The sequence below is a fragment of the Lacinutrix sp. 5H-3-7-4 genome, from assembly GCF_000211855.2.
Classification (GTDB): domain Bacteria; phylum Bacteroidota; class Bacteroidia; order Flavobacteriales; family Flavobacteriaceae; genus Lacinutrix.
Window position 1 is genome coordinate 115,344 of the sequence record NC_015638.1, and the last position, 115,343, is coordinate 230,686.

102 protein-coding genes (2 of these 102 cut by a window edge) are annotated in these 115,343 nt (G+C 30.7%); 44 read left to right on the forward strand and 58 right to left on the reverse strand.

The window, feature by feature from the left end; all coding sequences use genetic code 11:
* The 20 genes in view from LACAL_RS00575 to LACAL_RS00670 are tightly spaced (at most 27 nt apart) and all read right to left on the reverse strand, a layout consistent with a single transcriptional unit that may run on beyond the window.
* Positions 1 to 992: the 5' portion of a glycosyltransferase family 2 protein gene (locus tag LACAL_RS00575; RefSeq protein WP_013868743.1), read on the reverse strand. The gene continues 547 nt to the left of window position 1, outside the view; only the first 992 of its 1,539 coding nucleotides appear in the window; it begins with the start codon at positions 990 to 992; the stop codon falls past the left edge of the window.
* A gap of 3 nt (positions 993 to 995) precedes the next feature.
* A complete protein-coding gene (locus LACAL_RS00580) occupies positions 996 to 2,141 on the reverse strand; it encodes a glycosyltransferase family 4 protein (RefSeq protein WP_013868744.1) in 1,146 nt (381 codons plus the stop codon).
* Entirely contained in the window at positions 2,138 to 3,028 is an 891-nt protein-coding gene (locus LACAL_RS00585) for a hypothetical protein (protein ID WP_013868745.1), read from the reverse strand. The genes LACAL_RS00580 and LACAL_RS00585 overlap by 4 nt, the downstream gene beginning before the upstream one ends.
* Positions 3,029 to 4,462: an MBOAT family protein gene (locus LACAL_RS00590; RefSeq protein WP_013868746.1), complete on the reverse strand. Its 1,434-nt coding sequence runs from the start codon at positions 4,460 to 4,462 to the stop codon at positions 3,029 to 3,031.
* A 3-nt stretch (positions 4,463 to 4,465) separates the two neighbouring features.
* Positions 4,466 to 5,191: a glycosyltransferase family 2 protein gene (locus tag LACAL_RS00595; protein ID WP_013868747.1), complete on the reverse strand. Its 726-nt coding sequence runs from the start codon at positions 5,189 to 5,191 to the stop codon at positions 4,466 to 4,468.
* 18 nt (positions 5,192 to 5,209) lie between these two features.
* Positions 5,210 to 6,295, reverse strand: a complete 1,086-nt coding sequence (locus LACAL_RS00600) for a glycosyltransferase family 4 protein (RefSeq protein WP_013868748.1) — start codon at positions 6,293 to 6,295, stop codon at positions 5,210 to 5,212.
* Positions 6,286 to 7,671, reverse strand: coding sequence for a hypothetical protein (locus LACAL_RS00605; RefSeq protein WP_013868749.1), 1,386 nt, complete (start codon positions 7,669 to 7,671; stop codon positions 6,286 to 6,288). Before LACAL_RS00605 ends, LACAL_RS00600 begins: the two co-directional genes overlap by 10 nt.
* Positions 7,671 to 8,798, reverse strand: a complete 1,128-nt coding sequence (gene neuC, locus LACAL_RS00610; protein WP_013868750.1) for a UDP-N-acetylglucosamine 2-epimerase — start codon at positions 8,796 to 8,798, stop codon at positions 7,671 to 7,673. Before neuC ends, LACAL_RS00605 begins: the two co-directional genes overlap by 1 nt.
* Complete coding sequence (locus LACAL_RS00615) at positions 8,791 to 9,834, reverse strand: N-acetylneuraminate synthase family protein (RefSeq protein ID WP_013868751.1); 1,044 nt, start codon at positions 9,832 to 9,834, stop codon at positions 8,791 to 8,793. Before LACAL_RS00615 ends, neuC begins: the two co-directional genes overlap by 8 nt.
* On the reverse strand, positions 9,827 to 10,492 hold the full coding sequence (locus LACAL_RS00620; protein ID WP_013868752.1) for a cytidylyltransferase domain-containing protein: 666 nt from the start codon (positions 10,490 to 10,492) through the stop codon (positions 9,827 to 9,829). The genes LACAL_RS00615 and LACAL_RS00620 overlap by 8 nt, the downstream gene beginning before the upstream one ends.
* A 3-nt stretch (positions 10,493 to 10,495) precedes the next feature.
* Complete coding sequence (locus LACAL_RS00625) at positions 10,496 to 11,296, reverse strand: hypothetical protein (protein WP_013868753.1); 801 nt, start codon at positions 11,294 to 11,296, stop codon at positions 10,496 to 10,498.
* The gene (locus LACAL_RS00630; protein ID WP_013868754.1) at positions 11,289 to 12,059 is read right to left on the reverse strand and encodes a class I SAM-dependent methyltransferase; all 771 of its coding nucleotides are present in this window, start codon (positions 12,057 to 12,059) and stop codon (positions 11,289 to 11,291) included. The genes LACAL_RS00625 and LACAL_RS00630 overlap by 8 nt, the downstream gene beginning before the upstream one ends.
* A 16-nt stretch (positions 12,060 to 12,075) precedes the next feature.
* Complete coding sequence (locus LACAL_RS00635) at positions 12,076 to 12,984, reverse strand: glycosyltransferase family 2 protein (RefSeq protein WP_013868755.1); 909 nt, start codon at positions 12,982 to 12,984, stop codon at positions 12,076 to 12,078.
* The gene (locus tag LACAL_RS00640; protein WP_013868756.1) at positions 12,984 to 14,009 is read right to left on the reverse strand and encodes a glycosyltransferase family A protein; all 1,026 of its coding nucleotides are present in this window, start codon (positions 14,007 to 14,009) and stop codon (positions 12,984 to 12,986) included. Before LACAL_RS00640 ends, LACAL_RS00635 begins: the two co-directional genes overlap by 1 nt.
* A 5-nt stretch (positions 14,010 to 14,014) precedes the next feature.
* Positions 14,015 to 14,947: a glycosyltransferase family 2 protein gene (locus LACAL_RS00645; RefSeq protein WP_013868757.1), complete on the reverse strand. Its 933-nt coding sequence runs from the start codon at positions 14,945 to 14,947 to the stop codon at positions 14,015 to 14,017.
* Positions 14,948 to 14,957: 10 nt separating this feature from the next.
* On the reverse strand, positions 14,958 to 15,683 hold the full coding sequence (locus LACAL_RS14915; protein WP_013868758.1) for a glycosyltransferase family A protein: 726 nt from the start codon (positions 15,681 to 15,683) through the stop codon (positions 14,958 to 14,960).
* Between the two features lie 2 nt (positions 15,684 to 15,685).
* Positions 15,686 to 16,402 carry a class I SAM-dependent methyltransferase gene (locus tag LACAL_RS00655; protein ID WP_013868759.1) on the reverse strand — a complete coding sequence of 239 codons (717 nt, stop codon included), beginning with the start codon at positions 16,400 to 16,402 and terminating at the stop codon, positions 15,686 to 15,688.
* Between the two features lie 9 nt (positions 16,403 to 16,411).
* A complete protein-coding gene (locus LACAL_RS00660; RefSeq protein WP_013868760.1) occupies positions 16,412 to 17,239 on the reverse strand; it encodes a polysaccharide pyruvyl transferase family protein in 828 nt (275 codons plus the stop codon).
* A gap of 27 nt (positions 17,240 to 17,266) precedes the next feature.
* Positions 17,267 to 18,529 (reverse strand): polysaccharide ABC transporter ATP-binding protein, encoded by a 1,263-nt coding sequence (locus tag LACAL_RS14920; protein ID WP_013868761.1) that lies wholly within the window; start codon positions 18,527 to 18,529, stop codon positions 17,267 to 17,269.
* 1 nt (position 18,530) lies between these two features.
* A complete protein-coding gene (locus LACAL_RS00670) occupies positions 18,531 to 19,409 on the reverse strand; it encodes an ABC transporter permease (RefSeq protein WP_013868762.1) in 879 nt (292 codons plus the stop codon).
* 1,053 nt (positions 19,410 to 20,462) lie between these two features.
* Here LACAL_RS00670 and LACAL_RS00680 point away from each other — a divergent pair.
* Entirely contained in the window at positions 20,463 to 21,212 is a 750-nt protein-coding gene (locus LACAL_RS00680; protein ID WP_013868764.1) for a hypothetical protein, read from the forward strand.
* A gap of 54 nt (positions 21,213 to 21,266) precedes the next feature.
* Here LACAL_RS00680 and LACAL_RS00685 read toward each other — a convergent pair whose 3' ends face one another.
* The 3 genes from LACAL_RS00685 to LACAL_RS00695 are packed head-to-tail and all read right to left on the reverse strand — an operon-like array spanning position 21,267 to position 25,536.
* Positions 21,267 to 22,250, reverse strand: a complete 984-nt coding sequence (locus tag LACAL_RS00685; protein WP_013868765.1) for an SDR family oxidoreductase — start codon at positions 22,248 to 22,250, stop codon at positions 21,267 to 21,269.
* 4 nt (positions 22,251 to 22,254) lie between these two features.
* Positions 22,255 to 24,723 carry an exopolysaccharide transport family protein gene (locus LACAL_RS00690; protein WP_013868766.1) on the reverse strand — a complete coding sequence of 823 codons (2,469 nt, stop codon included), beginning with the start codon at positions 24,721 to 24,723 and terminating at the stop codon, positions 22,255 to 22,257.
* A gap of 12 nt (positions 24,724 to 24,735) precedes the next feature.
* The gene (locus LACAL_RS00695; protein ID WP_013868767.1) at positions 24,736 to 25,536 is read right to left on the reverse strand and encodes a polysaccharide biosynthesis/export family protein; all 801 of its coding nucleotides are present in this window, start codon (positions 25,534 to 25,536) and stop codon (positions 24,736 to 24,738) included.
* Positions 25,537 to 25,639: 103 nt separating this feature from the next.
* Between LACAL_RS00695 and LACAL_RS00700 the strand changes: the two genes are divergently transcribed.
* The 6 genes from LACAL_RS00700 to LACAL_RS00725 all read left to right on the forward strand — a co-directional run bounded on the left by LACAL_RS00700 (position 25,640) and on the right by LACAL_RS00725 (position 33,543).
* Positions 25,640 to 27,505, forward strand: coding sequence for an ABC-F family ATP-binding cassette domain-containing protein (locus LACAL_RS00700; protein WP_013868768.1), 1,866 nt, complete (start codon positions 25,640 to 25,642; stop codon positions 27,503 to 27,505).
* Between the two features lie 7 nt (positions 27,506 to 27,512).
* The gene (locus LACAL_RS00705; protein ID WP_013868769.1) at positions 27,513 to 28,286 is read left to right on the forward strand and encodes an O-methyltransferase; all 774 of its coding nucleotides are present in this window, start codon (positions 27,513 to 27,515) and stop codon (positions 28,284 to 28,286) included.
* A gap of 91 nt (positions 28,287 to 28,377) precedes the next feature.
* Positions 28,378 to 28,950 carry a cob(I)yrinic acid a,c-diamide adenosyltransferase gene (locus tag LACAL_RS00710; RefSeq protein WP_013868770.1) on the forward strand — a complete coding sequence of 191 codons (573 nt, stop codon included), beginning with the start codon at positions 28,378 to 28,380 and terminating at the stop codon, positions 28,948 to 28,950.
* Positions 28,951 to 29,126: 176 nt separating this feature from the next.
* On the forward strand, positions 29,127 to 29,348 hold the full coding sequence (locus tag LACAL_RS00715) for a DUF2795 domain-containing protein (RefSeq protein WP_008272287.1): 222 nt from the start codon (positions 29,127 to 29,129) through the stop codon (positions 29,346 to 29,348).
* A 269-nt stretch (positions 29,349 to 29,617) separates the two neighbouring features.
* Positions 29,618 to 32,974 (forward strand): preprotein translocase subunit SecA, encoded by a 3,357-nt coding sequence (gene secA / locus LACAL_RS00720; RefSeq protein ID WP_013868771.1) that lies wholly within the window; start codon positions 29,618 to 29,620, stop codon positions 32,972 to 32,974.
* Between the two features lie 161 nt (positions 32,975 to 33,135).
* Entirely contained in the window at positions 33,136 to 33,543 is a 408-nt protein-coding gene (locus tag LACAL_RS00725; RefSeq protein ID WP_013868772.1) for a hypothetical protein, read from the forward strand.
* Positions 33,544 to 33,581: 38 nt separating this feature from the next.
* Here LACAL_RS00725 and LACAL_RS00730 read toward each other — a convergent pair whose 3' ends face one another.
* The 4 genes from LACAL_RS00730 to LACAL_RS00745 all read right to left on the reverse strand — a co-directional run bounded on the left by LACAL_RS00730 (position 33,582) and on the right by LACAL_RS00745 (position 36,979).
* Complete coding sequence (locus tag LACAL_RS00730; RefSeq protein ID WP_013868773.1) at positions 33,582 to 34,271, reverse strand: peptidoglycan DD-metalloendopeptidase family protein; 690 nt, start codon at positions 34,269 to 34,271, stop codon at positions 33,582 to 33,584.
* 53 nt (positions 34,272 to 34,324) lie between these two features.
* Entirely contained in the window at positions 34,325 to 35,800 is a 1,476-nt protein-coding gene (locus tag LACAL_RS00735) for a hypothetical protein (protein ID WP_013868774.1), read from the reverse strand.
* 74 nt (positions 35,801 to 35,874) lie between these two features.
* Positions 35,875 to 36,438, reverse strand: a complete 564-nt coding sequence (locus tag LACAL_RS00740) for a hypothetical protein (protein ID WP_013868775.1) — start codon at positions 36,436 to 36,438, stop codon at positions 35,875 to 35,877.
* Positions 36,431 to 36,979 carry an RNA polymerase sigma factor gene (locus LACAL_RS00745; RefSeq protein WP_013868776.1) on the reverse strand — a complete coding sequence of 183 codons (549 nt, stop codon included), beginning with the start codon at positions 36,977 to 36,979 and terminating at the stop codon, positions 36,431 to 36,433. Before LACAL_RS00745 ends, LACAL_RS00740 begins: the two co-directional genes overlap by 8 nt.
* 179 nt (positions 36,980 to 37,158) lie before the next feature.
* Here LACAL_RS00745 and LACAL_RS00750 point away from each other — a divergent pair, with 179 nt between their 5' ends.
* From LACAL_RS00750 to LACAL_RS00765, 4 genes are all read left to right on the forward strand, one after another.
* The gene (locus LACAL_RS00750; RefSeq protein WP_013868777.1) at positions 37,159 to 37,704 is read left to right on the forward strand and encodes a DUF2911 domain-containing protein; all 546 of its coding nucleotides are present in this window, start codon (positions 37,159 to 37,161) and stop codon (positions 37,702 to 37,704) included.
* A 115-nt stretch (positions 37,705 to 37,819) separates the two neighbouring features.
* The gene (gene meaB / locus LACAL_RS00755) at positions 37,820 to 38,893 is read left to right on the forward strand and encodes a methylmalonyl Co-A mutase-associated GTPase MeaB (RefSeq protein WP_013868778.1); all 1,074 of its coding nucleotides are present in this window, start codon (positions 37,820 to 37,822) and stop codon (positions 38,891 to 38,893) included.
* Positions 38,893 to 39,609: a glycosyltransferase gene (locus LACAL_RS00760; RefSeq protein WP_013868779.1), complete on the forward strand. Its 717-nt coding sequence runs from the start codon at positions 38,893 to 38,895 to the stop codon at positions 39,607 to 39,609. Before meaB ends, LACAL_RS00760 begins: the two co-directional genes overlap by 1 nt.
* A complete protein-coding gene (locus LACAL_RS00765; protein WP_013868780.1) occupies positions 39,606 to 40,226 on the forward strand; it encodes a lipid-A-disaccharide synthase N-terminal domain-containing protein in 621 nt (206 codons plus the stop codon). The genes LACAL_RS00760 and LACAL_RS00765 overlap by 4 nt, the downstream gene beginning before the upstream one ends.
* Here LACAL_RS00765 and LACAL_RS00770 read toward each other — a convergent pair.
* From LACAL_RS00770 to mnmA, 6 genes are read right to left on the reverse strand one after another with little or no spacing between them, the layout of a single operon-like run.
* Positions 40,210 to 40,794, reverse strand: coding sequence for a phosphatase PAP2 family protein (locus tag LACAL_RS00770; protein ID WP_013868781.1), 585 nt, complete (start codon positions 40,792 to 40,794; stop codon positions 40,210 to 40,212). The two genes, LACAL_RS00765 and LACAL_RS00770, sit on opposite strands and share 17 nt — an antisense overlap.
* Before the next feature lie 45 nt (positions 40,795 to 40,839).
* On the reverse strand, positions 40,840 to 41,067 hold the full coding sequence (locus LACAL_RS00775; RefSeq protein ID WP_013868782.1) for a hypothetical protein: 228 nt from the start codon (positions 41,065 to 41,067) through the stop codon (positions 40,840 to 40,842).
* 11 nt (positions 41,068 to 41,078) lie between these two features.
* Entirely contained in the window at positions 41,079 to 42,467 is a 1,389-nt protein-coding gene (locus LACAL_RS00780) for an MATE family efflux transporter (protein ID WP_013868783.1), read from the reverse strand.
* A gap of 46 nt (positions 42,468 to 42,513) precedes the next feature.
* Positions 42,514 to 43,374: an alpha/beta fold hydrolase gene (locus LACAL_RS00785; RefSeq protein ID WP_013868784.1), complete on the reverse strand. Its 861-nt coding sequence runs from the start codon at positions 43,372 to 43,374 to the stop codon at positions 42,514 to 42,516.
* Positions 43,375 to 43,413: 39 nt separating this feature from the next.
* Complete coding sequence (locus LACAL_RS00790; RefSeq protein ID WP_013868785.1) at positions 43,414 to 44,355, reverse strand: nitronate monooxygenase family protein; 942 nt, start codon at positions 44,353 to 44,355, stop codon at positions 43,414 to 43,416.
* 18 nt (positions 44,356 to 44,373) lie between these two features.
* A complete protein-coding gene (mnmA, locus tag LACAL_RS00795; protein ID WP_013868786.1) occupies positions 44,374 to 45,564 on the reverse strand; it encodes a tRNA 2-thiouridine(34) synthase MnmA in 1,191 nt (396 codons plus the stop codon).
* 185 nt (positions 45,565 to 45,749) lie between these two features.
* Here mnmA and LACAL_RS00800 point away from each other — a divergent pair, with 185 nt between their 5' ends.
* Positions 45,750 to 46,730, forward strand: a complete 981-nt coding sequence (locus LACAL_RS00800) for a fasciclin domain-containing protein (RefSeq protein WP_013868787.1) — start codon at positions 45,750 to 45,752, stop codon at positions 46,728 to 46,730.
* A 54-nt stretch (positions 46,731 to 46,784) separates the two neighbouring features.
* On the opposite strand, the gene LACAL_RS00805 is transcribed toward LACAL_RS00800, so the two are convergent.
* The 3 genes from LACAL_RS00805 to LACAL_RS00815 all read right to left on the reverse strand — a co-directional run bounded on the left by LACAL_RS00805 (position 46,785) and on the right by LACAL_RS00815 (position 51,308).
* On the reverse strand, positions 46,785 to 47,483 hold the full coding sequence (locus tag LACAL_RS00805; RefSeq protein WP_013868788.1) for a toxin-antitoxin system YwqK family antitoxin: 699 nt from the start codon (positions 47,481 to 47,483) through the stop codon (positions 46,785 to 46,787).
* Between the two features lie 135 nt (positions 47,484 to 47,618).
* A complete protein-coding gene (yidC, locus tag LACAL_RS00810; protein WP_013868789.1) occupies positions 47,619 to 49,523 on the reverse strand; it encodes a membrane protein insertase YidC in 1,905 nt (634 codons plus the stop codon).
* Positions 49,524 to 49,691: 168 nt separating this feature from the next.
* Positions 49,692 to 51,308 carry a CTP synthase gene (locus LACAL_RS00815; protein ID WP_013868790.1) on the reverse strand — a complete coding sequence of 539 codons (1,617 nt, stop codon included), beginning with the start codon at positions 51,306 to 51,308 and terminating at the stop codon, positions 49,692 to 49,694.
* 197 nt (positions 51,309 to 51,505) lie between these two features.
* Here LACAL_RS00815 and LACAL_RS00820 point away from each other — a divergent pair, with 197 nt between their 5' ends.
* From LACAL_RS00820 to LACAL_RS00830, 3 genes are all read left to right on the forward strand, one after another.
* Positions 51,506 to 51,763: a hypothetical protein gene (locus tag LACAL_RS00820; protein ID WP_013868791.1), complete on the forward strand. Its 258-nt coding sequence runs from the start codon at positions 51,506 to 51,508 to the stop codon at positions 51,761 to 51,763.
* Between the two features lie 49 nt (positions 51,764 to 51,812).
* Entirely contained in the window at positions 51,813 to 52,697 is an 885-nt protein-coding gene (locus LACAL_RS00825) for a LysR family transcriptional regulator (protein WP_013868792.1), read from the forward strand.
* A 75-nt stretch (positions 52,698 to 52,772) separates the two neighbouring features.
* Entirely contained in the window at positions 52,773 to 53,693 is a 921-nt protein-coding gene (locus LACAL_RS00830) for a YeiH family protein (protein WP_013868793.1), read from the forward strand.
* A 50-nt stretch (positions 53,694 to 53,743) separates the two neighbouring features.
* Here LACAL_RS00830 and LACAL_RS00835 read toward each other — a convergent pair whose 3' ends face one another.
* The 7 genes from LACAL_RS00835 to LACAL_RS00865 form a co-directional block, all read right to left on the reverse strand.
* Positions 53,744 to 53,980, reverse strand: coding sequence for a DUF3820 family protein (locus LACAL_RS00835; protein ID WP_013868794.1), 237 nt, complete (start codon positions 53,978 to 53,980; stop codon positions 53,744 to 53,746).
* A 2-nt stretch (positions 53,981 to 53,982) separates the two neighbouring features.
* Positions 53,983 to 54,522 carry a hypothetical protein gene (locus tag LACAL_RS00840; RefSeq protein ID WP_013868795.1) on the reverse strand — a complete coding sequence of 180 codons (540 nt, stop codon included), beginning with the start codon at positions 54,520 to 54,522 and terminating at the stop codon, positions 53,983 to 53,985.
* A gap of 46 nt (positions 54,523 to 54,568) precedes the next feature.
* Positions 54,569 to 56,557, reverse strand: coding sequence for a LysM peptidoglycan-binding domain-containing protein (locus tag LACAL_RS00845; RefSeq protein ID WP_041301225.1), 1,989 nt, complete (start codon positions 56,555 to 56,557; stop codon positions 54,569 to 54,571).
* A gap of 243 nt (positions 56,558 to 56,800) precedes the next feature.
* On the reverse strand, positions 56,801 to 58,333 hold the full coding sequence (gene guaA, locus LACAL_RS00850; RefSeq protein ID WP_041301226.1) for a glutamine-hydrolyzing GMP synthase: 1,533 nt from the start codon (positions 58,331 to 58,333) through the stop codon (positions 56,801 to 56,803).
* Between the two features lie 55 nt (positions 58,334 to 58,388).
* Entirely contained in the window at positions 58,389 to 59,990 is a 1,602-nt protein-coding gene (gene bshC, locus LACAL_RS00855) for a bacillithiol biosynthesis cysteine-adding enzyme BshC (RefSeq protein ID WP_013868798.1), read from the reverse strand.
* Positions 59,991 to 60,113: 123 nt separating this feature from the next.
* Positions 60,114 to 61,421, reverse strand: coding sequence for a 30S ribosomal protein S12 methylthiotransferase RimO (gene rimO / locus LACAL_RS00860; RefSeq protein ID WP_013868799.1), 1,308 nt, complete (start codon positions 61,419 to 61,421; stop codon positions 60,114 to 60,116).
* Positions 61,422 to 61,531: 110 nt separating this feature from the next.
* On the reverse strand, positions 61,532 to 63,181 hold the full coding sequence (locus tag LACAL_RS00865) for an amidase family protein (protein WP_013868800.1): 1,650 nt from the start codon (positions 63,179 to 63,181) through the stop codon (positions 61,532 to 61,534).
* A 97-nt stretch (positions 63,182 to 63,278) separates the two neighbouring features.
* Between LACAL_RS00865 and LACAL_RS00870 the strand changes: the two genes are divergently transcribed.
* Positions 63,279 to 64,361, forward strand: coding sequence for a serine hydrolase (locus LACAL_RS00870; protein ID WP_013868801.1), 1,083 nt, complete (start codon positions 63,279 to 63,281; stop codon positions 64,359 to 64,361).
* Positions 64,362 to 64,525: 164 nt separating this feature from the next.
* Positions 64,526 to 65,512, forward strand: coding sequence for a fibronectin type III domain-containing protein (locus LACAL_RS00875; protein ID WP_013868802.1), 987 nt, complete (start codon positions 64,526 to 64,528; stop codon positions 65,510 to 65,512).
* An 84-nt stretch (positions 65,513 to 65,596) separates the two neighbouring features.
* Here LACAL_RS00875 and ftsY read toward each other — a convergent pair whose 3' ends face one another.
* The 8 genes from ftsY to LACAL_RS00910 all read right to left on the reverse strand — a co-directional run bounded on the left by ftsY (position 65,597) and on the right by LACAL_RS00910 (position 70,459).
* Positions 65,597 to 66,571 carry a signal recognition particle-docking protein FtsY gene (ftsY, locus tag LACAL_RS00880; protein ID WP_013868803.1) on the reverse strand — a complete coding sequence of 325 codons (975 nt, stop codon included), beginning with the start codon at positions 66,569 to 66,571 and terminating at the stop codon, positions 65,597 to 65,599.
* Positions 66,572 to 66,742: 171 nt separating this feature from the next.
* A complete protein-coding gene (locus LACAL_RS15145) occupies positions 66,743 to 66,895 on the reverse strand; it encodes a DUF4295 domain-containing protein (protein ID WP_013868804.1) in 153 nt (50 codons plus the stop codon).
* 21 nt (positions 66,896 to 66,916) lie between these two features.
* The gene (gene rpmG / locus LACAL_RS00885) at positions 66,917 to 67,099 is read right to left on the reverse strand and encodes a 50S ribosomal protein L33 (RefSeq protein ID WP_013868805.1); all 183 of its coding nucleotides are present in this window, start codon (positions 67,097 to 67,099) and stop codon (positions 66,917 to 66,919) included.
* Positions 67,100 to 67,157: 58 nt separating this feature from the next.
* The gene (gene rpmB / locus LACAL_RS00890) at positions 67,158 to 67,394 is read right to left on the reverse strand and encodes a 50S ribosomal protein L28 (RefSeq protein WP_013868806.1); all 237 of its coding nucleotides are present in this window, start codon (positions 67,392 to 67,394) and stop codon (positions 67,158 to 67,160) included.
* A gap of 79 nt (positions 67,395 to 67,473) precedes the next feature.
* On the reverse strand, positions 67,474 to 68,721 hold the full coding sequence (locus LACAL_RS00895; protein WP_013868807.1) for a CinA family nicotinamide mononucleotide deamidase-related protein: 1,248 nt from the start codon (positions 68,719 to 68,721) through the stop codon (positions 67,474 to 67,476).
* Entirely contained in the window at positions 68,722 to 69,063 is a 342-nt protein-coding gene (locus LACAL_RS00900; RefSeq protein ID WP_013868808.1) for a hypothetical protein, read from the reverse strand.
* A 2-nt stretch (positions 69,064 to 69,065) separates the two neighbouring features.
* Positions 69,066 to 69,677: a fumarylacetoacetate hydrolase family protein gene (locus LACAL_RS00905; protein WP_013868809.1), complete on the reverse strand. Its 612-nt coding sequence runs from the start codon at positions 69,675 to 69,677 to the stop codon at positions 69,066 to 69,068.
* 8 nt (positions 69,678 to 69,685) lie between these two features.
* Positions 69,686 to 70,459: a 3'-5' exonuclease gene (locus LACAL_RS00910; protein WP_013868810.1), complete on the reverse strand. Its 774-nt coding sequence runs from the start codon at positions 70,457 to 70,459 to the stop codon at positions 69,686 to 69,688.
* Between the two features lie 112 nt (positions 70,460 to 70,571).
* Between LACAL_RS00910 and LACAL_RS00915 the strand changes: the two genes are divergently transcribed.
* From LACAL_RS00915 to LACAL_RS00930, 4 genes are all read left to right on the forward strand, one after another.
* Positions 70,572 to 71,210 carry a glutaredoxin domain-containing protein gene (locus LACAL_RS00915; protein ID WP_013868811.1) on the forward strand — a complete coding sequence of 213 codons (639 nt, stop codon included), beginning with the start codon at positions 70,572 to 70,574 and terminating at the stop codon, positions 71,208 to 71,210.
* 20 nt (positions 71,211 to 71,230) lie between these two features.
* Positions 71,231 to 71,950 carry a 3-ketoacyl-ACP reductase gene (locus LACAL_RS00920; RefSeq protein ID WP_013868812.1) on the forward strand — a complete coding sequence of 240 codons (720 nt, stop codon included), beginning with the start codon at positions 71,231 to 71,233 and terminating at the stop codon, positions 71,948 to 71,950.
* 120 nt (positions 71,951 to 72,070) lie between these two features.
* The gene (locus LACAL_RS00925; protein ID WP_013868813.1) at positions 72,071 to 72,529 is read left to right on the forward strand and encodes a hypothetical protein; all 459 of its coding nucleotides are present in this window, start codon (positions 72,071 to 72,073) and stop codon (positions 72,527 to 72,529) included.
* Positions 72,530 to 72,565: 36 nt separating this feature from the next.
* The gene (locus LACAL_RS00930) at positions 72,566 to 73,408 is read left to right on the forward strand and encodes an esterase family protein (RefSeq protein ID WP_013868814.1); all 843 of its coding nucleotides are present in this window, start codon (positions 72,566 to 72,568) and stop codon (positions 73,406 to 73,408) included.
* 303 nt (positions 73,409 to 73,711) lie between these two features.
* Here LACAL_RS00930 and LACAL_RS00935 read toward each other — a convergent pair whose 3' ends face one another.
* From LACAL_RS00935 to recR, 3 genes are all read right to left on the reverse strand, one after another.
* A complete protein-coding gene (locus LACAL_RS00935) occupies positions 73,712 to 75,025 on the reverse strand; it encodes a dihydrolipoamide acetyltransferase family protein (RefSeq protein WP_013868815.1) in 1,314 nt (437 codons plus the stop codon).
* Positions 75,026 to 75,139: 114 nt separating this feature from the next.
* Positions 75,140 to 76,237, reverse strand: a complete 1,098-nt coding sequence (locus LACAL_RS00940; RefSeq protein WP_013868816.1) for a glycosyltransferase family 2 protein — start codon at positions 76,235 to 76,237, stop codon at positions 75,140 to 75,142.
* 6 nt (positions 76,238 to 76,243) lie between these two features.
* A complete protein-coding gene (gene recR / locus LACAL_RS00945) occupies positions 76,244 to 76,861 on the reverse strand; it encodes a recombination mediator RecR (RefSeq protein ID WP_041301641.1) in 618 nt (205 codons plus the stop codon).
* Positions 76,862 to 77,020: 159 nt separating this feature from the next.
* Between recR and LACAL_RS00950 the strand changes: the two genes are divergently transcribed.
* Positions 77,021 to 78,484: a sodium:solute symporter gene (locus LACAL_RS00950; RefSeq protein ID WP_013868818.1), complete on the forward strand. Its 1,464-nt coding sequence runs from the start codon at positions 77,021 to 77,023 to the stop codon at positions 78,482 to 78,484.
* On the opposite strand, the gene LACAL_RS00955 is transcribed toward LACAL_RS00950, so the two are convergent.
* Positions 78,468 to 78,830 (reverse strand): CoA-binding protein, encoded by a 363-nt coding sequence (locus LACAL_RS00955; protein ID WP_013868819.1) that lies wholly within the window; start codon positions 78,828 to 78,830, stop codon positions 78,468 to 78,470. The genes LACAL_RS00950 and LACAL_RS00955 overlap by 17 nt on opposite strands.
* A gap of 167 nt (positions 78,831 to 78,997) precedes the next feature.
* Here LACAL_RS00955 and LACAL_RS00960 point away from each other — a divergent pair, with 167 nt between their 5' ends.
* Positions 78,998 to 81,478: a TonB-dependent receptor domain-containing protein gene (locus tag LACAL_RS00960; protein WP_013868820.1), complete on the forward strand. Its 2,481-nt coding sequence runs from the start codon at positions 78,998 to 79,000 to the stop codon at positions 81,476 to 81,478.
* A gap of 518 nt (positions 81,479 to 81,996) precedes the next feature.
* On the opposite strand, the gene LACAL_RS00965 is transcribed toward LACAL_RS00960, so the two are convergent.
* A complete protein-coding gene (locus LACAL_RS00965) occupies positions 81,997 to 83,007 on the reverse strand; it encodes a 3-oxoacyl-ACP synthase III family protein (RefSeq protein ID WP_013868821.1) in 1,011 nt (336 codons plus the stop codon).
* Positions 83,008 to 83,322: 315 nt separating this feature from the next.
* On the opposite strand from LACAL_RS00965, the gene htpG reads away from it, so the two are divergent.
* Entirely contained in the window at positions 83,323 to 85,236 is a 1,914-nt protein-coding gene (gene htpG, locus LACAL_RS00970; RefSeq protein WP_013868822.1) for a molecular chaperone HtpG, read from the forward strand.
* A 56-nt stretch (positions 85,237 to 85,292) separates the two neighbouring features.
* On the opposite strand, the gene LACAL_RS14925 is transcribed toward htpG, so the two are convergent.
* Positions 85,293 to 86,150, reverse strand: coding sequence for a YitT family protein (locus LACAL_RS14925; protein WP_013868823.1), 858 nt, complete (start codon positions 86,148 to 86,150; stop codon positions 85,293 to 85,295).
* A 447-nt stretch (positions 86,151 to 86,597) separates the two neighbouring features.
* On the opposite strand from LACAL_RS14925, the gene LACAL_RS00980 reads away from it, so the two are divergent.
* From LACAL_RS00980 to LACAL_RS01000, 5 genes are all read left to right on the forward strand, one after another.
* Positions 86,598 to 87,659 (forward strand): hypothetical protein, encoded by a 1,062-nt coding sequence (locus LACAL_RS00980; protein WP_013868824.1) that lies wholly within the window; start codon positions 86,598 to 86,600, stop codon positions 87,657 to 87,659.
* Between the two features lie 27 nt (positions 87,660 to 87,686).
* Entirely contained in the window at positions 87,687 to 91,139 is a 3,453-nt protein-coding gene (locus LACAL_RS00985) for a pyruvate carboxylase (RefSeq protein WP_013868825.1), read from the forward strand.
* Between the two features lie 133 nt (positions 91,140 to 91,272).
* Entirely contained in the window at positions 91,273 to 91,782 is a 510-nt protein-coding gene (locus tag LACAL_RS00990; protein ID WP_013868826.1) for a DUF695 domain-containing protein, read from the forward strand.
* 53 nt (positions 91,783 to 91,835) lie between these two features.
* Positions 91,836 to 92,219 carry a VOC family protein gene (locus LACAL_RS00995; RefSeq protein ID WP_013868827.1) on the forward strand — a complete coding sequence of 128 codons (384 nt, stop codon included), beginning with the start codon at positions 91,836 to 91,838 and terminating at the stop codon, positions 92,217 to 92,219.
* A gap of 15 nt (positions 92,220 to 92,234) precedes the next feature.
* On the forward strand, positions 92,235 to 92,699 hold the full coding sequence (locus tag LACAL_RS01000; RefSeq protein WP_013868828.1) for a DinB family protein: 465 nt from the start codon (positions 92,235 to 92,237) through the stop codon (positions 92,697 to 92,699).
* A 1-nt stretch (position 92,700) separates the two neighbouring features.
* On the opposite strand, the gene LACAL_RS01005 is transcribed toward LACAL_RS01000, so the two are convergent.
* The gene (locus tag LACAL_RS01005) at positions 92,701 to 94,176 is read right to left on the reverse strand and encodes a helix-turn-helix domain-containing protein (RefSeq protein WP_013868829.1); all 1,476 of its coding nucleotides are present in this window, start codon (positions 94,174 to 94,176) and stop codon (positions 92,701 to 92,703) included.
* A gap of 120 nt (positions 94,177 to 94,296) precedes the next feature.
* Here LACAL_RS01005 and aceB point away from each other — a divergent pair, with 120 nt between their 5' ends.
* The 15 genes from aceB to LACAL_RS01080 all read left to right on the forward strand — a co-directional run.
* The gene (gene aceB, locus LACAL_RS01010) at positions 94,297 to 95,895 is read left to right on the forward strand and encodes a malate synthase A (protein ID WP_013868830.1); all 1,599 of its coding nucleotides are present in this window, start codon (positions 94,297 to 94,299) and stop codon (positions 95,893 to 95,895) included.
* A 73-nt stretch (positions 95,896 to 95,968) separates the two neighbouring features.
* Complete coding sequence (locus tag LACAL_RS01015) at positions 95,969 to 97,591, forward strand: isocitrate lyase (protein ID WP_013868831.1); 1,623 nt, start codon at positions 95,969 to 95,971, stop codon at positions 97,589 to 97,591.
* A 148-nt stretch (positions 97,592 to 97,739) separates the two neighbouring features.
* The gene (locus tag LACAL_RS01020; RefSeq protein ID WP_013868832.1) at positions 97,740 to 98,096 is read left to right on the forward strand and encodes a hypothetical protein; all 357 of its coding nucleotides are present in this window, start codon (positions 97,740 to 97,742) and stop codon (positions 98,094 to 98,096) included.
* Positions 98,097 to 98,112: 16 nt separating this feature from the next.
* Positions 98,113 to 98,688, forward strand: a complete 576-nt coding sequence (locus LACAL_RS01025; RefSeq protein WP_013868833.1) for a hypothetical protein — start codon at positions 98,113 to 98,115, stop codon at positions 98,686 to 98,688.
* A gap of 86 nt (positions 98,689 to 98,774) precedes the next feature.
* Positions 98,775 to 101,033, forward strand: a complete 2,259-nt coding sequence (locus LACAL_RS01030) for an FUSC family membrane protein (RefSeq protein WP_013868834.1) — start codon at positions 98,775 to 98,777, stop codon at positions 101,031 to 101,033.
* 57 nt (positions 101,034 to 101,090) lie between these two features.
* Positions 101,091 to 102,326: a DEAD/DEAH box helicase gene (locus LACAL_RS01035; protein ID WP_013868835.1), complete on the forward strand. Its 1,236-nt coding sequence runs from the start codon at positions 101,091 to 101,093 to the stop codon at positions 102,324 to 102,326.
* 125 nt (positions 102,327 to 102,451) lie between these two features.
* Complete coding sequence (locus LACAL_RS01040) at positions 102,452 to 104,242, forward strand: DUF885 family protein (protein ID WP_013868836.1); 1,791 nt, start codon at positions 102,452 to 102,454, stop codon at positions 104,240 to 104,242.
* Between the two features lie 159 nt (positions 104,243 to 104,401).
* Positions 104,402 to 105,331, forward strand: a complete 930-nt coding sequence (locus LACAL_RS01045) for a carboxypeptidase-like regulatory domain-containing protein (protein WP_148256116.1) — start codon at positions 104,402 to 104,404, stop codon at positions 105,329 to 105,331.
* 105 nt (positions 105,332 to 105,436) lie between these two features.
* Positions 105,437 to 107,656 carry a bifunctional (p)ppGpp synthetase/guanosine-3',5'-bis(diphosphate) 3'-pyrophosphohydrolase gene (locus LACAL_RS01050; protein WP_013868838.1) on the forward strand — a complete coding sequence of 740 codons (2,220 nt, stop codon included), beginning with the start codon at positions 105,437 to 105,439 and terminating at the stop codon, positions 107,654 to 107,656.
* A 95-nt stretch (positions 107,657 to 107,751) separates the two neighbouring features.
* Positions 107,752 to 108,210, forward strand: coding sequence for a Fur family transcriptional regulator (locus tag LACAL_RS01055; protein WP_013868839.1), 459 nt, complete (start codon positions 107,752 to 107,754; stop codon positions 108,208 to 108,210).
* A gap of 15 nt (positions 108,211 to 108,225) precedes the next feature.
* Complete coding sequence (locus LACAL_RS01060; protein ID WP_013868840.1) at positions 108,226 to 109,497, forward strand: adenylosuccinate synthase; 1,272 nt, start codon at positions 108,226 to 108,228, stop codon at positions 109,495 to 109,497.
* 142 nt (positions 109,498 to 109,639) lie between these two features.
* On the forward strand, positions 109,640 to 111,502 hold the full coding sequence (locus LACAL_RS01065) for an OstA-like protein (RefSeq protein WP_013868841.1): 1,863 nt from the start codon (positions 109,640 to 109,642) through the stop codon (positions 111,500 to 111,502).
* Entirely contained in the window at positions 111,502 to 112,692 is a 1,191-nt protein-coding gene (locus LACAL_RS01070; protein WP_013868842.1) for an aspartate aminotransferase family protein, read from the forward strand. The genes LACAL_RS01065 and LACAL_RS01070 overlap by 1 nt, the downstream gene beginning before the upstream one ends.
* A gap of 151 nt (positions 112,693 to 112,843) precedes the next feature.
* Positions 112,844 to 114,229: a tetratricopeptide repeat protein gene (locus LACAL_RS01075; protein ID WP_013868843.1), complete on the forward strand. Its 1,386-nt coding sequence runs from the start codon at positions 112,844 to 112,846 to the stop codon at positions 114,227 to 114,229.
* A 183-nt stretch (positions 114,230 to 114,412) separates the two neighbouring features.
* Positions 114,413 to 115,343, forward strand: the 5' portion of a protein-coding gene (locus tag LACAL_RS01080) for a DUF368 domain-containing protein (RefSeq protein WP_013868844.1). The gene runs 80 nt beyond the window's last position; 931 of the gene's 1,011 nt are visible here — the first part of the coding sequence; its start codon is at positions 114,413 to 114,415; its stop codon lies off the right edge, out of view.

The window sequence follows — 115,343 nt, forward strand, 5'->3', positions numbered from 1 at the left end:
GCTAAATCCTTTAAAGTTTGCTGTTGGTTATCTGCCCTAATATCTAATCCGTTACAAGCTTCTGCATTATAAGTCTGCAATAATTTTATATGATTTTCTATAAATATTGGTGGTATACGTATATCATCGTCTCCAAATATTATATAATCGCCTGTACATAAAGCTATCGCTTCATTACGGGCACGACAACTACCTTTAGAGGTTTGCCATTTAAAAGTAACTTTAAAAGAATAATTTTTAGAGTTGTATAGGGTAAGGTCTCGTTTATCTTCTGGTGTAGCGTCAACAACAACAACCTCCGTTGGTTTATATGTTTGATGCTCTAAATCATTTAATAAATTCAAGGTAAAATCTTGACGCAACATCGTGGGTATAATATAACTTACCGTTGGCTGTCCTTGAATACTTTTAAGTGGTCTTGGCGATACCACTTTTGTTTTAGCTTTAAATTTAAATTGTTTGCCATACATATAAGCTTTAACTTCTGTCAACTTCCATAATCCTTGCCTAAGCAACATATATAAAGCTTGAGCTCGCTTAAAACTTTTAAAATAAAAAGTATAAATATCCTTTTTAGGAATAGCAATATTTTCTACTATGGCAGGAAATAGTCCCTTTACATGCAATGGTACTGCGCCTTGATAACGTAATCCATTAAAAGCAAAATCTAAGGCTGCTGTAGTAGTATTAATATAATCTGTATCAAATCCGCCTAAGGTTTCCCAAACAGATTTTCTAACAGCAAAACAATTAGGGTTTAAACGCCAACTAACACAATAATCTAAATCATCAAAATCATTACCATACCAAAAGTATGTGGCAGTTTGGAATACAATATCTGGAAACATGTTTTTATAACCTTGATCTAAACTGCTATGCCATATATCGCCTTCGCCTTTAGCTAACGTATCAAGTAACTGTAAGTTTGGATGACCAACATATAAAATAACACTTCCGTTTGTGGCTTTAAATGTTTTAAAATTTATTGACATATATTACTTAATAAATTGATTGTAGAATGTCACACTTTGCGCTGCTACAACTTTAGAACTAAAACGTTTTTCAACAACCATTCTTGCAGCTTGAGAGAACGCTTCACTTAGTGTTTGGTCTTCTAATAATTTTATAATTTTATTTGCATAAGCGCTATGCGCAGTTGGATGTTCTAAAAAACCATTTACACCATCATCAATAATCTCTTTGGCCCATCCTATATTTGAGGCTACAATGGGCTTTTTTAAAGCCATGGCTTCTAACCAAGATACAGGTAAAGCTTCTGCAAAAGTAGGAAACACACATAAGCTGGCTTGCTCTATTTGCGCCCTCATTTTAGTATAAGGAATCACTCCTATGTAATCTACTTTATTTAATGCTGATTTTGAAAATAAGGGTTTCATTAATTCCCAAGTTGAAGGCGATTGTGTTTTAATATCTCCACTATCTTTACCTACTAAAAGCAAAGTGACATCTGGATACTGCTCATGGACAATATTAAATATTTTTGGCAGTTCTAAAAGTCCTTTTTTTCTAATTAATGTTCCAAAATACAATATAGTTTTAGTATCCTGTGCTAAATGTATTCTTTTGGGTTTAAAATCGTCTAATGTTATAGCATTTGGAATTACAGTAAACGGGCGATTTAATTTAAACAATTGATTTGTTAATCTACCGGTAAATGCACTTACTGCAATAATACCATCAACTTGTTTTAAGGCTTGCTTCTCATGAAAACGATTAATAGCCTTTACAGGTCTTTGGTCTAAATGGCAAAAATAAGTATCACTGCCATTTTCTCTAATAACTATTGGGCATTTAACGTTAATAAACGAAGCTATTCCTGTCCAATCTGGTGCCTCAACTAGATCTACTTTTCCTTTATCATGTAAATTATTAATTAGCTTTTGTATTTTTTTTCGTGTCAAATACCACGACAAGCCTTTTAATTTGGGATTTTTAATTTTATAATACGTAAGACCTTCTGCTGTAAAGCAAGCATCTTCATCTTGACCATAAACCAACAAGGTCACAGCATGTCCCAACGCATGTAATGCAGTTGCAAGGTGCTTTATACTGGTGCCAATACCTCCAGAATGTCCAATACGCTCGTGTGGATATTCTGGCGTTAAAAATGCTATTTTCATAAATCTAATGTTCTTATAAAATGTGTTGTAAAAACTTTTGCTCCATTCTTATTGACATGTCCACAATTTTCAAACAAACTATCTTCCTTTATTACTCTTGAAAAGTCGTGAAAATCTGATAGCTTTTCCTCTAATTTTGTAAGGTAGCCATTAGGCTTCAATCCAGAACAATATGGTGCACAAAAATAAGTAACATTAATATTGTTAGCGGTACACAAAGAATCTATTTCTACTAAACTACCATTACTTTCTAAAATTCGCTTAGGCAAACTAGCTTTATGTTTTTCTTTAATTTGAATTGAATTATATAGAGGAATGAATCCATCACTAAAATCAATTTTACTTTTTTTATTAATTAATGAAGCAAAAAATTCTCTAAAACCAATTCTATAATCATTAGTAGCATACCTGTAAAATGGTATATAGTAATTTTTATTATAATTAGAATCCGTCCTTTTTAAATAGTTATTAATTATAGTATTGCTTCTTAAATAGGGTAAAATTTGAGAACGAACAATATCTGAATTGGATTCAATATTGTATATGTAATCAACTTGAACAAATAACCTCTCAATCTTTATTTGTTGATCAATTAAAAGCCTTAAAAAAATATTAACATCATCAAGATTTGCTCCTTGAGTACCTAAATTTATAGCTTCTTTATTGGTTTCTTCTTTAATAATTGAAGGCATTATAAAATTCTCTACTCTAGAACTACCTAAAAAAACATAGTCTAAATTAGTTTTTTCATCTAAACTTAATATATACTGTGTTTTATTACGAGGCTGAGTTTTTAAATAGACGTTTGTATAACAAATGTCTAGAATAAACAAAACAGCTATTACTACTAAAAATATTAATACAATATACTTTATAAACTTTTTCATCTAAAATTGAAAATATATAAAATCTGAATGATTAGAATAGACACCTAACGTACTTATCAATATAATAATTACTAATAGATAAAACTTTTTAAGCTTACCTACAAATGGAGATTCAAATCTTCTTGAAAACCACTCTATTAAAACAAAAATAAATAATAACATAAGAGCTTCTATATTATAACGCTCAATTGTCAAGTACTGTAATGAGTAATTATTGTTGCTAAACAAATGTTTTAAATATATAAAAGCCTCTTTTATAGTGTTGGCTCTAAAAAAAACCCATGCTAAACTCACTAATAAAAATGTAGAAATTATATTAAAAAAAAGAAATAAACCATTCTTGTTAAATTGTATTGAAGCACTATCTAAATATTTTCGATTTGTTTTAAGTAACATAGATGGTAAAAAATAAAAGGCATTTAATAATCCCCAAAAAATGAATGTCCAATTAGCACCATGCCAAAAACCACTGACTAAAAAAATTGTAAATATATTTCTAATTTTAAGTATATTAGATACTTGACTTCCTCCTAACGGAATATATAAGTAATCTCTAAACCAAGTTGAGAGAGATATATGCCATCGTCTCCAGAACTCTGCTATGTTTCTAGCGAAATAAGGTTTATTAAAATTTTGTTTTAAATCAAATCCTAAAATTCTAGAAAGACCAATAGCCATATCTGAATATCCAGAAAAATCACCATAAATTTGAAAAGCAAAATACACAGCACCAAGTAAAAGGCTAAGCGTATTCATATTTTCGTAATTATCGAATATTGTATTTACATAAGTTGCACATGTATCAGCTATAACTACTTTTTTAAAGAATCCCCAAATAATTAAATATAAACCAGAAACTGCATAATCATAATCAAATTTTCGTTTTATACTAAACTGTGGTAATAAATGAGAAGCGCGCTCAATAGGACCAGCAACTAGTTGCGGAAAAAATGCGACAAACGCTGCAAAATTTACTATTGAATGGGTTGGCTTTAATTTTCCTCTATAAACATCAATAGTATAACTCATAGTCTGAAATGTGTAAAATGAAATACCAACTGGAAGTATTATATTAAGTGATGATGCATTAGAACTTATTCCAAAACTTTCCCATGCAGATATCCAATTCTCAATAAAAAAATTAGCGTATTTAAAATAGCAAAGTAAACCTAAATTAAATGCAATACTTATAGTAAGTAAACATTTTCTTTTATTGATACTTTTGTATTTTACTAATTGGTTTCCAATTACATAATCTATTATAGTACTTAAAATAATTAATCCTAAAAAGCGCCAATCCCACCAACCGTAAAATATATAACTCGCTAATAAAACAAATACATTTTGAGCTTTAGTTTTATTCTTTAACGGAAACCAATAAAAAATAAATACAATAGTAAAAAAGACAAGAAATATAAAAGAATTAAAAAGCATTTACTATTTAAAAACTTTATACTTAATTATACAATAAATAGCTCTTACTCCATCTTTCCATCCTATTTTCTTGCCTTCTTCATAAGTTCTTCCGTAATAGCTTATCCCTACTTCATAAGCGCGAATATTTTTAATTCGCGATATTTTAGCCGTAACCTCAGGCTCAAAACCAAAGCGTTTTTCTTTTAATGTTAATGATTTAATATGTTCAGATTTAAACATTTTATAACAGGTTTCCATATCTGTAAAATTCATATTGGTCATCATATTACTTAAAAATGTTAAAAATTTATTACCCAAACTATGCCAAAAAAACAAAATACGGTGTGGATTCCCGCCTTTAAAACGGCTACCATATACAACATCTGCAAAGCCATCTACTATGGGCTGCAATAGTCTGTTATATTCGTTAGGGTCATATTCTAAATCGGCATCCTGTATAATTATAACATCTCCTGTCGCTTCTTTTATACCGCGATGCAATGCGGCACCTTTGCCATAATTTTTATCTTGCTCAAACAACTTTATATTTATTTCTGGATGAGCTTTTGCATAAGTTTCTATGGCTTGTACAGTTTTATCACTACTGCAATCGTTGACTATTATAATTTCCTTTTCAATACCACTTATTAGTGTTACGTCTTTAATTTTATTTAAAATTAAAGCAATGGTTTGTGCTTCATTATAAGCTGGTACTATTATAGAAAGTGTATTAACTGTTGGCTGCATGTAATTATAATTAAAATACTATTGTAATATACTAAAGTGATTTTCTACCATTAAAGCAATAGAAAAATAGTGTGCTATCATCGGTCTAGTGTCTTCGTGTATTGTTTTTTCGCCTGTAATAACAGATTGTAAAAGTACACCTAATGCCTGTATATCTTTTGCCTTAAATATATAACCATTTTTACCATGAGTGATAACTTCCTCATTACCACCAACTGGTGTTGTTATTACGGGAACATTTGCGGCTAAGCTTTCTAAAATAGACAAACTAAAACACTCCATATGTGTGGGTTGTAATAAGTAATCGTAATGTTGATAGCTAGTATTTAAGCTTGAACTACTGCCCTTAAAATGAAATACTGTATTTAATTTATACTTATTAACGAGACCTAATAATTCTGTTTTGTAAGGGCCATCTCCAAAAACATCAATTTTTAAGTCTTTAATTAAATGTTGTGGTAATGTACTAACAGCTAAAATTAAATCTTGTATTCCTTTGGAAAAACGTAAATGAGAGACCACTAAAAATCGAGGATTATTTATTGCTCGCTTTGTTATTTTTGGAATAATTGTATCTATTAAAACACCATTATAAATAGTCTTTGTTTTAGGCTTTAAAAAGCGTCCAAAATCTTGTAATATCGCTTGACTGGTATAATCCGAAACACCAATAAACTCATCTATATGCTTCCCATATAAACGGCCTTTTATTTTCTTTTTTATTTGCTTTTGCAATGGATAACCGCCTAAAGGTCTTGGATTGTGATCCACTGCTATAATTTTTGTGTTTAATAAGTGTTTTACCTCAGCATAAAATGAAGTACACAACTCTACAAAATGCGTAATAACATGTGTATAATTAGTAGGTGTTGTTTTTATATAATTTATAAATGTAGCTTCTATCGTCTGGTCTTTGTCTGCTATTATTTTAAACGCATCATACTGCCCATAGCTTGCTGCATTAGGAAAAAACCAATCTATTTTAATTTGCTCGGCTTTACATTTGTTATGAAACGCCCAGAAAAAATAATCCATACCACCAATACGGTTCTCTAATAATTGATAATTACAAATTACAGCAATACGCGTTGTCTTTAAACCCATTGCTTCAACATATTTACAGCTATTGTACTGGTGTTTTCTAAATCTACTCCTATTTGTTGTGCTATAAGTGCTTTACGGTTTGCGCTATTAGAATCTAAACTTAAATCTTGATTAATTGCCTGTATCAATGCTGCTGCATGAGTAACCACTGTAGTAGCTTTACTATTCACTACATTCATAATATGTTCGTAACCTAAAAAGCGCTGATCGTCATACAAACCATTAGTAGCATTACCAAAAACAGTATTAATTACTGGTTTATCAAACAACATAAAATCCAAACTCATGGTAGACAACATATTAATATTTAAATCGCAATACGCTAACAAGGCTCTTAATTGTTTTACATCTTCTACCGTAGGTATACGTTGCGACCAAGACTCTTGATGATTGGCTCTAACTTGCTCCCACTTAGGGTAATTCCATTTTATAAATGGAAATGCTTTCACCAAAGCATCAAAGCGTTTTGGATCTTCAGCTGGAGAAGTTCTTACTATAAAATTAACTGCTGGTATCTGGTGGTTTTTTATAGCTTCGGCTATAGTTGTGATATATAATTCATCATTTTTACTGGTAGAACTATCGCCACAACTAAAGCAAATGGTTTGTAATGAAGCATCTAAATGAAAGGCTTTTATAAAGTCGGCTTTACTGGTTTTGTATCTTGGCAATACATAAGGCTCAAATTGTGGCGTACCTACAACTTTTACATGCTGGTCTTGTATTGTACTATAAAATTGTAATAAATCCTTTTTCATGAGTGTGCTCCACACTAAATAATAATCGAAATTGGAAGCCATTCTGCCTTTAGACGCTAAGTTATCCCAACTAAAAATAAAAGCTGCTGTTTTTATTTTTAGTTGTTGTGCTGCATAGACTAAAGGCGCTATGTATGGAGGACGTTGGTGAGTAAAAAACAATAAATCTATAGCTTCTTCCTCTAAAATAGTTTTGTATTGCGCTGTAATAGTATGATTTGCAAAAGTTTTATTTTGCAAATATTGAAACTTTTGAATGGTTTTTTCTGAATGAAACCAAGAGGTTAATTTATAAATTAAACGTGTACCATAACCTCGTGTTGTTTTTAAGCGAGAAGTATTGGTTTTTAAATTATCCTGAATACCCAAATTACCCTTAGCATGTAATTTTAAGTGTGCGACTTCTTTTGCTTTTCTAAAAAACCAAGTAATATATCCTTCTGTAAAGACATCTAAACCGATAACGCGACAATTAGTATGTGCTTTATAGACGTGTTCTGGTAAACAAGATAAAATAATAACCTCATCAAACGCTTGGGACGCTTCACTTAAAAAATCACTTAAAATATAATTTCTAAAACCAACGCCATCTGTTATAACCAATCCTAATGTTTTCATTATAAAGCTCTAAATTGTTTTTGATGATTGATCTCCCAAAAAGCATCTAATGATAACGAATCTATAAAAGCTTTGGCACTATTTCCGTTACCAAATGCTTGGAGTTCTTTGGGTTGTTTTATTTTGTCTTGTAATATCGCTGCTAAAATAGCTTCTGTGGTGTAATCCGTATTTATTATAGAGTTTAATACCGCTCTATTATCTTGACGTGTGCCTATATTTATTGTTGGAATACCATAATATGGCGCTTCTCTAACACCTGCACTACTATTACCTATTATAAAATCAGCATGCTTTAATAAGGTTAAAAAATATTCAAAACGTATAGAAGGAAATATTCTAAAATTCGGGTTGTTTTTTAAACGTTTATATACATTTAATATGGCTTGACTGCCCAAATCGTTATTAGGATAAATAACAACATAATGTTTATTACTTTGCTCTAATGCGGTTACAAACTGCGCTGCATAAACGTCCATATCCTCATGCTCTGTAGTTACAGGATGAAACATGGCTACTGCATAACTTGAAAACGGAATATCATAATACGTTTGCACCGTTTTTAGTTTAGGCAAAGTATTAGAAAACATAACATCTATATCTGGTGAGCCTATAGTATATATAGAATCTGGCAATTCTCCCATTTGTTCCAACAACTGCTTGGCTTGTGCATTTGCCACAAAATGAATATGACTCATTTTACTAGTAGCATGTCGTATAAGCTCATCTATTGTTCCTGAAAGTTCACCACCTTCAATATGTGCTACTAATATATTGTTTAAACTGCCTACAATCGCACCTGCTAAAGCTTCTACCCTATCACCATGTATAACAATTAAATCGGGTTGTGTTTCTGCTATAAAATTAGAAAAACCTGTTATTGTTTTTGCTAACGTTAAATCCATGGTAGCTTCATGCGTATGGTTATTAAAAGTAGAAATATGCTTAAAACCGCAGCGTTCTACTTCTATTAAGGTATAACCATAGGCTTCAAGTAAATGCATACCGGTTACAAACACATGAGCCTCAAATCCTGTTTCAGTCTCTACGCTTTGTATTAAAGGTTTTATTTTACCAAAATCTGCTCGTGTACCTGTTAAAAATGCTATTTTTTTAATATTACTCAATATCGGCCCAAGTTAATTGTTCATCATTTGCTATAGATCTCGTTGCTTTTTTACCTAAAATACTATCAAACTTATCGGCTAAAATCGCGCCTGTTCCTGGTCGTTTTACCCAAATATTATCTTTAGTATAGAGTTCTCCTTCTGCAATAGGTTTTATAGTACATACCGTTGCAAAAGCAAAATCTATAGTCACTTGCTCTTCTTTTGCTGGTGCTTTAGTGCCGCCTCGCATTAATGCCATTTCAGCACTATTTGTAATAAGAGCTTTACAAGCTTGCTCATCCATACTACATACAATATCTGGTCCTGTACGTTGCATGTGATCTGTAAAATGACGTTCTAAAATGGAACCTCCTAATGCTACTGCACCTAAACACGCATTGTTATTTAAGGTATGATCACTCAATCCAAAAACCTTATCAGGAAAAGCCTCGTGTAATTCCACCATCGCTCCAAAACGTACCAAATGTGTTGGTGTGGGATATAAATTGGTAGTATGTAATAAGGCGACTGGCACTTTATATTTATCGAAAATAGCGACTGCTTTTTTTACACTAGCAATCGTATTCATACCAGTACTTAAAATAATAGGTTTACCAAATTGCGCAATGTGTTCTAATAATGGATAATTATTACATTCACCAGAGCCTATTTTATAGGCAGGAATATCAAAACGTTTTAAACGCTCTGCTGCTGCTCTAGAAAATGGTGTAGAAATAAAAATCATCCCTTTAGATTCCACATAATTTTTAAGCGCTAATTCATCGGCTTCATTTAATGAGCAACGCTCCATAATATCATATATTGAAACGTCGGCATTACCTGGAATAACTTGTTTTGCAGCACCACTCATTTCATCAGCTACAATATGGGTTTGGTGTTTTACTACCTCAACGCCTGCACGATGCGCCGCATCTACCATGTCTTTTGCTACTTGTAAAGACCCTTCATGGTTAATACCTATTTCGGCAATGACTAATGGCGGAAAATCTTGCCCTACTTTTCTACCTGCTATTTCTATATATGGATTACTCATTATCGTAATGGTTTAGCATAAACGCAGCATAATCAAAATCGTCTTGTGTATCGATATCAACTTTTGCAAAAGGATGATCAATCACTAAAGGATAGGCATCCTTAGTTATAATTTCATCATTTAAAATACAGCTAGCCTTGGTGATGTATAGTAAACCGTTTTCATAATACAAAGGTTCTAAATCTTGACTGCGCTGTCCTGGTTTATAATTATAGGGTTTAAACTGCTCGTTTTTTATAGTCCCAAATTTAAGATGATTTTGAGACACTGTAAACAAACTGCTTGCTTTTACTTGATTAAAAATAGTAAATGCTTCTTGTAATAATTGTTTTGGTCGTAACGGATTAGTGGCTTGCAACAGTACCACAGCATCTACTTTAGTATTTATAGTACCTAAAACATGTTTTAATGCGCTTACTGTAGGCTCAAAATCTCCAGCTAAATGTTCTGGTCTTTCTATTACCTCAGCGCCATGCGCTAATGCTATTGCCTTAGTAGACTCACAATCTGTAGACACATAAACAGCGTCTATAAAATCAAACTGTTTAGCATAATTAATACTGTGCACCAATAATGGTATACCTCCCAAAAGTTTTATGTTTTTTTTAGGTAGGCGTTTGGAGTGGCCTCGTGCTGGTATAATGGCGATGGTTTTGATAGGTTATGCTATTTTTAATTTACGTTTAATTTTTTTAAAAAACTTATTGGTTTTTTGTTCTAAGGCAAAAAATGGTGCTTTATACAAAATATAATCTTGTTTGTTTAATGCACTATCTATTGCCTCCTTATTTTCGTTTAGTATAAAATCTATTCTGTTTGTGTGTTTTTCATTTTCACCATAACTTCTGGCATACCAGGTATGGTATAAAAAAACTGTATTTCTAAACAAAACTGTATTAGATATATTATCTGAATGCATATTCGCATCTAAATATAAAATCTTTTTGTCTTGTCTTTTCAACCATAGGTAAAAACAATAATAAGGTTCATATAAACTACTTAAATCATATTGTCCTTTAAGGTTTAAATCTTGATTTGAAAATTCATTTTTACCAATATATTGATTCTTTTGCACCTCTTTTTTATCCCAAATACCTAATATTTCTTTAAAATTTAGAATTGAAAAAAAAGTATTTATCATATAAGGATTAAACGTTCTGTGTTTTATTACACCTCCATCACGAACACCTGCCACACTATAATTATTGGTTTTCATTGTTTCAATTATCGAAAAAACAATTTCACTATCATTAAAAACAACATCTTCATCTGCCATAATTAACCAATCGATATTTTCATCTTTTAGCTTTTTGAACATGTAATACAAACTATAAATACCATGCATGCCTTCTCTTCCATCAATAACATATTTTCTTATGTTTTTAGGAAATAATTTTGAAGTAATATTATACAATTCAAAATTGGCGACAGTGGTTATTATGGCTATGTTTGGTTTAGGCATTAGGTTTCTTATTATTTATAACATAATTCGATTTTTCATCATTATCTCCTTTATAAATAAATATCATATTATGATAAAAGTGCATTGAAATAATGTGCTTATCGTAATAAGTTTTTTTATAACCATCGATTAAAAACTCTTCATTATTCAAGCCATCAATTAAACTTTTAAAAAAACCATAAATTGTATGTTTACTATCTAAATTAGTTGAGTTTCCTCCATAGTCTTCCCAATAAGAGGTTTGTGTATCTTCTACTACATAAATACCTCCTTTTTTTAATTTAGGAAAAAAATATTTGAAACTTTCTATTACATGCTCATTAATATGACTGCCATCATCTATAATCAAATCAAAATCGCCTGTTTCTTTAGTTATTTTATCTAGAAATAGTATATCTACTTGACTCCCTTGAAATATTTTAATTCTGCGTTCTTCTAAAAAGGATTTATCATAAATATCTAACGAATAAATTTTAGAAAATGGAAAATAACTTTTCCACATCCTAAGAGAATTTCCGCCTATAAAAGGTTCTGCGTAACCACCAACTCCTATTTCTAAAATAGTGTTACGTTTAAATTTATATTTACTAAAATGCGTTTGATAATGTGGTGTATAAAAATGATACCCAAATTTATCGGTCTTATGTATTCTAGCTATTTTTGATAAATTAAAAGGAAAAAATAGCGCTTTATAAGCTCTTAACTTGTACTTAAATTTTAAGCGCTGTTTTTCTGAAAACTTATTTTTTAAATTATTAATCATCTAATAAACTTAATGCCTATTCTGTAGGCGTCCAATATATCTTAGTGTTTTCTAACATTCTATATTTAGCAATCTCATTTAACGACAACCGTTTACCTATAAAACATTTTGGCAAATTAATTATCAAATCAAACAATGCCAATAATATAGCTTTTAAAGCTTTAAAATCGCCTTGAAACACTTTTAATTTTAATTGCATCCACAAGGTATATAAAAACTTTTTAGGTATTAAATGGAAGGGATAAAACATAAAGTACAAATACCAGCCAGACCTTAAGGAGCGCCTTAACCTTGTAGTATAGTCTTTATCCTTTTTTCTGGATTTCACATCTACGCGATGCTGTATAAATACTGCTGGAACATACCATACTTCCCATTGCTTTTTAAACAATTGATAGCCTGCAAACTCCTCTTCACCATAAAACACAAACCAATCGGGATAATTTGCTATACTTCGCCAAGCATCCATACGCCAGACATGACCACAACCTACAAAACCTTTTACGCGTGAACTACTCGAGGCATCTGCAAGATTATTAGGTAAGTCTTTTCCCCAAAAAATTCTACTGGCTATGACTGCACATTTAGGATGTTTTAAGAAAAAAGATTCAATAATTTCTAATGGATTATTTGATACTATATGTGCATCATCGTCTAAAGTAATGGCATAGTCTGCTTGTGTAATACTTAATAAACGGTTTCTACTAAAAATTAAACCTTTGCTTGTTTTGTTTTGTATAACCTGTATTTGCTTATAATTATCTTTTAAATACTGGAATGTGCCATCGGTAGAACCATCATCACAAATAATGCATGCTACGTTTTCATTATCTAATAAATAGGAAATTTTACCTAAAGTGACCTTTAAATCTTCTAGCCTGTTTTTTGTGGTGATTAATATGGCGAATTTTAAAACAGACATCATTAATAGTTATTAAGCATAGCCTTTGGAAGGCCTTTAAATTTTAAAAAATGCTTATTTATATGTTTATTAAACAACACCTTTTTTGCTACTTTGTTTTTAAAAAAATATTCAATTTTACTAATAGTTTTCAATTGAGTTAAGGCTTGATAGTTTAATAATTCGTTCTTTTTATCGTGTAGTTTTAAAAGCGTTTCCTTCATCCATTTTTCATAAACATTACCCATATGATAAGCAAAATTATTGGTTGTAGTTAAACGCCAACCATCCACTTCTAAAACTGGTTTGTCTAATAATTCTCTATCCAATTTCGGACTTAAATTTTTATTGTCTTTTATATCTATATTTAATTTTAAAACTTCGGGTTTATAAGTTGCGACAAAGTGTCCAGAACCTACAACAGCCTCTATATTGTTTTCTTTACTAGTAATTGTAAGATGTTTTTTTAAATAATCTTGATTATAATTACTATCCCAACCTATACTTTTATAAAAACACTGAATTGCATTTGGATTTTTAACCGATGTAAATTGTAGTTTCTTATTAAAAAAATTTGAAACCAAAAGGTTTGTACAAAAGTTATTAAAAAGTTTAAATTGGGGCACTAAACCAACTACACCAGCTTTTGGGAATGCATTAAATACTCTTAGTGTTTCTGACTGCCAATTGTTTAAAAATAAAACATCAGCATCTGTAATGGTTACAAGACTAAAGTTATGACCTTTAACTGCCTTTATTATGGCTCTATTTTTTCCAATATTAGTAGTATGAATTACTTCTTGTATCTGTCCTGCTTCGTATAAATTATTTAAGTAAGTAACCACCTCTTTACTGCTTCCATTATTCACTAGACTAATATAGGTTTTAGAATGTGTGGTTTTTATTAAGCTCTCTAAACTTATTTTTAAAATAGAAAATCCATCTTTAAAGTAACCTTCGTTATTAGGTATATAAATAGGCATAACAACTTGATGCGTATAGTTATTATTGTAAGATATTTTTGTTTGTGGGTTTTTGCCTACTCGCATTGGTTTTATTTATTTAAAGAATTTTTAAACAAAACTGAAGTTTTGTTTAAAATATTATTTAATGATCTTACCAATTGTTTACTATCTACACACTCAAAAATTCCAGATATAGTATTAAAATTGGTTATAAACATTTTATTTTTTAATGATAATTTAAAATACCCTATATATTTGTGTAAAAAATGTCTTCTTAAAAAAATCATATCCAAACCAAGATTTTTATTCTTTTTAATTGTTTTAAAGACCAATCTATTCGCTTTAACTTTAGACTTTAATGAACTAATGGTGTTTAGACCATTAATACTATTTTGATGTATTCTAAAATAATACAAAATTTCATCTATTGCATAATAATTTTTAGTTTGAAATAAAAGCCTAGTGTAATATTCCCATTCTTGCTTTCTCATTAAAAATTCATTAAACAACTCACTATTTTCAATAGTTTTTCTTTTAAACAATGGTCCATTTGTATGTAATGAGATATTGCCAATTATATGGTCAAAAACTGGGGTTTCACTTATAGTTTTATTCCATAAAGTAAAATTATTATCTATTGTATTAATAAATTCAATACCAGAACAGACTACAAAATCGACATCATTGTTAAGTAATATATTTACTTTTTTCTCAATTTTATTTGGATGCATTATATCATCGCTATCAAACCATTGTATATATTCGCCTTTTGACTTTTCAAAACCGTAATTACGACAAGCATTTGCTCCCTTTTTTTTTTTTTCTGGTCTTTTTAAACACTTAAATCTTTTGTCTTTATTTTCGTAAGACTGTAAAATACTAAATGTAGCGTCTGTGCTTCCATCATCTACAATTATACATTCCCAATTATTGTAGGTTTGATTCGCAATAGAATCTAAAGTTTCCTTAATTACAGAAACTCTATTATAAGTTGGAATGATTATAGAAACTAATGGATTCACTTTTTGTAGTTTAATATTTTATTGCTATTTTTTCGTCACCTATATGATTTACAAAAGATTCATTTTTATACCCTAAAATGACACTTTTTATATTATTTACTCTCATTTTATCGGTTGTTTTTCGTTCTGTTTCCTTTAAAGTATATGGTAGACATTTATTAACAATTTTGAATGTTGTTAAATGAGGATTGAAACTAAAAGTTTTATCGTAAACACCATAATCTTCTTTTACAACTATTGCTTCAGTTTTATATGGTTGCACTCTATTTAATATTACTTGACCAATAGAATTATTACTCTCCAAAATTTTTATCATTCTTTGTAAAGGAATAATTTTTAAAAATTCCCAATCATCCTCACAATGAAACACATACTTGGTTTTAATTTTACTATTTATTCTATTAAGAGAATATCCTAAACCTTTATTTTTTTTGTTAAAAAAAAATTTATCAAAACCTTTTGTTTTAATATAGTCTTGTGTTTCTTTACTCTTTGGATAATCATCTATTATATACCAATAGATTTTAAACTCTGATGGTAAGTTTTTTTTTAAGCTATCTATCGTTCTTTCTAGATAAGATTTTCTTCCTGAGCTTGTTATAATTAAAGTTATTCCTTGTTTAGAATTAAAATTACTAAAGAAATTTTTATATTTATATAATAAAGCCTCTACAATTATTATGCTTCCATAATAATTGTAAAATCTTTTTAATTTCTTTAAAGTTTTTATAATCATAATTATAATTCTGTTACAAATTTACTTTGCTTTATAATTTTACTGTATGTATGATGAAAAGTTCCTTTTCTATTTAGAATTTGCTCCCATTCATTAAAAATCTCCTGTTCAACTTTTCTATTAGTATCATCTAATAAAACACAAAATTTTTCAGCTAAAAAATCTTTTAAAACAGGTATTGCACTATATCTAGCAAAATCGCAAATTTGTCCGTAAGGTCCATCTACAATTACCATATCTATCGTATTTAAATCCTTAGCTATTTTTTTTACAGTAGCTATATCATGCCATTTGTTTTGAGCTTTGTAATTATACTCTTGAATTTCAACAATTTTTACTTTTATCAACTTTACATAATCAGATAAATTTTCTTTTTCTAGCATTTTAGTTAATGTAGCAATCCATACTTCATCAGAATCTATAGATACAAATTTCACATCTAAATCATACATTTTAATAAGTTTAGCAATATAAATCGTACCAATGCCGCTGCCAAATTCAATTATTGACTTTCTTTCATTTAGAAGAATATCATTTAAAATATCAACTATAGTGTCGGGATTTAGGGAGAAGCTATTAAAAGGTAAATAAATATTATTAAACTTAAAATTAGAAAGCACATTATAGCCTTGTATTTTTCTTAATTCCAGATTTCCTTTTTCCGTTACTCTTAAGATTTTACTTATTTCCTTAAATTTACGTTTAAATTTATTTATCATATTTATAATTTAAAATGGACAAACCGATAGCAATTTTTCTTGTCTCGATGAAATTACTCCTACTTTTGGTAAAATAATTTTACTATTTATTTCAAACAAGTTCTCAAGATCTATACAATCTTCAAGTTCAAATACTTTTTTATATTCAATTGAAACAGATTCGAAATAGTCCTGAAATTTTATATCATCTCCCACTAATTTATTTGAAAATTTAACCCATAATGCTGGAATATTGTAAGCGTGTGAAATGATTACTCCATGTAAGGAAGAAGAAATTATTTTATTACAAGACAAAATTTCTTTTACTACTGCTTCAACATTACTATTTAAAAGATCTATTACTTTAAAATTTGGTTTATCCTTATAAATATTAAACACCTTATCGTAATCTACATAATGAGGTATTACACCAGTAATATTATTACTAGTCGTTTTTTCAGGATTGTAAAATAGTGGAGTTAATATTGCTGGGTCCCCATATACTTCATCACATCTAAAACCCAAACTTATAATTCTATCTCGTGTTTTTGGTCCTCTTACTGCTAAAAATGTCCCTCCTTTTATGTTTTCATTTTTTCTAATAATTCCAGAACCCCAAATAATGGAATTCTTGTTTGACCTTGACAATATACTTCCTATTACGAAATAATGAGAAATTAAATTTCTAAATAAAAACCTTGATGGATTTATTAAAAAAACTGGACGGTTAGAAATTCTCTTTACTAAATAAAGTGATAGAATATCGCCAAAGTTTTCTTCTCCACCTTCATTTCTTTTTTTTGAATAAAAAAAAAGAAAAAGTGGAAATTTAATTAATCTTAGTAATTTCTTGTTCATTTGTTTATTATCAAAATTGCAGAATAATTATTCAGCAATATTTTGGCTATAATTATAACTAGGTAAAGTTTTCGCTCTTAAAGCATTAAATGTTAATTGATTAGTGAATTCATTCTCTCCATTTATAACAAAAAATGAAGCGCTTTCCATCCATAAGTAATTAATATTATCTTTATCATATAAATAAATGTCAATATTATATTCACCAGGAATTAAATTTGGTTTTTTTATATATATCTTAATTAAACTCTTTCCTGTTTTACAGAAACTTATATTAAAATTGGTATAATCCATTTTAAAATGTAAAACTCTTTCATCTAAATCATTCTTAATAGCTATATCCATATAAACATCTTTGTTTAATGGTTTTAAAACATTAAAATTAAAAACTAACTCAATATCAGATTCGATATTAAGCAATTTGTCATTTTTTGCTTTACAATCTAAATAACTAAAAAAATCATTTACCTTTCTTACTCTTATATTTCTATTTTTCTGTTTTTTATAAACATTTAAAGCTTCATTTGTTTCTCCTTCAAAAGAAATCATTCCTTTATCTAACAAAATTACTCTATTACACAAACTTTGTATTGCACCCATATCATGACTCACAAACAACACCGTTCTACCTTCGCCACGACTAATATCCTGCATTTTCCCTATCGCTTTTTTCTGGAACTCAGCATCGCCTACCGCCAAAACCTCATCAATAACCAATATTTCAGGTTCTAAAAAGGCGGCTACTGCAAAGGCTAAACGCACAGTCATACCAGAACTGTAACGCTTTACAGGAGTATCGATATAGCGCTCGCAACCAGAAAAGTCTATAATCTCATCTATTTTAGAGCCTATTTCTTTTTTGGTCATACCTAAAATAGCACCATTTAAATACACATTTTCACGTCCGGTCATTTCACCATGAAATCCTGTTCCAACTTCTAGTAAAGATGCTATACGTCCTTTAGTTTTAATTTCACCAGTGGTAGGACTAGTAACTTTAGAGAGTATTTTTAATAATGTAGATTTTCCTGCTCCGTTTTTACCAATAATTCCTAAAACTTCTCCGCGTTTAACTTCAAAATTAATATCCTGTAAAGCCCAAACATAATCGCTAGAGCCTTTAGTACTACGGTCGTTATGTTCGCCTACTTTTAAATAAGGATCCTGTTTGCCTCGTATGCGATGCCACCAACGGTTTAAATCGTGAGAAATCGTGCCAGTACCAACAAGTCCCAAACGGTATTGTTTGGAGATGTTTTCAGCTTTTAATATGATGTCTTTTTTTGCCATATTAAACTGTATCTATAAATGTTTTTTCAGTTTTATTGAATACTATTAAACCAAATAAGAATACTAGAATACTTATACTTCCTGCATAAAGAAAGTTTTCTATTGAAAATTCTCCAACTCCTAAAGTCATATATCTAAACAATTCTATAATAGTGGTCATAGGATTGTATTCTACAATCCAAGAATACTCTGGTACCTTTTCTTTAAAATAAGATAACGGATACATGACTGCAGAACCATACATAAGCAACTGCACACCAAAACCAACTAAGAAAGTTAAATCGCGGTATTTTGTAGTTAAAGATGAAATAACCATCCCGAATCCTAAACCAAATAAGCCCATAAAAATTATTAAAAAAGGTAATAAAACTAAAGCGCTTTGAGGTATTGCATTAGCAGCTTGATTTGTAAAAAAAACAAAATAAATATAGAAGCTTATAAATACAAGTAGCTGAATTCCAAATTTTAGAAGATTTGAAAAAACGACAGATAATGGAGTAATTACTCTTGGAAAATACACTTTTCCAAAAATATTTTGGTTCGCTTTAAAAGTATCACTCGTTCCTGTTAAACAGGCACTAAAATAATTCCATGAGGTAATACCGGCTAAATTAAATAAAAACGATGGAATACCTGATCCTGTAGGTATAGAGGCTAAATTATTAAAAATTAAGGTAAAGATTACCGAAGTGAATAAAGGCTGAATAAAATACCATAATGGACCTAATATAGTTTGCTTGTATTGAGTGATAATATCACGTTTTACAAACAAAAAAAGCAAATCACGATATCGCCAAATCTCTTTAAAATTTAGGTCTATTAATTTCCGCTTTGGAGAAATAGTATAAAGCCAGTCTGAAGAAGTACGCTTAGTAGTCAAGACTAAAAATGTTTTTTTTGCATATTAGAATTACAAATAAAAACATTTTTTGGTGGTTTAACACTAAAACTTACACTTTATCGCATGCTTACAAGTACGTATAATGGTTTGTATTAACTTGTAATAATACAAAGGTCTAATTTTAAGCCGATTTACTTGGTAAGTTTATCATATTAAAAACATCATCATACGGCAAGTCTGTATACTCACAAAACTCACGTATAGATATTGATTGGCCTTTTCTTTTATTTCTAGCATCGCGTATCGATCGAAATAGAGAACAAGCACTCGATTGGCTTTTGCCTAAAATTTGGGCTGCTTGTGTAGTGTCAATGCATAAAGTAAAAATTCTCATTATTATTTATTTTCTATAGCAAAATACAATACTATACGTACTAACTATAAGTTTATATTATACAAAACTAAAGACTATCTTCCTTTTGCACAACGCAAATAGTGGTAAATATCGTCATAGTTTTCAACATCAATTGTGGAGATGTGAATTAATCATAGACTATTATTGTGATAAACGATTTTAACAAAATCGATAATTTTTAAAAAAAAGGTGAAAAAATAGCTTTTGCACTCTAAAAACTGCCGTTAAAAACCTAAAAATAAGCCAAATAAAAACAGAACTTTAAATAAAAACCAAACAAAAATACAGTATAAATAACACAGCGTTAAACCATAGATACTGTATAGATAGTGTATGGATACTGTATGGATACTGTATGGATACTGTATGCTTAAAGTATGACAGTGTTAATTATACAAATACTGCAAATCTTACAAATTCCACAAATCTCGCAATTTCATACAACATCGACTTAAAATTATAAACCGCTAAAAAACAAGTAAAAGCAATAAAAACGATTAAAAAAACAAACTTCAATTAAAAAAGCCAAACATTACAAATTTGAAATCACAAACTAAACCACCTATTTAATTTCGTAAAAAATTACTATTAGCATCAACTAGGGATCCATAGCAAAAGCAAATAGTAATAAAATTTATTTATTAATCAGCTCAATAGAGCTATAACACATTTTAAAAATGGCAAAATTAAACAGCCTATTAAAAATTGAAGGTACCTTAGATGGTTTAACTTTTTACAAAGGAAAAGACGGATACTTAGTCCGCACTAAAGGAGGCGTTTCTAAAAACAGAATTCAAAACGATCCTGCATTTATTAGAACACGCGAAAACGGAACCGAGTTTGGGCACGTGGCAACCAGTGGCAAAAAACTAAGGCAAGCAATTACACCATTGCTAGCCGATGTTAAAGACACTAGAGTAACCAGCCGCTTAACTAAAGTGCTTAGCCAAGTAAAAAATACCGACCTTACCTCTGCCAGAGGTTTGCGTAAAGTGGGTATTGGCATGCAATCTGTAGCGGGTAAAAATGCACTTAAAGCTTTCGATTTTAACAACAATGCGCAATTAGATAGCATTTTATATGCAGACTACCAATTAAATACAACTACAGGAGAAGTGCTCATTAACAACTTAAATCCATCGCAGGATATTAAAAAACCGGGAGGAGCAACGCATGTTAGCTTTAGTACAGGTGTTTTAAATCTTAACTTCGAAACCGAAGAAAAAGAACTAATACTTAGTAATATTGAAAATATTCCTATTAATAGTACTGCTACCAACATTAGTGTTGTACCTACAGCAATGCCTACTGGTACTGGTCAAGTATATTATTTTTTTAAGTTAGCATTCTTTCAAGAAGTTAACGGTACGCAATATGCTTTAAATAATGGAACTTATAATGTTTTACAAATACTGGATATTCTGTAATAGCATAAAAAAAGAGGAAGCCTAGCTTCCTCTTTTTTTATATTTTTTTCTAAATTAAGACTGTGCTACAAAATAATCCCAAGTTGCTTTTAAGCCTTCTACCGTGCTATACTTAGGTTTATAACCTATTAGCCGTTCCGCTTTACTTATATCTGCTAAAGAGTCTTTTACATCTCCTAAACGCTTAGGCCCAAACTTAACTTTGGTAGACTTATTTGCTAAAACACCTAAGGTCTCCCACAGTTTTATAATACTAATACGATCATTACAAGCAATATTAAACACTTCATTTTTTGCTTCTCCAGATGCGAAAAAACTTTTTATATTACCTTGTACTGCATTTGAAACATAGGTGAAATCTCTAGTTTGAGAACCGTCTCCATTAATTGTCGCTGGCACATTATCTACCAAAGCTTTCATAAACAAAGGCACTACTGCTGCATAAGCACCATTAGGATTTTGCTTTGGCCCAAATACATTAAAATAACGTAACCCAATAGTGTCTGTATTATAAGTTTTACCAAACACATCTGCATACAACTCGTTTACGTACTTTGTTACTGCATAAGGTGATAATGGACTACCAATAGAAGACTCTACTTTAGGCAAAATAGTACTATCGCCATAGGTTGAACTTGAAGCCGCATAAACCATACGTTTTACAGTTGTATTATCTTTTAAAGCTATTAACATATTTAAAAAACCAGATACATTTACTGCATTTGAGGTCACAGGATCATCTATAGATCTAGGCACAGAGCCTAATGCAGCTTGATGACTCACATAATCCATATCCTGCATAGCTGCTTTGCAAGTATCTAAATCTCTAATATCGCCTTCTATAAATTCAAAATTAGCTTGATTAAAAAAGGGCTCTAAATTGGTTTTAAATCCTGTTGCCAAATTATCTAAAACACGTACTTTTTTAGCTTGATGCGCTAGTAAATAAGAAACAATATGAGAGCCTATAAAGCCTGCGCCTCCAGTAACTAAAAACTGTAGTTTTGAAAAATCTTCGGTATGATATTTATAACTCAATGTTTTATTTTTTTCTTTTTAGAAAAGCTGTGAGTCGCTTTAACCAACTGGTTTTCTTTACTTCATCCTCATGATACCCATTTCCATACGCACCGTAGCCGTAACCATAGCCATAACCGTAGCCATAACCATAGCCATATTTACCTTTTTGATTATAAAAGTTATATATAAAGCTTAAGTTACTAATCTCTCCTTTTTTATACTTATCATTTATAAGACTTAACATCCCTTTTTTAGTGTAGTCTTGACGCACAACATATAAAGAGGCATCTACGTATTCAACAAGTTCTAAAGCATCAGACACTAAACCTATTGGTGGTGTATCTAAAACGATATAATCGTATTTTGCTTTTAGCTCATCTATAAATTGATCCATGCTTTCTCCCATTAACAACTCTGAAGGGTTTGGTGGTACAGGACCCGAAACAATTAAATCCAGATGCTCTATTTTAGTTTTCTGTGTTATGGCTTCAAGACTTTTTTGACCTATAAGATAATTAACAGCACCTATGTCGTTTTTAATTTCAAAATCATCAAATATTTTTGGTTTTCTTAGGTCTAAACCAACTAAAACAACTTTTTTTCCGCTTAATGCAAATACACTCGCTATATTTATAGAACAAAAGGTTTTACCTTCTCCACTTACAGACGAAGTAACCATGACTGTTTTTGTACCTTCTAGAGATTGCTGCTTATAGATATATTGCAAACTTGACCTAATGGCTCTAAAAGCTTCTGCAACTGTAGATTTTGGTTTTAAATGAACAGCTAAATTATTTTTTGCTGAGTTTTTACCAACGACACCCAAAAGCGGAATTTTAGATAACTTCTCTAAACTTTGTGGATTGTGGAGTTTATTATCAAAAAATGTAACGAGAAATGCGACTAATAAAGGTATTAAAAAGCCACCTAAAAAAGCAAAAACATAACGAGCACTCAACTTTAAATCTATGGGTATAGCTCCAGTGTCTTTTGCTGTATCTATTATCTGAATATCACTAACATTTGCAGATTTTATTATATCTGCCTCACCACGTTTTGCCAAAAACAAATTATAAGTTTGCTCACTTAATGAATATTGACGTTGTATAGTAAGTATTTGCTGCTGGTCTTTTGGAAGTTTTCTTATCTTACTATTACTCTGCGCTATCTTTCCTCCTATAAAACTTAACTCACGACGTAAACCTGCTGTTGCAGAACTTATATTTTCTAACAATACAGATTTTAATCCATCGATTTGGTTATTTAAATCTGTAAATATTGAAGCATCACTTCTTACGCTTGCTTCATATTTAGATTTTTGAACAGAAAGCGCATTAATTTTAGAAATGTTATTTAAAATATTGGCATCATCAATTCCAGCTATAGATGGCGCTGGTAACTCGGTAAAACTATTACTAGTTTCTAAATAAGTGCGTAAACTTTTATAATAAGCTAATTTTCTATTAATGTTATCACGCTCAACTTCAAATTGAGATAGCTTTTCATTTATCTGAAGGCTTTCTTCATCTAAATTAAATATTTTATTTTGCTCTCTATAATTGTTTAAAGAATCTGCCTTAGATGTTAATTTCGCTTTTTCTCTTGCCAATTGTTTATCAATAAAAGCAATGGTATTGGTTACAAATAAATTCTTTTTATCCAATTGATCTTTTCTTAAAATCGCGACACATTTGTTTAAATAGTCTACTATTTTAGAAGTATTTACATCTGTAATACTTAAATTAAGTATAGAGGAATTTATTGGGTTATCTATTTTTAACTTGCTATTATAATTTCTTACAACGCCATCAAAATCACTAAAAAGGATATAAAATTCATCACCAACATTAAAAGAGCGTTTTGCTCTTGTTGTAATAATACCATTAATAAAAGGCAATGCTATAGGTTCGTTTAATTTAAACGTATAGCTTTTAACGCCATTAGTAGCTGTAATAGTTTCTCGGGCTTTAGTATCAAAATTTTGTGCTGGTAATGTGGCGCCTTCAAAAGCGGTTTCTAAGGCTATTTCATCATTTCCTAAAAATGTAATTTTAATAGGATGATTTAATACTTGAAATGTATTTGGAGTTAATGTTATTTTAAATGGTGCTGCTTTATATATTTCATCTTTTCTAAAACGAGATTGTTTTAAATAATTAATATAAAACTGTAAACTATCAACAACTTTTTCATGATGAGATCGCGACTTTAATGTCGTCATAATTGTTTTAACTTTACCAGAAACGCCACCCCAATTAAAAGTTAAACTTGTATTAGATGTAAACAATGGGTTTTTATCATCCTCAACTGTAATTTGTGTACTTAATCTATAAGATTGTTGCTTTCTTATGTTTTGCTGATAAACAATAAAAACACCTAAACCAATACAAATTACAAACCACTTCCAGTAGCTTAAAGCTCTAATTAAAAAAGCCTTAACATCAAATGGTGCTTGATTTTGAGATTCTAAAAGTTCAAATTCATCATTCATAACTAATCTCTTTTATAGGTTTCTTGCCAAAAAGTATGTTGATACTAATACAGAGAATATAGACGCAATTGTTGTTAAAGTTTGTGTAGCAGTTTGTCCTGCACCAAGCGCTTTTCGTTTTAAAGGTTTAACCAAAATCATATCGTTTGGTTGAATATAGTAAAATGGCGATTGCATGGCTGCCATATCTGTTAAATCTATATGGTGTATTTTTTGACCTTGAGGATATTGGCGTACTACTAAAACATCGGTTCTATCACCAGTATCTTTAATATCACCTGCATTAGCAAGTGCTTCAATAATATTCACACGGTCTTGAAATAAAGTTAATACGCCAGAAGTATTTACTTCTCCGGAGACTGTATAACGTAAACCAGATAATTTTACGGTAACAAATATTTGAGAAACATCTTTTAAATATTTATCTAATAAAGCTTGTTTTACCTTGGCTACAATTTCATCTGTGGTATAACCCAAAACATTAATATCACCCAAAATTGGAAACTTAATATTACCATGTAAATCTACAGTAAAACCACTAAAATATAGCGCTTCTTGTCCTTGAGTATTACCAGCTTTTTCTGTTGGTTCAAAAATAGCTACTAGTTTTGCTAATTCAGAATCTGTAGATTTAATATCGATACTTAATATATCGTTTATTTGAACGCGATAAGGTTTAGAAAGTTCTTTTAAAAGTAAAGAATCATTAATAACTGTACCTTTATCTTGAAGATAAACCACATCCTTATTACTTATACAAGATGAACATAGCACACTAAATAGCACAAAAAAAGCGACTATAAATTTATTCATAATGGGATGTTTTGATTTTGACAAATATAGCTTTTCGTCTTGAACAATAAAACTTTTGTCGGAATTTTTGGAATTTTGTCCGTTATTTGTAAAAAATTGAGCATTGAACTATTTAACTGTTGAACAAATATCGAAATCCTACGGAGAGCTAACACTCTTCCAAAACATTTCATTTAGCATACACAAAGACCAAAAAGTAGCTTTTGTAGCTAAAAATGGCACAGGAAAAACCTCTATACTTAATATTTTAGCTAAACTTGACGAGCCAGACACTGGTAATGTTATCTTTAGAAAAGATATAAAAGTTTCCTTTTTACCACAAGAACCATATTTAGATGGAGATATGACGGTTGAAGACACTATTTTTAATAGCGACAACCCTATTCTTGATATTATAAAAAACTACGAGAATGCTTTATTAAATCCTGAAGATACTGAAGCTTACCAAAAAGCTTTCGAACAAATGGACATACACCAAGCTTGGGATTTTGAAACGCAATACAAACAAATTCTCTTTAAACTAAAGCTTGAAAACTTACAGCAAAAAGTAAGTAGCATGTCTGGTGGACAAAAAAAACGCCTTTCGTTAGCCAATGCTTTAATTAACAAACCAGACCTTTTAATTCTAGATGAGCCAACTAACCATTTAGATTTAGAAATGATAGAATGGCTAGAAGAATTTTTTGCTAAAGAAAACATCACGCTTTTTATGGTAACGCACGACCGTTATTTTTTAGAGCGTGTGTGTAATGAAATTATAGAATTAGACCATGGCGAACTTTTCTCTTATAAAGGTAATTACTCATACTACTTAGAGAAAAAAGAAGCAAGAATAGAACAACAAGCTGTAGAAACAGGCAAAGCAAAACAACTTTATAAAAAAGAATTAACCTGGATGCGTCGCCAGCCTAAAGCACGTACTACAAAATCTAAATCTAGAATAGACGATTTTACCGAGATAAAACATAAAGCGCACCAACGCCGTAAAGACCACGTAGTACAATTAGAACTTAACATGGAGCGTTTGGGAAGTAAAATTGTTGAACTTAAAAAAGTATCTAAAGCTTATAAAGATAAAATTATTTTAGATGGCTTTAGCTACATGTTTCAAAAAGGAGAACGTGCAGGAATTATTGGTAAAAACGGTACTGGTAAATCTACATTTTTAAATATACTTACTCAAACAGCAGAGCCAGACTCAGGAAAAATTGTTGTTGGCGAAACTGTAAAATTTGGCTACTATACACAAGGTGGTATTACGCCAAAACCACAACAAAAAGTTATTGATATTGTTAGAGAGTTTGGTGATTACATACCATTAAAAAAGGGACGTCAAATTAGTGCACAGCAATTACTTGAACGTTTTCTATTCGATAGAAAAAAGCAATACGATTTTGTCGAAAAACTTAGTGGTGGCGAACGCAAACGCCTATATTTATGTACAGTTCTAATTCAAAATCCCAATTTTTTAATTCTTGATGAACCTACTAACGATTTAGATATTGTAACATTAAACGTACTAGAAAGCTTCTTGTTAGATTTCCCAGGTTGTTTATTAGTGGTATCTCACGACCGTTATTTTATGGATAAAATTGTAGATCACCTGTTTGTTTTTAGAGGCAAAGGTGTTGTTGAAGATTTTCCAGGTAACTATAGCGATTTTAGAGCATACGAAGACAGCAAACCTGCTATTTCTGAAACTACAGACGAAGAAAAAAAAGAAAAGAAAAACTGGAAGAAAGATAGTAACGTAAAACTATCCTATAACGAGCAAAAAGAATATAAAAACTTAGAAAGTAAAATAAAATCTTTAGAGTTTGATAAAATTGAATTAGAAAAAAAGTTCTTAAATCCAGACCTTTCTACAAATGAAATTAACGAACTATCAAACAAACTTCAGGTTATATTAGATAGTATAGAAGAAAAAGAAATGCGCTGGCTAGAACTAGCAGAAAAAATGGAAGAATAAATAAACCATGCGAAAACTAATTATTGCGTACATAAAATTTTGGTTACGCTCTACAAACCAACACGGCGTACAATCACCATTCGTTTACAGTTTAGTAACCAAATGTTTTTACAATAAAAAACCACAAAATGCTTATAGTAAATTAAAAGCCTATAAAAAAGCATTATTACAAAACCAGCAAACTATACAGGTAACAGATTTAGGCGCAGGTTCGCAAACCACTAAAAGCAATACACGAGTTATTGCTAAAATTGCAAAAAACGCAGGCACAACAAACCATCGCGCCAAACTATTTTATCGTTTAGTAAACTACTTTCAATTTCAAAACATTTTAGAATTAGGTACCTCTATGGGTATAGCAACACACGCTATGCATCAAGGCAATCCAAATGCACAAATCACTACTATTGAAGGTTGTCCAAATATTTCGGCATTTACAAAAGAAAGTTTTAAAAACTTCAACTTAAAAAACATAGAACTACTAACTGGAGATTTTAAAAAAGTAATGCAACCATTAGTACAAAACAAATACGATTTAATTTATTTTGATGGCAATCACCAAAAAGAAGCTACTTTAAATTATTTTGAAACTTTACTACCAAGCGCAACAAACGATTCTGTTTTTATTTTTGACGATATTTATTGGTCAAAAGAGATGACCGAAGCTTGGGAAACCATAAAAAAACATCCAAAAGTTACCGTAACAATAGACACCTTTTTTTGGGGTATTGTATTTTTTAGAAAAGAACAAGCCAAAGAGCACTTTACAATACGCGTATAAATTTAGATTCTAATTTTCAACCAAAAGTTTTTCGCTTCAATATTTAACTTTTAACTTTGAAAGAATGGAACTTTCCATAAATTAAAAACACATGAAAGTATATACAAAAACAGGAGATAAAGGCACAACTGCATTATTTGGCGGCACACGCGTTCCAAAACATCACATAAGAATAGATAGTTATGGTACTGTAGACGAGTTAAACTCGTACATAGGCTTAATTCGTGATCAAGAAATAAATCAGCTTTACAAAAATATCCTTATAATAATTCAAAACAAACTATTTACAGTTGGAGCAATATTAGCAACAGATCCAGAAAAAATGGTTTTAAAAAACGGAAAAGAACGCTTAAATATAAATAAAATCACTTCCGAAGATATTGAACTTCTCGAGCGTGAGATGGACAGTATGAACGAGTCACTACCACAAATGACGCATTTTGTTTTACCAGGTGGCCATCAAACAGTGTCATTCTGTCACGTAGCACGCTGTGTTTGCCGTCGAGCGGAAAGACTAGCGTCTGCCTTAAATGATATTGAACCTTTTTTACCAGAAGCACTCACCTATTTAAACCGCCTTTCTGACTATCTTTTTGTATTGGCACGAAAGTTGACTCATGACTTGCAAGCAGACGAAGTTAAATGGATTCCTGAGAAACATTAAAGTTGCACAGAATAAACAAACTTTTAAGCTGTTATTAAATAACACTGCAAAATATTTAGGTTCAAATAGTTTCAGTGAAAAATGACGTTCTTTTTTATTACTGAAAAATAATTCACTTTTTTCTTGACTATTTAAACTAAAAATTTATTTTTGCAAAAAAATAAACCTATTAAGAAATGTATTGGACATTAGAATTAGCATCTTATTTAAGTGATGCACCTTGGCCGGCAACTAAAGACGAACTTATCGATTACGCTATTAGAACAGGAGCGCCTTTAGAAGTTGTAGAAAATTTACAAGCCATTGAAGATGAAGGCGATTCTTACGATTCTATCGAAGAAATCTGGCCGGATTACCCAACAGATGAAGATTACCTCTGGAATGAGGACGAGTATTAAAACATTGCCTTACAACAATGTAATACTTGCTAGATATAGCAAGACTATATCTTATTTATAAAAAATACCAAAAAAAAGTCTCGATTAGAGACTTTTTTTGTGCGTTAAAATTTAGCTAACCACAGCTAAAAACGTATATTTAAGCCCTTTTTAATTAAGGTGCAAAAGTGTTATTCTAAGCATCGCAAAAGAATCTCACAAATAACAACTAAAATTAAGTTTTGCTTTTAGAAAAAACGCAAAACATTCAAAATATAAAACAGTAAACTATGAGTTTTTTAGATTCCATTCTAAAAGTATTTGTTGGCGATAAGTCTAAACAAGACGTAAAAGCCATTTCACCTTTAGTCGATAAAATAAAATCGTTTGAAGCTGCTCTTGAAGCTTTATCTCACGACGAATTAAGAGCAAAAACAATAGAGTTTAAAGCTATTATAGCCGAAACTCGCAAACCTTTTAACGAGCGTAAAGACAAACTAAAGGCAGAAGCAGATGCGACTGATGATATTGACAGACGTGAAGATATTTACCAAGAAATTGATAAAATTGAAGACGAATCTTACCAAGCTGTAGAAGTTACTTTAAAAGAAATTTTACCAGAAGCCTTTGCAGTTGTAAAAGAAACAGCAAAACGTTTTACAAATAACAGTGAAATTACTGTTACTGCAACACCATACGATAGAGAAGTTTCTGGAATGGGAGATTATGTAACCTTAGATGGAGACCAAGCAACATGGTCTAACTCTTGGGATGCAGCAGGAAAAGCAATTACCTGGGACATGATACACTACGATGTGCAATTAATTGGTGGTGTCGCTTTACATGAAGGTAAAATTGCCGAAATGCAAACAGGTGAAGGTAAAACATTAGTAGCAACATTACCGGTGTACTTAAATGCCTTAGCAGAAAAAGGTGTGCATTTAGTAACTGTAAACGACTATTTAGCAAAACGTGATATGGCATGGATGGCGCCAATATTTCAATTTCATGGCATGACCATAGATTGTATAGATAATCACCGTCCAAACTCTGAAGGTCGCCGTAAAGCATACAACTCAGATATTACATACGGTACAAATAACGAATTTGGTTTCGATTATTTACGTGATAATATGGCAAACTCGCCAGACGATTTAGTACAACGTCCGCATCACTACGCTATTGTAGATGAGGTAGATTCTGTATTAGTAGATGATGCTAGAACACCATTAATAATTTCTGGACCAATACCTAAAGGAGACGTTCACGAATTTACAGCACTTAAACCTCAAGTAGAAAATATTGTAGCTGTACAACGTAAACAATTAGTACAAACATTAGCAGAAGCTAAAAAATTAATTGCCGCCGGAGACGAAAAAGAAGGTGGTTTTCAATTACTACGTGTTTACAGAGGTATACCAAAAAATAAAGCGTTAATTAAGTTTTTAAGTGAAGAAGGTGTTAAACAATTACTTCAAAAAACCGAAAACGTTTACATGGCAGATAACAATCGTGAAATGCCAAAAGTTGATGAAGCACTTTATTACGTAATAGAAGAAAAAAACAATCAAATTGAATTAACAGATAAAGGTATTGAATTCCTTTCTGGTAAAGACAATCCAGACTTCTTTGTCATGCCAGAAATTGGTATTGAAATAGCTAAAATTGAAGCAAAAGGTCTTTCATCTGAAGAAGAAGCAGAATTAAAAGAAGATTTATTTAGAGAATTTGGAGTAAAATCTGAACGTATACACACTTTAAACCAACTACTTAAAGCATACGCTTTATTTGAAAAAGACAACCAATATGTTGTTATGGATAATAAAGTAATGATTGTAGATGAGCAAACAGGTCGTATTATGGATGGTCGTCGCTATAGTGATGGATTACACCAAGCGATTGAAGCAAAAGAAAATGTAAAAATTGAAGATGCTACACAAACATTTGCAACAGTAACACTACAAAATTACTTTAGAATGTACCGCAAACTTTCTGGTATGACAGGTACAGCCGTGACAGAAGCAGGAGAGTTTTGGGAAATCTATGAACTTGATGTTGTAGAAATTCCTACAAACAGACCAATTGCACGTCACGATAAAGAAGATTTAGTTTATAAAACTAAACGAGAAAAATACAACGCGGTAATTGAAGAAGTAACAAAACTATCTCAACAAGGGCGTCCAGTATTAATTGGTACTACAAATGTTGAAATTTCTGAGTTACTTGGAAAAATGCTTAGCATTAGAAAAGTACCACACAATGTCCTTAACGCCAAATTACATAAAAAAGAAGCAGATATTGTTGCAGAAGCTGGACAACCAGGACAAGTAACTATTGCAACTAACATGGCTGGTCGTGGTACAGATATTAAATTAATAGACAAAATTAAAGAAGCTGGAGGTTTAGCCATTATTGGTACAGAACGTCACGATTCTAGACGTGTAGACAGACAGTTACGTGGTCGTGCTGGTCGTCAAGGAGATCCAGGAAGCTCACAGTTTTATGTGTCATTAGAAGATAATTTAATGCGATTATTTGGTAGTGAACGTATTGCCAAAATGATGGATAGAATGGGATTAAAAGAAGGTGAAGTAATTCAGCATTCTATGATTTCTAAATCTATTGAACGTGCACAGAAAAAAGTTGAAGAAAATAACTTTGGTGTACGTAAGCGTTTATTAGAGTATGATGATGTAATGAACTCGCAACGTGAAGTTGTTTACAAACGTCGTCATCATGCCTTATTTGGTGAGCGTTTAAGAGTGGATTTAGCAAACATGATTTTTGATACTTCGGAAGGTATTGCCGAAACTAACAAAAATGCTAACGACTTTAAAAACTTTGAGTTTGAGTTAATTCGTTACTTCTCTATGCCTTCACCTATAACTGAAGATGAGTTTAACAAATTATCTGCAACAGCTATAACAAAACGTATTTATAATGCTGCTTTCGACCATTATAAAGCAAAAATGGAACGTAATGCAGAAGTTGCTTTCCCAGTAATTAAAGATGTTTACGAAAACCAAAGCGATAAATACAAACGTATTGTTGTACCATTTACAGATGGTGTAAAAACTTTACAAGTTGTAACAGATTTAGAGCGTGCTTATGAGTCTCAAGGAAAAGAATTAGTAACAGATTTTGAAAAAAATATTACACTTGCCATTATTGATGATGCTTGGAAAACGCATTTACGTAAAATGGATGAGTTAAAACAATCTGTACAATTAGCAGTACACGAACAAAAAGATCCATTATTAATTTATAAGTTTGAAGCTTTTGAATTGTTTAAAACAATGATTGATCAAGTAAATAAAGATGTTATTTCATTTTTATTTAAAGGCGAACTGCCAAGCGAAAATACAAACGCAATTAGCGAAGCTAGAGAAACTAAGAAAAAGGAAAACTTACAAACACAAAAAGAAGAAATCCCTAATCTAGACGAGCGTTCTGCACAAAACAGACAAGCAGGAAACACACAACAACAGCAACAAGTAGTAGAAACTATTGTACGCGACCAACCAAAAATTGGACGTAACGATAAAGTGACTATCAAGCATGTTATGAGTGGTGAAAATAAAGTTGTTAAATTTAAACAGGCCGAACCTTTAATTGCTAAAGGCGAATGGGTTTTAGTTAACGATTAAGCAAAATGCGATTATAAATCTATAATATAGCATACATTAAAACCGAAGTTTAATACTTCGGTTTTTTTATGCGCCATATTTATTTACATCATAAAGTATACAATACTGTCCTATTCAATTTAATTTTGTAATTTTATTTAACTAACTAATACGCTAAAATTATGCTTAAAAATATACTTGCAACAGTTGTAGGTTTTGTTGTTGCTTCGGTTGTTGTTTACCTTTTCGAAACCGTAATTGGACACAATTTATTTCCTCTAGCCGAAGGTGCTAAACCAGAAGATATTGAGTGGATAAAGGCCAATATGCAAGCTATTCCTGTAGGTTCTAAAATATTTGTAGTTATTGCTCATTTTATGGGCATAATTAGTGGTATGGCAATTGCTGGTTTTATTTCTAAAACAAGCATGATTCCTGCTTACATAGTTGGAGCTTTAATGCTATTAGCAACCTTTGCAACTATATTTATGTTACCTAAAGAACTGTGGTTTACTGCTGCCGATGCTATTTTTGTTATTGCTGGTTTCTTTTTTGGAAAGTCGTTTGCGCAACGTTTTGTTTTTAATTAAAAATTTCAATTTAACTTTTTACGAAGAATAATTTAAATTTATAATCCTAAAATAAGCTCAGGATTAATAGTATTTGCTTTATAAAAATCTAAATCTTTTAACGAGCAAACACCAGGATAATCACCTTTTTTGTCTTGCAAGTCTAAAATAATTTGAAAATGTAAATGTGGTGCGTAATCGCCATTTACTTCGGCTTTGCCTAAATGTGCGATAACTTCTCCTTTTTTAACCTCGGCTCCTACTTTTAAATCTATTAAAGATTCACGAGATAAATGTCCGTAAAGTGTATAAAAAGTAAATGCTTCAACCGTGTGTTTTAAAATAATAGTTGGACCATAATCACCAAAATTAGTATTGTCTTTAAAGCTATGTATTTCGCCATTAAAAGCTGCTAAAACAGGTGTTCCTGCTGCTATCCATAAATCTAAACCAATATGAATATTTCTCTCGGTTTCTGGATTTTGATTGTTAAAATAATCACTGCGATTATAAATGCCTCGTTTTTCTAAGTAACCACCAAAGGCTACTTTTTTATTATGCGTTTTTAGGTAATTACCTATATAATTTTCCCAGGCTTGTGAAGAAGAAACATCAAGCGTTTTTAAGCTAGAATTTGTTTGAGAAAGATCTATAGCTATATAGTCGCTATTAGGAATTGAAGCATCAATAACATTAATGTTTTGCGATGCTAGCGATTTAAAAAAAGAAAGGTTTTTTTTAGAATTCATATGTATTTATAAACCAATAGGTATTAAATATTTTTGAATTCAAAAATAAATAATTATTCGGCAACTATATTACTATACTTTGCATTAATAACAATGGTTTTGGTTGTATCTCCACCATTAGGATTATGTTTTATTGTAGTATTATTTGTACGTTGTTTATTAAACTTAGAGTGATTCCCTTTAAAGTAGAGGTTGTAATTTATTGCTGTTGGTAATTTTAAAAGTGCATCACTATTTTCTAAAACAATATTTAGGTTACTAAAACTATGCGCTATATTACGTATGTACAAATCTCCAAAACTACCGTCTATTATACTATTACCATTTAAGGTTTCTATATCTATATTAGAGGATACTGCATTAAGCACTAAATCTTTAGCTGTTTTAATTTTAGTTTTATCGGCATAATTTAATTTTAAAGCACCTTCATTTATATTTAAAATTGTAGCATTAGAGTACAATACATTAATGGAAGCATTGCTCCCATTAATTGTATTAGCAAATAAATTACCATGCGATACTGTAATATCTGGATTAGTGATTACAGATGCTAGTTTAAGCTCGCCATGTCTAACATTAAGTTTTAATTTTGCTTTTTTTGGCATCTTAATTTTTATGGTCTTTATAAGGTCGTAGTTTTTGTTGTCTTTATCAAAAACACCGTTTGCTTTAGAGTTACCAAAGGTTTCTTCCATTTTAGCTTCAAACGCTTTACCAAATTCTTCTCCCCATTTTTCTAAAGCTGGCGCTACATTTTTTTCAAAGTTTTTACCAAACTCTTCTCCCCATTTTTCCATTCGCTTTTCAAGTTTTTCTCCAAAACCATCTTCGAAAGCTTTCTCTATATCTTTTCCAAATTGTTCTCCCCAAACTTCCATGCTGCGTTCAAACTTATCGAAATCTGATTGTTTAATACTTTTTGCCCATTCGCGCATTTCTTCTTCATATTCTTCTCCATATTCTTTTCGGTATTTTTTGCTCCAAGCGTCTAAATACTTTTCACCTTCTTTTTCGTAACGTTCTAAATCGAAATCTACATTATAGTTACCATCTGGAGACTCAGGAATACGTAATACTTTTAATGATTCTGGCAAATTTTTTAACGACTCTAAGTTTCCTAAATTTTCTAATAATGGCTCTAAAGATTCGTTAATTTCTAAAGGTAAATTAGAAATTGCTTTTAAAGACTCTTCATCTAAAATCTTAATACTCATATCACTAGACCAAGAACCTGTAGAACCTTTTGTTGTAATTTTTACATTACTTTTTGTGTTATTTATTTCTAAATCCCAAGTATTTAATACGGCTTGTAACGCTTCTTTAGATAATTTATCACTTTCAATATAAGCTTCAATTTCTACATAATCTTTATTCCATGTATCTACCAAGATATTAGTATGACTTGTATTTAAATTTACAGTTACATCTTTATTTACTTTAAAAGATTTGGTTTCTTTTTTTAATTTATTTTGTGCCGTTAAGCTTAAAGTAGCTAACATACACACAATTAATAGTTTTATAGTTTTCATTATTTTTTAATTTTTTGGTTGATACCAAAAAGCAGTTTTGGTATAACTATTCGTTTTTTGATTGATTGTTTTTTTTAAATACGTCCAGAAGTTGCTGTATTTAAATCTTTTAATTGTTCCTTTAAACGGTACATTAAGTTTAGTCTTAATTTTAAATTACTAATTAAAGCATCTACAGTAAGTTCATCTGGGCCTTGATTTGTTAACTCTATGGTTAAACGCTTATACTCTGCTTTAAGCTCGTCTAATCGTTTTACATAACCATCAAACAATTCTTTATTATCTGGTGTTAATTTTACTTTAGATAATTCTAAATTTATATTAGCCAAATAATAATCTTCAACCTTTTTAAGATCTGGAGAAATATCGCCTAATGATTTTGTTTCTATAACATCACTTGTATTAGTACCTGCTACTTCAATTTGGTTTTCGGTATTAAAAAACTGGAATGCTCCAAAAGCTAAACCTAATAATAACACGACACTGGCGGCAATATTAATTATGCTAAATCTAGATTTTTTTTGCACAGGCTTAGTAGCTTCTAACTTTTTAAGAAAACGCTCTTCATGTCCTTTAGGCATTTTATCTATAGATAATTTATTATCTGCCTCAAATAAGTTTCTAATATCTTTAGCCATAATGTTTTTGTTTTAGTAATTCTTGTAATTTTTGTTTTCCTCTGGATAATTGTGTTCGTGAAGCAACTTGTGTTATGTTTAAAATTTCTGAAATTTCCTGATGGTCATAACCTTCAACTAAAAACAACATTACAACATATCTATACTTATCTGGAAGTTGTTGTATTGCCTTTTTAATTTGCTCCAGTGTTACACTTTCATCTACTAACCATTTGTTGTTTACAGAAGTATCTACAACTTTAAGGTGCACATCTTCAAGCTCAACTAAACGCTGCTTTTTTAGTTTAAGCGTGTCTATACTTTTATTTACAACAATACGTTTTAACCAAGCGCCAAAAGTAACATCGCCTTTAAATTGATGTAATTTTGAAAATGCCTTAATAAAAGATTCTTGAACAATATCTTCGGCTTCGGCAGTGTGGTTAACAAAACGTTTCGCAACACTGTACATACAGTCGCAATACTGGTTATACAAATGCAATTGCGCTTTGCGATTATTTTGTTTACACAATTCAATAGTATCTAATTGAACGACTTTCACTTTTTAGTTTTTGGTTGGTAGTTTAATCTATTATAAAGACGATACATTTTCTCAAGTGTTGCAAAATTGATTTATTTTTTTTTCAAAATTCACTATTTTTTAAGAATAAATTAGCGTTGTTTCTTTACTATCATTCAGTTTTTAAAGTATCTTTATCTTTTTAAAATTTACGCAAATCCATGTTAAAAAGGTTAATAATTTTACTCATTATTGTCGCTATTGGAGTCTTTGGATACTCACATTTTGCCGGCGGTTTATTTAGCAAACCATTAAGTCCTGAAAAAACTGTTGTTTTTGAAGTTGATGATATTGAGTTGGAAGTTTTTTATAACAGACCATCTAAACGTAATCGTGAAATTTTTGGCGCTTTGGTTCCTTACAACAAAGTTTGGCGTACTGGCGCAAATGAAGCGACTACTTTTGAAACCAATACAGCTTTAAAAGTAGGAAATGACTCGTTACCTGCTGGAAAATATACACTTTGGACGATACCTAATGACACTGCATGGAATGTGATGTTTAATTCTAAGCAATATAAATGGGGCGTTGATGAAACCATGAAAGCTATGCGAGATCCTGCTTTTGATGTAGCCACTTATGTTGCTCCTGTTCAAAAATTAGAAAATCCTGTAGAGCTTTTTACTATTGCTTTCGATAATTCTACAGATAATTTATCCCTTACAATGGCTTGGGATTACTCTAAAATTGTAGTACCACTTAAATAAGATTTTTTATAATTTTAGACTTAAACCATAAAATAGGTTTAAATTAATAAAGACTTTATATATTAGCTTTTAGAGATAATTATACTGTTTTCGCTTTCGCGGAAATTATAAAACTATGACTAAAAAAAAATCGGCATTACAAGAAAACGATGGTGTTTCTCCTCCAGAAATAACTAACACAGATGCCGTTTCTAAAATTAAAGCACGACGTAAGCAGTTAAAAGACACCAACACTTTAGTATCTAAAATATTAAAAGGAAATATTACCGCTCTAAGCCAAGCAATTACTTTAGTTGAAAGTAAAAACCCAAAACACTTAGAACAGGCAAATGCAATAATAAAAGCCTGTTTACCACATGCAAACCAATCTGTTAGAATTGGTATTACTGGAGTTCCAGGCGTTGGAAAAAGCACCTTTATTGAAGCTTTTGGCACCTATTTAACTACTATAGAAAAAAAAGTAGCAGTACTTGCTGTAGACCCAAGTAGTTCACTTACAAAAGGAAGTATTTTAGGAGATAAAACCAGAATGGAAGAGTTGGTAAAAAACGAAAATGCTTTTATTCGTCCATCAGCATCTGGAGAATCTCTAGGTGGCGTAGCCAGAAAAACACGTGAAGCAATTATTTTATGTGAAGCTGCTGGTTTTAATACTATTATTATAGAAACTGTTGGTGTAGGGCAAAGTGAAACTGCCGTGCATAGTATGGTAGACTTCTTTTTACTTTTAAAACTAGCTGGTGCCGGAGACGAATTACAAGGAATTAAACGTGGTATTATTGAAATGGCAGATATGATTGCTATTAATAAAGCAGATGGCGATAATATTAAAAGTGCAAAATTAGCTAAAGTTGAATTTAACCGTGCATTACATTTATACCCGCAAAAAACTTCTGCTTGGCAACCAAAAGTCATGACTTGTAGTGCTATAAATAATAAGGGTATTGAAGCCATTTACAATGCCATTGTTGAGTATATTGATTTAACTACTAAAAATAATTACTTCAATTCTAAAAGAAACGAACAAAATAAATTTTGGTTACTACAAACTATAGAAGAGCAACTAAAAATAGATTTTTTTGAAAACGCACAAATTAAAGATGCTTTGCAAAAACAAATAGCTTTAATTGAAGCTAATAAAACCACGCCATTTGTAGCTGCAGATTACTTACTAGGATTAAAAAAATAATGGACTACCAGTTTACCATAATTGTTCCTATTTATAATGAAGAAGACAATATACTTAGGCTAAAAAACGCTTTGTCTCACTATATAACTATAGCTTCAAAAAAAACGAAAGTTCTATTTATAAACGATGGCTCTACAGATAAGAGTTTAGATTTAATTACTGCTATTTGTAAAGATAAAACTTCTTTTTCTTTTATTTCATTCGACAAAAATTATGGTTTAAGTGCAGCTATAAAAGCAGGATTTGATATTGTAGACACAGCATTAGTTGGTTATATGGATAGTGATTTACAAACCTCACCAAACGATTTTAACACCTTATTAAAACATATTGAAGATTACGATTTAGTTACTGGTATGCGAGATAATCGCCAAGATAGTGTTACAAAAAAATGGTCGAGTAAAGCGGCAAATAAATTTAGACGCTTATTTACAAATGATGGTATAGATGACACTGGTTGCCCTTTAAAAGTAATAAAAACAGCATACGCTAAAAATATTCCTATGTTTAAAGGTTTGCACCGGTTTTTGCCAGCTATGGTTTTATTACAAAACGGACGTATAAAACAAATACCTATTGCTCATTTTTCAAGACTCGCAGGACAATCTAAATTTGGGTTTTGGAATAGATCTATTGGTCCATTTATAGATTGCTTTGTGTTTTTATGGATAAAAAAAAGATACATAAATTATACTATTATTAAGCAAAAGCCATGAGTGACTGGCTTTTATATGGTATTGGCTTTTTAGCACAAGCGCTTTTCTCTTTAAGATTAATTGTTCAATGGTTACAAAGTGAAAAACAAAAAAAATCTGTTACACCATCTGTATTTTGGATATTTAGTTTAATCGCGTCAATTTTACTTTGTATTTATGGTTATTACAGAGACGATTTTAGTATCATGCTTGGCCAACTTTTAACCTACTTTATTTATATAAGAAACCTACAGTTACAAAAGGTTTGGCAAAGTATTTTAGCTTGGGTAAGATTAATTATTTTAAGTATTCCTGTAATAGTTATACTCTACTTTATTACAAGTAATACCATTGCTTTATCAAAGTGGTTTCAAAATGAAAATATACCACAATGGCTATTAGTTTTAGGTATAGCTTCACAATGTATATTTAGCTTACGCTTTGTTTACCAATGGCTTTTTTCTGAAGTAAAAAAACAATCTACCTTACCGTTAGGCTTTTGGGTATTGAGTAGCATTGGTGCTTTACTTATTTTAATTTATGCTGTATTTAGAAATGATCCTGTATTAATTTTTGCGCATAGCTTTGGCTTAGCGATATATTTTAGAAATATTTATTTTATTACTGCGCGTTCTTAGTGTAAATAAAACGCTTTTGTAAATATCTATCCAGTTTATAAAATGCAAAACCTGAAAGTCCGCCAAAAATAAAACCACTTAAAACATCTAATGGAAAGTGTACACCTATATAAATACGGCTATAACCCATTAATATTGCCCAAACAATCATGATATAAATAAAGTATTTATAACGCTCCCGAAGTATTAAACCTGTAAATATTGCTACTGCCATCGAGTTACTTGAATGACCAGAAAAATAGCCAAATCGTCCACCACAACCTTCTTTTACTATACGCATCATGGTATTAATACTTGGGTCGTGACAAGGCCTAAATCGTGCTACTCCATACTTAAATAAGTTTGTAACCTGATCTGTAAATGTTATCATGAACACAACAAGAATTAGTGTTAGAATAAACATTTTACTGTTTAACCTTTTATATAGCAAATACAATAAAATGGCGTAAAAAGGAATCCAATGAAACTTGGCTGTGTAAAACATCCAGAAGGCATCCCAGTATACGTTTCCTAAATTGTTTAGGTATAAAAAAAGTTCTTTATCTAATTCTACTAATTGTTCTAACATTTATTGTTTTTTGGGCATTTTTTTTTACTTAGAGTTTATAAAAAACTACTCGTCGTATCGCTCTACTTCTCTATCGTAAAAAGCTGTTGCTTCTTTAATTAAGTTTTCGGTTTCCATTTCTAGTTCTTTCTGGTCGTTTTGATCAAATTCTTCTAACCATTCTACCTCATCATCTTCTAAGTTAATTATAAACATAGGAAATTCTGTATGAATTACGAAAATAGCGTTAGGAAAATCGGTGTTATCACCTAATATAAATTTTGGAAGTGTCATTATAAAATTAGTTAGTTACTTTTTAAGTCGTTTGACAAAATTAACTTCTTTGTTAAAAAATTGAATCTTAAATATAATAAAATTGCAGCACTCGTTAGTCCTGCTAATAAGCCGCACCAAATACCAAAGCTACCATACATGCTTTCTTTACCAAAAAACCAACTTATTGGAAATCCTATTAACCAATAAGATACAAAAGTTATTAGTGTTGGTATTTTTACATCTTGCAAACCACGTAATGCTCCTAAAACCACTACCTGAATACTGTCACTTATTTGAAAAATAGCTGCTGCTAATAATAATTTAGAAGCTATTGATACTACTTCCATATTATCTTTAAAGTTTACAACATCATCAAAATCTACATATATTCTTGGCAAATAGTCATGAAAAACAGCAAATATTATTGCAAATCCTGTGGCAAATATTGTACCCAAAAGGAATAAAGAAAAAGCAATACGGCGTAGCTCGAAATATTTTTTTAATCCTTTTTGGTTTCCTACTCTAATCATTGAAGCCACGCTTAATCCCATAGCAACCATAAAGGTCATTGAACTTAAGTTTAAAGCTATTTGGTTTGCTGCTTGAGGATTTTTGCCTAATAAACCACTTAACCAAATAGCAGCAGTAAATATGGCTACTTCAAAAAACATTTGCATGGCACTAGGCGTCCCTAAGTTTACTATTTTTTTAAGCATCAATGTATCTAAAACAAATAGCTTAATGTTTGTAACAAAATCTTTAGACTTATCTTTTTTCTTTAGTAAATACCATAAATACCAAAGCATTACAAATCTGGATACCAAAGTTCCATAAGCTGCACCAACGATACCAAGTTCTGGAAAACCAAATTTTCCAAATATTAAAAGGTAGTTTAAAAGTACATTTATTAAGTTTCCTATAATGGTAGCATACATAGGGTATTTTGTCATAGACAAACCATCACTAAATTGTTTAAATGCTTGAAAAATTATAAGTGGAATAAGAGAAAAAGCAACCAAATCTAAATATGGAATTGCCAACTCTACAACCTCAACTGGTTGTTCCATTAAATACATTAATGGTTTTGCAAAAAATACTAGTAAAAACAACAATATACCTAAAACAGTACATAGAAAAATACCGTGTTTTAATGCTGACTTTCCGCCGTTAAAATCTCTAGCAGAATCTGCCTCGGCAACTATTGGTGTTATGGCTGTACTAAAGCCAATACCTAAAGACATAGCAATAAACATAAAACTATTACCTAAAGATACTGCTGCTAGTTGCGCAGTACCTAATTGGCCTACCATAATATTATCTATAAAACTAACAAAGGTATGACCTAGCATTCCTAGCATTACTGGTGCTGCTAGTTGCCAATTGTATTTAAATTCTTTCGTGTAGTTTGATAAAACCATTTAGCAAAAGTAATGCTTAGGTTTTGGTTTTCTGCTTTTATTTTAGCTATTTTTTAGTTTGAATGTCTTCAATTAAATTTACTAAATACGGCACAATTATTTCAGGATTTTTCCAGGCAATTTCGTGTCCTTTTCCTTCTACTGAAATGACTTTAATATTATTAAAATTTGCTTTACTAAAATTTATATTTTCAAAAGGCACAATATCATCAATATCACCGTGAAAATGTAAAACAGGAATTTGTAGTTTTTTCCAGTCTTTTGCTATAATTTCTAACTCTTTAGCATGTACCGTTTTTTCATCTCCCGCAACACGATATGCTGTTGGCACTAACCATCTTGTTAATTTCCATTGTGTAAATCTAGAAGCCCAAATGTCTTTTTCATTTTCAGGATCTATGGCTGGAGAAACCATAACCAATGCTTTTACATTTTTGTTTAAATAAGCTATGCGTGCTGCTAATGGTCCGCCATAGGATGATCCTATAACGATAACATTATCTAATGCTTTTTCGTTTATAACAGCACTCATTATTTGTGCTTGCGTAGAAATTGAGGTAAGTTGCTTTCCAAAATTAGAATAGCCATATCCAGGCCTATCTATAGCATACATATTTGCACTTGCTAAAAGTTTACTATCTAACATGTAATTTTCCCAAGCAGACAAAGAGCTTGGTGAACCATGAAAAAATATAAGGTTTACTGTATTGTCTTGAGATTTTACTTCGTGAATACGAATATCTAGATTTAAACTATCTACTTTGTAGTAAGTTATCTCACTGTTTATATTTTCTGTTTTAAATTTTTGCTGAATAGCTTCATCTGTTTTTCGCCATTGTAAAACAGTACAAGATGTATTACATAAATATGTTAAACCAAGTAATAACAGATAGCCATATTTTTTCATAAAAATTTAAAGTTGAAAATAGCACTTACAATATATGTACTATAAATGAGCGACATTGGCTTTTGCTTGTTCGAACTCTGTAACCATATCTTCTACAATTTCTTTTACAGGCTTAATATCATGTATCAATCCTGAAATTTGTCCGATTTCTAATTCGCCATCTTCAAGATCACCTTCAAACATACCACGCTTTGCTCTTGCACGACCTAATAATTTTATTAGTTGTTCTGGTGTTGGTGCTATTTTATAAAGTTCTTGTACTTCATTAAAAAACTTATTTTTTATTAAACGTACAGGTGCTAATTCTTTTAAAGTTAACTGTGTGTCACCTTCTTTAGCATCAACTACAACTTGTTTAAAATCCTTGTGTGCAGAACTTTCTTCACTTGCTACAAATCGACTACCAACTTGTATGCCATCGGCTCCCAAAACCATACAAGCTAACATTGTTTTTCCTGTTGCAATTCCTCCTGCAGCAATTAAAGGTATTTGCAATTTTTCTTTTACCATTGGTATTAAAGTAAGTGTTGTTGTTTCATCTCTACCGTTATGTCCTCCAGCTTCAAAACCTTCGGCCACTACAGCATCTACTCCGGCTTCTTGAGCTTTTAACGCAAATTTTACACTACTAACAACATGCACCACTGTTATACCTTTATCTTGCAACCACTTGGTCCATGTTTTAGGATTTCCTGCAGAAGTAAATACAATTTTCACATCTTCTTCTACAATAATATCCATAATTTCTTTTATGTTAGGATACAACATTGGTACGTTTATACCAAAAGGTTTATTTGTAGCTTTTTTACACTTTTGTATGTGTTCTCGCAAAACATCTGGATACATACTACCGGCACCAATAAGCCCTAAAATTCCTGAATTACTAGCTGCCGATGCTAAGCGCCAACCACTATTCCATATCATTCCTGCCTGAATTATTGGGTATTGAATATTAAAGAGTTCTGTTATCTTGTTTTGCATGTTTTTTAATTTTAAATTTTATGAAATTACACCAGAGCCAACCAACTCATCTTCTAAGTACCAAGCTACAAATTGACCTTCGGTAATTGCAGATTGTAAGTTTTCAAACTCTACGTATAATCCAGATTCTACTTTATGTAATGTTGCATTTTCTAATGTTTGACGGTAACGAATTCTAGCTAAAACCTGAAGCGTTTCATCTGGCTTTAAAGCTAAATCTGGTCGTACCCAATGCAACTCGTCGTTTGAAACAAACAATGCTTTTTTATAAAGTCCTGGATGTCCTTTTCCTTGTCCTGTATAAATTACATTTTCTTCTACATCTGTATCTATTACAAATAAAGGTTCTACTTTACCGCCAACCGATAAACCTTTACGTTGCCCTTTTGTAAAATAATGAGCACCTTGGTGTTTACCTACAATTTCTCCATCTGCAACAGCATATTCTGCTTTTCTTGATAAGTACTTAAGTTCTTCGGTTTTAGAATTAAAAGATTCTTGCGTGTTACTATAATTAGCATTGTCTTTAGGTATTTCTACAATTACACCTTCTTTTGGTTTTAATTGTTGCTGAAGAAAATCTGGCAGTCTTACCTTGCCAATAAAACATAAACCTTGAGAGTCTTTTTTATCGGCAGTAATTAAATCGGCTTTTGCAGCTATTTCACGTACTTCAGGTTTTTGTAATTCACCAATTGGAAATAATGCTTTTGCTAATTGCTCTTGAGATAATTGACATAAAAAGTATGATTGATCTTTATTATTATCTTTTCCAGATAATAATTGATAAACTTCTTCACCGTCTTTTTCTATAATGCCTTTTCTACAATAGTGTCCTGTTGCAACATAATCTGCACCAAGGTCTAAGGCAATTTTCATAAAAACATCAAACTTTATTTCACGATTACAAAGTACATCTGGATTTGGTGTGCGACCCTTTTCATATTCATTAAACATGTAGTCTACAATGCGTTCTTTATACTGCTCACTTAAATCTACCGTTTGAAAAGGAATTCCTAATTTTTCAGCAACCAACATGGCATCATTACTATCGTCTAACCATGGGCATTCGTCTGAAATTGTTACCGAGTCATCGTGCCAGTTTTTCATAAACAGACCTATAACTTCATAACCTTGTTCTTTTAACAAATAGGCTGCAACACTTGAATCTACTCCACCAGAAAGTCCTACAATTACTCTTTTTTTCATTTCTTTTTTTTCTGGCTGCAAAGATACGAGAAATAAAAATTTAATACTTTATATGTATTATTACTTGTTACTTAAAACAGTATTATCTCTCTTAAAATTAAAATATTAACAAATTTTTAAAATATTTTGTTTAATCTTTCTATAAATTTGTTAAACAAAAAAAACAAACTTTTAAATTTTAAGTTATGAAAACAATCCAAAAATTATCTCTATTAGTGTTAGCACTAATCACAATATCTGCTTGCAGTAATGATGATGATGCTACACCACAAACAAACCAAGAAACAACATTAAATATTGTTGAAACTGCTCAAGCAAATGCAGAATTAAGCTTATTAGTTGAAGCTGTAATACAAACTGGATTAACAGATGCTTTATCTGCTAGTGGAGAAAGAACTGTTTTTGCACCTAATAATACAGCTTTCACTGCTTTTTTAAATACAAATGGTTTTGATTCTTTAGCTGAAGTACCAAATGATATACTTACTCAAGTTTTATTAAACCATGTAATTACCGATAATAATATTACTTCTAGCGTTTTAATTGGAAATCGTGGATATGTAAACACTTTAGCAACTGGACCAAATGACACTAACTTAAGCTTATATTATAATGGTATGAATGGTGTAATGTTAAATGGAGCTTCTACAGTAACTACTGCAAATATTGAAACTACAAATGGAATAGTACATGTTGTAGATGCTGTTATAGGTTTACCTACTATTGCAACTTTTGCAACAAGTAATCCAGATTTATCAAGTTTAGTTGCTGCTTTACAATTAGCAGATACAGGAACTCCAACTGTACCTTACATAGAAACTGTGTCTAATTCTCAAACTGGACCATTTACTGTTTTCGCACCAACTAACGATGCATTTACAGCATTATTAGAAGAACTAGAATTAAACTCTTTAGAAGATGTTGATGCTGCTACAGCAGATGCTATATTAACATATCATATTGTAAATAATGCTAACGTACAGTCTTCACAATTAAGTAGTGGTACTGTAACAACTCTTGGAGGCGATATTACTGCAGATGCTTCTGCTTTTACATTAACAGATGCTAATAATAGAGTAAGTGCTATAATAACAACTTTAGTAGATATTCAAGCTACAAATGGCGTAGTACACGCTATTGATACCGTATTATTACCGCCACAGTAATAATTCTTTTTAGTTTAGTAGTTAAAAAAGCCTCGCAAATGCGAGGCTTTTTATTTATTTTTTATGTGGGTTTTTACTGCGCCTGGTAAAATCTTTTTCATGTGAAAACATTCCGTTATCGTAAAATTTCCATATGCCGTGCCTACGATCTTTTTGGTAAACACCTTCTGCTTTTATTTGTCCTTTATTATCGAAAATTTTTGCAGGACCATGCAACTCTCCTTGAGAATATGTAAAACTACTCATTAACTTTCCAGCTTCAGAATATGTTTTTGATAGTCCGTTTAATTTTCCTGATTTGTAATTTGCTTCTTCAGCTACCTTACCGCTTAAATAAAATGTTTTCTTTTTTCCTTCTAATTTTCCTTTTTCATTATAAAACTCCTCACTCATTATTTGTTTAGATTTGTTATGATAGTAAACCCATTTACCAACATAGGTTTTACCTTTCATATTACCTTCGCTAATAAGATTTTTTGTAGAAGAAAAGAATTTTACTTGAGCTAAATCACTTGTTTCACTAAACGTCCTTGTTGCTGTAAGTACAGCTTTACCGTCTATATTTTTATAAAATTTAAAAGTTCCTTTTTCTTTTCCGTGATTAAATTCACCTTCGTAACGTAATACTTTTGTATTATTAAAATTCTTTTTCCAAATACCGTGACGCTTACCATTAGCATCCATTTGGTTTATACTTTGTGCAAATGTAATTGTTGAAATTAATGTAATTATTACAACTAAAATTTTATTCATTTTTATAGATTTTTATGACTATTAAAATAATATAGCGCTACTTTATTTAACGTTTACTATAGAGTCAAATTGTACTAAACAAAAAAGCTGCCAAACTTAATATTTAAGAGGCAGCTTTTTATAGTATAATATATTTTATTTTTTATTGCGTTTTTGAGCTTGCTTTTGTTGCTCTGCCTGCTCCATCATTTCCTTCATACGTTTTTGAAAACGGTTTTCCTTTTTAGGCTTTGCTTTATTTGCTTGTATTCCTGCAAGGATTTTTTCTTCATCTAAAATAAAATTCTTGATTACTAATAGAATTCCAATACTAATTAAGTTTGAAATAAAGTAGTATAAACTTAATCCTGATGCATAAGAGTTAAAGAAAATAATCATCATTATTGGTGCAAAGTAAATCATGTACTTCATCATCTTAGCCATATCTGGCATACCTTCTTGCTGTGGTGCAGACATTTGTTGTTGTCCTGTTGTTAACTTCATATAGAAGAAAATTGCAATACCAGCTAAAATTGGAAATAAACTAATATGATCACCATAAAATGGAATACTAAAACCATCAGGAAACTTGTAAATAGAATCGAATGATGATAAATCGTCTGCCCAAAGAAACTTCTTTTGTCTTAAGGCAAATGCTGTTGGAAAAAACATGAATAGTGCGTAAAATACTGGCATTTGTATTAAAGCTGGTAAACATCCTGCTAACGGACTTGCTCCTGCTTTATTTTGAAGCGCCATTGTTTCTTGTTGCGCTTTCATTTTATTGTCTTTATGCTTTTCGCGAATAGCATCTAACTCTGGTTTTAAAATTTTCATTTTCATTTGCGACAAATACTGTTTGTACTGTACAAAAGACATAGATAATTTTATTAAAACCGTCATTACTATAATAGCTATACCATAAGGTAAAAACGAACTTAAAAAGCTAAATAATGGTACAAATAAGTACTTGTTAATCCAACCAAAAATTCCCCAACCAAATGGAATGCTTTCTTCTAAGTTTTTATCGTAATTTTTTAATATCTTACTATCTGTAGGACCATAATATAAACCTAAACTTTCGTTTATTTCATTTCCATTTAAGGCTAATGCTGTTTTAGCAGAAAATTGCTTTGTAAATACGGTATCTATTTCTTCATCTTCTACTAAGTCTTTAGATGTTAGAGCTACAGATTTAAATTGCTTATCTGTTGTAAGTATAGAACTAAAAAAGTGCTGTCTAAACGACATCCAATCCATATCTTCTTCAACATCATCATCTTCACCACCTTGTGATAATTTATCTATTTTACCATCATCGTGCTGGTATGTTAAACGTGTGTAACGATTCTCGTAAGAGATACTCTCGTCATGTCGATATGCTTTTTGTTCCCATTTTAAATTAACTTCTTGTGAGCTGTTAATTTCGCTACTTAAGCCTTGAGATTGAATTGTGAAATCAATCATATAATCATTTGGCTTAATAATGTATTTGTATTCTAAAAACTTAGTTTCTGATACTTTTAGTTTCATAGAAACTATAGTATTCTCACCATTTTTAGTTTTTGTTGGTTGAAAGTATAAATCTTGTGTATTTAAAATACGACTATCTGTAGTACCAAAATTAATATTAAAACTTGCGTTTTTATCTTTTACTAGGTATATAGGAAGCGAATCGTAATCTACAAACTTATTAAGTTTAACTTCTGCTAAATGCCCACCTTTATTAGAAAATTTTAATTGTAAAACACCATTATCTACAACAGTTTCACCATCTTGAGCGAAATAAGAAAATGCGCCTAATTTATTTTGAAGTGCTATTTTTCTTAACGAGTCTCCTTCTGTGGTGTTTGAAAAATCTTGAGCTGTGGTAACTTTTGTGTCATTTTGTGCAGCTGCTGCTTTAGCTTTATTTTCTGCATCAATTTGAGCTTGTTTTGCTTTTTCTTCTGCTTCAAGCTCTTCTGGTGTTGGCTGGTTTTGCCACATCATGAATAATAAAATACCAAATATAAGTACGAAGCCTATAATCGATTTTACGTCTAATTTCTTTTCTTCCATATTATTTTTGTCTTTCGACCCAGCTAAAATTTATTTTAACCTTAGTATTAATGTTGGTTTATTTCGCAAACAACCTGTTAGATTTAATAAAACCTTACAGGTTGTTTAGTATAAGGAGCACTTCAAAAAGTAATCCGTTATTGTTTTTGTGCCATAGTGACACGTTTTTTATTTCTTTTTATTGTGCTGTTGCGCTGCTTTTACAAATGCTACAAATAATGGATGCGGATTTGCAACTGTACTTTTATATTCTGGATGGTACTGCACACCTACAAACCACGGATGATTTGTAATTTCTATAATTTCTACTAAACCAGTTTCTGGATTTAAGCCAGTAGCCAACATTCCCTTTTCTTCTATTTGTTGTTTATAAGCACTATTAAATTCATAACGGTGTCTGTGACGTTCGTCTATAATTTTAGAATTATAAACACCATCTACAATACTATCTTTTATAATTTCACAGTCCCAAGCACCTAAACGCATAGTTCCTCCTTTATCTGTAATGTTCTTTTGCTCTTCCATTAAGTTTATTACAGGATGCTTAGTTTCTGGATTCATTTCTGTAGAATTAGCATCTTCTAGACCTAGAACATTTCTAGAAAATTCTATAACTGCCATTTGCATACCTAAACAAATACCTAAAAACGGAATATTATTTTCACGCACGTATCTTACTGCATCAATTTTACCTTCTATACCACGTTCTCCAAATCCTGGTGCTACTAAAACACCGTCTAAATGTGATAACATTGCTTTTGCATTATCGCCATTTAAATACTCAGAGTGTACAGACTCTACATTTACTTTTACTTCATTTTCTGCTCCCGCATGTATAAATGCCTCAAGTATAGATTTGTAAGAATCTTGAAGTTCTACATATTTACCTATTAAACCTATTGTAACCTCTGAAACTGGGTTTTTATGCCTTTGTAAAAACGCATTCCATTGGTCTAAGTTTGGCACATTACTTTCTAAATCTAATTTCTTTAAAACAATTGTATCTAAACCTTGTTCTAGCATTAAATTTGGCACATCGTAAATTGTTGATGCATCTATAGATTGTATAACAGACTCTTTAGTTACATTACAAAAACGTGCTAATTTGTCTCGTAAATCTTCTGGTAATTCATGCTCTGTACGGCAAACTAAAACATCTGCCTGCACACCACTTTCCATTAATGTTTTAACAGAATGTTGCGTTGGTTTTGTTTTTAATTCTCCCGCAGCAGATAAAAATGGCACTAAAGTTAAGTGTATAACTAAAGCATTATTTTCTCCTAATTCCCATTTTAATTGTCTAACAGCTTCAACATAAGGTAAAGACTCTATATCACCAACAGTACCACCAATTTCTGTAATTACAATATCGTAATCACCAGAATTACCAAGAATCTGGATACGGTTTTTAATTTCGTCTGTAATATGAGGAATAACCTGTACCGTTTTACCCAAAAATTCACCACGACGTTCTTTATCTATTACACTTTGATAAATTCTACCAGTAGTAACATTATTAGCTTGACTGGTAGGAACGTTTAAAAAACGCTCATAATGGCCCAAATCTAGATCTGTTTCTGCACCATCGTCTGTTACATAACATTCGCCATGTTCATAAGGGTTTAAAGTACCTGGATCTACATTAATATATGGATCTAATTTTTGAATTGTAGTTCTATATCCCTGAGCTTGTAGTAGTTTAGCTAAAGAGGCTGCTATAATGCCTTTTCCAAGAGATGATGTTACGCCACCGGTAACAAATATGTATTTAGTTTTAGTTGTCATTGTACGTTGTTAAACGCGAGCAAATTTACGATATTTTATGGAAGTTATAAGCGTTTAAACTTTTTTATTTTTGCGCTTTGAAATAGTAGATTTTACAAGGCATAAGGCTATAAAATTTGGATTTCAAAAAAAATAATTACCTTAGTTTTGTGCTTACCTCTATTTTTTTAATAACTAAATGATAAAAACCAAGACCTATGAGTAGTTTATCTAATATCAAATCTGAAATTGAAAATTATAAAGAAAAATCTAATTTAACTGAATTACAAATTGTTGAAAAACTAAAAAATTATTACTTCAACAAGCGTATTTCTGAAAATTTAAAACTTTACAAAAAAGGGAAGAAAAAAGTAAGTGACATTACCAAAGATTTAAAAATGTCTCCCAGAAAATTTTATGCTATTCTAGAAAAGAAAAACATAAAGCATAAAAAATATAATAAAAGTAGAGAGTAATTTTGAGTAACTTCGTTCTACTTATAATTGTAAATGCTTTATTTAAACAATGAAAACTAAGTTACATATATTTAAAATTGTTGCTAAGCATTTAAGTTTTACAAAAGCTGCAGAGCAATTACATATTTCTCAACCTGCTATTTCTAAAGCTATAAAAAATTTAGAACAAGATTACGAAACAACACTTTTTATTAGAAAGCGAAGTTCTATTGAATTAACACCAAATGGTAAATCGTTTTTAATTTATACAAATAAAATACTCGCTATTTATGCACAAATGGACGAGAAATTTAAATTAAAAAAAGAAAAATTTCCTGAGCATATTAATTTTGGCGTAAGTACTACACTTTCTAATTATATAATTCCAAAAGTAATTGCAAAATTTAGAGTGCAATTTCCTCAAACAAAATTTAATATAATTAGTAATAATTCTGAAATAATAGAAAGTTTAATTTTAAATGAAGATATAGATTTTGGTATTACTGAAGGAACAACTAAAAACACAAAACTACAATTCGAAAAATTTATTAAAGATGAAATTGTACTTGTAACTCATGTTAGTAATAACAGTTACCCAAAAGGAAAAATAGATATAAACACTTTACAGCAACTCCCAATGGTTGAGCGTGAAAATGGCTCTGGAACAAAAGAAATTATAGATGCTTTTTTATTAAAAAATAAAATAAATAAATTAAATGGTGTTGTTTCGTTTAATAGTACAGAAGCTATTAAAAATTATTTATATAACTCTCATGATTATGCTTTACTGTCTATAAATTCTATTACTAATGATTTAGTTAACAACAAGCTTAAAATTATAGACATTAACACTTTAAGTATAGAAAGGTGGTTTTATTTTGTAAAAAGAACAGGATTTATTTCTAGTACTTTTGATAATTTTAAAAAATTCACTGTCTCTAACTATAACTTTTAGTTATGCGTTAGAACTATTTATTTTGCTTTTTAGTTATTATAAGTACATACTTTTGTAGTACAAACTTTTAATACTATGAGAGATTTAGCGCCAAAAGTTATTTATATAAGTATTATAACTATTGCATTTACTGGATTTATAAATAGTCCTACAGCACTATTACTAGGCTTTATTTTTGCTGTTATTTTTAATAATCCTTTTAAAACATATAACCATAAAGCTATTCATTTGCTTTTAAAAATTTCGGTTGTAGGATTAGGTTTTGGTATGTTTATAAAAGAAACTTTAGCAACAACTAAACAAGGTTTAAGCTTAACTATTTATTCTATAATTTTAACGTTAACTCTTGGTATTGTTCTAACTAGAGTTTTAAAACTAGATTTAAAACTAGGTCACCTTATTACATCTGGCACAGCTATTTGTGGTGGTAGCGCTATAGCTGCAATAGCTCCAGTTATTAAAGCAAAAGGCAAAACTATTAGTGTTGCATTAGCTATAATTTTTTTATTAAACTCTATTGCTTTATTCGTTTTCCCTTTACTTGGACACTATTTTAACTTAACTCAAAAACAATTTGGATTATGGTGTGCTATTGCAATACACGACACTAGCTCTGTAGTTGGTGCTGCATTGGGATATGGAGAAGAAGCTTTAAAAATTGCTACAACTGTTAAATTATCTAGAACGTTATGGATTATACCTTTATCTATTTTTTCTATATTTCTTTTTAAAACAAAAGAGCAAAAAATAAAAATCCCTTATTTTATTCTTCTATTTATAATTGCTATTGTAATAAACAGTTATCACATATTACCAATAACTATAACTAGTTCTATAGTTTTAATTTCTAAACGTATGTTAATTGTAACTCTGTTTTTAGTTGGTTCTACTATTTCTATAAAAGACATTAAATCTACTGGAGTAAAACCAATATTATTAGCTTTAAGTTTATGGCTTTTTATATCTGTTTTTTCCTTAGTATATATTTTAAATTAAAAAACTATTGCTAGTAACTTTATAGTTACAAATACATTTTTTATTAAAAATTATTTAGGTTTTGGAAAGTTTTTTTGAATGTTTCTTACTAAGTTTTCAATACCATTTAACTTTAACGTATAAACAGTTTCTAGCATTTCGCCTAATTTTCCTTTAGGAAAACCTTTACTATGATACCATACAATATAATATTCTGGCAAATCTATAAGATACCTATCTTTATATTTACCATATGGCATTTTAGTATGTGCAAGTTTTATTAAAAACTTTGGATCTGGCTCAAGCATAATTAATCTACTTTAAATTTTTGTAAGCGTTTAAGTTCTTTTGCTACAAATGCAGTCCATTTTGCCTGGCCTTCATTATCCATAGAATAGTTACTTTCTGTATCGTATTTATTTTGCATATCTGCCAAACTTGTATTTGTTTGATTATGTAATGCATTAAGTGCTTCGGTAATTTTAGAATTTACTTTTAGTTTAGACAATTTTTCTCTAAAGTAACGCGCATTAAGTTCGGTAATATCAAAATGAAGTTGTTCGTGTGCTAAAACATGACTATCTACACTTTCTTTTTTATACCATGAATGTTCTGGGTAAAAATGAGCAAATACTTCGCTTTTAAATCCTATTACACCTCGTGTTGAAGATCTTTGCACAGAATAACCAAAAGTAATTCCAGAAGCTGTTATAGCTACAGCATCTGTACTTTTATCTGGCTTAGCTTTAAAATCTTGCCAATTTAATTTGAAGTTTTCATTCCAAGCAACACCTTTTGAATCTTGCTGAAAACAAAATAATACTGCTAAAAAAATAAAGCATTTATACATAAAATACATTTACTAAATTAATGTAAAAACGCTTTTAAATATATGTTTATTGCTTAACCTCGTCTATTTGTAAATTGTTATACCTAACAATATAAACGCTGTCATTATAAAAACCACCAAATAATTTTTTCTTGTAAGAAAATTTATTTTCTATATAAGATGTTAGTGGCGCTTCAATAACAGATTTATAAATATCTTGAGACGAAACCATACGTAATACAACATCCATTGTTAAATCGAATCCTCTTATTGCATAAGTATTAGGTGAAGTATTGTATTTTAATTTATAGTCTTTTATAAATTTAATATTAGAATCTTCACTTACAATTTTAGAAATAGAAGGATATGTAAATTGAAGGTTAGACAAATGGTAGTTTGAAACCTCTTCATACTCAAAAGCTTCATTATGGCGTGTAGTTGTTAAAATCACCTCAGTTTTATCATCTAAAAACGCGTTTAACATACTGGTTACATTAGATACAAAGTTAGGGCTATCGGTTTCTAAAAACACTACATTTTTTCCAGGTTTTATAACGCTAAGTAAATCTTGTTCTATAATAAAATGAGCATCTTTTTTAGTTTTCCTGCCTAATCTTGAACTTACTAATTTTGCATTGGCAAATTTAGATTTTAGCATAGTACTTTTAGTTTTATGTTTTATATCTGAAATAATAATAACCTGTGCACTAGAATCTGCCATGAAATAGTTTATAATTTTATTTTCCATTTCATCTTCACTTGGTCTTGATTGAAACACATTATTACCTAGATTTACAGATTTTGTTATAGGTGATACCACAGGTATATTTCTTGCCTCTAAAGCTGCTGCTACTACATTAAAGTTTTTAGGGAATAATGGACCTATTACTGCATCTGTATTAGAAAAATCATGATTTCTAACTAAGTCATTTGTATGGCTTAATCTATTTTGGGTATCGTATACATTAACTTTTAAATTAACACCCATTTTTTTTAACGAATCGAATGCCATTAAAACTCCAGAATAAAAATCTAAGGTTAATGCAAGTGCTCTACTTTTTTTAATTTTTTGTTTAGCATCGAAAATAGAATCTGTATTTACTACATTTAATTGAAACGGTAACATAATTGCTATGTTTTTAGTTTCTGTATCTTCTATAGCATTTTCAAGTTTATTAATTTTAGAAACATCGTCTATAATGCCATTGTTTTTATTTCCATCTGCTGCTTGTGTTGCTCCATTGTATGGGATTTTTAAAACCATACCTTCTTTTAACCCAGACGTTGCTAAGCCTGGGTTTAAACGTTCTAATTCGTTTTGCTCTAAACCTGTATTTATTTTTAATCTATAAAATCCTTCTTTAGGCTGTACTGTATAGTAGCTATACATCTCGTCTACTTGCTTTAAATTTCCAGCATCAAGATTTGGTACATTAACTTTTTGTCCTGGTTGTAAAACTTCTGGAAGGTTAGGATTTAGAGCTTCTAATTCCGGAACTGTTATACCATATTTATAAGCTATTCTCCATTTACCTTCTTTTGGTAATACTGTATATTTTACTATTGTTGAATTTACTTCTTGTACTGCTACTTCTTTAAAAATTGGAATTTGTAATTTATCTCCTTTTCTTAAATTATTTGCATATAAAAATGTATTGTGTTTTTTTATTTCGGCCTCTGTAACATTGTATTTTTTAGATAAACTATACAGTGTTTCTTTACGTCTTACTTTGTGTTTTTTATAACCTGTAAGCTCCTTTACTTCTTGTGTTGCTTCTATTTTATTTATTGCTGAAGTGCTTGACGGTTGTTTTGTTCCTATTTTAGATGGTTTTACGCCTCCAGTTTTCATTATAATAAGCACCGTATTTTTCTCGATACCGTTTTTAGCGTCTGGATTGAGCTCTAAAATATGACTTTCTGTAACTTTATACTTTTTTGCAATAGTTTCTATGGATTCTCCAGATTTAACTTTATGCGTCATGTAATTTTGCGCCTTTGCAGATGAGCAACTAAAGCAAATAACTAGTGTAAAGATGTATAGTATGTTTTTCATGTAAAAAAACTTAGTTTTATTTTAAATATTGAAATGTGCCTTTGTATTTTAACTTTTATAGTTTACACAGAACGACAAATTAGTGTTTTTATTTAATATTCAATTATCATTCCAAAAAAAACAGCCATATTTGGTATGCTGCGTTAGTGATGGAGGCTTTGTTGAAGCTCCTCGCAGAGAGCGACTGCCGAGAGCACGACCAAACCATGCTTTTTTGCATGGCTTGGTAACGCCCAATTTATTTTATTCCCACTCGATTGTTGCTGGTGGTTTTGAGCTAATATCGTAAACAACTCTATTTACTCCTTTTACTTTATTTATAATATCGTTACTGGTTTTTTGTAAAAACTCATATGGTAGGTTTACCCAATCTGCCGTCATACCATCTGTGCTTTCTACTGCTCTAAGTGCGACGCATTTTTCGTAAGTACGTTCGTCTCCCATAACGCCAACACTGTTTACTGGTAGTAAAATTGCGCCTGCTTGCCATACTTTATCGTATAGTCCTGCGTCTCTTAATGCGTTTATAAATACGGCGTCTACTTCTTGTAATATTCTTACTTTTTCGGCCGTTATATCGCCTAATATTCTAATGGCTAATCCTGGTCCTGGAAATGGATGACGACCTAATAATTGCTTATCCATACCCATTGATGCTCCTACACGACGAACTTCGTCTTTAAAAAGCGCTTTTAATGGCTCGACTATTTTAAGTTTCATAAAATCTGGCAGACCGCCAACATTATGATGACTTTTTATTGTTGCACTTGGTCCGCCTGTTGCACTCACGCTTTCTATTACATCTGGGTAAATGGTGCCTTGTGCAAGGTATGTAACGTCTTGTATTTGGTGTGCTTCGTCATCGAACACTTCAATAAATACGCGACCTATGGCTTTACGTTTTTCTTCTGGGTCACTTTTTCCTGCTAATGCTACAAGAAAACGTTGTGATGCGTCTACGCCTTTTACATTTAATCCCATGCCTTTGTATTGCTCAAGTACATCGGTAAATTCGTTTTTACGTAATAAACCGTTATTTACAAATATGCAATATAAGTTTTCGCCAATGGCTTTATGTAATAGCATTGCTGCTACAGATGAGTCTACGCCTCCAGATAAACCTAAAACAACTTTATCGTTGCCTATTTTAGCTTGTAAGGCTTCTACTGTTTCTTCTACAAATGCATTTGGTGTCCAGTCTGGATTTACATTTGCAATATTTACTAAAAAGTTTTCTAATAGTTGTTTACCATCTGTAGAATGGTATACTTCTGGATGAAACTGTATCGCGTAGGTGGTTTCGTTTTCTATTTTATATGCTGCATTTTTTACATCATGCGTGCTTGCCAATAATTTACCGTTTGTTGGTAAAGTTTTTATGGTATCGCTATGGCTCATCCATACTTGACTTCCTGCTGTTATACCTTTAAAAAAAGCATCGTCTTCTACAAAACTAAGGTTTGCTCGCCCGTATTCTCTTGTGTTAGATTCTGCTACTTCTCCACCAGAAAAATGTGCTAAATATTGTGCACCGTAACATACTGCAAGCATTGGTTTTATACCGCGAATGCCTTTTAGCTCTGGATGAAATGCGTCTTGAGATCTTACAGACATTGGGCTTCCTGAAAGGATGACTGCCTTGTAGTCGTCTAAATTGGTTGGTATTTTGTTAAATGGGTGTATTTCGGAATAGATGTTAAGTTCTCTAACTCTGCGCGCAATTAGTTGTGTGTATTGCGATCCGAAATCTAAAATAAGTACTTTGTCGTGTTGCATGTGCAAAAGTAATAATTGCATTTAAAATTTAAGAACCTCTTTCCTAATTTTTTTTCTAAAATGTTAACACGGTAAATTCTCCTTGTAAAGGCTCTAAATGTTTTATTAGATTTGGAATTAAATTTTCTCCAAATTCTAAATACAACTCGCTAAAATTTGTGTTTCGTTCTTGTAAACTTTTATTAGGAAATAGTTGATTTTGAAGATCTGTAATGCGTTCTATTTGATCTTTTAATTTTCTTTTTTGTGCCGTAAGTAAGCGTTTCTCTAGGTTTTCTAACCCGTTAATTTGCTTTTTTTCTTGTGCGGCAACTGCACCTAGAAAAGATTTATCGGTTTTTTGTGCCAACTCGTAAAGCGCTTCAAACTGTGTTTTTAAATGGTTTACTTGTGTTGAAAAATCGATATCTATATTAGAAATTTCTCTTACTTTTTTATTTATAAATGATTCTCTTTTTAGAAAAACATCCTCATTAGATATATCTAATCTTTTTAATTTATTTGCTTGTTGCTGTGTTTGTATTAAAACCGAATTACGTAATAATAACATAGGAAACACTACACCATTAGCTTTAAAATTAGATTTTAACTGAAACCAATACGCTAACTCACCGCCACCACCAATGTAACAAAGGTTTGGTAAAATTATTTCTTGATAAAGTGGTCTTAAAATTACATTAGGACTAAAGCATTCTGGCGCCTCATTGAGGTGTTGTATTATTTCACTCTTACTCCATGAAATATTAGTGTTTAAAACTTTAAAACTATTATTATTAAAAACAATACGTTCTCTTATGTTTTTTGTGATATAAAATAGGTTTATCTCTCTTGGGTTTACTTGTATTTTATAATCTTGAGATAATGCTTCTATTTGTTTATTAACTTTGGTTACGTTTTGATAAGAGATTTGTTGTGTTAATTCTTTTTCTGCATAAGGAATAAAGAGTTTTTTTAGCGCTCTGTTATTTGCTTCTACTACAACTAAACCATAATCTTTAAACAACTCATTAGCTAAATAAAATGTAGCTTGAGCTAATGTCTTATGTTCTAAATAAGCACTTTTAAAAAGTGTTTTTAAACGGTCTGCATTTTTACCAATACCTAATTCTTGAGAAAAAATTTCTAAAACAGCATCTAAACCTTCGGTTTCTAATTCACCAACCGCACCTGATGCTTCACGATTCCATTGTATTTTTTTACCTTTAAAATTAAAATAGTTTATTTCATCAAAATCATGGTCTTCTGTTGCCATCCAATATACTGGCACAAAATTATTTTCGGGATATTTAGCTTTTAAGGTTTTTGCTAAATTTATTGTAGATACTATTTTATGTAAAAAATATAGTGGTCCAGTAAACAAATTTAATTGGTGTCCTGTTGTTACGGTAAAAGTGTTGCTTTGTCTTAAAGATTCAATATTATCTATTGTAGCTTGAGAAGCTTCTACCATTTTATAGTTTTCACTTAAAACACTTGTTAAAACGTTACGTGTTTCTTGGCTAAACGCCGAGGCTTTCTCTTCTATTTGTTCTTGAAAATTTTCAAGATTTGGAAAACGATTGTAAAATGGCCTGAGCGCTTCTGCTTCGGCTAAATAATTACAAATTAGTTGTGAAAAATATCCTGTGGATTTATAAGAGAGATTGTTTGATGGCATAGTTAATAGAAAATCTAGTGTAAAGATAAGGCTCTTTACACTATTGTTTGTCTTAAAATTAACTTAAAAATTGTATGAAACGCTCTTAATAATTAGCAATAAACAAGTTGTAAATGCAGCTAATTAAGCTGTTACAACTTCACCATACAAATCAAAATCTTCAGCTTCAATAATTTTTACCGTTGTGTATTCTCCTGTTTTTAAATACACTGTTTTAGCATCGATTAAAACCTCATTATCTACATCTGGAGAGTCAAATTCTGTACGACCAACAAAGTAGTTTCCTTCTTTTCTATCGATAACTACTTTAAATTCTTGACCTATTTTTGCTTGGTTTAATTCCCAAGAAATTTGAGATTGAATTTCCATTATTTCATTTACACGTTGCATTTTCACTTCTTCTGGAACATCGTCTTCTAAATTAAAGGCGTGTGTGTTTTCTTCGTGAGAATATGTAAAACAACCTAAACGCTCAAATCGCATTTCGCGAACCCATTCTTTTAGTTCTTGAAAATTTTCTTCGGTTTCACCAGGATATCCTGCAATTAGAGTTGTACGAATTGTCATTTCTGGAACTTTAGCTCTAAACTCTTTAAGTAGTTTTGTGGTTTTTTCTTTTGTAGTACCACGACGCATACTTTTTAATATATTATCGCTAATGTGTTGTAACGGAATATCTAAATAATTACAAATTTTTGGTTCGCGTTTCATTATATCTAATACATCCATTGGGAATCCTGTTGGGAATGCATAATGTAAACGAATCCACTCGATACCTTCAACTTTTACTAAGTTTTCCAATAACTCTGCAAGGTTTCGTTTTTTGTATAAATCTAAACCGTAGTACGTTAAATCTTGAGCAATAAGTATTAATTCTTTAACGCCATTTGCTGCTAATTTTTCTGCTTCGGTTACTAAATCTTCAATTGGTGTACTTTTATGTTTTCCTCTCATTAAAGGAATTGCACAAAAACTGCATGGTCTATCGCAACCTTCGGCTATTTTTAAATACGCGTAGTTTTTTGGTGTTGTTGTTAAACGCTCACCAATAAGCTCGTGTTTATAATCTGCACCTAAAGCTTTTAATAAACCTGGTAACTCTGTAGTACCAAAATATTGATCGACATTTGGTATTTCCTTTTCCAAGTCTGGCTTATATCTTTCAGATAGACATCCTGTTACAAAAACTTTATCTACATCACCATCTTCCTTTTTTTGCATGTACTCCAAAATGGTGTTCACACTTTCTTCCTTTGCATTATTAATAAAACCACATGTGTTTATTACAACAATATTTCCTTCTTGTTCATGTACAACTTCTTTGCCATTGGCTTTAAGTTGTCCCATTAACACTTCGCTATCGTAAACATTTTTACTACAACCTAGTGTTATTACATTAATCTTGTTCTTTTTAAGTGATTTTGTTCTCATACTCTTTTTTCCATATTACTGGAAATACCATTTAGTGATACTATTACATTTTCGGTCTGCAAAGATACGTAATGATTTGAGATTGACAGTCGTTGATTATTATTTATCTATTAATTATACTGTTTTGGAGCTATACGTGCTTTTGAAGCTTGCTCGTAAGCATATGTCCAATTAAGTAAATCTAATTCTTTTTGTGGTTTTGTAATAAATGTTAAACCTTTTGGTTCGCCGTTTTTACTATAACCCATTGGTACTGTTATAGCAGGATATTCTGCGACGGCTGCATAGCCAGCATGATAGTTATTAATTGAAACGAACCCATCTAAATTATGCTTTTTAATAGGTTGTAAAAAATAACTTCTTCCATTAAATTTGAGTGTGCGTTTTATTTTTGTGAACGCTGTATTAGTTGCTTTATCTTCTACAACACCTTTAAATAAAGACTGGCCATAAGGTGCATTAAGTAATGAGTCTTGGTTATTATACTTTATAATATCACTAACTGAGCTTAAATTTAAATTTGGGTTTGCATATTTTTTAAGATACTCTGGTAAATCGTTTTTCATATCTAAATTTAGCAGTCTTAAAAAATCTGGTAATTCAATTTCTGGTTCTTCAATTTCTATTATTGTAGCACCTTGTGCTTTTAAAACTGTTAACGCATTGGAATACAAACTATCTTTTAATAAGCGTTTGTAAGCACCTAACCGTTTTCCTTGTAAATCCTTTTTATTATAGTTTTGAAAATAATAACCGTTTGTAGAATCGGTTTTTATAGATTTTGAATCTGCTTTATCGTAACCTAGCATAGCATCTAAAACTATAGCATTATCTGTAACATTTTTTGTAATTGGTCCAGCTGTATCTAGTGTAGAAGAAATTGGTACAATTCCTTCACGGCTTAACAAACCAACAGTTGGTTTAAAACCTACTACCGAGTTTTGACTTGCAGGAGATAAAATAGAACCTGAAGTTTCACTACCTATTGCTGCTACACAAAAATTTGCAGCTACCGCCACACCACTACCAGAACTAGAACCACCAGTATCTATTATTCGTCTTCCATAAGGATTTAATGTTTGACCACCAACGGCACTGTAACCGCTTGGGCAATCGCCACAAAAGAAATAAGCCCATTCACTAAGGTTGGCTTTACCTAAAATTATAGCGCCATGGCTTTTTAAACGCTCAACAATAAAAGCGTCTTCGGTTTGGTTATTAGATAATGCAATTGCGCCAGCAGTTGTAGCCATACCTTTTGTGTTAATGTTATCTTTTAACAAAATTGGCATACCAAATATTGGATGGCGCTCGGCTGTAGTTTTTATTTCGGCATCTGCAATTTTAGCTAATTCAATGGCATTTGGATTTATTGCTATAACCGAATTTAAACTTAATTCATTTTCTCTGTCAAACTGGCGTATTCTGTACAAATAAAATTTTACCAATTGCTCATAACTTAATTCTCCTTCTTTTATATTTTTTTGAATTGTTGGTATATCTTGTTCTAGTATAAGTGGCTTTAAAGCATCGTAATTTACTTGATTAAAGCCAATAAGCGACTCGTTAATATCTTTCCAAAGTGTTTCGTTTTTTAAAAATTTAGAATCTAAAACTTTAAAATCTCTAAAATCTTTTATTACAACTGCCGAGTCTAATATTCCTTCAGTATTATTATTTTTAATATTAGTCTTTTTTATTTCTTTACAATTATTTAGAAATAAAATAGTTATTAAAATAAATAGTATGTTTTGTTTCATTTTATTAATTTTATTTAAAAGTACAAAACACTGCTTAAAATTTTAACTTTTAAACCTTATTCTCTTTATTAAGTCTTAAAATTAAAGCTATCTCCCAATGAAAAACGCCATCATATTCATATTAAGTACCGTTTTTTTTATTAGTTGCTCTACAGAAAATTCTGAAAACCAAAATGAAACAATAAACCCAACAACTACTGAAGCTTTTTATTTTCCACCAAATGATAGTGAGGAATGGGAAACTACAGACGCTTCAGCATTAAATTGGAACGTTAATGCTACTCAAGAACTTTCAAACTTTTTAGAGATAAATAACACTAAAGGTTTTATAATACTTTACAAAGGAAAAATAGTTATAGAAAATTATTTTAACAACCATGATGCTAATAGCAATTGGTATTGGGCAAGCGCAGGAAAAACTTTAACTACGGCCGTTTCTGGCATTGCAGAAGACCAAGGCATTATTGATATAAATGATAAAGTTTCACAGTATTTAGGTACTGGATGGACAAGTGCTACTTTAGATAAAGAAGACTTAATTACTTGTAAACATTTATTATCTATGTCTTCTGGACTTGATGATACTTTAGGAGACTCTACTTCACCAGAAAACTTACAATATATTGCTGATGCTGGAAGCCGTTGGGCTTACCATAATGTTTATGTGAAAATGCAGGATGTTATAGCTCAAGCTAGTAATCAAGATTGGAACTCATATTTTAATTCTAATTTAAAAAACAGAATAGGCATGAATGGTGCTTGGTTACCACTTGGTGATCTAAATGTATATTGGAGTAACACGCGTAGTATGGCTAGGTTTGGTTTATTAATTGCCGCTAACGGTAAATGGGAAAACACACAAATTGTATCTGCCAATTTTTTAAGTGAGGCCACACAAACAAGTCAAAATATTAACGAAGCTTATGGCTATTTATGGTGGTTAAATGGAAAATCTAGTTATCACCTACCACAAAGTCAACTAGAATTTCCCGGAAGTTTAGTGCCTAATGCACCAAACGATATGTATTGTGCTTTAGGCAAAAACGACCAAAAAATTTATATTGTTCCAAGTAAAGATTTAGTAGTTATTAGAATGGGAGACGCTGCAGATGATGAAAACTTTGCTTTATCATCGTTTGATAATGATTTATGGGAAAAAATTAATCTAGTAATTAATTAACTCCTCTTTATTAAACTCACAACAACTAACTAACAGTCAAAAACTTAAAATTTACAACCTTTATAGTTATGTTAATTACAACAAAACCATACATTAATAAAGTTAATTTTCTTTTGTAGAAAAATAATAAGTTTAGCTATATTCACGCACTAAACTTAATCAATATGAAAAAAATTACCTTATTACTAGCAGTATCTCTGCTAATTTTTGGATGCTCTAGCGACGACAGTCCAAACGAAGAAAACCAACAAAATAGTTGTGCCTTACCTGTTAATTTATCTGTACAAAATTTAACAAATACAACTGCGTCTTTTAACTGGGATGTAAGCATAAGCTCTTCTTTATACCAAGTAGAATATGGTACTTTTGGCTTTTCTCAAGGTAGTGGAATAACTTTAACCGTTCCTGACACTTACACATCTGTACAAAACTTACAACCACAAACACAATATAGCTTTTATACTCGCGTATTTTGTAATGAATCTCAAACTTATAGTAATTGGGCAGGACCATTTTCGTTTGTTACATTAGACAGTAATCCTTTTTGTGAGGACCCAACTAATTTTACAGAAGATGTTTATCCAGACTCTATAACGCATAATAAAATAGATTTATATTGGAGTTCACCAAGTTCTGGAGGATCTGAAATACAATATGGAGTACAAGGTTTTAACTTAGGTAGTGGCACTACACAAATTGAACCAGATTTTTATGATCAATCTGCATCTATAAACAATTTAAACTCTGAAACAACTTATGATTTTTATGTAAGAAATGTTTGTGAAGACTCTGGATTTAGTTCATGGGTTGGACCAGTTTCTATCACAACTTTAAACGAGCCATCAAACCCTAATTGTATAGATCCATTTAATTTTACATCTACTTCATCTGGAACAAATAGTGATGGAAGTAAATATTTTGATTTTACTTGGGATTACGAAAGCTCTCAAAACAGTTGGGAAATAGCTATTGTTGAAGCAGGAACTGCTTTTAATACTAGTAGTGTAACTGCTACTTCTTTTTCTCCTGTAAGGGTAAGTTATGGCGGTGTTACTTCTGGACAAGCTTATGATTTTTATATACGATCTAATTGTGGTGGAACTAATGGATTTAGTGATTGGGTTGGCCCAATAACAGTTACTGCTCAATAGTATTTAAAACAATAACTCATAAAAAAAAGCCTTCGAAATAAATTTCGAAGGCTTTTTTTTATAGAATTTTGTTACATATTTTTTCTATTTAAAGAAAGAGTCTACAAACTCGTATTTATTAAATACCTGCAAATCTTCAATACCTTCACCAACACCAATATATTTTACTGGTATTTGAAATTGATCACTAATACCAATTACAACTCCACCTTTTGCTGTGCCATCTAATTTAGTAACTGCTAATGATGTTACTTCTGTAGCTGCTGTAAATTGCTTAGCTTGCTCAAATGCGTTTTGTCCTGTAGAACCATCTAAAACTAGTAATACATCATGTGGTGCATCTCCTATAACTTTTTGCATTACACGTTTTACCTTAGTTAACTCATTCATTAAATTAACTTTATTGTGTAAACGTCCTGCAGTATCAATAATTATAACATCGGCATCTTGAGAAACTCCAGACTCAAGTGCATCGAAAGCAACACTTGCTGGATCACTACCCATTTCTTGTCTTACCATTGGCACATCTACTCTATCTGCCCAAACTTGTAATTGGTCTATTGCTGCTGCTCTAAAAGTATCTGCAGCTCCTAATACAACTTTTAATCCTTGTTTTTTAAATTGGTAAGCAAGTTTACCTATAGTGGTAGTTTTACCAACACCGTTTACTCCTACCACCATTAATACATATGGTGTTTTTTTACCATCTTCTTGAGGTGGTAATGTTGGTATTTTATATTCTGTTTCTTCGCCAGAGTTAGTTTCACTTAATAATCCTGCTATTTCTTCTCTAAGAATTCTATTAAGCTCATCTGTACCTAAATATTTATCTTTAGCAACACGAGCTTCTATACGCTCAATTACTTTTAATGTAGTATTTACACCAACATCACTAGAGACTAATACTTCTTCTAAATTATCTAAAACATCGTCATCGACTTTAGATTTTCCAGCAACTGCTTTACTAAGTTTCCCTAAAAAACTTGTGCTTGTTTTTTCTAAACCTTTATCTAAGGTTTCTTTTTTTTCTGAAGAAAATATTTTTTTAAAAAAACTCATTGGCTGTTTTTTCTATTAAGTGTTAATTAAAATTTTAATAGCAATAGTCAAGCCTTAAATTTAAAACTGAAACATTGTCATTAATTATTGTAAAGTAACGTAATATTTTGACATTAAAAAAGCCGCTCTCTATTTAGAAAGCAGCTTAATAAATTGTACATATAGTAAAACTTATTTCTTGTTTAAGAAATCGTTTACTAAATCTGGTGCCATAATTTTTTCAACAAACATGTATGCTCCTGTTTTAGGAGATTTTTCCATTCTGATTGCTTTAGACAATCTCTTAGATCCTGTTTGTAACGATGCTACTGATTTCTTTGCCATAATTCTAAAAAATTATCTTGATTACTTAATTTCTTTATGAACAGTCATTTTCTTCAAGATTGGATTAAATTTCTTTATCTCCATTCTATCAGGTGTGTTCTTTTTATTCTTAGTTGTAATATAACGAGAAGTTCCTGGTTGCCCAGAAGCTTTATGCTCTGTACATTCTAATATTACTTGTACTCTGTTACCTTTTTTTGCCATTGTAAAATTTCTTTTTTGTTATTTCCGCGCAAGCGAAAATCTCATCCTATATAGGCTATTATTTTATAAATCCTTTAGCTCTTGCATCTTTTAATGCAGCTGCGATACCAATCTTGTTGATTGTTTTTAAAGCAGATGTAGATACTTTTAAAGTTATCCACTTATCTTCTTCAGGAAGAAAAAAACGTTTTTTGATTAAGTTCGCGTTAAATTTACGCTTAGTCTTATTCATTGCATGCGATACGTTGTTTCCAACCATTGCTTTCTTTCCTGTAAGTTCACAAACTCTTGACATTACTTATAACTTTAAAATTGTTATTAAAATTCGAGGTGCAAATATATGAAATCTTTTAGTATTGACAATCTGTTTTTTATCAATTTTTAAAAATTTCTTTACTTAAAAGTTCTAAAGCCTTATTTATCGCTTTGTTTATAACCCTTAACCTATTATTGCCAAGTTCTAATTTTTGTGAAATTACTTTGTTTTTTGATGCAAATGCAATAAAAACTGTTCCAACTTCGGCTTGAGAATCTCCTTTTCCGGGTCCTGCATTACCTGTTGTGGCAATTGCAAAATCTGATGCATATAGTTTTTGGCATTGTTTTGCCATAGCTTCTGCTACTTCTGCGCTTACTACAGAATATTTATCTATTGTAGCTTGAGAAACACCTAAAATGTTCACTTTTGTTTCTGTTGCATAAGGAACAATTGCGCCTTTTAAGTATGCTGAAGCTCCTGAGTGCTGAGTAAATGTTTGGGCTAATTGTCCTCCTGTACAACTCTCTGCTATTGATAATGTTTTTTTATCTGCTGTTAATTTTTTTGCAATTAACTCTTCTATATCACCATCATCTTCAAAACCTGTAAATACATCTTTTAATAAAGGTAGCACTGCTTCTATTTGCGTGTCTATGTCTTTTACTAATGTTGTTTCATTTGTACCTATACCTGATAAACGTAGCCTTACCTTTCCTAAATTTGGCAAGTATGCTAGTTTTATATGGCTAGGCAAACTATCTTCCCACGCTTCTATTCTTTCTGCTATTATGCTTTCTCCTAAGCCGTGAGTTAAAAGTGTTTTGTGATATATATAAGGACGTTTAAATGTCTTTTTTAATTTTGGAAGTACTTCGTTTAACATTAATTGTTTCATTTCGTGTGGTACTCCAGGCATTGAAATAAAAACTTTATTGTTTTTTTTAATCCACATTCCTGGTGCACTTCCTACCAAATTCATTAATGGTTGTGCTTTTGATGGTATTAAAGCTTGATCTAAGTTCACTTGTTGCATTGGCTGTTTAACGAAATCTCGCCATAGACGCTCTATATTTTCTGTGACTTGCGCGTCTCTAATTAGAGTGTCATTAAAATACTCTGCTATAGTATGCTTTGTTATATCGTCTTTTGTTGGCCCTAAACCACCTGTTACAATTATAATATCTGCATTTGCTTCAGCTTCTGCTAGTGCTTTTAAAATATGGGATTTTTCGTCTTGAATAGATGTTATTTGATAAACAGAAATACCTATAGTATTTAATGCTTTACCAATAAATGCTGAATTTGTATCTACAATTTGACCAATGAGAATTTCATCTCCAATGGTAATAATTTCGGCTTGCATTTATATATTAAAATCGCTTTTTATTTCGTTAGAAGCTTTATCTATTGCTTCTAAAACCATGGCTAATTGCGGTGTTACGTCTTCTCCTTTTTTTTCAAATTTCCCCCAATCTTGTATTTCTATAAGTTTATCTAAAACGCCTAATTCGAATACATCTATGGTTGGCTTCATTTTATGTGCTGTTTGGTAAGCCTGAAGCATATTATCGTTTTCTACAGCTTCTTTTAACAGTTTTGCATCTGCAGGCACTTCTTCTAAAAAAGTTTGGGCTAACGCTAAAATAAAGTCTTCATCGTTATCTGCTAGCTCTCTAAGTCTATGTAGTTTGTAGTGTTGTTCCATTTTTATTTTACAGATATTGAAAATAATTCCTGATTTTCAATATACCCTTTTAATTTATCATTAGCAACTACCTTGCCAACTCCAGCAGGTGTTCCCGTAAATATAATGTCTCCAATCTTTAAAGTAAAATATTTTGACACATATTCTATTATTTCATCTATTTTCCACAACATTAAGCTGGTATTGCCTTGTTGTGCCACTTCTTCATTTTTCTTTAAACTAAAATTTATATTGTTTAAATCTTTAAAATCTGACTTAGGAAGCCATTTTCCAACAACGGCTGCACCATCAAATGCTTTTGCTTTTTCCCAAGGTAAACCTTTCTCTTTTAATTGCGCTTGTAAATCTCGCGCTGTAAAATCTATACCTAACCCAATTTCATTATAATATTTATGGGCAAATTTTTTATCTATATATTTACCTACGCGATTAATTTTCACCAAAACCTCTACTTCATGGTGTACATTATTAGAAAATTCTGGTATAAAAAATGGTTGCTTTTTTAATAGTATTGCGGTGTCTGGTTTTAAAAAAACAACAGGATCTGTTGGTTTCTCGTTTTCTAATTCTTTAATATGGTCTGTGTAATTTCGTCCTATACAGATTAATTTCATGGCCAGTTTTAAATTTTATTATTAAAAGCTCTTAGTTTTATAGCGGTAAGCACCTTTTTTGTGTATAAAGGAAAATCTGCATTAAGTAACCAGCCAAAATACCCAGGTTCTTTATCTAATACATCTAGTACTTTTTTGCCTTTATGTTTACCAAAAGAAAAACATTCTTCACCTTCTTTATTATAATTAATAAATCCTGCAAAGTCTGCAAACTTTTTATGCGAGCTAAACTCGGCTAAAAATTTAGCGTCGTTTTCTAAATCTTCATAACGGTCTAATTGTGCTTTTAAAACTTCGTAAGTGGCTAATGTATCTGCTTCTGCAGAGTGTGCATTTTCTAAATTTTTATCGCAATAAAATTTATAGGCTGCACTTAATGTACGCTGTTCCATTTTATGAAAAATGGTTTGCACATCAATTGCCACACGTTTGTTCATATCAAAATCCATATTTGCTCGAAGCATTTCTTCTGCTAATAAAGGAATATCAAATCTATTAGAGTTAAATCCTGCCAAATCACTATCTTTAATCATAACATTTATTTCCTTAGCAAGTTCTGCAAATGTTGGCTCGTTTGCAACACGCTCATCTGTAATACCATGTATTGCAGAAACCTCTGCCGGAATTGGCATTTCTGGATTTACAAGCCAGGTTTTGCTCTCTTTGTTTCCGTTAGGAAATACTTTTAAAATAGATATTTCTACAACTCTATCTTTAGAGATATTAATTCCTGTTGTTTCTAAATCGAAAAAACAAATTGGTTTTTTTAAGTTTAACTGCATCTTTTATGGTATGATTTATGCAAATATAATTGTATTATGTTACTTTTACTTTGATTCTCTAAAAATAGAAAGAGTTTCCTGCATAAGTAAGACTCTTCAATAAAATTTTAAAATGAAAAAACGCCTTACACTACTTGTCTTTTTACTAATTACCTTAAACAGTTTTGCTCAAAACGAACATAAACACGTTAAACTTACCGAAGAAAAAAAAGGAAAACGACTTTCGCTTTATGCTACCAATACCGATTCGCTTTCTTATGATATTTTTTTAAAAGTGGACACTAAAGATTTTAGACGCAGTAGCACTAGACCTATTCTTAGAAATATTACTCCAAATAGCAAAATTAAACTACTAACATTAATACAATTAAATGGTACCGAAGGCAAGTACAACACTACTTTTATTGTTAATGAAGTTGCTTATGCTATTGAAGTAGAAAAAGACCACGAAGGTTTAGATTTTAAAATAGATGAAGCTTTAAAAGATAAAAAAGTAACACTCTACACAAAAAACGACTGTCTTATTTGCCCAGATACTAAACGTATTTTAAATAATAATAAAATTGCTTTCACAGAATATAACATAGATAAAGACAGCACTAATTATCTTAAAATTATTAAAGATTTTAAAAGCAACACAAACAAAAACTTTGATAATAAAATACCAGTTTTAAAAGTAGATACAGCCATTTACAATAACATAGAAAGTGTAGAAGATTTTATTACTGCACTACGAGAAGCGTTTAATTAAGAATAGAATAAAAATTAAAAATGAAAAATTTAAAAAACAAAAAAGCAATAATCACAGGAGGAAGCAGAGGTTTAGGTAGAGCTACAGCCATTGCTTTTGCTAAACAAGGTATTGATGTTGGTATTACAGGTAGAAATGAAGACACCCTTAAAGCTACCGTTGCAGAACTTAAAGGTTTAGGAGTTAATGCAGAATACGAAGTTTTTGATGTAGGTAATTATGAAGAGGTTAAAGCAGGTATAGACAACTTAATTAAAAAACTTAGCACAGTAGATATTTTAGTTAACAATGCTGGTATCGCTGCTTTTGGTACACTAAACGATATGCCTGTTGAAGAATGGAGCAAAATTATACAAACCAATGTTATGGGTATGTACTATGTTACAAAGGAGGTTTTACCTTATTTAATAGATAAAAACGAAGGTGATATAATTAACATCTCATCTACCGCAGGATTAAATGGTAATGCAACTACATCTGCCTATTCTGCATCTAAATTTGCAGTTATTGGTATGTCTGAATCTTTAATGAAAGAAGTTAGAAAAAATAATATTAGAGTTTGCACATTAACACCAAGTACAATAGCATCAGACATGTCTATAGATTTAGGTATAGCAGATAAAGACTCACAAGATAGCGTATTACAACCTGAAGATTTTGCAGAGTTAATTGTTGCCGGTTTACAGCTACCAAGACGAGCAATGTTAAAAAGTGCTGCATTATGGTCTACAAACCCATAATATAAAATCTTTATTTATAAAAAAACACAGCTTAATGCTGTGTTTTTTTTGTTTTAATTAAAAATTAAATCTTTATATTTAAACTAACTTTTCACATACAGTTTAATACGCTATTATTCAATGAGTCTTCTTTTTTCAATTTTAATTGTTGGTATTCCAACTTACCTATTTTTTAATTGGGTTTTAAAAAAATGGAATATTGGCAATAAAAGTAATAGAAAATTTATAGCTATAATTCCTGCTATATGTTTAAGTCCACTACTATATATAAGTATAATTTACATATGGTTTTTTACAGCATCCTATTATCCAACAACAAATTTTAATAAAAATGAATGGCACACAAATACCACCGAAAGGTATAAAATGTCACAAGATATTATTGAAAGTGATTTGTTAATTGGAAAAACCCAAAAAGAGGTAAGCAATTTATTAGGAGACGATTTTTACATTTATAATAGCAACCATATTGCATACCAACTTGGTTTTGTTCCTGGCTTATTTAATATAGATCCAGATGTACTAGATATCTATTTTGAAAATGGAATAGTTGTAAAAGTTTCACAACACGAAACTTAATATTAAAACAAATTGCAAATAATTAATAAAGAAAAAATGAGAAAATTAATTGGTACATTTTTAATAGGAATTTTATTTACATCATGTAATTCTAAAACAACTACAGCACCTTCTAAATCTAAATTTTTAATTGATTCTCTTTACAGCGAAAGCTTTGGTAATTATAGAAAACACAATCTCTATTTACCAAAAGACTTTGACACAAAAAAAGATTACCCAATTATATATGCGACTGATGGGAATAGTAATTTAACAGATAAAAAAAAATTATTAGACTCATTAATAGATAATAAAATAATTAAGCCTTTAATTTTAGTAGCAAGTTTCTCTAACGGTAAAATTGCAGACAGTACAAGTATGACAATTGGTAATGGAAAAAGACACAATCTTACTTACAGGTATTTTGAATATGTAAATCAAGATTTCCCTAAAGACAATAAGTATCCACATTTAGAAAATACTTTTAAAAATCATTTAAATTACTTTAGTAAAGAATTAATTCAATACATAGAAAAAAATCTTAACCAAACCACAAACCGAGATGATAGATATTTTTATGGCGCATCTAATGGTGCTGGATTTGGCTTGAGTTTGCTAAATACTAACCCAGATTTAATAGGTACTTATCTTTGTTTTTCAACATTTGCCGGTGATATTAAATCTAATACTTCTTGGAATACTAATACTAAATATCCAAACCTCTATTTAAGATATGGAAGTCAAGAAACTTTTCTTGATGCTGATGCTAAGTTTTTAAAATTAAAATATGCCGAAACAAACTCCTTTATAGATGTTAAGAAATATAATGGCGGACATAATAATAAATTTTGGAAAAAAGAATTTACTAATATTATTACAGACATTTTAAAGTACGAATAAAACATGAGCCGTTTTAAAGAAATAGTTAAACAATTATAATAATTAGAAATAATGCACATTGCTTGTTATGCTATATATTATTTAAGACTTTTGACACTACAAATATTCCTCCACAAATGCCTAACTAATTTCATTTTAAAAAATATATTATCAAATTAATTATATAATATATCTTAGTTAATGCCACATTAAATCTGGTTTAATTCTTAAAATGTCGCATATAAATGAATAAATAAAGTTCTATAAAACAAAAAAAGCACAGTAATTAAACTGTGCTTTTTTTATATAATAAGTAGTATAAAATTATATTTCTCTATTAGAATCCCAAGCTTCTAAATAGTCTTTTACTGCTTTTACAAACTGCCCACCAAGTGCTCCATTTACAACTCTGTGATCGTAAGAGTGTGATAAAAACATTTTATAACGTATACCTATAAAATCGCCATCTGGTGTTTCTATAACTGCAGGCACTTTACGTATAGCACCTAAAGCTAAAATACCTACTTGTGGCTGGTTAATTATTGGTGTTCCCATAATACTACCAAATGTACCAACATTTGTTACAGTATATGTTCCGCCTTGTATATCGTCTGGTTTTAATTTATTATCTCTTGCGCGTCCTGCTAAATCGTTTACAGCTTTTGTCATGCCAACTAGGTTAAGTTGGTCTGCATTTTTAATAACTGGTACAATTAAATTTCCATCTGGTAAAGCTGCTGCCATACCAAGGTTTACGTTTTTCTTTTTAACAATTGTATCGCCTTGTAAAGAGATATTCATCATAGGAAAATCACGTAATGCTTTTGCAACGGCTTCCATAAATATTGGCGTAAACGTAAGGTTTTCGCCTTCACGTTTCATAAATTCTCCTTTTACTTTCTTTCTCCAGTTCCAGATATTTGTAACATCGGCCTCGATAAAACTTTGTACGTGTGCACTTGTTTGTACACTATCTACCATATGATGCGCAATAAGCTTGCCCATTCTAGTCATTTCTATAATTTCATCACCTTGTGCTGCTACAACTGGCGCTGCTTTTTTAGCTTCAGGCTTAGAGGTTTTAGCTGGTGCTGGTGCTGCTGCTGCTTGTGCAGGTTGCGAACCTCTATTTTTTAAATAAGCTTGCATGTCTGCCTTAGTTACACGACCATCTTTTCCTGTTCCTGTAATAGCATCTAATTCGGCTTGACCAATACCTTCGGCTTTAGCCATATTTTTTACTAATGGAGAGTAAAAACGTTCGCCATTAGAACTTATTGGCGCTGCTGTTTCTTGAGCTTTAGTCACCGTTTTTTCAACCTCTGCAACTGCAGGTGCCGTTTTTTCTTCTACAACTTCTTCTGCTTTTGGCTCTGTAGCGGTTGTATTACCTTCACCTTCTGTTTCTATCACAGCAATTGTTTGGCCTACTTGTACTACATCGTCTACATTAAAAAGCACTTCTACTAAAACACCATCAACTTCACTTGGTACTTCACTATCTACTTTATCTGTTGCAATTTCTAAAACTGCTTCGTCTTGTTCAATAGTATCTCCAACTTCTTTTAACCATGAAGTAATCGTAGCTTCTGCTACGCTTTCTCCCATTTTCGGTAATTTTAGTTCAAATCTTGCCATATTAATAAAAAATGTGTCTTTTTATATTTTCAAAATGCAAAATTAATAAAAAATAGCTTATTTATCTGACTATTCGTTATAATTTTGATTTTATTAACTCTATTATTTTGATACTTAAAAGTGTATCACTTCTCCTCTACTTTTTGAGGAATGACTTCCGAGTATAAAATTAGCGTTTTTTGGAAGTATTTTGAATGTTAAATTTTTATTTTTTTCTGAAGTTTCCATTTCTTCAATAATCTTTTGAAAACTAATACAGTTAGCATCAAAAATCACCTGTGTATTGGCTTTTGCTTCCGTTATATTTTGAATTGATGATATCGGTTTTTTTAATTTTTCGGCTAAAACATCTATTTCCTTATTTGAAACTAATGCGTAATTTTCAGTTTTTACAACTACATCTTTTCGTTTATTGCCAAATATTCTTGCTGATTGTATGCCTAAAAAAACCAAAGCATCAAAAACTACATTGCGTTTAAAATGTTTTTTATAAAATATTTGCATAGCACCATAAAAGCGTTTTGCATAGGTTTTATTTTTTAAAGTACTTTCTCCTTTGTAATGTATTGCACTTATTTCTCCATAATAATAGCTTTGGTAACCTGCTTTTATAATTTTATAACTTAGGTCTATATCTTCGCCATACATAAAATAGTCTTCGTCAAAACCATTTACAGCTTTGTAAACATCGCGCTTTATTAACATAAATGCGCCTACATAAATGGGTACTTTACCTATTTCATTTTTAGATAGTTGGTTTGCATAATAGTGTTGTGAGTTACCTAAAGCTTTTTGTATTGCTACTTTTGTTATTGGAACGTTACGTTTACTTTCGGGTAAAAACTCACCATTTCCATCTATTAACTTACAGCCTACTATACCAAGGTTATGTTTTGTTTTTGCAAATTGCAAGAGTGTTTTAAACGTGTTTTCTCCTACTACCGTGTCTGGGTTTAATATGCAAACATATTCGCCTTTGGCTTGTGCTACTCCTATATTATTTCCTTTAGAAAACCCATAGTTATTTTTATTTTCTATAAGTTTCACTTTAGGGAATTTGGCTTTTACCATAGTACAACTCTTATCTTGTGAGTTGTTATCTACTACTATAATTTCAGCATCTATATTTTGTATTGCTGTTTCTACGCTTTGTAGACATAGCTCTAAAAAGTAGCGTACATTATAGTTAAGTATGATAACCGAGAGTTGCAAAAAGGCTTATTGTTTTAATGAGTTTTCAAACGGAATACGATTTAAAATACTGCGTCCAAGTGTTACCTCATCTGCATACTCTAACTCATCTCCAACAGATATTCCTCTGGCTATTGTAGAGGTTTGTACTTCTAAACCTTGTAATTGTTTAAATATATAAAAGTTGGTTGTATCGCCTTCCATAGTTGGGCTTAATGCAAAAATAAGTTCTTTAATGTTTCCGCTTTTTACTTTTTCTATTAAGCTTACAATATTTAAATCGTGTGGTCCAATACCTTCTATAGGATTTATTTTTCCGCCTAAAACGTGATACAATCCTTTATGCGATGCCGTATTTTCTATAGCCATAACGTCGCGAATATCTTCAACTACACAAATAACATCTTTTTTTCGCAATGGATTTGCGCAAATTTCACACAAGTCAACATCGCTAATATTATGGCAGGATCTACAAAATTTTAAATCTTCTCGCATATGAGTAATTGCTTGCGATAAATTTGTGGTTTGCTCTTTTGGTTGTTTTAATAAATGTAATGCCAAACGTAATGCTGTACGCTTACCAATACCTGGTAATTGTGAGATTTCGTTAACAGCATTTTCCAAAAGTTTAGATGAGAATTCCATAGACTGCGAATTTAAATATAAGTGCAGACTTTCACTAATTTTAGTGTCTTTAAATACGTTAATATTTAAAGTAACACCATGTAATATTTTAGTATTTTTAAGCAACAAACCTATAGCTGTAAACTTATTTTGTATTTTGGCCGGTAGAATATAATTTACATGACTGCTACTCAAATTTTATTACTAATTGCTGCCTATTTTGGTGTGCTTATTTTAATATCTTATTTCACAGGAAAAGAAGATACAAATGCTGCTTTTTTTAAAGCTAATAAATCTGCACCATGGTATTTGGTTGCTTTTGGTATGATTGGCGCATCGCTATCTGGCGTAACATTTATATCTGTTCCTGGTGCTGTAGCAGGTAAACAGTTTGGCTATTTTCAAGTTGTACTAGGCTATTTTGTTGGTTATTTAGTTATTGCTTATGTATTATTACCTTTATATTATAGATTAAACTTAACGTCTATTTATACGTATTTAAGAGATAGGTTTGGTAGTACAAGTTACAAAACAGGTTCTGTAGCCTTTTTAATTTCTAGAACGGTTGGTGCTGCTTTTAGGCTGTTTTTAGTTGCTAAGGTTTTACAGCTTTTAGTTTTTAATCAATTTGGCATTCCTTTTCCGGTTACCGTATTAATAACCATTGCCTTAATTTGGCTATATACCTTTAAAGGTGGTATTAAAACTATAATTTTTACAGATACTTTACAAACATTATTTATGCTTACTGCAGTAATTGTGGCAATTTTCTTTTTAGCTTCTGCTTTAAATTTAAATAGTATTACTGAAGTCTACAGCAATATTACCAATAGCAACATGAGTAAGGTTTTCTTTTTTAGCGATGGTAATGATCCGCAGTATTTTTGGAAAAGCTTTTTAGCAGGTATATTTATTACTATTACCATGACAGGTTTAGACCAGGATATGATGCAAAAAAACCTAACCTGTAGAAATATAAAAGAAGCACAAAAAAATATGCTTTCGTTTGCTGTGGTTCTTGTATTTGTAAACATCTTATTTTTAGCTTTAGGTTTAATGCTTACCCAATATGCAGAGCAAAATGGTATTACTGCCAAAAAGGATGATTTATTTCCAACCATAGCCATGTTGCCAGAAATAGGTATTGCGACTTCAGCATTTTTTCTTTTAGGTTTAATTGCTGCTGCTTACTCAAGTGCAGATTCTGCTTTAACTTCACTAACAACTTCTTTTTGTATAGATATTATAGAGCTTGATAAAAAACCACAGCAAGAACAAAAAAAGATACGTAAACGTACTCATATCTTTTTTAGTTTTCTACTTGTTGCAGTAATTATATTATTTGATACTATTTTTACAGATGTTTCTGTTATATGGGAGTTATTTAAAGCTGCTGGCTATACTTATGGTCCACTACTTGGCTTATTTGCATTTGGCATTTTAACCAAAAAACATATTAAAGATAAATATGTTTGGGTTATAGCCATAACCGCACCATTACTATCTTACTTTATGAATCTGTATTCTAAAGAGCTATTATTTGGCTACCAATTTGGATTCGAAATTTTAATAGTAAACGGCTTACTAACATTTATTGGCTTATTATTTATTACCAATAAAAAAGAAGTTAATACTGGTTTGTAGATAGCATTACCAATGTACAAGCAACTTCTACTTCAATATTATTTTCTTTAAGAATAGCGTAAAATTCTGGATTTTCTGTTCCTGGATTAAAAATTACACGCTTGGGTTTTAAAGACACTATATAGTTATAATATTCTTTTTGCCTAGTAGGGTTTAAATATAGAGTTACTGTATCTAAATCCTTATAAGGTTTTAATTCTGTATCTATAGTAACACCATATTCTTCTCCTGGACGCATTCCAAAGGCCACAGTATCATGATTATAATTTGTTAATTTTTGCATCGCCATATTAGAATATCTATTTGGTTTTGTTGATGCCCCTATTACTAATGTTTTCTTATTCATCTTTTTTTATTTCTTATCTCATATTAATAAAAAGAAACAAGACAAATGTTAAATTCATGTTAACACCTATTAAAAGCGGTAACAGAAATTTAAAACATACGTCTTTATATTATTACCAAAACAAACCAATTTAAATACAATCAATCAAAAAACACCAATCAATCAAAATGAAACACTTATTAAGCATTTGCCTATTTGTAATAGCTTTTACATTACAGGCACAAACTTCGGTAAATAGTCCATCCATATTTAAAAATGGAATTATTACTGGTACTATTTTAGACGGAAATCTTAACGAACCCTTACCATATGTAAATATCGTAATTAGAGACTTAAACAATAAAATAATTACAGGTAGTCTAACAAAAGAAGACGGTACTTTTTATATGGAAAATATACCTGAAGGAAAAACCAAAGTAAGCATCGAATACCTTGGCTACAAAACTGTAAGTCGTGAAATTGAAATTACCAAAGACACTAAAAGAATAGACTTTGGTACTATTAAAATATTTGAAGAAGCTACTAGTTTAGGTGAGGTAGAAATTACGGCCGAAGTATCTACAATACAACAAAAAGTAGACAGAAAAGTAATAAACGTTGGTAAAGACCTTACTACAACTGGACCAACAGCAAGTGATATTATGAATAACTTACCAAGTGTAAGTGTAGACCAGCAATCTGGAGCTATAAGTTTACGTGGTAATCAAAATGTGCGCGTTATGGTAGACGGAAAATTATCTAACATTCCTGCTGCACAGTTATTAAAACAAATTCCTTCTACCTCTATAAAAAGTATAGAGTTAATTACAAATCCATCTGCCAAATATAATCCAGAAGGCATGAGTGGAATTATAAATATTGTACTACATAAAAACGTAAAATTAGGATTTAATGGTAGTATAAATATGGGATTAAATGTGGATGAAAATGCAAAATTTAATTCATCGGTAGATTTAAATTATAGAAACGGAAAAATTAACATCTACGGAAACTATGGAAACAATATTGCTAAAAATGCAAACAGAGGAAACATTTTACGTGTAGATGATAATTCTCAACAGTTTTTTGGAGGCTTATCGAACACTAAAAATCACTTATATAAAGTTGGTGTAGATTACTACATTAATGATAAAAACACATTATCTTTTTTCACAAACCAAAATACATTCGACTCTAAAACTAATAGTGAAACCAGTGTTTTATTTTATGATGATGAAGCCGCTAACCAATACCAAACCTTTAAAAACACAAACGATAACATCTCTGGGCAGTACAATTTAAATTACAAATTAGATTTTGCTAAAGATGGACACAACGTAGAGCTAGAAGTAGATTATAACGATTTTGAACAAGATGAAGATGCTAATTTTTATAATTTTGGTGCAAATGCACTAAGTCCTACAAGAAATGATTTAGTAGGAACAGAAAGAAATAGAACAACCATAAACCTAGACTATGTAAACCCATTAAGTGAAAAAGCAAAATTAGAATTAGGGTTACAAGCACGTTTATTTGAAACCAATATAAACTTTGCCTCTACTGGTTTAAGCTTTAATGAAACTGGAATGCTAAGGCAAACACCATCAACAACTTTTGATTACGAAAGAAATATATTCTCTGCTTATGCAACCTACGGAAAGAAATTTGAAAAATTCACATATCAAATTGGTTTAAGAGCAGAGACTGTAGAGGTTAACGCTAATGCCTTAGAGACAGAAATAGAAACAAACGAAACCACTCCAAATCCTTTTAAAAATGATTATTTTGAAGTCTATCCTTCGTTGTTTTTAACTTATAGTCCTAGCGAGAAAAACTCATATCAATTAAGCTATAGCAGACGTATAGATAGACCTGGAATTGGACAAATAAACCCTATTAGAGAATGGAGCACGCCATTAATATCTCAATTTGGAAACCCAAACCTTTTACCACAATTTACAAATTCTATTGAAGCAAACTATACACGTGTAGTAAAAGGCGGAAGCATAACTGGTGGTGTATTTTATAGAATTATTGAAGACGAAATTAATACTGCCGTATTTGTAGACCAAACAGATTTAAGCAGGTTAATTTTAACTAATGATAACTTTGATAACACATCGGCTTTTGGTGTAGAATTATCAAGTAATTACAGACCTACAAAATGGTGGAGCATTAATGCAAGTTTTGATTTGTTTTCGCAAACACAAACCGGTATTACAGAACGTATAAATGTACCTTTAGAAAATGCAACTATAGACAATATTGTTAGAAGTGAAATTGAAGTAGATAATGTTGCCTGGAATTTTAGAGCTTTTAATAACTTTAGTATAAGCAAAACCTTATCATTCTCTCTTTTTGGATTATATAGAGGAAAAAGTAAAGGTATACAATTTGAAAGCACACCAATGTATTTTGTAAATATAGGAGCTAGGCAAAGCTTTGCTAAAGGCAAAGGGTCTATAAGCATTAATTATAATGATATTTTTAATACTATGGAATTTGGTTTTGAAGGTGATAATCCATTTAGACAAACCGGAAGATTTACTTGGGAAAACCAAAACATATTTTTAGGACTAAATTATAGATTTGGTGGTGGTAAATACAGAGCTAAATCTAGAAAAAATAGAGATAACAACGAAAAATCTAGCGGTGGCGGATTTATGTAAAAAAGAAATTATTTAATAGTCTTTATAAAAGTTGATGGTTAGTGTTTATGTTGGCTATTAAATAAAAAAGCCCAGAACTTTATGTTTTGGGCTTTTAAATTGAGAGGTTTTTCTTAACAATACATTCTAAAAATAAGTTAAATAATTGCTAAATACCTTAAATCAATAGATTTAACAATATTTACGTTATATTTTTGCATCAGTTAATTCTTCGACTTGATATTTCATATTAGATAGAATTGATTAATAGCGATAAAATCCTGAGACTTTGTTTCAGGATTTTTTTTATGCAAATAAACAAAAACTAATGTTAAATATTGTTAAATACTGATTTTCAGTGTAATAAAAACAAAATATAAGCGTCTATAAGTAAACGCAACACAGTTAACGAATTAATTTTATTTGAATTAGTCTTTACATAAAACGTTCGTAAACACGTTAAGTTTATATGATTGATAGCAAAAAAATCCCAATGTTTAACATTGGGATTTTTTTTAAAATTATATTTTTTTAAAAGATCACCATTTAATTATAGCACTTCCCCAAGTAAAACCACTACCAAAAGCCGCTAAAACTACATTATCTCCTTCTTTTATTTTACCTTCTTCCCAAGCTTCGGTTAATGCAATTGGTATAGATGCTGCTGTTGTATTACCATAACGCATAATGTTATTGTAAACTTGGTCGTTACTAAGCGCAAACTTATTTTGTATAAATTGAGCTATTCTTAAATTAGCCTGATGCGGAATAAGCATGCTAATATCTTCTTTTCCTAATTTATTTTGCATCAAACCTTCCATAATTACTTCACTAAATCTAACTACAGCATTTTTAAATACAAATTGCCCATTCATATGCGGGAAATAACTTTCATCGTTAGGATCTTTATCTTCTAAAATATCATTTACCCAACGTTTTCCCATACCTGGCGCAACTAAAACCAACTCCTCGGCATGTTCACCTTGAGAATGTAAATGTGTAGATAACACACCTTTAGTAGTATCTTCTTCTCTGGTTAAAACTGCAGCTCCTGCTCCATCACCAAAAATTACAGTAACACCACGACCACGCGTAGTTTTATCTAACCCGTGAGAATGTAACTCACTACCAATTACAAGAATATTTTTATACATTCCTGTTTTAATAAAATTATCTGCTACAGATAAAGCATAAATAAAACCAGAACATTGGTTACGTACATCTAGCGCACCAACCGTTTTAATTCCTAAAGCATGCTGTACTTGTACGCCTGGACCAGGAAAGTACATATCTGGACTTAAAGTCGCAAAAACAATAAAATCTATATCGTTTTTATCTATTCCTGCACGCTCAATTGCTTGTTTGGCAGCTTTTACTCCCATAGTTGCAGTAGTATCTCCAGAACCTGGTTTTACCCAACGGCGTTCTTTTATACCTGTACGCTCAGTAATCCACTCATCATTTGTATCCATCATTTTAGATAGATCATCATTTGTTACCACGTTGTCTGGTAAGTATTTACCAAGTCCTATAATTTTCGAATTATACATCTAAAAAAATTTATTCTTTCTTTTTAATAATATAGAAATTACTATAGTAGTAATTCCTAAAACAGTCTCGCAATTTAATGTTTTCGTAGCGAAACGGTAAAAAAATGTTTTTTATTAATTATGCATGCATAATATATGCTTGATTTTATTAAATCCTCAGCAAACAAAAATTAAATGTCATCTTGTCACCTTTAGTTAATTGGTATTTTTTTTGACTATCGAACAATAAGAAATTAATAATATAAACGCGTTGTGTAAATACAAAAACTTGACAACAAGCTTTTGTATTTACATAACAGATAAAAAAACATAACAATGGCAAAAGGAAATATTAATGTTTCGGTAGAAAACATTTTCCCACTAATTAAGAAGTTCTTGTATAGTGATCACGAAATATTTTTACGTGAGCTTATTAGTAATGGTACAGATGCAACTTTAAAATTAAAGCATTTAACCAGTATTGGAGAGTCTAAAGCAGAATATGGAAACCCAATTATTGAAGTAAAAATCGATAAAGAAAGTAAAAAACTTCATATTATTGATCAAGGTTTAGGTATGACTGCAGACGAAGTTGAAAAATACATTAACCAAGTCGCTTTCTCTGGAGCAGAAGAATTTTTAGATAAATATAAAGACTCTGCTAAAGACTCTGGAATTATTGGGCATTTTGGTCTTGGTTTTTATTCTGCTTTTATGGTAGCTGATAAAGTAGAAATTATTACTAAATCTCACAAAGAAGGAACCGAAGCTGCACACTGGACTTGTGATGGTTCTCCAGAATTCACATTAGAAACAGCAGAGAAAAAAGATAGAGGAACAGAAATTATTCTTCACATTGCTGAAGACTCTTTAGAGTTTTTAGAAGAAGCACGTATTGGTAGCTTACTATCTAAGTATAACAAGTTTATGCCTATTCCAATTAAATTTGGAACTAAAGAAATTAACGATCCAGAACATACACCTGAAACAACTACAGATGCTGAAGGTAAAGAAACTACAGAACCACAGAAAAAAATTACTGTAGATAATATTATAAATAATCCTAATCCAGCTTGGACAAAACAACCAACTGAGTTAGAAGATGCAGACTACAAAGGTTTTTATAGAGAGCTTTATCCAGCTCAATTTGAAGAACCTTTATTTCATATTCACTTAAATGTAGATTACCCATTTAACTTAACTGGTATATTGTATTTCCCAAAAATGACTCAAGATATGAGCATGCAAAAGGATAAAATTCAATTATACCAAAACCAAGTATTTGTAACAGATAATGTAGAAGGTATTGTACCAGAATTTTTAACCATGTTACGTGGTGTTATAGATTCTCCAGACATTCCATTAAACGTATCTCGTTCGTACTTACAAGCAGATGGCGCTGTTAAAAAGATTTCATCTTACATTACACGTAAAGTAGCAGATAAATTAAAATCGTTATTTAATAATAACCGTGAAGATTTTGAAGCAAAATGGAACGATATTAAAATTGTTATTGAATATGGAATGCTTTCTGAAGATAAATTCTTCGATAAAGCAGATGCTTTTGCATTATACCCAACAGTAGATAATAAGTTTTACACGTATCAAGAATTAGAAAACGCCATTAAAGCAAACCAGACAGATAAAGATGGTAAAATGGTAATTCTATACGCAAGCAACCAAGACGAACAACATACATATATTGAAGCTGCCAAAGCAAAAGGATATGAAGTATTGTTATTAGATTCTCCAATTGTTTCGCATTTAATGCAAAAATTAGAAAGCACAAAAGAGAATATTACTTTTGCACGTGTTGATGCAGATTCTATAGACAAACTAATTAAAAAAGACGATACAACAATTTCTAAATTAGATGAAGAGCAAACTAAAGCGTTAGACGAATTACTAAAAGAAGTTATTCCTTCTGAAAAATTCTCTGTACAATTAGAACCTCAAGATAGTGATGCTGCTCCATTTATGATTACACAACCAGAATTTATGCGTCGTATGAAAGAAATGCAAGCTTCTGGTGGTGGCGGAATGAATATGTTTGGTAACATGCCAGAGATTTACAACTTAATAGTAAATACAAACTCTAAGCTAGTAAACGAGATTTTAAATACCGAAGCTAAAGAAAAACAAGAGCGTTTAATTAACCAAAGTTTGGATTTAGCTAGACTATCTCAAGGTTTATTAAAAGGGAAAGAATTAAGCGATTTTGTAAAACGCAGTTATGAGATGATCAAGTAATCTCTATAAATTAATTTAAAAAGCCACTTCAATTTGAAGTGGCTTTTTTTATTTAACTAAACCGTTTCAGTTGTAGACTCTAAAACACTAATATCTGCTTTATCATCTACTTTATAAACTACAGCTTTAACAGCTTCAATTTGTTTTCTGTTTTTTGTTATTAAAATTAACTTTCCTTGAGAATCATGGTGTATTAATTTTAATATTGTATTAGTATGCTTTTTGTTATTTAAAAAAGCCTCTTGTATAAGTAAATTCTTTTCAGAAAAAACAAATACCGTCATGTGCATTGCAGATTGCTTAATATAATAAGCTATGGTTTTACTAATAGCAATTATAGCAACAATACTATAAGCAGCCATTGTAAAATCGTTAAACACAAAAATACCCAAAGCAATTACAATACCATCTACCATTAATATTAATTGACTAAAAGGACGTTTAATTTTTTTTGCCAGTATACGAACTAAAATATCATTTCCGCCAGTAGTTGCACCAGCTTTCATTACCATAAAAACAGAAAAACCAATAATTACACCACCAAATAACGATGAGATTAAAACATCTTCTACAAATATTTTATTTCTAAATATTTTGGTAAAAATGTCTATATAAAAAGACACCAACACCATTGAAAATGCTGTTTTTAAACCTGTTTTTTTTCCCAATACTTTTGTTCCCCAAAGTAATAATGGAATATTTATACACAAAGCCACTATACCAACAGATAAACCTGTAAGTTTATTTATTACAATACTTAAACCCAAAATACCACCTGGCACAATATTATGTGGTATAATAAATATTACATACGCTATAGCCAATATTAATGACCCAATCATGACATTAGTATAGCTTTTTAATTCTTTAATTGTTTGCTCTCTTTTTAGTAATACTGTGATTTTTCTTATCATAATACTAGGTATAAAAAAATCCCTTTGATTTAGTGTAAAATCAAAGGGATTAAAAGTTTCTATTTCTTATTAATTTAAACGCTTTGATATTTGGATATAATCGACTTCTTACACATAAAATTATGTGCATTACTTTTAATATTAATCGATATAAGGTTTAAAAAATTCATTTTACTATGGTTAAAAAAAAAGCGTTCTATTAAAAAATAGAACGCTTTATATATGGTTTTATAATATACGCTCTATGCTTTGGAAGTTGACATCCAAAACATTTTACAAATACTATTTAATTTATTGTTTCTCATAATTATACTGCAAAGGTAAATTTAATTTTTATAATCAAACCTTTCTTTTGTTAAATTAATTTTAAATAAAATTAAAAAATACTATGCGTGCATAGTATTTTTTATCAATAAATAACTACCTTATAGGCTTTCTATTATAACTATGAATGAAAAACTTATTTCTAAAAAAAAACCAGCATATCCTATAACAGATAAGTTGTCAAAATACCTTAGTGAGCAAGGCCGAAACATAAAAATTCCAATTTTTTATGATGACCTTTTGCGCTTTCAAGGTGCAGTAGAAATTTTTGATGATAATGATAATGATACACTTTGGGTAAGCTGTTATTATGCCGAGCATGAAAGAGATGAAATAGAGTTAAGTTTAAAACAAATGTATTCTATATTACATTCAGACGGTAGTGACTCTATTCTACCCTATTTAAATATTGATAGTATTGATTTTTGCACATTTGGTAATACTAAACCTTTTCGTATAAAAGTTAGAAACGTATTAAATGATAACTATATATTTTTATATATAAAAAAAGCAGATGCTTCTAGAATTTACGGTTTAGAACTTGAACATATTCTATCGCCCAACCACATAAACTTTTTAGTTCATAAAGACACTTTAATAGAAGAACATATTTCTGGAATTCCTGGTGACACTTACATAAGCGAATACCTAAATAAAATTACAGAACAAGATAAACGTGCATTAGCCAAAGAGTTTGTTAAATTTAATGAGCGCTGCTTTGTAAGACTTTTGGCAGATATGCGCTCGTATAATTATGTAATAGTAATTACTCATGATTTCGACCGTATTCAATATAGAATTCGCGCAGTAGATTTCGACCAGCAAAGTTATGAAGGTAACCCAAAAGTATATAAACCACAGTTTTTAAAAGAAAACAATGCTTTAGTAAAAATGAGTATAGAGGTTTTAGCTAAAGAGTCGATAGAACAATATAAAAAAGAAGAACGTTCTCTTCTAGCAAAGCGAGCAACAAGCGAACAGGAACGCTTACAGGATTTAATTAATTGCATGAAAGAAGATACAATTTCTACAAATGCTAAAATTAAAGAATTAAGGTCTGGCTTATTTAAACTTACTAACGATGTAAGATTTAAACGCTCTAAAAACATGGGAGAATTACTAAAGTCCGCATTAGATTTTATTATAAGAAATTACCAAAACGAAAATCCATATATTATAAAATAACACACAACTAAAACACACTACTACAAAATGAAAATTAAAAAAGTTCTTGTTGCTAACAGAAGTGAAATTGCTATTCGCGTTTTACGAGCTTGTACAGAGTTAAACATAACAACTGTAGCCATTTATACGTACGAAGATCGCTACTCGCAACATAGAAATAAAGCTGATGAATCTTACCAAATTGGAGAAGACAACCAACCATTAAAACCCTATTTAGATATTGAAGCCATAATAGATTTGGCAAAATCTAAAAATGTAGACGCCATACATCCAGGTTATGGTTTTTTATCAGAAAACTCAGAATTTGCAAGACAATGTGCCGCTAATGGGATTATTTTTATTGGTCCAGACCCAAAGGTTATGGACGCTTTAGGTGATAAAATTACTGCAAAAAAAGTAGCAGTAAAATGTAATGTACCAATTATAGAAAGTAATAAAAAGAAACTAACCTCTTTAAAAGTAGCGCTTTCTCAAGCCGAAACTATAGGTTATCCTATTATGCTTAAAGCTGCTTCTGGTGGCGGCGGTCGTGGTATGCGAATTATTAGAAAAGCTGAAGATTTAGAACTAAATTTTGACTCAGCAAGAAATGAAGCATTAAATGCTTTTGGAGATGACACCATGTTTTTAGAAAAATATGTTGAAGACCCAAAACATATTGAAGTGCAAATTGTTGCAGATAATCATGGTAATATTCGCCACTTACATGAACGCGACTGCTCTGTACAACGTCGACATCAAAAAGTAGTTGAAATTGCACCATCACATAATGTAAGTGAAAATGTTAAACAACAATTATATAAATATGCTGTTTCTATTGCCAAGGAAGTAAATTATAATAACATTGGTACAGTAGAGTTTTTAGTAGATAGAGAAGATAATATTTACTTTATAGAAGTTAATCCAAGAATACAGGTAGAACATACCGTTACCGAAATGGTTACAGGTATAGATTTGGTAAAAACACAAATTTTTGTTGCTGGTGGTTACAAATTAAGCAGCCAACAAATAAAAATATACGATCAAGATTCTATTGCAACCTATGGTTTTGCATTACAATGTAGACTTACAACCGAAGATCCTGCCAATAACTTTACACCAGATTATGGTAATGTAACAACATATCGTAGTGCATCTGGTATGGGTATTCGTTTAGACGCTGGTAGTATATACCAAGGCTATCAGGTAAGTCCGTTTTTCGATTCTATGTTAGTAAAAGTTTCATCACATGGTAGAACCTTAGATGGTGCTACGCGTAAAATGATTCGAGCTTTAAAAGAATTTAGAATTCGTGGTGTAAAAACTAACATTCACTTTTTACAAAATGTAATTCAGCATCCAACGTTTAAAGATGGAAAAGTAACCGTTAATTTTATTCAAAATACGCCTGCACTTTTCAAAATAAAATTACCACAAGATAGAACTTCAAAAGTAGTTAAGTATTTAGCTGAAACTATAGTAAATGGCAATCCAGATGTAAAGTTTATTGAAGAAAACAAGGTGTTTAGAAACCCTAAAATTCCAAAGTTTAGTTTATCTGAAGCTTATCCAAAAGGCACAAAAGATTTACTTACAGAGTTAGGACCAGAAAAATTTTGTGCTTGGTTAAAAGATGAAAAGAAAATTCATTTTACAGATACCACAATGCGAGATGCACACCAGTCACTATTAGCAACACGTATGCGAACGTTCGATATGCTTAAAGTAGCCGAAAGTTATGCAAAAAACCATCCTAATACATTTAGTATGGAAGTTTGGGGTGGCGCAACTTTTGATGTTTGCTTACGTTTCCTGCACGAAAGTCCATGGACACGCTTAAGAGAATTGCGTAAAGCAGTACCCAACATATTATTTCAAATGCTATTACGAGGTTCTAATGGTGTTGGTTATAAAGCTTATCCAGATAATTTAATAGAGAAGTTTGTAGAAAAATCTTGGGAAAATGGTGTTGATATTTTTAGAATTTTCGACTCCTTAAACTGGGTAAAAGCTATGGAACCAAGTATAAATTATGTTCGTAATAAAACTGGCGGAATTGCAGAGGCAGCATTAAGTTATACTGGCGATATTTTAGATGTTAATGAAACAAAATACAACCTAAAATACTATACACAACTTGCTAAAGATTTAGAAAATGCTGGTGCGCACATGATTGCCATAAAAGATATGGCAGGTTTATTAAAACCTTATGCAGCAACCGAATTGGTTTCGGCGTTAAAAGACACAGTAAATGTACCAATTCATTTGCATACTCACGATACCTCATCACTACAAACAGCAACCTATTTAAAAGCTATTGAAGCTGGTGTAGATGTTGTAGATGTAGCATTAAGTGGCTTATCTGGTTTAACCTCACAACCCAACTTTAATGCGGTTGTAGAAATGATGAAAAACCAACCAAGAGCTCACGACTTTAATATGCCAAAACTTAATGAGTTTAGTAACTTTTGGGAAGACACTCGTGAGTTGTATTATCCTTTCGAGTCTGGTTTAAAAGCTGGTACCGCAGAGGTTTTTGAACATGAAATTCCTGGCGGACAATATTCAAATTTAAGACCGCAAGCTACAGCTTTAGGTTTAGGAGATAGATTTGATGAGGTTAAAAAAATGTATGCTGCCGTAAATAAACTCTTTGGTAATTTGGTTAAAGTAACACCTAGCTCTAAAGTGGTTGGTGATATGGCTATTTTTATGGTAACTAATAATCTTACTACAGAAGATGTTATGGAGCGTGGTGAAGAAATTTCGTTTCCAGAATCGGTAATTAGTTTCTTTAAAGGAGATTTAGGTCAGCCAGCTGGAGGATTTCCTAAAAAGCTTCAAAAAATAATTCTAAAAAACAGAAAGCCATATACTAATAGACCAAATGCTCATTTAGAACCTATAGATTTTGATACTGAGTATAAAGCCTTTAAAAAGAAATTTCAAAAAGGATTTACAAGAGCTATAGAAATGGAAGATTTCTTATCGTACACTCTATATCCAAAAGTTTTTGAAAAAGCTCATGAGAATTATAAAAACTATGGCAACTTAGCATTAGTACCAACAAAAAACTTTTTTTATGGTATGAAATTGCGAGAAGAAACTTTAATAGAATTAGAACCTGGTAAAACAGTAATTATAAAATTACTATCTGTGGGCATACCTAATGAGCAAGGTATGAGAACTGTATTTTTTAAAGTAAATGGAGAAAATAGATTTGTTGAAGTATTAGACAAATCTTTAAATATTACTGTAGAAGAAAATGAGAAAATAGATCCTGCTAATACCAACCATATTGGTGCACCATTACAAGGTTCATTATACAAAGTATTAGTAAAAAAGGGACAGGAAGTAAAAGAAAACGATCCTTTATTTATAATTGAAGCCATGAAAATGGAAACAACTGTTACGGCCTTTAAATCTGGAATTGTTAAAAAAATTAGTTTAAAAGAAGGTAATATGGTTAAACAAGACGATTTAATTGTAACTATAGAATAATAGAAGAAAAACTATTTACAAGTTTAAAAACCACCTTTTTAGGTGGTTTTTTGTTTTTGGCTTTGTAAATTATTTGTAGTAGCTTCGTTTTAAGTATTTAAAAGTCCCAAATTCTTCAAAAAAACTTAAAAAAATGAAAAAACTTATTCTATTAATACTAATACTAAATGTTGGTACTTTATTCTCTCAGTCTAAAGAATCTAAACTAAAATTAAACGACTCTTGGTTTGCTACAACCGTAGAAAGCGAAGGAAAACCTGTTATTGTAAGAGGTAGAAAACATTTAAAAAACTTTACAGACTCTAAGCAATATAATGATCACGTAGAGTTTGTTTGGACATTTAATTCACAAACAAACAATGGTATTCCTACTGCTGAAGAAAATAAATTAATGACAGAAATTGAAGACGCATTAATTAAAAGTTTAGAGCATGATTTACAATCTATACTTACAATAGTGTACAGCCACAAAAACCGTAAAACATGGTTATTTTACACAACTTCGGTTGCAGAATTAAAAAAACGTGTTAGTGCCACATTATTAGAATTTGAAAAAATTCCTATTCAAGTGTCTTTTAATAAAGACAGAACTTGGAATTTATATACCAATACTTTAAAAAAATATGGCTTAGAACCTAGGTAGTATAAACTTTGTTTAAATAAAGAACAAATATTAAGCCTTAATTTAAATAAATAATGAATTGTTTCACCTTTAACCATATTGCACTTTCTGTTAAAGATGTAGATGTATCTGTTTTATTTTATAAAAACGTTTTTAATCTTGAAGAAATTAAAAATACAGCTTCTACATCAAAAACAAGATGGCTTAAATTTAATGACGACAGACAATTACATTTAATACCAAGACCAGATAGTGAAATAAAAACTAACAAAGCTGTACATTTTGCCTTAGCTACATTAAATTTTAATGCATTTGTAGAGCACTTAGAGTCTTTAGGTATAGACTATTCAGACTGGCGTAACACACCAAAAAAAGATTATATTAGAAACGATGGTATTAAGCAAATTTACTTTCAAGATCCAGATGATTATTGGATTGAAGTAAATAATGATTACTAATTTTTATTTTTTTAAATGAAAACGACTTCGCAAATAGCAAAACATATATTAGAATTTCATTTTGGAGGAAATTGGACTGCTTCAAATTTAAAAACAGTTTTAGATTCTGTAACCTGGCAACAAGCAACAACTAAAATACAGGATTTTAATACTATAGCTACATTAGTATTTCATATAAATTATTATATAGACGCTAATTTAAAAGTACTTGAAGGCGAAAAACTAAATGCTAAAGATGCCTTAAGTTTTAATCATCCACCAATTACAAACCAAAAAGACTGGGAGCAATTTTTAGATAAAATTTTTACTCAAGCTAAACAATTTGCAGAATTAATTGAACAATTACCAGACACTAAACTTCAAGCCTTTTTTGTAGACCAAAAATATGGTACTTACTTTAGAAATTTACTTGGTATTATAGAGCACTCACATTACCATTTAGGACAAATTGTTATGTTAAAAAAACTAGTAGTTGTTTAAATTAATTAAACTTAGCAGTAAGTGTTTCTACTATAGTCTCTATTTTTTTGTTTTTAGCCTTTTTTTCTAAAACCACTGGTGGCGATTGCCTTACCTCACAATTTTCTACTGTACAACGTTGGCAAGTTACACCAACATTTTGCATTTTAATATTTGCATCGCTTAAAAAATTAAGTTTACGTTGTAGTTGTTTATTAATTAATAAACCTATACTTATACTTCGATATTGCCTATCTTTAAAAGGATCTCTTGTTGCTGATGATAGTACCAAATATTTTTCACCATCATCTTTATAATTAGAAATCTGTATATCAAATTCATGACTATTTTTATTTTCACTTATATCTTTTAAAACTTTTAAAGACACCCAACGTCTACAGTAATGCTCGTTTGTTTCGTTTGCATGTGGCGAGTGTTGATGTGATAAATGCAACTCTTTATTTAAATAAAAAGCATTACTACCTGCCGTGTGAGAAAAACGTAAGAAAAACAGATTTTGAATATTAAATGCTTTTGGTAAAATATTGGTTAACCTTTGGTAAAAAGATTCTGGAGAAGCATTAAAACTCTCTATAGATTCTATAAATAAGTTAGACTGAAATGTTTCTTTTTCAAAAATATTAGCTAATTGTTTCTTTAGTTTTTCACGAGAAATAATTAATGCACCTGCAAAATATGAAGCATAAAAATTATTTAAAACTTGATCAAAAGTATCAAACTTAATCCATGGAAAAGTAAACAAGCGCTCCTTAATTTCAAGAAAATTATAAGCCAATTCCTTCGCATAAATAAATGTACGTTGAGATTCGTCTATTTCATTGTTTAGCAGTAAGGTTTTAGTTTTTGGTACATAAACCGAACGTAAATTTCCTAAAGCCTCATGTTTATTTAATTCATTTTTTTCAATAGTATAACCATACTCTTCAATTAATATTTCTTCTAAATCTTTAGAGTTAATAAAACTATCTAAATTTAAATGGTAAGCTTTTGCAAAAGCTAAAACATTTTGCTCTAAGTCATGAAAATAATTATTATTAGCTTCTTGAAACGAGCGTACAGAGGCTAAATAAAAACTTTCTCGACTAAAATTATAATGTTGTGCTATTTCAATAATAGTACTAATAAATGCATTTACTTTTGCTGGTGCATTAGCAACTATATCTATTAAATTACTTTCTTTAATACCAAAGAGTTCTAGCGGTATTTCTTTTAAAATTTTAGACTGAAGCAAATCACCTATTGGTGCTAAATTTTTATCTAACTTTAAAGATACCATTTGGTCATAAGGCACATCTAATCGTTCTGAAAGAATCGCTATTTTGTCTGGCTTTGGGTATTTTTTTCCGTTTTCAATTTCATTTAAATAAGACTTTGATAAGCCAGATAATTTAGACAAACCAAATAGAGATAAATCTTTATCTGTACGTATCTGCTTTAGCTTTAAACCAAATATAAGTTTAATATAATCTTCTTCCATAAAAACAAATATACACTTTTTTGCGAATATTATTTTTTTTGCGAAAATAAATATTTAGCGAACGTTCGCTTGTTTTTTAAAAATCTTTGTTCTAATATTGTACTATAAAATTATAACAGTATGGAAAACACGCTTTTAAAATCGCACAAAATTACTTTCTCTAAAGAAGTAAAAAATTACTATCCAGAAATTTTAACCGATGATGCTTTTAACTTTTTAACTGCGCTTCACGAAAAATTTAATTCTAAACGTTTAGAACTTTTAAAAAGAAGAGAACAACAGCAGTTAGTTTTTGATACAGGTAAATTTCCAAACTTTCCAATAGAAACCAAAACTATAAGAGAAAGCGACTGGACAGCAGGAAACATACCACACGATTTACAAGATAGACGTGTAGAAATTACAGGACCTGTTAATAGAAAAATGATAATTAATGCTCTAAACTCTGGCGCCAAAACCTTTATGGCAGATTTAGAAGACAGCAATGCGCCTACCTGGAAAAATACTATTGACGGACAACAAAACTTAATGGATGCCAACAACAAAACCATTGCTTTAGTAGATACAAAAAGAAATAAATCTTACAAGCTAAATAACAAAACCGCTGTATTATTAGTAAGACCTAGAGGTTTGCATTTAAATGAAAGGCATATTTTAATTAACAACCAAGAAACCTCAGGAAGTTTGGTAGATTTTGGTTTATATGTTTTTCATAACGCAGCAACACTATTAAAAAACAATACAGCACCTTACTTCTATTTACCAAAATTAGAACATTATTTAGAAGCGCGCTGGTGGAATGAGGTTTTTGCTTTTGCTCAAGACTATTTAAAAATACCTTTAGGTACATTTAAAGCAACAGTTTTAGTAGAAACAATAACTGCAAGCTTTCAATTAGACGAGATTATTTACGAATTAAAAGATCACATTGTAGGCTTAAACTGTGGACGTTGGGATTATATTTTTTCATATATCAAAAAGTTTAGAAACCACTCTAACTTTGTTGTTCCTAATCGCGATCAAGTAACAATGGAAACACCGTTTATGGACGCTTACTCTAAGTTAGTAATACAACGTTGCCATAAAAGAGGCATACTAGCAATTGGCGGTATGGCTGCTCAAATTCCTATTAAAAATAACGAACAAGCCAATGCTAATGCATTAGAAAAAGTAAGAAAAGATAAAGAACGTGAAGTAAAAAACGGCCACGATGGTACTTGGGTTGCGCATCCTGCTTTAGTTAATGTTGCGTTAAATGAGTTTAATAAACACATGCCAAATGCAAACCAATTACACATAACAAGAGATGATATTAATATTACAGAACATGATTTAGTGCAATTACCAAAAGGTACAATAACTGAAGCTGGTATTAGAAAAAACATTAATGTAGGCATTTTATATACCGAAGCTTGGCTACGCGGTCATGGAGCTGTTGCACTGTATAACTTAATGGAAGATGCTGCTACAGCAGAAATTTCACGAACACAAATTTGGCAGTGGTTAAAAAATAAAGTTATTATTGAAGATGGTCGCGAATTTAACCAAGCGTTTTACAATGAGTTATTTAATGATGAAGTTGAAAAAATAATTACCGAAATTGGAGAAGAAAACATAAAAAACACAAAGTTTAAACTTGCTATAGACCTTTTTAACTCTTTAGTTCTCGCGGAAACATTTGAAGAATTTTTAACACTTCCAGCTTACCAATACATTTAAAAAAACAATCCTGCGATTGCGGCAACAATCTACAGGATCTAATTATTAATAATAAATAACGTAACACAAAATTATGAAAAATTTAGCACAAACAAATTATAGCTCTGCGCTAGAAACAGTAAGAAGCCTAAAAGCTAAATATGGAAATACCTGGGATGCAATATTACCAGAAAGCGCTGCAAGAATGGCAATACAAAATAGATTTAAAACAGGTTTAGATATTGCTAAATATACCGCTGCCATTATGAGAAAAGACATGGCAGAGTACGATGCAGACACTACAAAATACACGCAATCTTTAGGTTGTTGGCATGGTTTTGTTGCCCAACAAAAAATGATAGCTGTTAAAAAACATCACCAAACTACAAACAAAAAATACTTATACCTTTCTGGTTGGATGGTTGCTGCATTACGTTCAGAGTTTGGCCCATTACCAGACCAATCTATGCATGAAAAAACTGCTGTACCTGAATTAATTGCAGAAATTTATGATTTCTTGCGTCAAGCAGATGCTATAGAATTAAACGATTTATTTAGACGCTTAGAAAATGGTGAAGACGTACAAGACAAAATAGATAATTTCGAAACTCACATTGTACCTATTATAGCAGATATTGATGCTGGTTTTGGTAATGAAGAAGCAACCTATTTATTATCAAAAAAAATGATACAAGCTGGTGCTTGTGCAATACAAATTGAAAACCAAGTATCTGATGCTAAACAATGCGGTCACCAAGATGGCAAAGTTACCGTACCACATGAGGATTTTATAGCAAAACTAAATGCAGTAAGATATGCTTTTTTAGAATTAGGTATTGAAGACGGGATTATAGTTGCTAGAACAGATTCTGAAGGTGCAGGATTAACACAAAAACTTCCTGTAAGTCAAAAACCTGGAGATTTAGCATCACAATATCTTGCCTTTGTTGAAGCAGAAGAAATTGATATTAATAATGCTAAAGAAGATGATGTTTTACTTAAAAGAGATGGTAAACTTGTTAGACCTGTTCGTCTTGCCAATGGCTTATATAAATTTAGAGATGGTACCAATATTGACCGTGTTGTATTAGATTGTGTAACTAGCTTACAAAATGGAGCAGATTTATTATGGATAGAAACACCAACTCCAAACGTTAAACAAATAGCGCATATGGTTAATAGAGTGCGCGAAACAATTCCAAACGCAAAATTGGTATACAATAATTCACCATCATTTAACTGGACTTTAAATTTTAGAAATCAAGCATATGATGCTATGCTTTTAGAAGGAAAAAACCTTACGGCATATGATAGAAACAATTTAATGGCTGAAGAGTATGATAATTCAGAGTTAAGTCTGCGTGCAGACCAAAATATAAAAACGTTTCAAGCAGATGCATCAAGAGAAGCCGGAATATTTCACCACTTAATAACCTTACCAACTTATCACACAACTGCGTTGCATATGAATAATTTAACTCAAGGATACTTTGGTAAAGAAGGCATGTTAACTTATGTAAAAGAAGTACAACGTCAAGAGATTAGAAAAGGCGTATCATGCGTAAAACACCAAAGAATGGCAGGATCTGATTTAGGTGATGATCATAAAACATTTTTTGCAGGAGAAAAAGCACTAAAAGCTAGCGGAGAAAATAACACATCAAACCAATTTGAAAACACTACTAAAACTACTCCTTTTATAAATATTGCAGTATAACTTAAAACATTCTTAACTATAAAAAAGAGTTAGCTTTTAGCTAACTCTTTTTTTATTTTAATTAAATGCTTCTTAAAGTAAAAGTGTTTCATTAAATCTTTTATTATTTTAGTCTTATGCTTAATTATAAACTATAATCTAAAGACTTATGAGCAATCAGTTAAAAATTAACGGTAAAATTTTAAACAAAGCTAAAGTGCTAAATTTAATAGAAAAAAATAGTACTATAGAAGCAGTTAAATACGTAAAAGATGAAACAAATTTATCTTTAAAAGATTCTAAGGATATTGTAGACAACCTTCTAGAAAATCCAGAATTTTATGGCGGTGCAGAAAATACTATTATAGAACCAACCATAACAGAAAGAAATGTTATTGTAAAAAATAAAGAACGTAATTTTAAAGGCTCTCATGTTTTAAAAAACAAGCAAACAAAAGCCAAAAACTCGATTATTATTTTTTTATTAATTGTAGTACTAATATTAACTTATTTTCTTTTAAAATAGATTTAAAAATATACTATTGAAAAACAAAAAAATAAAACTAACCTTTAATGATAGAAAACAGTTTATAGTGTTTGCCATAAAAAAACACTTAGGCTTATTAGGTATTTGGTTAGTATTTATAATTTTCGGTGCTTTTTTTGCATATTTAGGTAGTAAATTTAAAACTGATGGTACATTATTTATGGCTTTTGGTTTTGGGTTTATTTTACTTAGTTCTGCTTTTATACTCTTTACACTACCTTCTAGCCTGCAATATTATTATGAACAAGCTTTAACTAAAAAATATGGGAGCTACACTTTAGCTAAAATCACAAATAAACGAATTGATGACTATTCACATAATCTAAAAAATTTAGATAGTAGCACAAACAAAAGAGTCAAAACGTTTTTGTATGTAATAGAGTTTCAGTTTAACTATAATAATACAACTTATAGTAATGAGTGCTATTTTGAGCACGAAGCAACTTTTAATGCTATTACAACGACTACTGTATTGCCTATAAAATTTTTAAAAACGAACCCCAATAAAATCACCGTAAGACGGCAAAAACTAAGTAAGCAATTAGGCATTAAAGCACAACTATGCAACTAAGTTAACGCTAAGTAAAAGTTAAGTTTTTATTATAAAACGTATAATTTAAAACACGCTAAAAACAATTAAACTACCTTTGCTAAACTGTGCAGAATAAGTTAAAAACACATTTAATTACTACCGAGTTATTTCTAAAAGGCTCTAGCTTTTACAGAGGTATTGTATTAACAGTTGCTATTGTTTTACCTTTAGCAATTTTAAATATTACCAATTTATTTGAATTTGCTCCAGCTATTGCACTTGGAACATTTTTAAATGCACCAAGCGATGTTCCTGGTAGTTTAAGGCGTAAAATTAATGGTATACTTATAAGTATTCTTTTAACCCTTTTAGTATCATTTATAGTTTTTGTTACAAAACCCTATTTCATATTATTATTAATAGCAATTGCAATTATTAGTTTTTTAGTAAGCCTAATTTCTGTTTATGGCTTTAGAGCATCTTTAATTTCATTTTCTGGCCTACTGGCAATTGTTTTAACATTAGCTGTAGAAAAAACTGATATTAAAGCTATAGTATTACATGTTGGTTTACTTGGTGTTGGCGGACTTTGGTATTTAATTGTTTCACTACTATCTAACTGGTTATTTCCTAAAAAGGATGATGATCAACTACTATCAGACACATTACAACTTACAGGAGAATTTTTAAAAATAAGAGCCAAGTTACTTACCAAACAAAACAAACGAGAAAAAAACGCCAAAAAGGCACTTATATTACAAACACAAATTAGCGAAAAACACGAAACATTGCGTGAATCGCTATTAGAAGGAAGAAAACGTTCTGGTAGATCATTTTCTAATGAGCGTAGGCTTTTAATATTTATTTCACTAGTGGATATTTTTGAGTTAGCTCTAGCAAATTCTTTAGATTACTCAAAAATAGATTCCATATTTGGTTTACATAAATCACATTTAATAGTTTTTAAAAAAATGAATAAAGTTTTAGGCAATCACTTAATTGCTTTATCTGAACTTTTAATAAAAAAAGGAAAACTTCCAAACTTAGAACAATTAAACAAAACATTTGAAAAAACAGAAACTGCAATTCAAGATTATGTAGATGTAGTTACTTTACCAGAAGCTAGAGATGGCGCAATAGCATTAAGAAACCTTCAAGATTACCAAAAACAACTCTTACAAGAAGTAAAAGCTATTAGACGTGTACTTAAAAAAGTAAAAGACAACACTAAAGCATCTTTAAAAATTAAAACCTCTCAACAGTTTTTAACCTCTCAAGATTATAGATTTAATATTCTATTACAACATTTTAGCTTAAAATCACCAATGCTAAGGCATGCTTTAAGACTATCAATCGCTATTGTCTTTGGCTTTTTATTAGGTAGCTTATTAGATTTAAAAAATGCTTATTGGATTGTACTTACCATAATAGTTATAATGAGACCCAATTATGGTTTAACAAAAGAACGCTCTAAAAACCGTATTATAGGTACGTTAATTGGCGCTGTTATAGCAATAATTATTATTTTAATTACTAAAAACACTACAGTTTACATGATTTTAGCTGTAGTATCTTTAACTTTTGCCTTCTCGTTAATACAGCAAAGCTATAAAGCAGGCGCAGCTTTTATTACTTTAAATATTGTATTTGTTTATTCTTTAATAGACCCTAATGCATTTTCGGTTATTCAATATAGAGTAATAGATACTATTATTGGAGCAACTATTGCTATAGTTGCAAACTATCTGGTTTTTCCAAGTTGGGAATATAAAAATCTAGATGCCGTAATTGTTGGCGTAATAACTTCAAACGGAAAATACCTACAAGCCACTAAAGCATTATACCACAATAAAGAAGAAAATAATTTAAATTATAAAATTTCTAGAAAGGAAGCATTTTTAGCTATGAGTAATTTAAACGCTGCTTTTCAACGCGTTACACAAGATCCAAAATCCAAACAAAAAGAATCGGCTTTAATTTACGACATGGTAACTTTAAACCATACTATTTTATCTGCAATTGCTTCAATTGGAAGTTATATACTTAACCATAAAACTACTTCTGCTTCTAAAGAATTTGACACCATTACAGAGAGTATTTTTAACACATTAAACAATACAGCTTCAAAATTAGAAAACAACAAAATAACAAAGCTTACAACAGAAAAAGAAACTGCCCAAGCACATAAAAGACTTCAGCAACATTACGAGAATTTATCTCAAAAAAGAGATATGGCTATAGAAGCTGGACAAACGCAAATAGATAATAAAGCACTACTAAACCTTCAAGAAGCACATTTAATAAGCAACCAACTACTTTGGCTCAAAACGCTGTCTACAAATTTAACCAATGCTGCAAAAAAATATAAGTCGGTTTTTAATTAAAACACGTTTATTAAAACTGCTATAACTTTTAAGTTATCTTTGCATAAAATTAATTACATGTCATTTAAAGATTTAAAACTTAACAGACCATTATTACGTGCCATTGCCGAAAAAGGTTATGATAACCCAACCTTAATTCAAGAGCGTACAATACCTTTAGTTTTAAATAAAAAAGACGTCATTGCCTCTGCTCAAACCGGTACCGGAAAAACAGCAGCTTTTGCATTACCTATACTACAGTTGCTTTACGATAAACAAGATGCTGCCAAAAATCAAAAAAAAGTTCGTGCTTTAATTATAAGCCCTACACGAGAATTAGCAATACAAATTCAAGAAAATTTTCAAGACTATTTAATATATACTAACCTACGTTCTACAGTTATTTTTGGAGGTGCGTCCATAGAACCACAAAAAGATGTTTTAAGAAAAGGCGTAGATATTTTAATAGCTACTCCTGGTAGATTATTAGATTTACACAAACAAGATGAAGTAAATTTAGACTATGTTGAAACCTTAGTTTTAGACGAAGCAGATTTAATGCTTGATATGGGTTTTATAGACGATGTTAAAAAAATTGAAAGACTTTGTCCTGCAGAAAAACAAATCCTTCTGTTTTCAGCAACAATGCCATATAAGGTTGAACAATTAGCAAAAACCATTTTAAACAACCCAAAACGTGTTGAAGTATCCCAGAATTCATCAACTTCAACAAACATAAATCAAGCACTTTATTACGTACCAAAACCTAAAAAAATAGAATTATGTTTACACCTATTACGTAATACAGTAAAAGGTAAAATAATTATTTTTAGACGCACAAAATATGGTGTAGATAAACTTGAAAAAACGCTTTTAAGAAACAATTATAAAGCCGATAGTATTCATGGTGATAAAAGCCAAACCTTAAGACAAGAAGCTTTAAATAGATTCAAGAAAAATGAGGTTAATATTTTAATAGCTACAGATGTTGCTGCGCGTGGTATAGATATAGAAAATGTAGATGCAGTAATCAATTTTGATATGCCAAACGTACCAGAAACTTACGTACATAGAATTGGTAGAACCGGAAGAGCTGGAAATACTGGTATGGCGTATTCATTTTGTTCTGCAGATGAAAAAGAGTATATAAAAACCATACAACAACTTATTAATTTACAATTAGATATTGTAGAAGATCATCCATATCCTTTAGATCCTAAAGCAAAACCTCAAGTTCACAAAAAACAAGGTTCTAAATATAAAAAAGGAAGAAAAAGTGAAGCTTCAAAAAAGAAGAAAAAACGTTGGTATTAATTTTACCAACGTTTTTATTTTTAGTTAAATAGTATTTCAATTAAAAAAGAACAAGCAACAACATACAAATTCTTCTACATTACTTAATTAATATGTACTTTAGTAGCTTAAAATCAACTTTTAAAATGAAACACTATTTAGCAATTTTATGCATGATAACGCTACTCGCATCATGTAAAAACGACAAAAGCTCTACTACAGAAACACCAGACTCTACAGAAAAAAATACAGAATTTAGCGGTATGCTAAACGATTTTTATCAAGACGGTTTAAAACTAAATCCTTTAGCAGCAACCTCTGCAGGAGATAATAGATACAATAATTTACTACCCAATTCTCTATCAGATGAGTTTGCTACAAAAGCAAAAGCTTACTACCAAGACTATAAAACTAAAGCAGAATCTTATACTAATGAGCAATTAACAAAAACACAACAATTAAGTCGTGATGTTTTAATATGGGATTGTAATATAAATTTAGACGGTTTTAATTACAATCAAGATTTAACGCCTATAAACCAAATGTGGACACAGCAATTAACCATTGGTCAATTAGCAAGCGGTAAAAGTGCACAACCTTTTAATACCATAGAAGATTATGAGAATTGGTTACAACGTGTTGATCAATATTTAGAATGGGTAGCATCAGCCGAAGCTAAAATGAAAGAAGGCATTCAAGTAAATCACGTATTACCTAAGTCTTTAATTATAAAAGTTACACCACAATTAAAAACTATAATTGATACTAAATTAGAAGACCATTTATTTTACCAACCTATTAAAAATATGCCTGAAGATTTTTCTGAAGAAGACAAAAAACGTCTTACAGAATCTTATTCAAACATGATAGAAAACAAACTAAAACCTGCTTATACTAACCTTTATACTTTTATGAATGGTGAATATTTAGAAGCTGGTAGAACTTCTAGCGGCATTAGCGATACTCCAAATGGGAAAGCCTATTACGATCACCAAATTAAACTTTACACAACGACAGAAATGACTGCAAACCAAATTCACGAACTTGGTTTAAGTGAGGTAAAACGTATACTTGCAGAAATGGAAGCAGTAAAAGAGCAAGTTGGTTATAAAGGTGATATTATTTCTTTTTTCGATTATGTTAGAAATAATAAAGAATTAATGCCGTACAAAACTCCAGAAGAAATTATTGCTAATTTTAACGAGATTCATGAAACTATGAAACCCCAAATAGAAAAACTATTTGACGTTAAACCAGAAACAGCATTTGAAGTAAGACAAACCGAAAAATTTAGAGAAGCATCTGCAAGTGCAGAATACAATCCTGGCTCTTTAGATGGTACACGACCTGGAATTTTTTATACACCAATTCCAGATGCTACAAAATATAATGTTTTTAGTGACGAAGCATTATTTTTACATGAAGCAATTCCTGGACATCATTATCAAATTTCTTTACAACAAGAAGACACAAACTTACCAGAGTTTAGAAAAACTTTGTGGTATAGTGCCTATGGTGAAGGTTGGGCTTTATATAGCGAGTCTCTAGGTAAAGAACTTGGTTTATACACAGATCCTTACCAATATTTTGGAATGTTAGGTATGGAAATGCACCGCGCTATTCGTTTAGTAGTAGATACTGGAATGCATGCAAAAGGCTGGACAAGAGAACAAGCAATTAAATACTCTTTAGCGCACGAGGCAGAGAGTGAAGCTAGTATAATTTCAGAAATAGAACGTTATATGGCTAATCCTGGTCAAGCATTATCATATAAAATAGGCCAATTAAAAATTAGAGAACTTCGTGCTAAAGCAGAAAAAAGTTTGGGCGAGAAATTTAATATTGCAGCGTTTCATAATCAAGTATTAGAAACTGGTTGCGTACCATTAGCTTTATTAGAAACCAAAATTGATAATTGGATAAACGCTTCAAAATAACAACAAAACTGTAATTAAAGTTTTATATTTAGTACAATTAAAAAACATCACACTTTTGTTTTTTAATTGTACTTTATATTTTTAGATAATATTTAAATTCAAAAAATGTCTATAAAAAAACATCTTACTATCTGCTTTTTTTTCGTGTCACTGTGTTGTATGTCACAAAACACAACTATAATTTCAGAGACTCAAAATCCAGTTGCCTATGCAACCATTTCTTTTGGTAACGGCAATGGGATTTTTGCAGATGAAGAAGGCAAGTTTTATTTTTCAAAAAAATTATATAAAGACATAGACACCTTATATCTATCTGCAGTAGGTTATAAAGATTTAAAACTCCCAACACAACAATTACCTAGCACGCTAGTAATGGAATCTAAGGTAAGTGAACTGCAAGAGGTTATTATAAAAAACAAACCTAAAGGTCCTTTTAAAATTGAAAAAATAAAGCCAACAACACATAACGATTATTATAAATGTTGGCTACCAACTATAGAAAGTGAAATTGGAGTACTATTCCCTAATAAAACGCAACAAACAAAACGATTAACTAAAATAAAAATACCAATAAAAGTTGAAGCCAAAACATGGCGAAAACGTAATAAATCTAATAGCAAAAAAAGACCATTTTCAACTAAATTTAAAGTCAATTTCTACGAAAACAACAATGGTTTACCTGGAGATATATTAACCTACGATAATATTGTTTTTATCGCTACAGAAAAAAACGAAGAACTTTTTGAACTTGACGTAACACCTTTTAATATATACGTACCAAAATCTGGTATTTTTGTATCATTACAAGTATTGGGATATACTGATGCTAAAGGAAAACTACTACCTAACAAAAAATACCAAGAAGTCAAAACAAAACGCGGTATAGTAAAAGTATCTACCACATTTAGACCGCTTTTACCTTTTACAGATAAAATTCAAGAAAAAAGAACCTACGTAAAACGTGTATTTTTAAACGGCGGAAAATGGGTGCTTTACGACAAAGAAAACATTAACAAATCTAAGCTACTTATGGAAGGTTTAAATAATTATGGCATAGGTTTAGAAATGGAAGTCTACCAAAAAAAATAGAAATTTTATACTTTAAAATTACATTTTAACTAAAAATGAATGACTTCGGTTTAAAAAACAAAAAAAGTCGTTGAGAGTTAACATATTTATATTATTTTTAATTCTATGACAGCCTTAGAAATTGAAAAAGAAAATGCAGCTATTGCAAAAGCCTACAAAAACCTGCTTAAAGTAAGTTATACCTCATTAACAGAAGATGATAAAAAACTTATTAGAAAAGCTTTTGAAGTTGCTGTAGATGCTCACAAAGAACAACGAAGAAAAAGCGGTGAAGCTTATATTTTTCATCCTATTGCTGTGGCACGAATTGTAGCTTCAGAAATAGGACTAGATGCTACATCTATTGCTGCTGCTCTACTCCATGATGTTGTAGAAGACAATGAAGATTACTCTATAAAAGATATTGAACAATTATTTGGTGAAACTGTTGCAAGAATTGTAGATGGTTTAACAAAAATATCGTCTATGAGTAAAGACACTGCAATGGATGTGTCTTTACAAGCCGAAAATTTTAGAAAAATGTTACTTACATTAAATGATGATGTAAGAGTAATTATTATTAAAATTGCCGATCGCTTACACAATATGCAAACTATGGACTCTATGCGTCCAGATAAACAAGTTAAAATTGCTAGCGAAACACTATATATTTATGCTCCTTTAGCACACAGGATTGGACTTTACAACATAAAAACCGAACTAGAAGATTTAAGCTTAAAATATACAGAACCAGAAGTTTATAACGACATTTTATTTAAACTAAAGGAAAGTAAAGAAGAACAAGACGCCTATATAAACGACTTTAATAACGTTATAAAAACATCTTTAGATAGGGAAAATTTAAATTACGAAATAAAAGGAAGACCAAAATCTATATTTTCTATAAAAAGGAAAATGGATAAGCAAGGTGTTTCTTTCGATGAGGTTTACGATAAATTTGCTGTAAGAATTATATATAAATCTGATACTGCAAACGAAAAATTCTTAGCTTGGAAAATATACTCTGTAGTAACAGATCATTTTAGGCCAAACCCAATAAGACTAAGAGATTGGATTTCGTCACCAAAATCTACAGGTTACGAAGCCTTACATATTACCGTAATGGGACCTAAAGGACGTTGGGTAGAAGTACAAATTAGAAGTGAGCGTATGAACGAGATAGCCGAAAAAGGTTATGCAGCTCACTATAAATATAAAAATGAAAACGATAAAGAAGATAATTTAGACCTGTGGATAAACCGTTTACAAGAAGCCTTAGAAAATCACGAAACTAATGCTGTCGATTTTGTAGAGCAGTTTAAACTCAACTTATACTCAAAAGAAATATTTGTTTTTACACCCAAAGGAGATTTAAAATCTTTACCTAAAGGCGCAACACCATTAGATTTTGCTTTTAATATCCATACCGAAGTTGGTATGAAAACACGAGGAGCAAAAGTTAATGGTAAATTAGTACCCTTAAGTCAAACACTTAAAAGCGGAGATCAAGTAGATATTTTAACTTCCGAGAATATAAAGCCTAATCCAAACTGGCTAGATTACGCTACAACATCACGTGCTCGCTCTAAAATAAAATCACTTTTAAGAGAAGAGAAAAAAGAAATTGCAGAAGATGGTAAAGAAATTTTACGTCGTAAATTAAAACAATTAAAAATTACGCTTAATGAAAAATCGGTTAACGAAATGGTTAATCACTTTAAGCTTAAAACCAGTTTAGATTTATTTTATCGTGTAGGCATTGGTTCTATTAGTAACCCAATGCTAAAAGAATACGCAGCCTCTAGGAGTAATGCACTTGTTAGTTTTATAAAAAATAAAATTAACCGAAAAAACAACGTTTCAAAGGAAGATTTAGAAAAAGACGAAATTACCAACAAATACGATATGTTGGTATTTGGTAAAGAAGAAGAACGCCTAGATTATAAATTAGCCACTTGCTGTAACCCAATTCCTGGTGACGCTGTATTTGGATTTCTTACAATTAACGATGGTATTAAAGTACACAAAAACAATTGCCCAAATGCACTAAGCTTACAATCTAATTATGCTTACCGTATTATGCAGGCAAAATGGATAGATTCTTCTCAACAAGAATACCACGCAAACATTAGACTTTCTGGTATAGACAATCTTGGTTTAGTAAACGATATTACTAAAGTAATCTCTAGTAATATGCATGTAAACATGACAAGCATTAGTTTTAAAAGTGACGATGGTATTTTCTCAGGTAAAATTAATTTAAGTGTAAAAAACAAAACCCTATTAAAAAAGGTTATGGATAACCTGAAGAAGATTAATGGTATTGAGAAAGTAACACGCATGTAACGCTTCACTTGTTAATAACTGATTGATAACACGCTATTGAATATTACAAATTTATAGAATAACCTCAAAAAATTACGTAAATTTGTCGCGTAATTATGAGCGCAAATACAGAAAATAAAAATCAAGAGATTGTAAAAAATGTTTTTACAACTTTTTTAGAAAGTAATGGTCACCGTAAAACTCCGGAACGTTACGCTATACTTCAAGAAATTTACAATAGTAAAGAGCATTTTGATATTGAGTCTTTATATTTAAATATGAAGAATAAAAAATATCGTGTGAGTCGAGCAACGCTTTACAATACTATAGAACTACTTTTAGATTCGGGATTGGTACGTAAACACCAGTTTGGTCAAAACCAAGCACATTACGAAAAATCTTATTTCGATAAACAACATGATCATGTTATATTAACAGATACTGGTGAAGTTATCGAATTTTGCGATCCTAGAATACAGTCTATAAAAAAAACAATAGAGGAAGTTTTTGATATAAAAATCAACAACCATTCCCTATATTTTTATGGCACAAAAAACACAACAAAAGACAACTAAAAACAATTATTTATAATGGCAGTAGATTTACTACTAGGTTTACAATGGGGAGACGAAGGCAAAGGAAAAATTGTCGATGTATTAACCGCTAACTACAATATTATTGCACGCTTTCAAGGTGGGCCAAATGCAGGACATACATTAAAATTCGATGGTATAAAACATGTATTACGTACAATTCCTTCTGGTATTTTTCACAAAGATGCTATGAATGTGATTGGTAATGGTGTAGTTGTTGATCCTGTTGTTTTTATAAAAGAATTAGAAGGTTTAGATCAATTTGATATTGACTATAAAGCTAAGTTAATTGTGTCTAGAAAAGCACATTTAATTTTACCAACACACCGTTTACTAGATGCAGCAAGTGAAGCCTCAAAAGGCAAAGCTAAAATTGGTTCTACTCTTAAAGGAATAGGGCCAACTTATATGGATAAAACAGGTAGAAATGGTATTCGCGTTGGAGATTTAGAAATGCCAGATTGGAAAGAAAAATACCGTGCATTAGCAAACAAACACGAAGCCATGATAGCGTTCTATGATGTAGATATTCAATACGATTTAGACGAAATGGAAGTTGAATTTTTCGAATCTGTAGAAAGATTGAAAGAATTACAATTTATAGACAGTGAAGCCTATTTACACCAAGCGTTAAAAGATGAAAAAACTATCTTAGCCGAAGGTGCTCAAGGTTCTCTATTAGATATTGATTTTGGTACATATCCATTTGTAACATCATCTAACACAACAGCTGCTGGTGCTTGTACAGGTTTAGGTATTGCACCAAATAAAATAAAAGAAGTATTTGGTATTTTTAAAGCTTACACAACACGTGTTGGTTCTGGACCATTTCCTACAGAGTTATTTGATGCAGATGGAGAAGAAATGGCTAGAGTTGGTCAAGAATTTGGTGCTGTAACAGGTAGAGCGAGACGTTGTGGTTGGTTAGATTTAGTAGCCTTAAAATACACTTGTCGCGTTAATGGTGTAACACAATTAATGATGATGAAAAGTGATGTATTATCTGGGTTTAAAACTTTAAAAGTAGCAACAGCATACAAGTATAAAGGCGAAACAATTGAGCATTTACCATTTAATATAGAACCAGAAAACGTAGAACCTGTATATACAGAGTTTAAAGGTTGGAGCGAAGATTTAACTAAAATGAGCGACGCTTCTCAATTACCAAAAGAACTTAACGATTATATTGCTTTCTTAGAAAAAGAATTAGAAATACCTATTAAAATTGTATCTGTTGGACCAGACAGAAAGCAAACTATTTTTAGATAATTTTCTTAAACACTAAAGTATTAAAACCTGCCAAGAAATAATTTTCGGCAGGTTTTTTGGTATTATACTACTATTAAATTTATGCCAATACATAATGCCAACTCATTATTATCGTTATTTTTGTTCAAACTCTAAAAACAAGATGTTTAAAAACCTATTTATACTTTTATTTTTCAGTTTTATAGCAACTCAAAGTTTTGCTCAAAAACAAAAAAATATAGAAATTAAAGACTCTGGAGCCTTTGGCTCTATAGACGAAGAAAAATTTCCTGGAGCAAGAATATTAACGCGCAGTGATGCAGGCCAAGTACACGTCTACCATGATGGTATAGATATGTGGTGTGATCAAGCCGTAGTTTACGGAAAAGAAAATTTTGTAGAAGCTTACGGTAATGTTTTAATGAAACAAGGCGACACCATACAAATGGTAGCAAAATATGCAGAGTATAGTGGTAAAACCCAATTAGCAGTTGCTAAAGGAGAAGTTGTTTTAACCGAGCCAAGCTCTACTCTAACTACCGAAAAATTATTTTTTGACCGTACTAAACAACAAGCATTTTATAACGATTTTGGAAAAGTAGTTCGCGACTCTTCAGGAACAATTACCAGTACTGTTGGTCGTTACTATATGCAAAAAAAGAAATACCGCTTTTTAAACACAGTAGAACTTGTAAATCCAGAATATACATTAACAACAAATCAATTAGATTTTTATTCAGAAAGTGGCCATGCATACATGTATGGACCATCAACAATAGTAGGAGAAACAAGTACCATTTATTGCGAACGTGGCTTTTATGATACAAATGGAGATACGGGATATTTTATTAAAAACTCTAAAATAGATTACGATAATCGTCAAGTTGTTGGAGACAGCATGTATTTTGATAGAAAAATAGATTTCGCTTCAGCAACAAATAATATTACAATTACAGATACTATTAATAACAGCATTATTCGAGGTCATTATGCAGAAGTTTACAAAGCAAAAGATTCTGCTTTTGTAACAAAACGCGCACTAGCTGTAAGTTTACAAGAAAACGACTCTGTCTATATGCACGCAGATACTTTAATGGTTACAGGAAAAGAAAACAACAGAATAACACGTGCCTTTAGAAACGCAAAACTTTACAAGTCTGATGTTAGCGGAAAGGCAGATTCTATTCACGTAAACCACCAAACAGGCTTAACACAATTAATTAATTTATCTCAATTATCTTCTCAAGAGGCATTTGCAACTAAAAGAAGACCTATACTCTGGAATTTAAAAAACCAGATGACTGGAGATACAATTCACTTAAAATCTAATCCAGATACAGAAAAAATAGATTCTTTAATTGTATTTGAAAATGCTTTCATGATTAGTAAAGATACTCTAAGCGACGATGGTTACAGCCAAATAAAAGGAAAACGACTTATTGGTTTGTTTGATACAGAAAACCAATTAAAAAATGTAAATATTTACAAAAATGCAGAATCCATTTTTTATATGAGAGATGAAAATGACGAACTTGTAGGTATAGACAAAGCAAGATCTGCAAATATTGAAATGGTGTTTAGCAATGGAGATATAGATATGTACAAACGTATTTTAAATCCTGAAGCCAAAACATTTCCTGAAGAAGAATTTCCTAAAAACTCAAAAAAATTAGTTGGTTTCGATTGGCGTGAAGATGAAAGGCCGTTAAGCGTTGAAGATTTGTTTAAAGACGATCCTCCTTTAGAACTTGTAAAAATTAAAGGTTTAGAACCTTTTGTACCTGAAGAAGAATTTTTTGATGAAGCACTTTTAGAGCGTGTTGAAAAAGCAGATGAAGAAGCTAAACCAAAAATTAGAGTTAGCGGTATAACAAGTGAAACTAATGAGCCAGAATCTAAAGCTTCTAGACAAATACCAAAACAAGCTTTAAAAATCAAACCCAATATAGCACAACCTCAATTAGTACCTGCAATAAAAGCCAGCAGTCAAGATAAAAAAGAAGGAGAAGAAAAGGAGAAAGAATAATGCAAAACGAATTCTTTAAATATCAAGCACAAACAACACCTCATCCTTTGGCTATGGAAGTTTCATACGCTAAAGGTTCTTATATATACGATAATCAAAATAACAAATATTTAGATTTTGTCGCAGGTGTTTCTGCTTGTACTCTAGGGCATAGTCACCCAAAAGTAATTTCAGCAATAAAACAACAGCTAGACAGGTATTTACACGTTATGGTTTATGGTGAATATATACAAAAACCAGCTGTAGAACTTTCAAAATTATTAGCAAAACATCTGCCAGAAAATTTAGAAAAAACATATCTAGTAAACTCTGGAACAGAAGCTATTGAAGGTGCTATAAAACTCGCTAGACGTGCCACAGGAAGAAGCCAAATTATTGCAGCTCACAACGCATACCATGGCAACACTATGGGTTCGTTGAGTTTAATGGATTTTGAAGAACGTAAGGCTCCATTTCGCCCGTTATTACCAGAAGTTAGCCATATAACTTTTAATCACGAACCACATTTAAAGCATATTACAAATAAAACCGCTTGCGTAATTCTTGAAACTATTCAAGGTGGCGCAGGTTTTATAGAGCCACAAAACAATTACTTACAAAAAGTACAAAAAAGATGTCATGACGTTGGAGCTCTTTTAATTTTAGACGAAATACAACCTGGAGTTGGTAGAACTGGAAAACTTTTTGGTTTTCAAAATTATAATTGCACTCCAGATATTTTAGTAACAGGAAAAGGCCTTGGTGGCGGCATGCCAATTGGTGCATTTACAGCATCAAGCCAGTTAATGGATTGCTTGCAAGACAACCCTAAACTAGGCCACATTACTACTTTTGGTGGTCATCCTGTTATTGCTGCCGCTGCTCTAGCGACCTTACAAGAAGTAATTAGTAGTGACTTAATGTCACAAGCTTTAGAAAAAGAACAACTTATAAGGCAACATTTAAAACACGATTTAATTACCAAAATTCGTGGAAAAGGATTAATGTTAGCAGCTATAACTCCTTCTGCCGAGATCACTAATCAATTGATATTAAAGGCACAAGAAGCCGGTTTAATTTCTTTCTGGTTACTTTTTGAACCTAAAGCTATACGTATAACTCCGCCACTAACTATTTCAAACCAAGAACTCATTATTGGCTGTGGCATCATTATTGAAATATTAAATATAATACAAAGCGAAAACAAATAATATGATACACTGCAAATCAAAACACAATACATTTTAAAGCCTTAAAATTTATAGTTGTTGATTACTTTGTTAAAAACATTTACGCAATAAGCCTTAAAAAAGCACAATTGAGTACTACTTTTATTATTGTTGAACGCTAAAAAATGTGCCTATGGAATTTAGCCAGGAAGAAGAACATAACAAAATCTCTCTCACCAAGTTTGAGTCAATGTTAAAAACAAATAATATTTTGTTTTTTGACTCTAATGAGTTTGAAAATATTATACACCATTATTTAAATAATGGTAAAGTTGCATTGGCAAAAAAAGCTATAAAATTAGGACTTGATCAACATCCAACATCTACCAATTTAAAACTATTTAAAATTGAAATTTTTGTTTTTGAAAATGAACTAGAAAAAGCAAATGATTTATTAGACCAATTACATCTTATAGAACCTTCAAACGAAGAAATTTACATTCAAAAAGCAAATATTTTATCGAAAGAAGATAAACATGATGAAGCGATAAATGTGCTACAGAAGGCATTAGATTTAGCTGATGACACTTCAGACCTGCACTCTATTATAGGTATGGAATATTTATTTTTAGATCGTTTCGATTTAGCTAGAGATAGTTTTATGCGTTGTTTGGAACAAAATCCTGAAGATTATGCTTCACTTTATAATATAATTTACTGCTTTGATTTTTTAAACGAAACTGAAGAAGCCATAAGCTTTTTAACAAAATACCTTGATAAAAACCCATATTGTGAGGTTGCTTGGCATCAATTAGGAAGGCAATACTTTGAGCAAAAAGATTTTGAAAAAGCACTAAGCGCTTTCGATTTTGCAATAATAAGTGACGATACTTTTGTAGGCGCATATATTGAAAAAGGTAAAGTATTAGAAAAATTAAAAGAATATAACGAAGCTATAGAAAACTATACTATAACGTTAAGTCTAGAAGACCCAACATCTTTTGCTTTACTACGTATTGGACATTGTCACGAAAAATTAGGCAATAACGAGTTAGCACAAAATTATTTTTACCAGACTGTTCATGAAGACCCATTATTAGACAAAGGTTGGATTGCAATTACTAAATTTTATAGCAAACAAGGCAATTACCAAAAAGCGTTATATTACATTAATAAAGCTATTAATATAGATAGCGAAAATGTACTATATTGGAAGTTGTATGCAAAAATTAATCATCGTTTAAACTTTCTTGAAGAAGCCGAAAGAGGTCACAAACGTGCCATAGAACTTGGTAACTACGAATTAGAAACCTGGTTAATGCGTGCCGATTTATTAAAACAATTAGGAGAACCAGAAGCCGCAACATTAAATTTAATTCAAGCGGCAGAATTTTATCCAGAAAATGCTGAAGTAGAATTTAGATTGGCTGGTTTATACTTTCAATTATTCGAGCAAGAAAAAGCTAGTTATCATTTAAAAAACGCCATGCGTTTTGATGCAGAGCACATTATTATTCTAGAAGAGTTATTTCCTCAAGTATACGAATCTTTATTAGTGAAAAGCGTAATTAAAAGGTAGTCACTTTTAGCTTTTTTTCGTTTGTTAAAAAGTAAAACATCTATTATAAATTACATACCTTTGATTTAGACTAGCAGATTATTTTTCTTTTTTAGCAAAGTGAATTACTCATGTTTTGTTTTAAATGAAAAACTTTTCTGTAACTTATTGAAAAAATTTAAAAATCATTTCAATTCTTTCTAAATGAGACGCAAATTAACCGATTATTTATTAATATCTCTAAAAGGTGTAGCTATGGGTGCAGCAGATGCTGTTCCTGGTGTTTCTGGTGGCACAATAGCTTTTATAGCTGGAATATATGAAGAATTAATTACAACTATAAGTAATATTAATCTTTCTCTATTTAAAACTTTAAAAAACCAAGGATTAAAAGCTTTCTGGAAACAAGCCAATGGGAACTTTTTATTAGCTTTATTATTAGGGATTATTGTAAGTTTTGTTTCATTTATGCGTATTGCCAAATACTTGTTAGAACAGCATCCTATTTTAATTTGGTCTTTCTTTTTTGGCTTAATATTAGTAAGCATTTATTTTGTTGGGAAGCAAATTACAAAATGGAGACCTTTAACCATTATGGCCGTAATAGTAGGAGCTTTAATCGCTTATTATGTTACAAATTTACCATCACTAGCAGCCAATAACAATCCGTGGTTTTTATTTTTTGCTGGTGCAATTGCAATATGCGCCATGATTTTACCAGGCATATCTGGTTCATTTATTCTTGTCATTTTAGGTGCTTACAAAACACTTAGTAATGCGTTTAATGATTTCGACATTAAAAAAATTGCAATTTTTGCTACAGGAGCTGTTGTTGGTCTATTAAGTTTTAGCCGTATATTAAAATGGTTATTTAAAAACTATAACAATGCTACTTTAGCATTATTAACTGGTTTTATATTAGGTTCATTAAATAAAGTATGGCCTTGGAAAAAAACCTTAACTGTAATGGATGACGCATCGGGAGAAATTATACCTTTTTCTGCAGTTTCAGAATTAGGAACATTAACTGTTTACCAAAAAAACATAAATAATTTTGATGCTTTTAAAACAGTAACAGAAAGTAGTATTCTACCATCACAGTTTTCAGAAATTAACAATGCTCTTTCTTCGCAAA

Coding starts and splice junctions, on each gene's coding strand:
- LACAL_RS00580 (WP_013868744.1), bottom strand. CDS start 2,141: ATGAAAATAGCATTTTTAACGCCAGAATATCCACACGAGCGTATTGGA.
- LACAL_RS00585 (WP_013868745.1), bottom strand. CDS start 3,028: ATGAAAAAGTTTATAAAGTATATTGTATTAATATTTTTAGTAGTAATA.
- LACAL_RS00590 (WP_013868746.1), bottom strand. CDS start 4,462: ATGCTTTTTAATTCTTTTATATTTCTTGTCTTTTTTACTATTGTATTT.
- LACAL_RS00595 (WP_013868747.1), bottom strand. CDS start 5,191: ATGCAGCCAACAGTTAATACACTTTCTATAATAGTACCAGCTTATAAT.
- LACAL_RS00600 (WP_013868748.1), bottom strand. CDS start 6,295: ATGGGTTTAAAGACAACGCGTATTGCTGTAATTTGTAATTATCAATTA.
- LACAL_RS00605 (WP_013868749.1), bottom strand. CDS start 7,671: ATGAAAACATTAGGATTGGTTATAACAGATGGCGTTGGTTTTAGAAAT.
- LACAL_RS00615 (WP_013868751.1), bottom strand. CDS start 9,834: ATGAGTAATCCATATATAGAAATAGCAGGTAGAAAAGTAGGGCAAGAT.
- LACAL_RS00625 (WP_013868753.1), bottom strand. CDS start 11,296: ATGCCTAAACCAAACATAGCCATAATAACCACTGTCGCCAATTTTGAA.
- LACAL_RS00630 (WP_013868754.1), bottom strand. CDS start 12,059: ATGATTAATAATTTAAAAAATAAGTTTTCAGAAAAACAGCGCTTAAAA.
- LACAL_RS00635 (WP_013868755.1), bottom strand. CDS start 12,984: ATGATGTCTGTTTTAAAATTCGCCATATTAATCACCACAAAAAACAGG.
- LACAL_RS00640 (WP_013868756.1), bottom strand. CDS start 14,009: ATGCGAGTAGGCAAAAACCCACAAACAAAAATATCTTACAATAATAAC.
- LACAL_RS14915 (WP_013868758.1), bottom strand. CDS start 15,683: ATGATTATAAAAACTTTAAAGAAATTAAAAAGATTTTACAATTATTAT.
- LACAL_RS00655 (WP_013868759.1), bottom strand. CDS start 16,402: ATGATAAATAAATTTAAACGTAAATTTAAGGAAATAAGTAAAATCTTA.
- LACAL_RS00660 (WP_013868760.1), bottom strand. CDS start 17,239: ATGAACAAGAAATTACTAAGATTAATTAAATTTCCACTTTTTCTTTTT.
- LACAL_RS14920 (WP_013868761.1), bottom strand. CDS start 18,529: ATGGCAAAAAAAGACATCATATTAAAAGCTGAAAACATCTCCAAACAA.
- LACAL_RS00680 (WP_013868764.1), top strand. CDS start 20,463: ATGGCAAAATTAAACAGCCTATTAAAAATTGAAGGTACCTTAGATGGT.
- LACAL_RS00690 (WP_013868766.1), bottom strand. CDS start 24,723: ATGAATGATGAATTTGAACTTTTAGAATCTCAAAATCAAGCACCATTT.
- LACAL_RS00695 (WP_013868767.1), bottom strand. CDS start 25,536: ATGAATAAATTTATAGTCGCTTTTTTTGTGCTATTTAGTGTGCTATGT.
- LACAL_RS00705 (WP_013868769.1), top strand. CDS start 27,513: ATGCGAAAACTAATTATTGCGTACATAAAATTTTGGTTACGCTCTACA.
- LACAL_RS00710 (WP_013868770.1), top strand. CDS start 28,378: ATGAAAGTATATACAAAAACAGGAGATAAAGGCACAACTGCATTATTT.
- LACAL_RS00715 (WP_008272287.1), top strand. CDS start 29,127: ATGTATTGGACATTAGAATTAGCATCTTATTTAAGTGATGCACCTTGG.
- secA (WP_013868771.1), top strand. CDS start 29,618: ATGAGTTTTTTAGATTCCATTCTAAAAGTATTTGTTGGCGATAAGTCT.
- LACAL_RS00725 (WP_013868772.1), top strand. CDS start 33,136: ATGCTTAAAAATATACTTGCAACAGTTGTAGGTTTTGTTGTTGCTTCG.
- LACAL_RS00730 (WP_013868773.1), bottom strand. CDS start 34,271: ATGAATTCTAAAAAAAACCTTTCTTTTTTTAAATCGCTAGCATCGCAA.
- LACAL_RS00735 (WP_013868774.1), bottom strand. CDS start 35,800: ATGAAAACTATAAAACTATTAATTGTGTGTATGTTAGCTACTTTAAGC.
- LACAL_RS00740 (WP_013868775.1), bottom strand. CDS start 36,438: ATGGCTAAAGATATTAGAAACTTATTTGAGGCAGATAATAAATTATCT.
- LACAL_RS00750 (WP_013868777.1), top strand. CDS start 37,159: ATGTTAAAAAGGTTAATAATTTTACTCATTATTGTCGCTATTGGAGTC.
- meaB (WP_013868778.1), top strand. CDS start 37,820: ATGACTAAAAAAAAATCGGCATTACAAGAAAACGATGGTGTTTCTCCT.
- LACAL_RS00760 (WP_013868779.1), top strand. CDS start 38,893: ATGGACTACCAGTTTACCATAATTGTTCCTATTTATAATGAAGAAGAC.
- LACAL_RS00765 (WP_013868780.1), top strand. CDS start 39,606: ATGAGTGACTGGCTTTTATATGGTATTGGCTTTTTAGCACAAGCGCTT.
- LACAL_RS00770 (WP_013868781.1), bottom strand. CDS start 40,794: ATGTTAGAACAATTAGTAGAATTAGATAAAGAACTTTTTTTATACCTA.
- LACAL_RS00775 (WP_013868782.1), bottom strand. CDS start 41,067: ATGACACTTCCAAAATTTATATTAGGTGATAACACCGATTTTCCTAAC.
- LACAL_RS00780 (WP_013868783.1), bottom strand. CDS start 42,467: ATGGTTTTATCAAACTACACGAAAGAATTTAAATACAATTGGCAACTA.
- LACAL_RS00785 (WP_013868784.1), bottom strand. CDS start 43,374: ATGAAAAAATATGGCTATCTGTTATTACTTGGTTTAACATATTTATGT.
- LACAL_RS00790 (WP_013868785.1), bottom strand. CDS start 44,355: ATGCAAAACAAGATAACAGAACTCTTTAATATTCAATACCCAATAATT.
- mnmA (WP_013868786.1), bottom strand. CDS start 45,564: ATGAAAAAAAGAGTAATTGTAGGACTTTCTGGTGGAGTAGATTCAAGT.
- LACAL_RS00800 (WP_013868787.1), top strand. CDS start 45,750: ATGAAAACAATCCAAAAATTATCTCTATTAGTGTTAGCACTAATCACA.
- LACAL_RS00805 (WP_013868788.1), bottom strand. CDS start 47,483: ATGAATAAAATTTTAGTTGTAATAATTACATTAATTTCAACAATTACA.
- yidC (WP_013868789.1), bottom strand. CDS start 49,523: ATGGAAGAAAAGAAATTAGACGTAAAATCGATTATAGGCTTCGTACTT.
- LACAL_RS00815 (WP_013868790.1), bottom strand. CDS start 51,308: ATGACAACTAAAACTAAATACATATTTGTTACCGGTGGCGTAACATCA.
- LACAL_RS00820 (WP_013868791.1), top strand. CDS start 51,506: ATGAGTAGTTTATCTAATATCAAATCTGAAATTGAAAATTATAAAGAA.
- LACAL_RS00825 (WP_013868792.1), top strand. CDS start 51,813: ATGAAAACTAAGTTACATATATTTAAAATTGTTGCTAAGCATTTAAGT.
- LACAL_RS00830 (WP_013868793.1), top strand. CDS start 52,773: ATGAGAGATTTAGCGCCAAAAGTTATTTATATAAGTATTATAACTATT.
- LACAL_RS00835 (WP_013868794.1), bottom strand. CDS start 53,980: ATGCTTGAGCCAGATCCAAAGTTTTTAATAAAACTTGCACATACTAAA.
- LACAL_RS00840 (WP_013868795.1), bottom strand. CDS start 54,522: ATGTATAAATGCTTTATTTTTTTAGCAGTATTATTTTGTTTTCAGCAA.
- LACAL_RS00845 (WP_041301225.1), bottom strand. CDS start 56,557: ATGAAAAACATACTATACATCTTTACACTAGTTATTTGCTTTAGTTGC.
- guaA (WP_041301226.1), bottom strand. CDS start 58,333: ATGCAACACGACAAAGTACTTATTTTAGATTTCGGATCGCAATACACA.
- bshC (WP_013868798.1), bottom strand. CDS start 59,990: ATGCCATCAAACAATCTCTCTTATAAATCCACAGGATATTTTTCACAA.
- rimO (WP_013868799.1), bottom strand. CDS start 61,421: ATGAGAACAAAATCACTTAAAAAGAACAAGATTAATGTAATAACACTA.
- LACAL_RS00865 (WP_013868800.1), bottom strand. CDS start 63,181: ATGAAACAAAACATACTATTTATTTTAATAACTATTTTATTTCTAAAT.
- LACAL_RS00870 (WP_013868801.1), top strand. CDS start 63,279: ATGAAAAACGCCATCATATTCATATTAAGTACCGTTTTTTTTATTAGT.
- LACAL_RS00875 (WP_013868802.1), top strand. CDS start 64,526: ATGAAAAAAATTACCTTATTACTAGCAGTATCTCTGCTAATTTTTGGA.
- ftsY (WP_013868803.1), bottom strand. CDS start 66,571: ATGAGTTTTTTTAAAAAAATATTTTCTTCAGAAAAAAAAGAAACCTTA.
- LACAL_RS15145 (WP_013868804.1), bottom strand. CDS start 66,895: ATGGCAAAGAAATCAGTAGCATCGTTACAAACAGGATCTAAGAGATTG.
- rpmG (WP_013868805.1), bottom strand. CDS start 67,099: ATGGCAAAAAAAGGTAACAGAGTACAAGTAATATTAGAATGTACAGAG.
- rpmB (WP_013868806.1), bottom strand. CDS start 67,394: ATGTCAAGAGTTTGTGAACTTACAGGAAAGAAAGCAATGGTTGGAAAC.
- LACAL_RS00895 (WP_013868807.1), bottom strand. CDS start 68,721: ATGCAAGCCGAAATTATTACCATTGGAGATGAAATTCTCATTGGTCAA.
- LACAL_RS00900 (WP_013868808.1), bottom strand. CDS start 69,063: ATGGAACAACACTACAAACTACATAGACTTAGAGAGCTAGCAGATAAC.
- LACAL_RS00905 (WP_013868809.1), bottom strand. CDS start 69,677: ATGAAATTAATCTGTATAGGACGAAATTACACAGACCATATTAAAGAA.
- LACAL_RS00910 (WP_013868810.1), bottom strand. CDS start 70,459: ATGCAGTTAAACTTAAAAAAACCAATTTGTTTTTTCGATTTAGAAACA.
- LACAL_RS00915 (WP_013868811.1), top strand. CDS start 70,572: ATGAAAAAACGCCTTACACTACTTGTCTTTTTACTAATTACCTTAAAC.
- LACAL_RS00920 (WP_013868812.1), top strand. CDS start 71,231: ATGAAAAATTTAAAAAACAAAAAAGCAATAATCACAGGAGGAAGCAGA.
- LACAL_RS00925 (WP_013868813.1), top strand. CDS start 72,071: ATGAGTCTTCTTTTTTCAATTTTAATTGTTGGTATTCCAACTTACCTA.
- LACAL_RS00930 (WP_013868814.1), top strand. CDS start 72,566: ATGAGAAAATTAATTGGTACATTTTTAATAGGAATTTTATTTACATCA.
- LACAL_RS00935 (WP_013868815.1), bottom strand. CDS start 75,025: ATGGCAAGATTTGAACTAAAATTACCGAAAATGGGAGAAAGCGTAGCA.
- recR (WP_041301641.1), bottom strand. CDS start 76,861: ATGGAATTCTCATCTAAACTTTTGGAAAATGCTGTTAACGAAATCTCA.
- LACAL_RS00950 (WP_013868818.1), top strand. CDS start 77,021: ATGACTGCTACTCAAATTTTATTACTAATTGCTGCCTATTTTGGTGTG.
- LACAL_RS00955 (WP_013868819.1), bottom strand. CDS start 78,830: ATGAATAAGAAAACATTAGTAATAGGGGCATCAACAAAACCAAATAGA.
- LACAL_RS00960 (WP_013868820.1), top strand. CDS start 78,998: ATGAAACACTTATTAAGCATTTGCCTATTTGTAATAGCTTTTACATTA.
- LACAL_RS00965 (WP_013868821.1), bottom strand. CDS start 83,007: ATGTATAATTCGAAAATTATAGGACTTGGTAAATACTTACCAGACAAC.
- htpG (WP_013868822.1), top strand. CDS start 83,323: ATGGCAAAAGGAAATATTAATGTTTCGGTAGAAAACATTTTCCCACTA.
- LACAL_RS14925 (WP_013868823.1), bottom strand. CDS start 86,150: ATGATAAGAAAAATCACAGTATTACTAAAAAGAGAGCAAACAATTAAA.
- LACAL_RS00980 (WP_013868824.1), top strand. CDS start 86,598: ATGAATGAAAAACTTATTTCTAAAAAAAAACCAGCATATCCTATAACA.
- LACAL_RS00985 (WP_013868825.1), top strand. CDS start 87,687: ATGAAAATTAAAAAAGTTCTTGTTGCTAACAGAAGTGAAATTGCTATT.
- LACAL_RS00990 (WP_013868826.1), top strand. CDS start 91,273: ATGAAAAAACTTATTCTATTAATACTAATACTAAATGTTGGTACTTTA.
- LACAL_RS00995 (WP_013868827.1), top strand. CDS start 91,836: ATGAATTGTTTCACCTTTAACCATATTGCACTTTCTGTTAAAGATGTA.
- LACAL_RS01000 (WP_013868828.1), top strand. CDS start 92,235: ATGAAAACGACTTCGCAAATAGCAAAACATATATTAGAATTTCATTTT.
- LACAL_RS01005 (WP_013868829.1), bottom strand. CDS start 94,176: ATGGAAGAAGATTATATTAAACTTATATTTGGTTTAAAGCTAAAGCAG.
- aceB (WP_013868830.1), top strand. CDS start 94,297: ATGGAAAACACGCTTTTAAAATCGCACAAAATTACTTTCTCTAAAGAA.
- LACAL_RS01015 (WP_013868831.1), top strand. CDS start 95,969: ATGAAAAATTTAGCACAAACAAATTATAGCTCTGCGCTAGAAACAGTA.
- LACAL_RS01020 (WP_013868832.1), top strand. CDS start 97,740: ATGAGCAATCAGTTAAAAATTAACGGTAAAATTTTAAACAAAGCTAAA.
- LACAL_RS01035 (WP_013868835.1), top strand. CDS start 101,091: ATGTCATTTAAAGATTTAAAACTTAACAGACCATTATTACGTGCCATT.
- LACAL_RS01040 (WP_013868836.1), top strand. CDS start 102,452: ATGAAACACTATTTAGCAATTTTATGCATGATAACGCTACTCGCATCA.
- LACAL_RS01045 (WP_148256116.1), top strand. CDS start 104,402: ATGTCACAAAACACAACTATAATTTCAGAGACTCAAAATCCAGTTGCC.
- LACAL_RS01050 (WP_013868838.1), top strand. CDS start 105,437: ATGACAGCCTTAGAAATTGAAAAAGAAAATGCAGCTATTGCAAAAGCC.
- LACAL_RS01055 (WP_013868839.1), top strand. CDS start 107,752: ATGAGCGCAAATACAGAAAATAAAAATCAAGAGATTGTAAAAAATGTT.
- LACAL_RS01060 (WP_013868840.1), top strand. CDS start 108,226: ATGGCAGTAGATTTACTACTAGGTTTACAATGGGGAGACGAAGGCAAA.
- LACAL_RS01065 (WP_013868841.1), top strand. CDS start 109,640: ATGTTTAAAAACCTATTTATACTTTTATTTTTCAGTTTTATAGCAACT.
- LACAL_RS01070 (WP_013868842.1), top strand. CDS start 111,502: ATGCAAAACGAATTCTTTAAATATCAAGCACAAACAACACCTCATCCT.
- LACAL_RS01075 (WP_013868843.1), top strand. CDS start 112,844: ATGGAATTTAGCCAGGAAGAAGAACATAACAAAATCTCTCTCACCAAG.